Source organism: Arthrobacter sp. MDT2-16, assembly GCF_054510925.1.
This window is the reverse complement of record NZ_JBTNDP010000010.1, coordinates 1-98,643: the sequence shown is the minus strand read 5'-3', so window position 1 is coordinate 98,643 and position 98,643 is coordinate 1. Positions and strand designations below refer to the sequence as shown.

Genomic DNA, 98,643 nt, shown 5'->3' with positions numbered 1-98,643 from the left:
TTGTCGGGGGGGGGGGGGTCTAGCTTCGCTCTGTGGGGTTCGCCCCCCCCCCCCCCCCCCCCACCACTGGCCGCGAAGCACCGCATGCTGCGCGCGGCAGGCGTCCCCGCGCCCCTCCTCGCCGGGGAGCCGGTGCAGGACGTCGTGGTCACGCATCCCGCACCGGGCACCCCGCTCGCCGAACTCCTCATGCGGGACGGTGCGGCCGGCGTCGATCCGCGCCGCCTCGTGCAGGTGCTCACCTCGCTGCCCCCCGCCGTGCTCTCGCTTCCCGTGCGTCCGCCCTGGGCTGCCCGGGTGCGTGACTACGGCGAAGGTGCGGCGGTCGCCCTTCCGGCGCGAGCGGCCCGCATCCGTCGTCTCGCGGCAGGCATCGACGATGTCGTCCGCTCGAGCGACGGCGGTCCGCTCGTGCCCACCCACGGCGATTTCTACGAGGGCAACCTCCTGATCACCGATGGTGCTGTGACGGGGCTGCTGGACGTCGATGCGCTCGGACCGGGGCGGCTCGTGGACGACCTCGCCTGCTTCCTCGGGCATGTCGCCGTGCTGCCCGGACTGCACGCAGGTTATGCGCGCGTCCCGCAGGCGCTGCTGCGCTTCCTGCGGGTCTTCGACGAGCACGTGGATCCGGCGGCGCTCAGGAGCAGAGCTGCCGCCGTGAGCCTCACGCTCGTGGCGGGGGCCCGGAGGAGGGGGACCGACGACGGCGGGGCCGCCGAAGCGCTGTCCCGCCTCGAGGTCGCCGAGCAGTTCCTCGCAGACGCCATCGCCCTCGGTCCCTCGGGGACGGCGGGACGATCCGGGCGGAGGTAGGCGGTCCAGGCGCCCGATCCGGGCGTCAGCAGGACCGGCCGGACCGATGGGAGGTCTGCGGGGTCAGGCCGTCGCGGGCACCCCGACCCGCGTGTGCATCAGCAGGACCGGCGTGCCGTCGGCGTCCGTCATATCGAGCCGCACCAGGACCTCGAGTCCGGCCAGGGACGTCAGGTGCGTGCCGCCGCAGGGGATCTCCGCGTGTTCACCCGGCAGGTCGCAGACCCACCGGCGCCGGTCCGTCAGACCCGGCCCGTCCGCCGTGATGCCGATGGAGGCTCCGGTCGCCGTCCACGCCGCGAGCGTCGCATTCACCGCCGCCGCCGTCTCCTCGGGGTCCAGGTCCTCGACCGTGAAACCCTTCCGGCGCAGGGACTTGCCCAGGCGGTAGGTGTCCAGGGATCCAAACTCGCCGATCACCGTGGTGTCGATCGCCAGCGCGTCGAAGTTCGGCGCGCCGAGGGCGTCCGGGGCCACGTCCTTCCTCCAGCGGTCTGCCAGGGCGCGGTTGAGGGCCAGCGAGGCGAGGTGGCAGCCGGTGTGTCCTGCCGAGACGGCCGCGCGGTGGACGGCGTCGACGGAGACCGTGACGTCGTCGCCCTCCGCCGGTCCGTCGCCGTCGGTGAGGTGCACGACGACGAACGCCCAGCCCTCGGTGCCCTTGCGGACGGGTGACTCCGCCCCCAGGTGCAGCGTGGTCCCGTCCGTGGCACCGACCACGCAGTCGGTGACGGGCCAGCTGCGCCCGTCGGAGCCGCGGAGCTCGCCGCGGTCGGCGCCCTGGTCGGGCCACGCGGAGTCGACCGGGTGGAAGGCCGTGGTGTCCAGCAGGACGGCACGGCGGCCGTCCTCGCGGATCTCCACGTGCAGCACCCGGGACGCCGATTCGACGGCGCCGGAGGGGTAGGTGACGCGCGTGTCGGTGGTGGGCAGGGTCATGATGCTCTCCTTGGTGGTATGGGGTCGGGGTGGGGTGGCCTCGACCGGGTGCCGCTCAGTCGTCCGCGGGACGCTGTGCCAGCCGTTCCAGCAGGGGCTCCGTGCGGTACGGGATGTGCTCGTGCAGTGCGAGGACCGTCTCGGTGCGGATGACGCCCTTGATCCTCAGGACCGAGCGCAGGGCGGCCTGCAGGTTGTGGGTGTCGGTCGCGGCCACCCGGCACCAGACATCACCCCGCCCGGAGATCTCGTGCACCTCGAGGACCTGGTCGAGGGTGCGCAGTCCGGCGATCACGCCGTCGAGCTCGCGGTGGGCCACCTCGATGGTGACGAAGGCGATGACGTCGTACCCGAGTGCCTCGAGGTCGAGCTCGCGCCCGCTCGGGCGGAGGATCCCGGCACGGAGCAGCCGGCGGATCCTGCTCTGGGCCGTGTTCCGTGCGACACCGAGCAGCTCGCCGAGCTCGCTCACCTGCGCGCGGGGGTCGCGTACGAGCTCCAGCAGCAGGCGCAGGTCGAGCCGATCCAGCTTGCTCACGAAGCTCACTTCCTGTCAGTCGGCATCATCGGTGTTGCGCACGCCGCTCAAAAGGCAGCATCGGATCGCTACAGGACGTGCAGTCGACCCCATCCTATAGAGGGCGGCACACGGGCGCGCCCGGAAGGCGCCTGGTCCTGGCGCCGCGAAGGAGGAGTGGGATGAGCGTTCTCAACGAGCTGCGCATGAGGCCGGCGTCCGTCGGGCACCGCAGCTGGGACGCCTCCCTCGCCGTCCGCCTGGCGCTCGCGGTCACCGTGATCTCCACCCTCCTGGTCGGAGCCAACCTCGCCACCCCCATCTACCCGCTCATCCAGGCCGAACTCGGGCTGACACCCTTCGCCGTCACCGTCGCCTTCGCTTCCTACGTCATGGCGCTGATCGGCGGGCTGGTCCTGGCGGGCCACTGGTCGGACCACATCGGCCGGCGCGCGGCACTGGTGCTCGCCGTCGTGCTCGGGCTGCTCGGCGCCGCGCTGTTCGCCGCCGCCACGTCGCTGCCGATGCTGGCGGCCGGACGCGCCCTGCAGGGCGGGGCCGTGGCCCTCGCCACGGGCGCGAGTGCCGCCGCTCTCCGTGACCTGCTGCCCACGCGGCCCGACTGGGCGTCCCGCTTCACCCTGATGGCCTCCGCGGGGGGCGTCGCGGCCGGGCCCGTGATCGGTGGACTCCTGTCGCTCCTGCCCGCCCCCACCAGGACGCCTTTCCTCGTCTACCTCGTGGTGCTCGCGAGCCTCCTCGTGCCACTCGTGCTGCTGCGCGCGCGTCCCGCCATCAAGCCCGCGGTGGAGCAGAACCCCCTCGCGGTGCTGCGTCCCCGCCGACCGGCGGTGTCCCGGGATGCGCGCCGGTCCTTCTGGACCGCATCGGCCGTCGGGTTCCTCAGTTTCGCCGTCTTCGGCTTCACGCTGAGTCTGGCGCCCACCTGGTTCGCAGGGATCGCGGATACCACCTCGCGGCCGCTCATCGGAGTCCTCGCAGCGCTCGTGCTCGGATCCTCCGCGGTCAGCCAGGTCCTGTCGCCCCGCGGGCGTCTCGTGGTGCCGCTGGGCCTCGCGGGCATGGCGCTGGGTGTCGGGCTCCTGCCCGTCGCCGGTGCCACGGGCAGCCTGCCCCTGCTCGTCGGTGCATGCATCACGGCCGGGTTCGGGCAGGGGATGGCCTTCCGGGTGGTCTTCAACGAGGTGTCCGTGACGGTGGATCCGGCACTGCACGCGCAGACGGTGAGCGCCGTGTACGTGCTCACCTACCTCGGCAGCGCCGTCCCGGTGCTCGGCCTCGGTGCGGCGGCGGGCATCTGGGGCCTGGACGCGTCGGTGACCGTCTTCGCGCTCGCGATCGCCGGGGTGTGTGCGGTCCTCGCCACAGGCTCGCTGGTGGTCCGCCGCCGCAGCGCCCGCTAGGGCGCTCGTCACCCTGCCGGTCGACGGCGTCGCGCTGCCGGGGAGCGCAGCCTGTTTGTACCCTGTACACATGTCGAAAAGCTCCCCGCCTCCGTCCGCCGCCCCGATCGGCTCCGGCCCGGCTCAGGAAGCGACGGGGGTCGCGGAGGGGGGCGACAAGCTCGTCGTGGGCCTCGACATCGGCGGCTCGAAGACGCACGGAGCCCTCTGGCGCAACGGGGATCTGGTCGCCGAGGCCCGCGCCGGAAGCGCCAACGTGCAGAACGTGACCGCCGACGAGGCCGCATGCAGCCTCCGCGAGCTCTTCGGCGAGCTCCTGCCGGACGACGGGGCGCGCAGCATCGGGCGTGTCGTCGCCGGCTCCGGCGGCGTGGACACCGGCGCCGATGCCGACCGCCTCCGTGCCCTGATCGCGCCGCACGCCCCGGGGGCGCTGATCGAGGTCATCCACGACACGCGGCTCATCCTCGCCGCCGGGGGAGCGCGGACCGGGATCGCCGTCATCGCCGGCACCGGCTCGGTGGCCTGGGGTGTCACGGCGGACGGGCGCGAGGCACGCTCCGGCGGCTGGGGCTACCTGCTGGGCGACGAGGGCAGCGGCTACTGGGTGGCCCGCGAAGCGGTGCGACGGGCACTGCACCGGCACGACGTCGGGCTCCTGCCCGACACCCTCGACGCCGCGGTCCTGGCGCTCAATGCCGTCACCACGCCCACCGAACTGATCGGGCTCTTCCACTCCGGGACGGGGCGCACCTACTGGGCGGCGCAGTCGCGGGCCGTCTTCGACGCCGCCCAGGACGGTCACGGCGACGCGGCGGCCATCCTCGACCGTGCGGCCGACGACATCACGCGCCTCGTCCTCGACGTCGCATCCGTGATCGGCGTCCCCGGTCCCGTGGTCCTGGGTGGGGGGCTCGCCACGCACCAGCCGGACCTGCAGTCGCGCCTCCGGGACCGCCTCGCCGCCGCGGGCACGGACGACGTCGTGTTCCTCGCCGGTGATCCCGTGATGGGCGTCCGCTTCCTCGCCGACGGGTAGCAACCCGCCAAGCGGCCCCGAGCAGCGCTGATGCAGCACACATCCGCTACCCATATGGGGTCGTGTCCGCTCCGAACTCATGGTTAGACTCAGAACCTCCGACAGCTTGAACCGACCGCTGCGCCCCCGCCCAGCGGCCCGGACGGCAAGCCGGAGCCGCATCCCCTGCGGTCCGCGGGCGTAGCCCGGCCGAGAAGCTCCTGCCAGGAAAGGCGCAGCTGCCATGACACCCGCCGAGCAGGCCTCCGGCCGCCCCATGATCGAGTTCCGCGACGTCACCAAGACCTACGACGGCGGACGCCCCGCCGTCGACGACCTCAGCATGGAGATCGACCGCGGCAGGATCACCGTGTTCGTCGGCCCGTCGGGCTGCGGAAAGACCACCTCCCTGCGCATGATCAACCGGATGGTGGAACCGACCTCCGGGCAGATCCTCCTCGACGGGCAGGACGTGAGCCGGCAGAAGGCCGCGGAGCTGCGGCGCTCCATGGGCTACGTCATGCAGTCCTCGGGATTGCTGCCGCACCGGTCGGTCCTCGACAACATCGCCACCGTCCCCCGCCTCAACGGCGTCCCGAAGACCGAGGCACGCAGGCGTGCGCAGGAGCTGCTCGACGTCGTCGGCCTCGCCTCCGAGCTGGGCCGCCGCTATCCCGGGCAGCTCTCGGGCGGGCAGCAGCAACGCGTCGGCGTGGCCCGCGCCCTTGCCGCCGATCCGCCCGTGCTCCTCATGGACGAGCCCTTCAGCGCGGTGGACCCCGTGGTCCGCGCCGAACTGCAGGAGGAGCTGCTGCGCCTGCAGCGCGACCTCGCCAAGACGATCGTCTTCGTCACCCACGACATCGACGAGGCCACCATCCTCGGGGACAGGGTCGCCGTGTTCGCCGTCGGCGGGCGCCTCGCGCAGTACGCCGCCCCCGAGGAGATCCTGCGGGCCCCGGTGGACGACTTCGTGGCCGGCTTCGTGGGCCGCGACCGCGGGTTCCGCCACCTCTCCTTCCAGGAGGGCGACGGCGTCGCCATCCACCCCGTCGAGACCATCGACGCGGAGAGCCTCGCGGACCCGACGGTGTCCGTACGCTCCCCGTGGACCCTGCTGGTCGACGCGGAGGGGCGCCCGCACGGCTGGGTCCCGCAGGCCACCCGCGGCAACATCACCCGGCAGGCTCAGGCCGTGCCGGGTGGATCGCTCTACACCCGCGGCGACTCCCTGCGCCGCGCGCTCGACGCCGCCCTGTCCTCGCCGTCGGGCCTCGGTGTGGCGGTCGACGACGACGGGCGCGCCGTCGGTGTGGTCCGGGCGGCCGAGGTCTTCGAACTCATCGAGGCCGCCCGCCTGGACCGGGGCCGCGCCCAGCACGACACGGCGGTCTGATCATGGACTGGTTCCTCTCCAACCTCGACTTCATCTGGCTGCACACGCGCCTGCACCTCGTCCAGGCGATCGTCCCGCTGGTCCTCGGAGTCCTGGCCGCCGTGCCGCTCGCCCAGCTCGCCCGGCTCAACCCGGTGGTCGGATCGGTGCTGCTGACCGGTTCGTCGATCCTCTACACCATCCCGTCGCTGGCGATGTTCGTGTTCCTCCCCGTGGTCCTCGGGACCCGGGTGATCGATCCCGTCAACGTGATCGTGGCGCTGTCCGTCTACGCCTTCTCCCTGCTCGTCCGGTCCACGCTCGATGCCCTCGACTCGATCGACGACGGCGTCCGGCAGGCCGCCGTCGCCATGGGGTACACGCCCGTGCGCCGGTTCCTCACCGTGGACCTCCCGCTGTCCCTGCCCGTGCTGTTCGCCGGGCTGCGCGTGGTCTCGGTCACCAACATCTCCCTGGTCAGCGTGGGCGCGCTCATCGGGGTGCCCAGCCTCGGGACGCTGTTCACCGACGGTCTGTTCCGCTCCTTCCCCACGGAGATCGCCGTCGGGATCGCCATCATCCTCCTGCTGGCCCTCGTCCTGGACCTCCTCCTCGTGCTCGTCGAACGCCTGCTGACACCCTGGACGCGCAACGCCGGTGGAGGCAGGCCGGGCAGCGTCGTCGCACTCGAGGCGAAGGTGGCGGGCGCCTGATGGAGTACTCGAGCACCAACCTCTTCGTGCAGATGTGGGAGTGGCTGAGCGCCCCCGCGAACTGGGAGGGCTCGCGCGGCATACCCACGCGCGTCCTCGAGCACCTGGGCTACACGGGGCTGACCCTGCTGATAGCCCTCGCGATCGCCGTGCCGATCGGACTCTACGTCGGCCACACCGGACGCGGGCGCGTCGTCATCGTCTCCGGCGTCGGCATCCTCCGGGCCCTGCCGACGCTCGGCATGGTGTTCCTGTTCGTGCTGCTCGCGGGCCTGGGACTCATGCCGCCCATCTGGGCGCTCGTCCTGCTCGCCGTCCCGCCCCTGCTGAGCGGCATCTACGCCGGCATCTCGTCCGTGAACCGGACCGTGGTGGACGCCGCGCGGAGCATGGGCATGACGGAGCGGCAGGTCCTGTTCCGGGTCGAGGTGCCCAACGGGCTACAGGTGATCCTCGGGGGAGTGCGCGCAGCGGTCCTGCAGGTCATCGCGACCGCGGCCGTCGTCGCGTTCATCAACCTCGGCGGGCTCGGGGTGTTCCTCGTGGAGGGCACCCAGCTCGCCGACTACGGGCGCCTGTTCGGCGGCGCCGTCGTCATCACCGTCCTCGCGATCGCCGTCGATCTGCTGCTGGGACTGGTCCAGAGATTCGCCATCCCGCCCGGACTCCGTACGTCCGGCGCGGGGAGGGCCCAGGGATCTGGCCGGCAGAAAGCCGTCGCCAGCGCACAAGGAGGAACACCATGAAGAACCTGTCACCGCACCGCGCCACACGGCGCGCTCTGATGGGACTGGCGGGCGGCCTGACGGCCGCGCTGGCGTTGACCGCCTGCGGCGCCAACAGCGACCCCCAGGGTGAACCGGAGAGCACCGCGAGCGCCGCCGGCGGCTCCGTCGTCGTCGGTTCGGCGGACTTCCCCGAGAGCCAGATCATCGCGGAGATCTACGCCGGGGCACTCGAGGCCGCCGGGGTCGAGGCGACCACGAAGCTCAGCATCGGCTCGCGCGAGATCTACTACACGGCCCTCGAGGACGGATCGATCGACATCATGCCGGAATACGGCGGCAACCTGCTGCTGTTCGCCGATCCCGAGGCGACGGCCGCCTCCGCCGAGGACATCCTCGCGGCCCTGCCGGACGCGCTCGCCGCGAAGTCGCCCGACGTGGAGCTGGGCGTGCTCGAACCCTCGGAGGCCGAGGACAAGGATGCGCTCGTCGTCACGGCGGCCACGGCCGAGAAGTACAACCTCGAGTCCCTCGAGGACCTCGCGAAGGTCTGCGGCGAGATCACCATCGGCGCCCCGAGCACGTTCCAGGAGCGCGCCTACGGCCTGCCGGGCCTCAAGGAGAAGTACAACTGCGAACCCGGCGGCTTCGAGGCGATCAACGACGGCGGCGGCGACATCACGCTGCAGGCCCTGCTGAACGACGACGTGCAGGCGGCGGACATCTACACCACGACGCCGTCCATCCAGGACAACGACCTCGTGGTCCTCGAGGACCCCGAGAACAACTTCATCGCCCAGCAGGTGCTGCCGCTCGTCAACACCGGGACCGTCAGCAGCCAGGCGCAGGAGACCCTCAACAAGGTGTCGGCCGAGCTGACCACCGAGGACCTCCTCTCGCTCAATCGCGAGGTCAGCGGATCCGAGAAGCGGAACCCCGCGGATGCGGCGGCCGACTGGCTCAAGGAGAAGGGGCTCGCCGGCTAGTCCAGCGGTTCCCGGTTATTCCTCAGGGGCCCGGTGCCCGGCATCGACATGCCGCGTCCCGGGCCCCTGCTCCGGGCCCCGGCTGTGGCATCCTGATCCAATGGCCACCTACAAGCAGTCGGAAAAGCTCCGTAACGTCCTCTACGACATCCGGGGGCCGCTGCTCGAACACGCCATGACCATGGAGGCCCAGGGCCACCGGATCCTCAAGCTCAACATCGGCAACCCGGCGCCCTTCGGCTTCGAGGCCCCCGACGCGATCCTCGTGGACATGATCCGCAACCTGCCCAAGTCGCAGGGCTACAGCGACTCCCGGGGCATCTTCTCGGCGCGCACCGCCGTCGTGCAGTACTACCAGGGCCGCGGCATCCACTCGATCGACGTCGACGACGTGTACCTCGGCAACGGCGTCAGCGAACTCATCACCCTCTCCATGCAGGCCCTGCTCAACGCCGGCGACGAGATCCTCATCCCCACGCCGGACTACCCGCTCTGGACGGCCTCCGTGGCGCTCGCCAGCGGCACGCCCGTGCACTACCTCTGCGACGAGGACAACCACTGGTGGCCGGACCTCGAGGACATGGCCTCCAAGATCACCCCGAACACCCGGGGCATCGTGCTGATCAACCCGAACAACCCCACGGGATCGGTCTACCCCCGGTCCGTCCTCGAGGCGATCGTGCGCCTCGCCCGCGAGCACGGGCTCATCATCTTTGCCGACGAGATCTACGAGAAGATCCTCTACGACGACGCCGTGCACATCAATGCGGCCTCCGTCACGGGCGACGACGTGCTCTGCCTCACGTTCAGCGGGCTGTCCAAGGCCTACCGCATCGCCGGCTTCCGCAGCGGCTGGATGGCGATCTCGGGTCCGAAGCGGGACGCCGCGAACTACGTCGAGGGCATCAACCTCCTCGCCAACATGCGCCTGTGCGCCAACGTGCCGGCGCAGCACGCCATCCAGACGGCACTCGGCGGCTACCAGAGCATCAACGACCTCATCCTGCCCGGGGGGCGCCTGAAGCAGCAGCGCGACAAGGCCGCGCAGATGCTCAACGCGATCGACGGCGTGAGCTGCGAGGTGGCGCAGGGCGCGCTGTATCTCTTCCCGAAGCTGGACCCCGAGGTCTACCCCATCAAGGACGACGAGAAGTTTGCCCTGGACCTCCTGAAGCAGCAGAAGATCCTGATCTCGCACGGCAGCGCCTTCAACTGGGTGCACACCGACCACTTCCGGATGGTGACGCTGCCGAGCGTGGAGGTCATCGAGGACGCCATCGGACGGCTCGCCGACTTCCTCTCGACCTACAAGCCCTGACACCCGCCGCAGACCGATAGCAGGAGGAAGCATGCCCGCCACCGCCACCACCGATTTCCGGCACCTCCTCCTGGCGGGGCCGGACTTCTCGCTCGCGTCCGTGGACCCGCACTCCACGCCGGGGTTCGACGGCGGCAAGGAGCAGGGCAAGGCGGCGCTCGCCGCCGGTGCGGATGCGCTGTCGTCCCTGCAGGAGAAGCTGTTCGCGGAGAGCCGGTCCGGCAGCGAGATGGCCGTGCTGCTCGTGCTGCAGGGGATGGACACCTCGGGCAAGGGCGGGATCGTGCGGCACGTGCTCGGCCTCGTGGACCCGCAGGGCGTCCACCACCACGCCTTCAAGGCGCCCACGGAGGAGGAACGGCAGCACGACTTCCTCTGGCGCATCCGCCGGCAGCTGCCCGGTGCGGGGCTGATCGGGGTCTTCGACCGGTCGCACTACGAGGACGTCCTGGTCCACCGGGTGCGCGGGCTGTCCTCGCCCGCGGAGATCGAGGAACGGTACGCGGCGGTCCAGCAGTTCGAGGCCGACGTCGCCGCCTCCGGTACGCGCCTGCTCAAGGTGATGCTCCACATCGGCAAGGACGAGCAGAAGGCGCGCCTCACCCAGCGGCTCGAGCGCCCGGACAAGTACTGGAAGTACAACCCGGGCGACATCGACGACCGCGTCCGCTGGCAGCAGTACCAGGAGGCGTACCAGGTGGCCATCGAGCGGACGAGCACGCCGGATGCGCCCTGGTACGTGGTGCCCGCGGACCGCAAATGGTACGCACGGCTCGCCGTCCAGCACCTGCTGACCGCCGCTCTGGAGGACATGCAGCTGAGCTGGCCGCGCGCGTCGTTCGACGTCGACGTCGAGAAGCGGCGCCTCGGCGCCACGTGAGGCCGGTCGGCTCGCCGATCGCCCTCCGCGGACCGTTCCTGTCCGCGACCGCTCCTAGTCTTGAGGCTCCATCACCAGCACGGAGGTCATCATGGACTACAGGATCGAACTCATCGGCGTGCCCGTCAGCGACGTGGACCGTTCCATCGCGTTCTACCGGGACCAGGCGGGCTTCGTGCTCGACCATGACCACCGGGTGAGCGAGGGCGTGCGGTTCGTGCAGTTCACGCCGCCGGGCTCCGCCTGTTCCATCGCCTTCGGCGAGGGCATCAGCGACATGGTCCCGGGATCGCTGCGCGGCATCCAGGTGGTCGTGGCGGATGCGGTGAAAGCGCAGACAGAGCTGATGGAGCGCGGAGTGGCGGCGTCGGACGTCGACGAGCAGCCCTGGGGGAAGTTCGTGTACTTCGCCGACCCGGACGGGAACGCATGGGCCCTGCAGGAGCTGCCCGACCGGAGGTGACGTAGGCGCCTCCGCGACTACCGCCGACCGGATCCCTCTGCCGGCAGGGTGGCGAGGATGATCGCCTGATCGTCCTTCTCCGAGGTCCGCGGCCGGCGGACGAGCGTCGCCTCCGTGGTGAATCCCGCGTCGGCAAGCTGCCGTTGCACCGCACCCGGTTCATGGAGGAACGCGGTGAGAGCGACGTCGTGCCCGTACGCCCGGTGGATCTCGCGTCGTCCGCGGCCGGCCTGGAAGCCCAGAAGCAGGAGGCCGTCGGGTCGCAGCACCCGCGCGAACTCCGCGAGCACCACGGGCAATTCCTCGGGATCGGTGTGGATGACCGAGTACCAGGACAGGACGCCGTCCGCCGAGCCATCAGGCGCGGGTAGCGCCGTGACGGAGCCCTGGAGGAAGTCCTGGTCGGGATGATCGACGCGGGATGTGTCCACCATTCCCTGGGACAGATCCACTCCGGTGTACTGCAGCCCGTGCCTGACCAGGACCGGCGCCATGCGGCCGGCACCACTGCCCGCGTCGATCACGCGGCATCCCGTGGTCCGCGCGACGCGGCCGGCGAAATCGGCGATCATCGCCCGATCGAGGGGCGCCTCGAACCCGTCGTCCGGCAGGGCGGCGGCATAGGTGGCTGCGACGAGGTCGTACGCCGTCGCCGTCCTGCCGGCGCATCCACTCGACCGCACGCGGATTACTGGTCCTCGGCCTTGTCCCGTGCCGCCGCGAGTCTCACCTTCGCGCCCTCGAGCCATGCCTCACAGCGGTCCGCCAGGGCCTCGCCGCGCTCCCACAGCGCGAGGGAGTCCTCGAGGCTTACGCCTCCGGCCTCGAGTCGGGACACGACGGCGACGAGTTCCTCCCGGGCCTGCTCGTAGGACAGCGTGTCGACATCGGGGCGCTGTGGTGCCTGGGTGTTGTTCTCGGTCATGCCGGCTTCCTCTCTTGACGGCCCGCTTCCGGGCCCTGTTCTGTCCGGGCGACGGCCCCGAACTGTCCACCAGCGACGCGGATTCGCAGGACGTCCCCGGTCCCGACGTCGTCGGGCTCCCGGACCACGTGTCCGTCGGCGGTCTGCACGACGGCGTACCCGCGGTCGAGGGTCTTCTGGGGGGAGAGGGACCGCACGCGTTCGCGCAGGTGGTGGATCGCGTCGGCATCCCGCTCGACGGCGGCGGAGGTGCTCCGCAGCGCCCGGGATCGGAGGCGCTCGACGTCGGCCTCACGCACGTCGACCATCCCTTCCGGCTTCGCCAGGGACGGCCGGGACCGCAGGTTCGCCAGGCTCTCGCTCTCGCGATGCACGAGCAGCCGGATGGAGCGTTCGAGTGCCGCCCGGGCCTGCCGGATCCTGCCGAGCTCCTCGGTGACATCGGGAACCACGCGCTTGGCCGCGTCGGTGGGCGTCGAGGCACGCAGATCGGCCACCTCGTCGAGCAGGGGTCGGTCGGCCTCGTGGCCGATCGCGCTGACCACGGGGGTCCTGGCCATCGAGACGGCCCGGACGAGCGATTCATCGCTGAACGGCAGGAGATCCTCGAGGGCGCCTCCGCCGCGGGCGATGATGATGACGTCGACCTGCGGGTGGGCGTCCAGCTCAGCGAGCGCCGCGGACACCTGGGCCACGCTGCTCACGCCCTGGACCGCGACCTCGCGCACCTCGAACTCGACGGCGGGCCACCGCAGCGCGGCGTTGCGCATGACGTCCTTCATCGCGTCCGAGTCGCGACCCGTGATGAGCCCGATCCGGTGGGGCAGGAGGGGCAGCGGCTTCTTGCGCCCCACCGCGAAGAGCCCCTCGGCGGCCAGCGCCTGCCGCAGGCGTTCGATGCGCGCGAGGAGGTCGCCGATACCCACGGGCCGGATGTCGATGGTCTGCATCGAGAGCCGCCCGGTCTTGACCCAGAAGTCGGGCTTGAGGCGGGCGACAACCCGCGATCCCCGCTCCAGGGGAGAGGACACCCGGTCCATCACCGAGCCGAACACGGACAGGGAGAGGGACACCTCCGAGTCGACGTCGCGCAGCGTGATGTAGCACATGCTCGCGCGGCGGTTCAGCTCGATGACCTGTCCCTCGACCCACGCCGCCGGGGCGCGTTCGATGTGCGCCTTCAGCTTCTCGGAGAGCAGGTGCAGCGGCCACGGCGCATCGGGCGAGGTCTCGGCCGCCGTCGCGGGGATCGTGGACGAGCGCGGCGCCTCATCGGCGCCCGCGGACGGCGCGCGCATTCCCTCGCTCGTCATGACCGTCCTGTCCGCGGGGAGGCCCATGATCCCGCTTCCGCTGCTCGAAAGTGCACTGTTCATCTCTACCATCCCCGACCCACAGCCCATCGCCCGGGGCGGCCATGTGCAGTGCCGGGAGGGACCGGGGCCGGGGACGGCCGTGCCCCCGGATCAGGGAACCGGCATAATCGTGCCTTCGACCTCCATCTAAGGATTCCATGCGGACCCTCCTCTCTGCCCTCCTGGGCCTTCTCGCGCTCGTTGCCGCCGCCGGAGGTCTGTCATCGGCCTGGCTCCACGAGAACCTCGTGGAGGAATCCGGGTTCATCGCGCTCGCGGCTCCCCTCGCGGAGGACGCCGTCTTCCAGACGGCGCTCTCGGAGTCGCTCGTGCAGGAGGTCACGGCCAACACCGGGCTGCCGGAACAGGTGCAGTCCTTCGTGGAACCGCTCATCCGGGACGCCGCCGGCGCTGTCACCGGTTCCTCCCGCTACCCGGGAGCGTGGACGGAGACACTACGGCTGTCCCATGCCGTCACGTTCGCGCAGGCGCCCGGACCCTTGGAAGCGGCGCCGGCGATCCTGACCCTCGACCTCGGACCGGTGCTCGGTCTCGTCGCGGAGAGCGTGGGCGGCAGCGTGGGCGTGGACGTGCCCCTCCCGCAGGACACCACGATCGAGGTGGGATCCCTCGAGCGCGGCGGCCTGCTGAGCGGCATCGCCCAGGCTGTGGAGCCCTGGCGGCTGTACCTCGCGGGCGCCGCAGTGCTCGGGGTGCTCGCTCTGCTGGTTGCGCGGCGGCGCGGTACCACCCTCGCGCTGCTGGGGCTCGGGATCATCGGAATCGGCATGCTCGGGCTGCTCGCGGCGGCGTGGGTTCCTGCAGCTGCCGCCACCGTCCCCGGGACGAGCGCCATCGCGGACGTGTTCATCGGGGGCCTCGCGGATAGGGCCGGGGCGGACATCGCGGTCTCGAGCACGCCCGTGATCGTCGCGGGAATCATCGGGCTCGTTCTCGGCGTCGTCGGGCGGCTCGCATCCGGTCGGCGCCGTAGGGCTTAGCTCACAGCGGAGTACGGACGGATCAGCGGGCCGCGGACAGCCGACCCGGTAGAATCGGGGAATGACCAGTACCACCGTTCAGGTCCCCATGCCCACCATCCCGCGCAGGCGTCGCTCCCCGGAGGACGTGCTCGCCGCCGCGCCGGTAGCGGGGGAGAAGAAGGTACTGCTCGCCGCCCCCCGCGGGTACTGTGCCGGCGTGGACCGTGCCGTCATCGCCGTCGAGAAGGCGCTGGAGCACTACGGACCGCCGGTGTACGTCCGGAAGCAGATCGTGCACAACCTGCACGTCGTCTCCACGCTCGAGGCGAAGGGCGCCGTCTTCGTCGACGAGACCGACGAGGTCCCCGAGGGTGCACTCGTGGTGTTCTCCGCCCACGGTGTGTCACCCGCCGTCGTCCAGTCCGCCAAGGACCGCGGCCTGCGCACGATCGACGCCACCTGCCCGCTGGTGACCAAGGTGCACCGTGAGGCCCAGCGCTTCGCCCGCGACGACTTCGACATCCTCCTGATCGGCCACGAGGGCCACGAGGAAGTGGAGGGCACCGCCGGCGAGGCCCCCGACCACATCCAGATCGTCAACGGGCCGGAGGACGTCGACAAGGTCCAGGTACGCGACCCGGAGCGGCTCATCTGGCTCTCCCAGACCACGCTCAGCGTCGACGAGACCATGCTGACCGTGAATCTGCTCAAGGAGCGCTTCCCGACGCTCCAGGATCCGCCCAGCGACGACATCTGCTACGCCACCTCGAACCGCCAGGCCGCGATCAAGAAGATCGCACCGCAGACCGATCTCGTCATCGTGGTCGGCTCGGCCAATTCCTCGAACTCGGTCCGCCTGGTCGAGGTGGCGCTGGAGTACGGGGCGAAGGCGTCGTACCGGGTGGACTTCGCGAACGAGGTGGACGAGTCCTGGTTCGAGGGCGTCGCCACCGTCGGCATCTCCTCGGGTGCATCGGTGCCCGAGAACCTCGTCCAGGACGTCCTGCGGCTCCTCGCCGAGTACGGCTACGGTGACGTCGAGGAGGTCGTGACGGCCCAGGAGGACATCATCTTCTCCCTGCCCAAGGAGATCCGTGCGGCGCTGAAGGCCATGGGCGATCCCTCCCAGGGGCGCGGCGGCCGGGGCCAGCTGCAGGACCGCTCGAACCTCAACTGACGGCGGGAGTGCGGCGACGCACCGAGAACGGAACGACGACGGCGGCCCTCCTACCGAGGGGCCGCCGTCGTCGTACAGGAGGGCAGGCTGCTGTCGCCGCCCGGGACGGGCGGTCGTGCGTCGCGTCAGCCGGCCGTCTCCTCGATGAGCTCGTGGGCCGTCAGGGAGCGTGGTGTGGCGTCGATCGCCGCCGCGGCCTGGGCAGGTCCCGTCATCGCTCCGGCACGCTGGGCGCGGGCGGCACCGAGCAGACTGACGTCGGCGCCCGATCCGCCGTCCGCAGCGGTGTCACCGCCGGCCCCTTCCACGGCCGCCTCGACGGCATCGAGGGACGCGGAGTCGAAAGCGCCGATGCGGCGGGCCGTCGGCAGCACCCTCGATTCGAGGGCGCCGACGAAGGAGTTGTAGCGCTCCACCGACGTCTTCAGGGACGTCCCGAGACGCGTGACGTGGCCACCCATGGTGCCGAGGCGTTCGTACAGCTGCTTGGACAGGTCGAACAGCTCGCGGGCGTTGTCGGTGAGGACGGCCTGCCGCCAGCTGAACGCGGCGCCCTTGAGGATGCCCAGGAGCGAGACCGGGGACGCGAGGGCCACACTGCGCGAGAACGCGTAGTCGAGCAGTTCGGGGTCCGCCCGCAGCGCCTCGGAGAGCACGGACTCGACCGGGATGAAGCAGATGACGAGTTCGGGTGAGTTCGCGGCGCCTTCCCAGTACTTCTTCCGGGCCAGGGCGTCGACGTGTGCCCGCAGCGCCTTCGAATGCTGTTTCAGCAGATCGCTGCGACGGGCGTCGACATCGCCCCGCTCGTCCGATGCCCCCGACAGCTCCTGGGCCGCGAGGAAGGCGCTGAGGGGGACCTTGGCGTCGATCACGAGCTGCTTGTCGCCGGGCAGCTGGACGACCATGTCCGGCCGCGAGCGCTCGCCCTCGTCCCCTGCGGCGAAGGACACCTGCTCGAGGAAGTCGACGCGCGAGAGCATGCCGGCCGCCTCCACGACGCGCCGCAGCTGCACCTCGCCCCACTGGCCGCGCGCGCTGTTGCTGCGCAGCGCCCCCGCGAGGGAGGAGGTGGTCGAGAGCAGCAGGGCATCCGCCTCTCGCGACTCCTCGAGCTGCCGTGCGAGCTGCCCGTACTGCTCCACGCGGTCCCGCTCGAGCAGCCCGACCTGCCGCTGCACCTGCGTCAGCTTCTCCGCCACCGGGGCGAGGGCCCGCAGGACGTCGTTGTCGATGGACGTCCTGCCCGTCAGCTCGCGGTTGTGCTGCTGCAGGAGGTCGCGCTGGGCCGCGGCGGCCGCGAGGTCCGTCGTCGTCCTCCCGAGACGCGCGGTCGCGTCGTCGAGCTCCATACGCAGCTCCTCCGCTCGTAGCCGCAGGCTGCGGTACACCAGGAACGCGCCGACGGCGCAGCCCAGGACGAAGGCGAGCAGGACGAGGAGGACGGCTGTGGTGCTCATGCCCACACTGTCGCAGGAACCGCCGACATTCACGCACGTCCCCGCCGCCGGGCGGCGCGTCGGCGCCCGGTAGACTTGTCTCCCGTGGCTCTTACTATCGGCATCGTCGGACTGCCCAACGTCGGCAAATCAACACTCTTCAACGCGCTGACGCGCAACAACGTCCTGGCGGCGAACTACCCGTTCGCGACCATCGAGCCGAACGTCGGCGTCGTCAACCTCCCCGATCCGCGCCTGGCGCAGCTCGCCGAGGTCTTCGGGTCGAAGCAGATCCTGCCGGCGACAGTCTCCTTCGTGGACATCGCGGGCATCGTGAAGGGTGCCTCGGAGGGTGAGGGCCTCGGCAACCAGTTCCTCGCCAACATCCGTGAGGCCGAGGCGATCGCCCAGGTCATCCGCGTCTTCGACGACCCCGACGTCATCCACGTGGACGGCAAGGTGGACCCGCGCTCGGACATGGAGACCATCAACACGGAACTGATCCTCGCCGACCTGCAGACGCTCGAGAAGGCCATCCCGCGCGTCGAGAAGGAAGTGAAGATCAAGAAGCGTGAGGCCGCGCAGCTCAGCGCCATGCAGGCCGCGCAGTCCGTCCTCGAGCGCGGCGACACCATCTTCTCGTCCGTCGCGAGCGACAAGCTCGAGATGGAACACCTCCGCGAGCTCAGCCTGCTCACGGCCAAGCCGTTCATCTACGTCTTCAACGTCGACGACGCCGTCCTCGGCAGCCCCGAGCGCCAGGAGGAGCTGCGGCAGCTCGTGGCCCCTGCCGACGCCATCTTCCTCGACGCCAAGCTCGAGGCGGACCTCGTGGAACTCGACGAGGCAGAGGCCCGCGAGATGCTCGAGATGAACGGGCAGGAGGAGTCGGGCCTCGACCAGCTCGCGCGCGTGGGTTTCCACACCCTCGGCCTGCAGACGTACCTCACGGCGGGTCCCAAGGAGAGCCGTGCCTGGACGATCAGGAAGGGCGCGACGGCGCCCGAAGCCGCCGGCGTCATCCACTCCGACTTCCAGCGCGGCTTCATCAAGGCCGAGGTGGTTCATTTCGAGGACCTGATCGGTGCCGGCTCCATGAGCGAGGCGAAGTCCCGCGGCAAGGTCCGCATCGAGGGCAAGGAGTACGTCATGGCCGACGGCGACGTCGTTGAATTCCGATTCAACGTTTAGCTCGATATACCTACGTGCGTTGTCCGAATGACTGGAACATCAGTGTAATTCCGGCTCTGAGGAATTGCTGGCGTAGCCGGCTTGATAGGGCGCCGACATAATACTCGACGTGCTCCTGGGCCGATAGAAGCCGAACACCCGGGTCGAACTGGCAATTGCGCTGTTCGACTACCTCGAGATCTGGCACAACCGTAAGCGCCGTCATAGCCAGCTGGGTCTGCTGCACCGATTGGTGGCACTCTGACCTGGCCCATGGTTCGGTATCCATCACACCTCGCTAGTTGATGGCCCTGGTTGTAGCGTTGGCGAGTGATTACTTTCCCGGACGGCACTGTGGTTCCTGCGCTGGGGCAGGGAACGTGGAACCTCGGTGACTCTCCTGCCAGCCGGAACGCTGAGATCCGGGCGCTGCGCACAGGTATTGATCTGGGTCTGACCGTGATCGATACCGCCGAAATGTACGGTAATGGGCGCAGTGAGGACCTTGTCGAAGAAGCCATCAGGGGTAGGCGCGATGAGGTTTTCCTGGTGAGCAAGGTCCTACCCTCGAACGCCTCCGCATCAGGGACGATCGAGGCCTGTCATGCAAGCCTGGACCGTCTGGGCACGGACTGCCTGGACCTGTACCTCCTGCATTGGCGGGGGAGATTCCCATTCGAGGAGACCGTCGCAGCGTTCGAGTCCCTCATCGAAGAGGGCTCGATCCGTGCGTGGGGTGTGAGTAACCTCGACACTGACGAGCTCCGGAGTCTGCCGGAGGGATGCCAGACCGATCAGGTGCTGTACAACCTGACCCGCCGCGGTCCTGAGTTCGACCTGATGCCATGGTCCGCTTCGACGAAGATGCCCGTGATGGCCTATTCGCCCGTGGAGCAGGGACGACTGCTCGGCAACCCGGATCTGACGCAGATCGCACGGGAGCTTGGCGCGACGCCCGCGCAGGTCGCACTGGCGTGGACGATGCGCACCAGCAGCGTGCTCGCGATCCCGAAGGCTTCGACCGCCGAGCATGTGCTCGAGAACGCCGCCGCCCGCGACCTTCACCTCAGCGACGACAATCTCGAGCGCCTCGATCGCGCTTTCCCGCCGCCGACACACCCAGAACCCCTCGAAATGCTGTGATACACGTTGGCCTCGGGATCACCCCCAACCCGGCCGCTGGATGTTGTGGGTCATGACGTTCCTGCGCTTGATGAACCGGTGAGCAACAGCCCTGCTAGCTGTAGTTCATCCACCGAGACAGTCTCGAGGTTCGTCCTGCGATCGCGCAGGACGTGGTTTCTTGACAGCGGGTGAAGGATGTCGCCATCTACGGTGATTCGGCCACGGAACGTGGTGGAGTTCCGTTTCAACGTCTGATCGGAGGGTGCGCCGTCACCACATGCGGCTGTTGGTCTCCGACACGAAGCCGCGCCCGTCGGAGAACCAGTGGATGGTCGGGCTCCTCCGCGCCGTCGGCGTCGTGAGCTCCGAGAACAGGTCCGCGTTGAAACGGTTGCTCAGTTCGGGAGAGCTGAGCACGGTGTCCCTCGTGATGACGAACACCGGACCCTTGAGCCCCTTGCTCTGGATCGACAGATGGACCTCCGCGTGCTGGTCGAGGCGTACCTTGAGGGCGCCGATGGCGGCCTGGACGTCGGCGTCGTCGTCCCATACCGCAGCGTGCTTGTCGACGAAGAGCCAGGCCATGCGCACCACCCATCCGGGTCGGATTCCCGCATGCCCGTGCAGCATGCGGCACCCGTGGCGGGCATGCTGCCCTTCGGGGTCGTTCTAGCAAATCACCGCGCCACGCGCCGGATCAAGCAGCCTCCACCACCGCCGTCGTACCCGGAGCCGCAGCCTCGGTGCACACCGGAGGAACGCGGCCGCCCGGGGCGGGATGCAGACGATCACGACTGTTTCGGTTGCAGCTCGGTAACAACCGCCCCTGGCGCCCTCGATCGATCCCTGCCGGTGACGAACTTCCCCTACGCTTCTGCTCACGTGAGTTGCGTCACCTTTTCGGGGCGCGTGTCGGCTATCCCGTAATACCGCGTGAGGCCGCGATCACGCTAGGGAAAAGGAGGCGGAATGCGTTTCGTACGTACTTCCAGAGCGGTGGGGGTTGCTGCCGTAGCTGCACTTGCATTGAGTGCCTGCGCCGCGAATACGGGAACCGAGACCCCTCAGGAGAGCGCCGAGGGCGAGGCGACCGGCGGGAACGTCCGGGTCGTCGAAGTGAACGCCTTCAGTTCGTTCAACGCGAGCAGCTCCGAGGGCAATGTGGACATCAACGGTGTGATCGCCTATGCGACCCACTCCGGCTTCAACTACATCAACAACGACCTCGAGGTCGTCGCCAACGAGGACTTCGGAAGCATCGAAGTTCTCTCCGAGGACCCGCTCAGCGTCAAGTACACGATCAATGAAGGTGTGAGCTGGTCCGACGGCGAACCCGTCGACGGTGGCGATCTGCTGCTCCAGTGGGCCATCGAATCGGGCTACTTCAACGACGCCACCACCGACGATGCAGGTGAGGTCGTGTCGGGTGCCACGTACTTCGACTACGCGGGTGACACGGCCGGACTCGCTTTGACCGAACTCCCGGAGATCGGCGACGACGGGCGCTCGATCACACTCAATTACTCCAAGCCCTTCGCGGACTACCAGATCGCCTTCGGCGTCATGAACGAGGGGGGCCTCGACACCCCGGCCCACGTCCTGGCGGAGAAGGGCGGCCTCGCCGACGAGGACGCACTCATCGAGCTCATCCGCACGGAACCGGCGGGCGACCCCGCCAGCCCCGTCGAACGGCCCGAGGTGCAGGCCATCGCCGACTTCTGGAACACGGGCTTCGACACCAAGTCCCTGCCATCGGATCCCTCGCTCTTCCTCTCCAACGGGCCGTTCATCGCCTCGGCCATGACGCCGGATCAGTCGATGACCCTGACACGGAATGAGGATTACGACTGGGGGCCGATGCCGAAGGTGGACGAGATCACCGTCCGCTACATCGGTGAGGCGCCGGCGCAGGTCCAGGCCCTGCAGAACGGTGAGGTGGACATCATCGCGCCGCAGGCATCGGCGGACACGGCGGAGCAGCTGGAGGCACTCGAGGGCGTCACCGTCGTGCGCGGGAACGAGCTGTCCTACGACCACCTCGATCTCAACTTCAGCGGCGTCTTCGAGGACGAAGCCGTCCGTGAGGCCTTCATGAAGACCGTCCCCCGGCAGCAGCTGGTCGACTCCATCATCAAGAAGCTCAATCCGGACGCCGAGCCGCTCGACTCGCAGCTCTTCCTCGCCGACCAGGCGCCGTACGAGGAGTCCACTGCCAACAACGGCTCGGACGCCTACGCGGAGGTGGACATCGAGGGAGCCAAGGAGCTTCTCGCCGGTGCCACCCCGGAGGTCCGGATCATGTACAACCGCGACAACCCGAACCGACTGAACTCCTACACACTGATCGCCGAGTCCGCCTCGCAGGCCGGCTTCAAGATCGTGGACGGAGGCCTCGGTGCCTCCGACTGGAGCGCTGCGCTCGGCAACGGAACCTACGACGCCGCGATCTTCGGTTGGATCAACACGGGTGTCGGCGTGTCCGGCGTGCCGCAGATCTTCAGAACCGGCACCGGCTCCAATTTCAACGGGTTCTCCAGTCCGGAGGCCGACGAGCTCATGGATCAACTGATCGTCGAGACCGACCCGGACAAGCAGGACGAACTGCAGATCCAGATCGACAAGCTGATCTGGGACTCCAAGTACGGACTGCCCCTGTACCAGGTGCCCGGCATGAACGCACACAGCGACGCCATCACCGGCGTCGAATACATGCCGAACCTGACAGGTGTCTGGTGGAACTTCTGGGATTGGCAGATCACGCAGTAGCTCCAGCATCCGGCACGCTCGTCGGTGAGCGAAGACGCCGGGACCGGGAAACCCGTCCCGGCGTCTTCGCTCACCCCGAACAGCATCGAGGCCCGATTCACATGGTGACCTATATCGTCCGGCGACTGGTGACGGCCGTTCTCATCCTGCTCGGCGCGTCCTTCGTCGTCTACCAGCTCACCGCCCTGTCCGGGGATCCGCTCGAGGAACTGCGGGCCAGCAATGCCCCCAACCGGGATCAGCTCATCCAGGCGCGCATCGAGCTCCTCGATCTCAACACGCCGGCTCCGCTGCGGTACTTCGGGTGGTTGGCCGGTGCTGCGAAGTGCCTGATTCCGTTCGCCGCCACCTGTGACCTCGGGTCGAGCATCCAGGGTGAGGCCGTCACCACCGCGCTTCTGCGGGCCATGGGCAACACCATCACACTCGTCACCACCGCCACCGTGCTCGCCATCATCATCGGGATCTCGCTCGGCATCATCACCGCCCTCCGCCAGTACAGCGGCCTGGACTACGGCGTGACCTTCATGTCGTTCCTGTTCTTCTCCCTGCCGATCTTCTGGCTCGCCGTCCTGCTCAAGGAATTCGGTGCCATCGGCTTCAACAACTTCCTGGCCGACCCGGAGATCCCCGCCTCGACCATCCTCGTCGTGGCCCTCGCCAGCGGACTCATCTGGGCGCTGTTCGCCAGCAGGTCCTGGAAGCGCAAGGCCGTCGCGTTCGTCCTCGGAGCTGTCGTCGCTGCGGCACTGCTGTCCATCCTCGAGCTCGCCGACTGGTTCACCAACCCCGGACTGGGGCCGATCGTCATCCTCGTCACCGGCGTCGGCATCGCCTTCGGCATCGTCCTGCTCACCGCAGGACTCCGGAACCGCAAGGCGCTCTCTTCGTCCCTGATCATGGTGGCCCTCGGCCTCGTGGCCTACTACGTGGTCAACCCGATCCTGAACGCCGCGACGATCTGGATGATCCTCGCCTTCGCGGCCCTGACGGTGGTGGTGGGCCTCGCCGTCGGCTACGCGCTGGGCGGCTACGACCGAGGGCAGAGCATGCGGGCTGCTGCGCTCACCGGTCTGCTGATGGGTCTTCTCATCGTGGTGGACCGTTTCATGGTCACCTGGCCGTCCTACTTCAACAATCCGCGCGTGCGCGGGAGGCCGATCGCCACCGTGGGTGCCGAGACCCCCGGGCTCGACGGGACGTTCTGGGTCACCGGCCTGGACACGTTCACGCACCTTCTCCTGCCGACCCTCGCGCTGCTGCTGGCCTCCCTCGCGAGCTACAGCCGCTACTCCCGGGCGTCCATGCTGGAGATCATGAACATGGACTACATCCGCACCGCGCGTGCCAAGGGCCTCAGCGAACGGACCGTCGTCGTGCGGCATGCCTTCCGCAACGCGCTCATCCCGCTGGCCACACTCGTCGCCTTCGACATCGGTGCGCTCATCGGCGGCGCCATCATCACCGAGCAGGTGTTCGCCTTCGCCGGCATGGGCCAGCTCTTCGTCCAGGCACTGCAGCGCACCGATCCCGACCCGATCATGGGGTTCTTCCTCGTGGCCGGAATGCTCGCACTGGTGTTCAACCTGGTGGCGGACATCGTCTACTCCTTCCTCGATCCCCGCGTAAGGGTGAAAGCATGAGCACACAGACCCCCGCCGACCTCCCCGGCACCGGGACGGCGACAGCCGGTCCCACGCATCCCGTCCCGGAGCACGAGCCGAGGGGCCTGTCGCAGGGGCAGATCGTCCGACGGAAGTTCTTCGACAACACCGCGGCCGTCGTCAGCCTCATCATGTTCGCCCTCGTCTTCCTCCTGGCATTCACGTCCGTCGGGTTCGCCGGGATCCCCGGGTGGTGGAAGTACAACCACACCGAGTTCCTGCCGCTGATCGAGGGCGGAGCGCCCACGATCGCGGGTCCCTTCAGCTGGGGGGATCATCCTTTCGGGCAGGACTCGATCGGGCGCGACTACTTCGCCATGACCATGCGCGGGACGCAGAACTCGATCATCATCATGTTCATCATCGGGGCCCTCGCCGGGCTGGTGGGTGTCGTGGTCGGCGCCTGCTCCGGGTACTTCCGCGGCTGGCCGGAAGCGGTGCTGATGCGCTTCACGGACATCATCATCATCATCCCCGTCGTCCTCGCGGCAGCCACCCTCGGCGAGGCGGTCAACCGCTTCGTCGGGCCCGGCGCGCAGATCTGGCTCCTGGGACTGTTCCTCGGGCTCGTACTCTGGACAGGTCTCGCTCGTCTCGTCCGCGGCGAGTTCCTCACCCTGCGCGAGCGGGAGTTCGTGGACGCGGCGAAGATCGCCGGTGCGTCGAATGCGCGCATCATCTTCAAGCACATCCTGCCGAACGCGGTGGGCGTCATCATCGTGAACACCACGCTGCTCATGTCCTCGGCCATCCTGCTCGAGACGGCGCTGAGCTACATCGGCTTCGGGGTCAAGGCCCCCGACGTGTCCCTGGGCCTGATCATCAGCCAGAACCAGGAGGCGTTCCAGACGCGTCCGTGGCTGTTCTGGTTCCCCGGCCTGTTCATCGTGCTGATCTGCCTGTGCATCAACTTCATCGGCGACGGTCTGCGCGACGCCTTCGACCCCCGGCAGAAGAAATTCAACGCCGCCCGGGTCAGGGATACAGGGGAGCCTGCCGCCGTATGAGAACCCTAGGAGAAGGGTCCGAGCGACATGGCGGCCGCGGCGATCAGCACGACGGCGACCGCAAGGGGTGCGCGGTTCCACCTGCGGTGCACGCGGTCAGGTGCATCGACGTCGACCGCTCCCGCCTCCACCAGCTCCTGCCAGCGCGAGCGCACCAGGTAGGCCGCGTACCCGGAGTCGGTGTTCTTCAGGTCGCCCGGGCGGATGGAACCCCCGGCACCGTAGCTCGTGGACGGCAGGTCGGTCACGTGCTCGGGCTTCCCGGCATGGGTCCCCCAGACGCCGGGAGCGGGAGCCGCCCACGCCGTATGGCCGCCTGTGGGCGTCACGAGCCGGAGGGCGTACTTCGTGTCGACGTCGATCAGCGCGTTCCACGGGACCCGGACGGTCGCCAGGGGGTTGCGCAGGGTGACGGCGTCCTCGGAGATCTCGACCGCGGGGTACCAGAAGAGCCACCAGCCCGCATAGGCGATGCCGATGAGCGGCCAGGCCCGGAGCAGGCCGGGAACCCCGTCCGTGACGACCACGGACACGAGCCCGCCTGCCGCGACGAGTGCCGCGGCCGCCGTGAACCAGGGGCTCGTCCGCGGCCTGAAGACGGTGGCGCCGGCCACCTCCGATCGTTCCATGCCTCAATGGTCCCAGCACAGCCGCAGCCTGCTGGACGCCCGGGGCGTCCGCGACCGCGTGCGGCGTCCGTCACGAAGGAGAGGGACTCATGAGTACCCAGGTCATCGGCGGCGCAGGGGAGACCGGCGCGGGAGGTCCCGCCTTCCAGGGACCCGTCCTCGAGGTCCGCAACCTCAGCGTCGACTTCGGCGTGGACAAGAAGTGGGTGCCCGCCGCCGTCGACCTCAACTACCAGGTGGCCGCCGGCGAGGTTCTGGCGATCGTCGGTGAATCAGGCTCCGGCAAGAGCGCCAGCTCCATGTCGCTGCTCGGACTGCTGCCCTCCAACAGCCGTGTCACGGGCGAGGTGCTGCTCAACGGGCAGTCCGTCCTGTCGATGCCCGCCGGGCGGCTGCGGCAGGTCCGCGGTAACGACGTCGCGGTCATCTTCCAGGAGCCCATGACGGCCCTGAACCCGGTGTACACCGTGGGGTTCCAGATCGTCGAGACGCTGCGCCTGCACAACGAGATCTCGCCGGACGAGGCCCGACAGCGCGCCCTGCGGCTGCTGCAGATGGTGGAGCTGCCGGACCCTGAGAAGGCGTTCCGGTCCTACCCGCACCAGCTGTCGGGGGGTCAGCGGCAGCGCGCCATGATCGCCCAGTCCCTGTCGTGCGACCCCAAGCTCCTGATCGCCGATGAACCGACCACCGCGCTCGACGTCACCGTCCAGGCCGAGATCCTCGACCTGATGCGCAACCTGCGCAACCAGCTGAACAGCGCGATCGTGCTCATCACGCACGACATGGGCGTGGTGGCGGACCTCGCCGACCGGATCGCCGTGATGCGCAAGGGCCGGATCGTCGAGACCGGCACGGCGGAGCAGATCTTCAACAACCCGCAGCACGAGTACACGCGGTCGCTCCTGGCAGCCGTGCCGCACCTCGGGCAGGGGGACGGGCACGACGACGTCGACATCACCGCGGCACTGGCGGCGGCCACCCACACCGAGCTGCAGACGGTGGACCACGACGAACTGGAACGGCGGGAGCGGATGGTCCTCGCCCGGCTCGACGGGGACGGGGCCGTCGCATCCCGGACCGACGAGCCCGTCCTCGAGCTCGTCGACGTCGCCATCGAGTACCCCAAGCAGGGCCGTGTGCCCGCCTTCCGCGCCGTCGAGGGAGTGAACCTCACGGTCCATCCGGGTCAGGTCATCGGCCTCGTGGGGGAGTCCGGTTCCGGCAAGACGACCATCGGGCGGGCCGCCGTCGGGCTGCTGCCGGTGGCGCAGGGTTCGCTGAAGGTGGTGGGCACCGACGTCTCGGGGTTCCGGCCCTCGTCCAGGGAACTCGTGAAGGTGCGGCGCCATGTCGGGATGGTGTTCCAGGACCCGGCGTCGTCGCTCAACCCGCGGCTGCCGATCGGTGAGAGCATCGGGGAACCCATGTACCTCGCGGGCGAGGCCAAGGGCGGAGAGCTGCAGAAGCGCATCGAGACACTCCTGGACCAGGTCGAACTGCCGCGGTCCTACCGCAACAGGTACCCGCACGAACTCTCCGGCGGGCAGAAGCAGCGCGTGGGGATCGCGCGGGCCCTGTCGCTGAAACCGAAGCTCATGGTCGCGGACGAGCCGACCTCCGCCCTGGACGTATCGGTGCAGGCCAAAGTCCTCGAGCTCTTCCAGAACCTGCAGCGCGAACTCGGCTTCGCCTGCCTGTTCGTCACGCACGACCTCGCGGTGGTGGATGTCCTGGCGGATTACATCTGCGTGATGCAGCGCGGGCGCATCGTGGAACAGGGGACACGCGACCAGATCCTGCGGAGCCCTCGGAATCCGTACACGCAGCGCCTGCTGGCCGCCGTCCCGCTGCCGGACCCGGCCCTGCAGCGCGAGCGCCGTGAACTGCGTGCGAAGCTCATGGCCTCGACCGACTGACGGTCCGGCGTCGAGGAAGGGGCGGCCGTCCAGCGGCAGGTGGAGCGCGTTTCCTGCATGCTTCGCCCTGCTCCCGTCGTCGGGTGATTTCGAACGGTCCGATCACCGCCTATACAGTGCTCTGGTGTCTTCCTCCCGCCCCGTGGCCAAACTGTGATGTAACACCAGGTGGCGCGCTGGCCTGCGGAAATGACGGAGGAATGCTGGGTGCCGCCGAGCAGACGGCCGTTTTTGTATACAGCATGTTCGGGAAAGCAACGGAACGGGCATATGATCTTCCGGTGTGAGTTGGCTCTCGCTATCTGCGGAGCAACTTTCCCGGCCACATCAGCGCCGGATCGACCCAATACCTAGGAGGCGGAATGCGTTTCACGCGCACTTCCAAGATGCTCAGCGTCGCGGCCCTCGCCGCACTGTCACTCAGCGCATGCGGTGGCGGAAGCTCTGAGTCCGGCACCACCAGCGGCACCACCGGCGCCACGGACGCGGTCATCGTCGTCGACGGCTCCGAGCCCCAGAACCCGCTGATCCCCACCAGCACCAACGAGGTGGGCGGCGGAGCGATCCTCGACCTCATCTTCGCGGGCCTCGTCAGCTACGACGCCGACGGCAAGCCCCAGAACGAGATGGCCGAGTCCATCGAGACCGAGGACGCGCAGACCTACACGATCAAGCTCAAGGAAGGCAAGACCTTCACCAACGGTGACCCCGTCACCGCGAGCTCCTTCGTGGACGCGTGGAACTACGGTGCCGCCGCCAAGAACGCCCAGCTCTCCAGCTACTTCTTCGAGAGCATCGAAGGCTACGACGAGGCCAGCGCCGAGGGCTCCACCGTGGAGACCATGAGCGGTCTGGCCGTCGTCGACGACACGACCTTCACCGTCACGCTGGCCCAGCCGGAATCCGACTGGCCGCTGCGCCTCGGCTACAGCGCGTTCTTCCCGCTGCCCGCCGCAGCCCTCGAGGACCCCGCCGCGTTCGGTGAGAACCCGATCGGCAACGGCCCCTACAAGTTCGCCTCCGAGGGTGCCTGGCAGCACAACCAGCAGATCGAACTCGTTCCGAACGACGAGTACGAGGGTCCTCAGGCCGCGCAGAACGCCGGCGTGACGTTCAAGATCTACCAGAACGACACCACGGCCTACCAGGACCTGATCTCGGACAACCTGGACGTCCTCAAGACGATCCCGACGAGCGACATCAAGAACTTCAAGAACGACCTCGGCGAGCGCTCCATCGAGTCTCCCTACGCGGGCAACCAGACCATCGCCATCCCCTACTACCTCCCGAACTGGGACGGCGAGGCCGGCAAGCTCCGCCGTCAGGCGCTGTCGATGGCGATCAACCGTGACGAGATCACCGAGGTCATCTTCAACAACGGCCGTACGCCCGCCAAGGACTTCACCGCCCCCGTCCTCGACGGCTACAGCGAGGACCTGCCCGGCAGCGAGAACCTCGAGTACAACCCGGACGAGGCCAAGAAGCTCTGGGCCGAGGCCGAGAAGATCGAGCCCTACGACGCCTCGCAGCCCCTGACGATCGGCTACAACGCCGATAAGGGCGACCACAAGACGTGGGTCGAGGCCGTGGTGAACAACATCAAGAACAACCTCGGCATCGAGATCTCGGGCAAGCCGTACGCGACGTTCAAGGAAGCCCGCACGGAAGCCACGGAGGAGACCCTCTCCGGTGCCCTGCGTGCCGGCTGGCAGGCCGACTACCCGTCTCTGTACAACTTCCTCGGGCCCATCTACGCCACCGGCGCCGGGTCCAACGACGCCCGCTACAGCAACCCCGAGTTCGACCAGCAGCTGACCGACGGACTCGCCGCCAGCTCCGTCGAGGAGGGCAACGAGGCCATGAACAAGGCCCAGGAGGACCTCCTGGAGGACCTCCCGGCCATCCCGCTGTGGTACCAGGTCGCCCAGGGCGGCTGGAGCAACAACGTGGACAACGTCGAGTTCGGCTGGAACGGTGTTCCGCTCTACTACGCCATCACCGGCAAGTAACCCCTAACGGTCTCGGGGCCCGCCCGGCACGCCGGCGGGCCCCTTTTCCGTGCTCCAACGAAAAGGTTCAACACCTCATGAGCAACCCCTCACTGCGTCCCGTCCGGACGCACGCCGCACCGGGAGGTGCGCACTGATGGTCTGGTACATAGCCCGACGCTTCCTGCAGCTGATCCCCGTCTTCCTCGGCGCGACGCTGCTGGTGTACTTCCTCGTCTTCAGCCTCCCGGGTGACGCCACCGCGGCCATCTGCGGCGAGCGCGGCTGCACCCCGGCCGTCGTCGCGGGCCTGCGCGAGCAGTACAACCTGGACCAGCCCTTCTGGATCCAGTACCTGCTGTACCTCAAGGGCGTCCTGACGTTCGACCTCGGCACCAACTTCTCGGGCCGCCCGATCGCCACCATCATCGCCGAGGTCTTCCCGACCACGGCGAAGCTCGCCATCATGGCCCTCGTCATCGAAGCCGTCTTCGGCATCGTTTTCGGCCTCATCGCGGGGCTGCGCAAGGGCAGGATCTTCGACTCCTCCGTCCTCGTGCTCTCCCTGATCGTCATCGCCGTGCCCATCTTCGTGCTCGGCTTCCTGATGCAGTTCCTCATCGGCGTCAAGCTGCAGTGGACCAACCCGACCGTGAGCGGTGATGCGACCTTCACCGAGCTCCTGCTCCCGGCCATCGTCCTCGGGCTCGTGTCCTTCGCCTACGTGCTGCGCCTGACCCGCACGAGCATCATCGAGAACGTGAACGCGGACTACGTCCGTACGGCGACGGCCAAGGGCCTCAGCCGCCGGCGCGTCGTCGTCGTGCACGTCCTCCGCAACTCGCTGATCCCCGTCGTGACCTTCCTCGGTGCCGACCTCGGCGCCCTCATGGGCGGTGCGATCGTCACCGAAGGCATCTTCAACGTCAACGGGGTCGGCAACACCCTCTACCGCGCCGTACTGAACGGTGACGGACCGATGGTCGTCTCGATCGTCACGTTCCTGATCCTCATCTTCTGCCTGGCGAACCTGCTGGTGGATCTCCTGTACGCCTGGCTGGACCCAAGGATTCGATATGCCTGAACCGATTTCACCCACCGAGGCCGCCGTGCCCACCCAGGCTCCCACGCCCGTGGCGCGCACGAAGCGGTCCGCCTACCCGATCGAGCACTTCGTCGCCGACCTGGACGAGACACCGGTCCGGGCCACGGACAGCGCGGTGTCCGACGCCGCGCCCCGCAGCCTCTGGGGCGAGGCGTGGCGCAGCCTGCGGAAGCAGCCGCTGTTCATCATCAGCGCGATCCTGATCCTCGCGGTCATCTTCGTGGCGCTGTTCCCCGGGCTGTTCACGAACGAGCCGCCGAACGAGAACTGCCTGCTCGAGAACTCGGACGGCGGTCCCGCTCCCGGCCACCCCCTGGGCTTCACCGTCCAGGGCTGCGACATCCTCTCCCGCGTGGTACACGGCACGCAGTCCTCGCTCACCGTCGGCCTGTTCGCCACGCTCGGCGTGGTGCTGATCGGCGGCCTCATCGGCGCGCTGGCCGGCTTCTTCGGGGGCTGGGTCGATGCGGTGCTCGCCCGCGTGGGTGACATCTTCTTCGCCCTCCCGCTGATCCTCGGCGCGATCGTGGTCGTGCAGCTTCCCGTGTTCCAGCAGAACCGGAACGTATGGACGCTCGTCGTCATCCTGGTGGCCTTCGGCTGGCCGCAGATAGCCCGGATCACGCGCGCCGCGGTGATCGAGGTCCGCAACGCGGACTTCGTGACGGCGGCCCGCTCGCTCGGCGTCTCGCCGCTGGGTGCGCTCGTCAAGCACGTCATCCCGAACGCGCTCGCCCCGGTCATCGTCATCGCGACGATCTCACTCGGCACGTTCATCGTGGCCGAGTCCACGCTGTCCTTCCTCGGCATCGGCCTCCCTCCCGAGGTCATGTCGTGGGGCAATGACATCTTCTCGGCGAAGCCGTCGCTGCGCAGCAACCCGATGGCGATCTTCTGGCCGGGCCTCGCCCTGTCGATCACCGTTCTGAGCTTCATCATGCTGGGCGACGCCCTGCGTGACGCTCTCGATCCGAAGGCACGCAAACGATGAGCCACAGCATCAGCAACGAGGGCGGCCGCCGCGCCGCCCGCACCGCCACGGCGGCGGCCCCGGCACCCGCGGGGACCCCCCGGCCGCTGCTCGAGCTCCGCGACCTCGCGATCACCTTCACGACGTCCAACGGTGACGTCCCGGCGGTGCGCAACGCGCACCTCACCGTGATGCCCGGTGAGACGGTCGCGATCGTGGGGGAGTCGGGGTCCGGCAAGTCGACGACGGCGCTGGCCGCCATCGGCCTGCTGCCCGGCAACGGGCGCGTCTCCCACGGCAGCATCATCTTCGACGGCGAGGACATCACCCATGCCTCGGAGAAGCGCATCGTCGAGCTCCGCGGCTCGTCCATCGGCATGGTGCCGCAGGATCCGATGTCCAACCTGAATCCCGTCTGGAAGATCGGCTTCCAGGTCAGGGAGACGCTGAAGGCCAACGGATTGCCGAGCGGCCCACAGGACGTGGCGAAGGTGCTCGCGGAAGCGGGCCTGCCCGACGCCGCGTCGCGCGCCAACCAGTACCCGCACGAGTTCTCCGGTGGCATGCGCCAGCGGGCCCTCATCGCCATCGGCCTGTCCTGCCGGCCGCGCCTGCTCATCGCCGACGAGCCGACCTCGGCGCTCGACGTCACGGTGCAGCGGCAGATCCTGGACCACCTCGACACCATGACCGAGGAGCTCGGCACCGCCGTGCTCCTCATCACCCACGATCTCGGCCTCGCCGCCGAGCGCGCGCACAAGGTGATCGTGATGTACAAGGGGCAGGTCGTCGAGGCCGGTCCGGCCCTCGAACTGCTGACGAACCCGCGCCACCCGTACACCCAGAAGCTCGTGGCCTCCGCCCCGTCCATCGCCTCGCGGCGCATCGAGTCGGCCAAGAGGGCCGGCGTCGAGACGGAGGACCTCCTCGCGCCCGCCGCGGCGCAGGGTGCGGCGCTGGACAAGGTGATCGAGGTCGAGGACCTGACGAAGGTCTTCAAGATCCGGGGGAGCTGGGGCAGGTCCACCGACTTCACGGCCGTGGACAAGGTCTCCTTCTCGATCGCCCGAGGCACCACCACCGCCGTCGTGGGCGAATCCGGCTCGGGCAAGTCCACCGTCGCGAAGATGGTGCTCGGACTCGAGGGCGCTTCATCAGGCAGCATCCGGTTCGACGGCGTGGACATCACCACCCTCGGGCGCAAGCAGATGTTCGACTTCCGTCGCCGCGTCCAGCCCATCTTCCAGGACCCGTACGGCTCGCTCGACCCGATGTACAACATCTACCGCACCATCGAGGAGCCGCTGCGCGTCCACGGGGTCGGCGACGCGAAGAGCCGGGAGAAGAAGGTCCGCGCACTCCTGGACCAGGTGGCCCTGCCGTCCTCGATGATGCAGCGCTTCCCGAACGAGCTCTCCGGCGGTCAGCGTCAGCGCGTGGCCATCGCCCGGGCGCTCGCCCTGGACCCCGAGGTGGTTATCTGCGACGAGGCCGTCTCGGCTCTCGACGTGCTGGTGCAGGCCCAGATCCTGAACCTGCTCGCCGACCTGCAGGCGGAGCTGGGCCTGAGCTACCTCTTCATCACGCACGACCTGGCGGTGGTCCGCCAGATCGCCGACCACGTGGCCGTCATGGAGAAGGGCAAGCTCGTGGAGCAGGGCACCACCGACGAGGTGTTCGACAACCCGAGGACCGCCTACACACAGGCGCTGCTCGCGGCGATCCCGGGAGCGGGCCTCGTCCTGCCTCCCGAGGTCGCGTAGGCGTCTCCCAGGCAACCGGCGCCCCGAGCACGACGGCGGTCCTCCACCGGAGGGCCGCCGTCGTCGTCCCGGAACGGTCCGCCCCGGGTGCGCCCACAGCTGATCCGGACCCGCAGCGCCCATGCGCATTAGGTCTGTTTTTCCCCAGCGCCTAGACTGGTAAGAGGGCGTGCAGTGCAGCCGCCGTTAATTTCCCCGCAGTAGATACCGAATTGAGTAATCACGCATGTCTGAAACCACAGGCAACACCGCTGTCCGCAGCGATCTCCGCAACGTAGCCATCGTGGCTCACGTTGACCACGGAAAAACCACCCTGGTCGATGCCATGCTGAAGCAGACCAATTCGTTCGCTGCCCACGGCGACGTGGCCGACCGCGTCATGGACTCCGGTGACCTCGAGCGCGAGAAGGGCATCACCATCCTCGCGAAGAACACCACGGTGTTCTACGACGGCCCCTCCGCCAAGGGCGAGACGATCACCATCAACGTCATCGACACCCCGGGCCACGCCGACTTCGGTGGCGAGGTGGAGCGCGGCCTGTCCATGGTCGACGGCGTCGTCCTCCTCGTCGACGCGTCCGAGGGCCCGCTGCCCCAGACCCGCTTCGTGCTCCGCAAGGCCCTGGCGGCGAAGCTCCCCGTCATCCTGCTGGTCAACAAGACCGACCGCCCCGACTCCCGCATCGAGGACGTCGTCAGCGAGTCGATGGACCTCCTCCTCGGACTGGCGTCCGACCTCGCCGACGAGGTCCCCGACCTCGACCTCGACTCGATCCTGAATGTGCCCGTCGTGTACGCCGCGGCCCGTGCAGGAGCGGCGTCGCTCGAGCAGCCGGCGGACGGCACCGTGCCGACCAACGACAACCTGGAGCCCCTGTTCCAGACGATCATCGAGCACATCCCCGCGCCCCGCTACAACCCCGAGGGTGTGCTGCAGGCCCACGTCACCAACCTCGACGCCTCGCCGTTCCTCGGCCGCCTCGCGCTGCTGCGCATCTTCAACGGCACCCTGCGCAAGGGCCAGCAGGTCGCCTGGGCCCGCCAGAACGGCGAGCTGAAGACCGTCAAGATCACCGAGCTCCTGGCCACCAAGGCCCTGGACCGCGTGCCCACCGAGTCCGCCGGCCCCGGCGAGATCGTGGCCGTGGCCGGTATCGAGGGCATCACCATCGGTGAGACCCTCACCGACGTCGACAACCCGCAGCCGCTGCCGCTCATCACGGTCGACGATCCCGCGATCTCCGTGACCATCGGTATCAACACCTCGCCGCTGGCGGGCAAGGTCAAGGGCGCCAAGGTCACCGCGCGCCAGGTCAAGGACCGCCTCGACAAGGAGCTCATCGGCAACGTGTCGCTCCGCGTCCTGCCGACCGCGCGCCCCGACGCCTGGGAGGTCCAGGGTCGCGGCGAGCTCGCGCTGGCCATCCTCGTGGAGCAGATGCGCCGCGAGGGCTTCGAGCTCACGGTCGGCAAGCCGCAGGTCGTCACCAAGACCATCGACGGCAAGATCCACGAGCCGATGGAGCACATGACCATCGATGTCCCCGAGGAGTACCTCGGCGGCGTCACCCAGCTCATGGCCGCCCGCAAGGGCCGCATGACGAACATGGCCAACCACGGCACCGGCTGGGTACGCATGGAGTTCATCGTCCCCGCCCGTGGCCTCATCGGCTTCCGCACGCGCTTCCTGACGGACACGCGCGGTGCCGGTATCGCCGCGTCGATCTCCGAGGGCTACGAGCCGTGGGCCGGTGACATCGAGTACCGCACCAACGGCTCGATGATCGCGGACCGCGCCGGCGTCGTCACCCCGTTCGCGATGATCAACCTCCAGGAGCGCGGCTCGTTCTTCGTGCAGCCCACCTCCGAGGTGTACGAGGGCATGATCGTCGGCGAGAACTCCCGCGCCGACGACATGGAGGTCAACATCACGAAGGAGAAGAAGCTCACCAACATGCGGGCGGCGTCCTCGGACACCTTCGAGAACCTGACCCCGCCGCGCAACCTCACCCTCGAGGAGTCCCTCGAGTTCGCCCGCGAGGACGAGTGCGTCGAGGTCACACCGGAGTCCATCCGCATCCGCAAGGTCATCCTCGACGCCAACGAGCGCATGCGCGCGTCGCGTTCACGCGCCCGCGCCTAGCACCGCACCACCATGGCACACGACGACGCCGGTTCCTCCCCAGCAGGGGAGGGCCGGCGTTCGGCGTTCCCGGAGCTTCCCGACGGTGCACCTGCCGTCCCGGCGGACGCCCCTCCGGCGCGGGGTACGCGTCCGGCGGTCCCAGCAGGCATCGATGCGTCCGCCACTCCTACGGGGGCGGCCGCCGAGGCGCCGGCCCCTCCTGCCGCCGGCGGCACAGTACCCCACCGGGTGACGGCGGTCCTCGGCTCGACGATGGCAGGCGGAATCGCCGCGGTGTTCGGTACAGTGCTGCACGGCCAGCTGGTCCACCTGGGCCCGACGGCTCTTCCCGTCGGGGCGCTGGCCGCCCTCGTCCTCGCCGGCAGCCTGTTCCTGCTCTGCGGGCTCTGGGCCCGGAACGTCATCCTGACGGCCGTGGCCGGGGCCGTGGCCTACGGGATCGTGGCGCTGCTCTCGACGTCGTCGAAGACCCTGATCCTCACCGGCTCGTCGGAGGCCGCACCGGGCACGGCCCTCGCCGGGAATCTCTGGCTCTTCGGCGTGCTCGCGGTGACGCTTGCCGCCGTCGTGACCGGCAGTGTCCTGCTGCGTCCTGTGCGTCGCCGCTGAGGCGTTCCCGCGGAGCCCGCGCGGTTCCGGATCAGTCGGAGGCGCGGTCCAGGTGGTGCGCCAGCATGATCGACGTCGCCGTGCCGTCGGGATCGGGCGCCCGTTGCGCGTAGTCCTCGAAGACCTCGCGAATGCGCCCCATCATCTCCGCGCGGTGCTCGTCACTGAGCCGCACACCGAGCCGCCATACGTCGATCTCGGACGGCTGCAGGCCCTCGATCTCCTGCAGGAACGTCTCGATCAGGACCGGCGCGGAGTGGGGGATGCGGGTGTGCCAGGACAGACCCGTGGCACGGTACGGGATCTCCTTCGCCCCCCGATTACCGGTGCGGGCCTCGTCCGCGGCGAGGAAACCCGTCGAGAGCAGTGTCCGGACATGGTGCAGGGCCGTCGCCGGGTTGAGGTCCAGCGTCTCCGCGATCTCCTTGTTGGTCCTCGGTCTATGGAGGCACAGCCGCAGGATGCGGAGCCTGACGGGGGAGCTGAGCGCCCGGCCGCGGGCCTGGAGGTCCTCGTCTGATTCCATCCGCCGATCATACGGGAGATCGCGCCGATGATTGACGAGTCCCAATCACTGAAGGACCACCGGATCCGTGGCGGTCTCGTCGGCTGCTCCTCCATGGGGGGGGGGCCGTCCGGTGGGACCGGCGCCCGTGAGACACCGGCTCCACCGGGCGGGAGGGGCTATCCCTCGACGGCGGCGATCTCGTTCGGGATGCCGGGGAGTTCGTCGGACGAGGTGATCCTCCCGGTCGCGATGTCCACTGCATGCAGCTTCTTCGCTGTGGGGTCGGTGATGTAGGCGGTGCCTCCGAGGACCTTGATGGCGGGGTGCGGGTCCTGCCACTCGACGGGTCCTTCCCACGCGTCGATGACCGGCGTGGAGCCGGTGATCTCGCCCGTCACGGGGTCCATGCTGTGCAGGGCGCCGTCGGAGGCGAGGATCAGGACCTCGCCGTCCGGGCCGCGGGCGACGTCACGGAAGGTGTACTCGACGCCCTCGGGGAGGTCGATGACCTTCATCGTCTTCGACTCGGTGTCGATCAGGGTGAGCTGGTGCAGGAGGTAGCCCTCGATGTCGGGATCGTCCTTGTAGTCCCCGGCGATGATGGGGCTGGTCTCGCTGACGTAGGCGTTGCCCATGCGTCCGAACTCGTCGGGGGCGTCGATCTTGGTGATCGTCCCACTGTCGAAGACGAGCGCCCCGTCGCTGCAGCCGAAGACGACGACCTCGTTCATGGCGGTGCCTTCACCGTGGACGGACGGGCACTGGTCACTGGTGGCGATCTCCTTGCCGTCGGCGTCGAGGACCCTGATGCCGGAGCGGCTCTCGGAGGTGCCGACGGTCGTGAGGAAGGTGCCGTCCTCGAGGACGATGGACACGCCGTGGTGTGCCTCGTCACCGGGGATGACCTCGGTCGCCGGGAGGCTGTCGGGATCGCCGAGGAGGTCATCGGTGGTGAAGACGGTGGTGTCGCTGGTGCCGTCGGCGTAGAGGATGGTCTTGTCCCCGTGCTGGACGACGTGGCCGGCGGTGTCGGCCTCGAAGACGAGGTCGGTGAGCTTCGGCTGCGCCCGCCGGGATCCTGAGGAGTCCGTCCAGGTTCCGAGGTCGAGGACCCGGAAGCCCTCGGGGACCGTGACCAGGGCGTGGCGTCCGTCGCCGGCGGGGTTCAGGCGCGTGAAGCCCTCGATGGGCATGTCGCCCTCGACCTCCAGGGTGGTGCCGTCGACGACGACGATGCCGCCGTCGTACGTCAGGGCGACGCGGGAGGCAGGGGCGAGGGCCTCGGCCGATGCGGTGGTCTCCGGAGCAGCCGACGTGTCCGTCGCCGGTTCGGAGGAGGAGCCGCACGCTGTCAGGAGCAGGGCGGATGTGGCCACCGTGGCAGCAAGGGCCAGGTGCCGTGGGCGTTTCGTGAGCGGAATGGCTGTCATCATCATTCTTCCTGTGTGGACGGATCTCAGGGTGAGAGTCCGGTGGAGATGCGCTCTGTATTGGTGCGCATCATGGTGAGATACGTGTCAGCGCCCTCACCGGGGTTCGTGAGGGATTCGGTGAAGAGCTCGACGACGTCGACGTCGATGTTCGCGCCGTCGGCGAGGACCTGGACGAGACGGTCGGGCTGGGAGGATTCCGCGAAGACGGTGTCCACCTTCGCTTCCTCGATGGCCGCGACGAGGTCGCGCAGGTCGGAGGCGCTGGGGGAGGCGAGGGTGGTACCGCCCGGGATGACGGCGCCGATGATCCGGAAGTCGTAGCGTTGCGCGAGGTAGCCGAAGACGTGGTGGTTGGTGACCAGGTTCCGCCGGTCGGCAGGGATCGCCGCGAAGGCTTCCGTCATGGCGGCATCGAGGTCCGTGAGTTCTGCCCGGTACTCGGCGGCGGAGGTCTCGACGGCGTCGGTGTCGATCCCGTCGATAGCCGCTACGCGTTCCAGGAGTCGGTCGACGACATCGGCCATGAGCGCGGGATCGGTCCAGAAGTGGGGATCGGGTGCGCCTTCGGATTCACCGTCCGCGTACGCGAGGGATTCGATGACCTCGCCGGCGACGAGAAGGGGTACGGCTTCGGACTGCGCGCTGTCGATGTGCTGCTGCAGGCCCTCCTCGAGGCCGAGTCCGTTCGTCACGATGAGATCGGCCTGCCGCATCATGGCGCCGTCCTGCGCGGAGATCTCGAAGGAGTGCGGGTCGGCGTTCGGCTGCATGAGGACGCGGATGTCGGCCTCGTCGCCGACGACGTTCCGGACGACGTCCCCGAGGATGTTGGTGGTCACCACGATGACCGGTTCGTCACCGGCCGCTGCAGCACATCCGGAGGCCCCGATGATCGTCGTCGCGGCCAGGACCAGGGCGATGTGCCGTCGTGCCCGGTTCATCGACCGACCTCCGCCAGGTGCGCGGGGACGGTGCCGGTGTCGAAACTGCGGGCGATACGGCCGCTGTCGGCGAAGTCGATCTCGAACAGGGTCTGCTCGGCGGGGGCATTGAGGTAGGCGCGCTGCTGGTCGACGGTCAGTTCGACACCGGCCAGGAGGGCGGGGTCCGTCAGGGTCTGTGGCAGGAGTGGTTCGGTCGCGGCGATCGTCCCGCCGGTGCCGGCAGTGAGAACGAGGACGCGGCCGTCCTCGGCGAGGGCGACGACGTGGCCTTCCCTGTCGTCGACCGCGGAGACCTGGAGCAGCGGCACATCGGTGGGGACGAGTTGCCAGGACCGCTCCCGGGTGTCGAGCAGCCAGGCGCCGTGGTCGCCCGCGACCGCGGCGACGGTCGGCCGTCCTTCGCGGGCCCGGAACTCCGTGCCCTTCGGCGCGCTCGTCCCGGCCGGGTAGGGGATCCGCTCGTACGTGATGTCGCCGTCGTCGAGCGTCACCAGGAGAGCGCCGTCGTCGCACCCGATGACGGCGCCGACCGACGTGGTGATCGTCCCCCGGGCATCGACGCAGTCAGCGATCGCACCGTCGATCGGTTCGCCTTCCCTGTCATGGGCCTGGACGGAGGCGGCGATCCCGTCGGTGCCAGGTCGGGTCAGGAGGGTGACGTCCGCCAGGGGAACGAGCATCCCGGGGTGGGGATCGATGGAGAGCTCGGCGCGGACGCTCAGTTCTCCCCTGGCGAGGACGTCGTTGTCGAGCACGCTGCCCTTGCCGCTGTCGGGGAAGTAGACACCCGTCGTCGAGGAGCCGGAGGTGACGACGGCTTCGCCTTCACCCTCGACGGTGCCGATGGTTCTCGATTCGCCGTTGTAGTAGTGGAAGTGGTCCTCGTGGTCCCAGGTCCACATGCCGCTGTCGATGACCGTCATCGCACCGGTGGTCGCGGACGACGCGAAGAGGTACCGCCCATCGGTGACGGTGTCGCTGACCTCGGGGACCTGCCCGAGCGCGGTGGTGGTCCCGTCGGCCAGGTCGAGCAGGTCGACCCGGCCTTCGACGTCCAGGGTCATGAGGTGGAGCTGGGGCTCGGCGACCTCCGTGGAGCCCTCGAGGGTTCCGTGGCCGTCGCCCAGCGGGGCCGGGGCAGAACTGGAGGCAGTCGGGGTGTCGGCCGGGGAGTCCGCGGAGTCCGCGGCCGTGGAGCAGGACGCGAGGGTCAGGGCGAGCAGGGGGAGGCAGGGCAGCAGGGTCTTAGGCGTTCGCACGAAGGGCTTTCTGTGAAGGAGCTGCTACCGGTTCCGAACCGGTGGAGCTGTCGATGGGGCTGGTGGCGGGGCGTCGGCGCGTGATGCCGCGGAGGATGCTCGACACGGCCGCGCACGCGATCGCGGCGAGGGCGATGGAGGCTCCGGCAGCGGTGCCGAGGTGCCACGAGGCGAGGAGCCCGAGGACGACGGACAGGACGCCCATGAGGGCCGCGAAGGCCATGGTGTTCGGGATCCGGGTGGTCCAGGGTGCGGCGGCGACGGCCGGGGCGAGGAGCAGGCCGATGACGAGCAGCGCGCCCACGGCCTGGTAGGACACGACGACGGCAAGGGTCACGAGTCCGACGAGGAGCACCTGTGCCAGGCGCGGACGCAGCCCCATGACCTGGGCGATCCGGCGGTCGAAGGCGAGGGCCACGAACGCGCGGTGGAAGGCGGCGGCGACGAGCACGGTGAGGAGCAGGGCGCCGGCGAGGAGGCGGAGATCACCGGATCCGATCGCCAGCACGTCGCCGAAGAGGATGGCCGTCGCGTCCGTGGCGAAGCTGCGGGAGTGGGAGATGATGATGACGCCGGTGGCGAGCATGCCCACGAAGAACAGGCCGATGCTCGTGTCGTGGGACAGTCGTCCGCGGCGGGCCAGGAGGCTCACGCCGAGGCTCATCACGACCGCGCTGCCTGCGGCTCCGAGGATGACGGGCACGCCGGCCAGCGTGGCGAGTGCGACGCCGGGGAGCATGCCGTGTGCCATCGCCTCACCCAGGAACGCCATCCCGCGGATGACCACCCAGGTGCCGACGACGGCGCAGATGGCAGCGCAGAGCGAGCCGCCGATGAGTGCACGCAGCATGAAGTCGGTGGCGAAGGGTCCGATGAACGAGGTCACGGGCCCACCCTAGGCTTAAATGAGTTTCATTCTCAACATGGTAGTTTGGCGGGATGCCGCAGTCCCGAAGCCCCCACGATGTCGCCGCCGCACCGTCGGCCCCGCGCGTCCTCGAGCCCCTCACGCTCTCCGACGTCCGGTTCGACCACGACGGCGTCGAGGCGTTGCGCGGTGTCTCCCTGTCGATCCGACCCGGAGCGGTGACGGTCATCATCGGTCCGAACGGCTCCGGGAAGTCGACGGTGCTCGCGCTGCTCGCCGGTGTGCTCGCTCCCCGGAGCGGCACGGTGTCATCCGCCGGGCCTGCCCGCACCGCCCTCGTCGTGCAGCGCAGCGAGGTGTCCGATCGCATGCCGCTCACGGTGCGGGACGTCGTGACCATGGGCCGCTGGTCCGATACCGGTCTCCTGGGACGCCTGCGGGCCGCTGATCGTCGCATCATCGACGACTGCATCGGCCTCGTGAGCCTGGACGGCTACCAGGACCGACCCCTGGGAGCCCTGTCGGGCGGCCAGCGCCAGCGGGCCTTCCTGGCCCAGGGCCTGGCCCAGCAGGCGGACGTCCTCCTGCTCGACGAACCGACCACCGGCCTCGACGCCGCCACCCGCGCGGTGGTCGCCGACGTCCTGCTCACCGAACGGGCGCGCGGAGCAACCGTCGTCTGCGTCTCGCACGACGACGTCACCCTGGCAGCGGCCGATCATGTCATCCGCCTCGAAGCGGGCCGTGTGGCACCTGCAGGGCCGGACATCCGCGGGCGTCGGCAGGGGAGGCCGGAGGATGCGGCAGAACCCGCTCCGACGTGTCCGCCCCGCTCGTAGGGTCCCCGCCGGCCCTGCCGGCCCTGCTAGCCCTGCCGGCCCTACTGACCCTGCCGGCCCTGCCGGCCCTGCCGGACCGGACGGCCTATCGTCGCGGAGCGCGGCGCGGGGGAGCGGGCGGTACGGGTTTCGCAGCCGTGACGTCGGCGAGCGGCACGACGTCGTCGCCCGTGCGGGTGCGTACGGTGCAGGTGGTCGCATCGAGTGCCACCAGGTCACCCAGCGAATCGGTGAAGCCGTCGGCCAGGCGGCGCCGCACCACCACGCGCGTGTGCAGGGGGAGCGACGCGAGGAGGCCGGCGGGAGTCTGCACCCGTCAAGGGTAGGCCCTCGGGCGCCCGGAGGGAGGACCGGTGGCCCGACGTCGATGGTCGGGCCGTGCGGGTGGTTGCGTTAAGCTGGGAAACGCACCGACCGTGTGGCAGCCGCCCCCGAATTCCAAGGAAAGGCGTGGGAAGTGACCTACGTAATCGCGCAGCCCTGCGTTGATGTCAAGGACAAGGCCTGTATCGAGGAGTGCCCTGTCGACTGCATCTACGAGGGGGAGCGGTCCCTCTACATCCAGCCCGACGAGTGCGTCGACTGCGGTGCGTGCGAACCCGTCTGCCCCGTCGAGGCGATCTACTACGAGGACGACACGCCCGAGCAGTGGGCCGAGTACTACAAGGCGAACGTCGAGTTCTTCGACGACCTCGGCTCGCCCGGTGGCGCAGCGAAGGTCGGCAACACGGGCTTCGACCACCCGATCATCGCGGCCCTGCCGCCCCAGAACCAGCCCGCCTAGGTGACGGTCGGGGAGCCGAAGCCCTTCGGCCTGCACCTGCCCGACTATCCGTGGGACGCCATGGCGCCCTACCGGGACATCGCGTCGCAGCACGCTGACGGCATCGTGGACCTGTCCATCGGCACGCCCGTGGACCCGACACCGCAGCTCATCCGCTCCGCGCTCGCCGCGGCATCCGACGCGCACGGTTATCCCACCACGCACGGCACCATCGCCCTGCGTGAGGCGGTCAGTGCCTGGTTCGCCCGTCGCAGGGCGGTGCCCGGCATCGACCCCCAGGACATCCTCCCGACCGTGGGATCGAAGGAGCTCGTCGCCTGGCTGCCCCTGCTGCTCGGCCTGGGTGCCGGCGACGTCGTCGTGCGTCCTACCGTGGCGTACCCCACCTACGACGTCGGCGCGCACCTCGCGGGCGCGAGCCCGGTGGCCGCCGACTCCCTCGCCGATCTCCCCGACGACGTCCGGTCGCGCGTGCGCCTCGTGTGGATCAACTCGCCGGGGAACCCCACCGGCGACGTCCTCGACGTCGCGGGCCTGCGGACCATCGTCGACGAGGCGCGGTCGCTGGGCGCCGTCGTCGCGTCCGACGAGTGCTACGGCGAACTGGGCTGGGGCCGCTGGGACCCCGCCGAGGGCGGCGAAGCGGTGCCGAGCGTCCTCGACCCGCGGGTCTGCGGCGACTCCTCCGAGCTCCTGCTGGCCGTCTACTCGCTGAGCAAGCAGTCCAACCTCGCCGGCTACCGGGCCGCCTTCACCGCGGGCGACCCTGCGATCATCGCCAACCTCGTGAACTCGCGGAAGCATGCCGGCATGATCGTGCCCTACCCGGTGCAGGAGGCCATGCGGGTGGCCCTCGGGGACGATGCCCACGTCGCGGAGCAGAAGGACCTGTATCGCCGTCGTCGGGCACGGCTCATCCCCGCCCTGGAGGCGGCCGGCTTCACCATCAGCGGCTCCGAGGCGGGCCTGTACCTGTGGGCGTCCGACGGCCGGCCCACCTGGGACAGCATCGCCCGGCTCGCCGGACTCGGGATCCTCGCGGGCCCGGGCACCTTCTACGGGGAGGCCGGCCACGGCTTCGTGCGGATCGCCCTGACGGGCAGTGACGAGAGGGTCGGGGCCGCGGTGACGCGTCTGGCCGCCGCCGGGTACTGACGAGGAGCCGGCCGACGGCCCGTGCCCTGGTGCGCGAAGGGCGGCAGGATTAGCGATCAGGGGCTCGCTGACGGTAGCGTTTCGCTTGAATGTGCTGTCCCCGGAATGATGTGTGTCCTCCTGCGTAGTGACGAATAATGGCGAGGACCTCGCTCCAGCTCCTGAAGGAGAACCTATGACCGAGCAGAATGCTGCTTCCCTGCACTACGGCGGCGGGGAGCTCAGCCTGCCGCTGGTGCCCGCCGTCGAAGGTAACAACGGCTACGACGTGTCCAAACTGCTGAAGCAGACGGGCCAGGTCACCTTCGACCCCGGCTTCATGAACACCGCGGCCACGACGTCCGCGATCACCTACATCGACGGCGACGCCGGCATCCTGCGCTACCGCGGGTACCCGATCGAGGAGCTGGCGAAGAACTCCAGCTTCCTCGAGGTCTCCTATCTCCTGATCTACGGCAACCTGCCGACGCCGCAGGAACTGAGCGCGTTCGACGGACGCATCCGCCGCCACACGCTGCTGCACGAGGAGCTTAAGGGCTTCTTCGGCGGGTTCCCCCGCGACGCGCACCCCATGCCGGTGTTGTCCTCGGCCGTCTCGGCGCTGTCCACCTTCTACCAGGACTCGCTGGATCCGTTCGACGACGAGCAGGTGGAGCTCTCGACGTTCCGCCTCATGGCGAAGCTGCCCGTGATCGCGGCCTACGCGCACAAGAAGTCCATCGGCCAGCCCATGCTGTACCCCGACAACTCCATGAACCTGGTGGAGAACTTCCTGCGGCTCTCCTTCGGCCTGCCCGCCGAGCCCTACGACCTCGACCCGATGATGGTCAAGGCCCTGGACCTGCTGCTCATCCTGCACGCGGACCACGAGCAGAACTGCTCGACGTCGACCGTGCGGCTCGTCGGCAGCTCGAACGCCAACATGTTCGCCTCCGTCTCGGCCGGCATCAATGCGCTCTTCGGCCCGCTCCACGGCGGCGCCAATGAGGCAGTGCTCAACATGCTGCGCGACATCAAGGCCAAGGGCATGCAGCCCGAGGACTTCATGGAGAAGGTCAAGAACAAGGAAGACGGCGTGAAGCTCATGGGCTTCGGGCACCGCGTCTACAAGAACTACGACCCGCGCGCGAAGATCGTCAAGGCCACGGCCCATGACATCCTCAGCAAGCTCGGCGGCAACGACGAGCTGCTCGACATCGCCATGCGGCTCGAGGAGAAGGCCCTCGCCGACGACTACTTCATCGAGCGGAAGCTCTACCCGAACGTGGACTTCTACACGGGCCTCATCTACAAGGCCATGGGGTTCCCGGAGAAGATGTTCACCGTGCTCTTCGCGATCGGACGCCTCCCGGGCTGGATCGCCCAGTGGCGCGAGATGATGCAGGATCCGCAGACGAAGATCGGCCGCCCCCGCCAGCTGTACACGGGTGAGGGAGAGCGCCACTACCCCGCGAACTGATCGCACGCAGGACGACGGCGGCGTCCCCGGGCCGGCGGGGGGCGAACTCGTAGGGGACGTCGCGGCCCACGGCGGCCGAGAAGGCCGCGAGGACCTCCAGCACCGAGGACCCGTTGCCCGTCCCCAGGTTCCACGTGTGCACGCCGCCGCGGGCCACGAGGTAGTCCAGGGCCGCGAGGTGTCCCTCGGCGAGGTCGACGACGTGGATGTAGTCGCGCACACCCGTCCCGTCCTTGGTGGGGTAGTCGTTGCCGAACACCAGGACCTTCTCGCGCCGGCCCACGGCCACCTGCGCCACGAACGGCAGGAGGTTGTTGGGGATACCGGTGGGGTCCTCGCCGATGGTCCCCGAGGCGTGGGCTCCCACCGGGTTGAAGTAGCGCAGCAGGGCGATGTTCCAGCGCGGATCGGCGGCACCGAGGTCGCTCAGGATGTCCTCGATCTGCTCCTTCGTGCGCCCGTACGGGTTCACTGCGTCGAGGGGCAGCTTCTCCGTCAGGGGCACTTCCTCCGAGGCGCCGTAGACCGTCGCCGAGGAGCTGAACACGAGCGTGCGCACATCAGCGTCGTCCATCACCCGCAGCAGGTTCAGGGTGCCGCCCACGTTGTTGGAGTAGTAGTACAGCGGCTTCTCGACCGACTCGCCCACCGCCTTCAGCCCGGCGAAGTGGATGACGGCGTCCACCTGCTCCTTGGCGAAGATGGCACGCAGCCGCGGCTCGTCGAGGAGATCGGCCTGGTGGAAGGTCGCCGCGCGTCCGGCCAGGGCCGCGACGCGGTCGAGCGAGGTGACGGTGGAGTTCGCGAGGTTGTCGACCACGACGACGTCGTGGCCGTGGTCGAGCAGGGTCAGGACGGTGTGCGAGCCGATATAGCCGCTGCCACCGGTAACGAGGATCTTCATGCTTCCATCCTAGGTCGGTGCCGCGGCCCCGCCCCGACGGCATACGTCGAGTGGTCTTCGGTCTTTGAAGCGGTATCCGGCCGGGGGCTACTCTGGGGAGCAGCCTGGCAGGGACGAAGGAGGCCCATGTCGAACCCCGAACACGGCCACACTGCCTACTTCAGCGTGGACACGTCGGAAGTGCTGCTCGTGGCGCTCTACCTGCGCGACTGCGCAGGGCTGCGCGGGGTGGGCCGGCCTGCGCTTCCACCGGTGATCCCTCCCGTGCGGACCGTCGACACGCGGCGCCTGAGCGGGCCCGGGGGAGTGACGGCGCTGAGGGTCGAGTGGGAGGCGTGGTGGCACGGCCTCCTCGCCCGTCCGATCGGCGACGCCGTGCTGCCCGTCCCGCCCCGCTTCGAGGCCCTGGACGGCATGGAGGCGCTCAAGTCACTGCTGAGGGCCCATTTCGGGGCGGCGATGGACTGGGCCGAGGAGCGGTGCGCCGAGTACGCCCTGCACACGGGCGCCCGCGGTGCCGAGAGCATGGAGTACCTGCTGGGACGCCTGCTGCAGGAACGCGAGCTCGAGCTGGGCCGCGACGCCCGCCGCTTCACCCTGGAGATCGTGGAACTGCCGCTCGGGGTCCGCAGGGCGTGGTGGGTGGAGCCGGACAAGCTCATCATGTGCCAGGAACTGGTCGACGACGAGCAATCCTTCCGCAGCTACGTGGAACCGGTCGTGAGGATGCTGGCCTGAGTCCTCACCCCTGTACCTGACGGGTTCCCGGCACCGGCTCAGGGCGTCACGCCCGCGACGGTGATGACGAGCGTTCCGGGGGCCGACGTCGCCGACGTCCACCCGCCGTCGGACCGCACCCACCGGAGACCGGCGTGCTCCACCGAGGTGATCGAGTGGGCGGAGGCGTTCGCCACGGCCCACTGCGCCGCTGCCCACCCGGTGGCGCCGGTGAGTTCCAGCGTCAGCCGGTTCCCGTCCACCACCCCGCCGAGCGGCCCGAAGACCTCCTCCGCGGCGGTGGACAGGGCCAGCGCGTCGCCTGTCCCGGTCGGTCCGCGCAGCGTGCAGTCGAGGGCGGCGGGGGAGTTGCCGGTGAGAGCCGAGGCGAAGGCCCGGCCCTCGGGCTCGTGGTCCGCGTACGCGTCCGGGAAGGCGGAGCGCTGGACGGTCTGCGCGGCCTGGGTGATCGGCAGCGTCTCGTATCCCGGCACCTGCACGAGGGCGTCGTAGAAGGCCCCGGTGGCGTAGAGGGGCATCATGATCTGCTCCTCCGTGCCCCAGCCCTGCGAGGGGCGCTGCTGGAACAGGCCACGGGAGTCGGGTCCGGTGTCGTCGCCGTAGCCGATGTTCTCCAGCCGCGACTCCTGGATCGCGGTGGCGATCGCGATCGACGCGGCACGCGCAGGCAGGCCCCGCCGGACGGCGACGCCCGCGATCAGGGCCGCGTTGCCCGCCTGGGTGGGCGTGAGCTCGAACGTGTCCGCGCCCACCGTGGCACTGCAGCGCTCCCGCACCAGCACCTCGCTGTCGTCGAGCTGGTGCACGGCGACGGCGGTCCCGCCGACGACGACGGCCACCAGGGCGGTGAGCAGGACGCCGGTCCGCAGCCGGCGCCTCCGGCGCCGGACCGCGGCGGAAGGACCACGCGGAGCCACGTGCTAGTTGGCGTGCAGGGCCGGGTTGAGGGCGATGCCGTCCCCGGTACGGGGGCGCGCCTCGACGGCTCCGGTCGTGGAGTTGCGCAGGAACAGGATGCCGGACTCGCCCGAGAGCGCACTCGCCTTCACGACCGTCCCGTCCTGCAGCGTCACCTTGGTGCCCGCCGTGAGGTAGAGCCCGGCCTCGACCACGCAGTCGTCCCCGAGGGAGATGCCCACACCCGATTCCGCACCGAGCAGGCACCGCTCGCCGATGGTGATGCGTTCCTTGCCGCCACCCGAGAGCGTCCCCATGATGGAGGCCCCCCCGCCCACGTCCGAGCCGTCGCCGACGACGACGCCCGCCGAGATGCGGCCCTCCACCATGGAGTGCCCGAGCGTCCCGGCGTTGAAGTTCACGAAGCCCTCGTGCATCACCGTGGTGCCGTCGGCGAGGTGCGCACCCAGGCGCACGCGGTCCGCATCGGCGATGCGTACCCCGGCGGGCACCACGTAGTCCACCATGCGGGGGAACTTGTCCACGCCGTGCACCGCCACCGGGCCGCGGGCCCGCAGGGCCGCGCGCACGGTCTCGAAGTCCTGCACCGGCGCGGGCCCGTGGTTCGTCCACACCACGTTGGGAAGCAGGCCGAAGATGCCGTCGAGATTGATCGAGTTGGGCTGCACCAGCCGATGGGAGAGGAGGTGGAGCCGCAGATAGGCGTCCTCGGTGCCTGCCGGAGCGGCGTCGAGGTCGATGGTCAGGTCGACGACGCGCTGGGTGACCTTCCGGGCATTGTCCACGCCGGCCTCGGCGAGGGCCTCCAGCGTGTCGCGCAGATGGGTGGAGGTGTCCCCGTCCCCGCCGAGCCGCGGCGCGGGGAACCAGGTGTCCAGGACGGTGCCGTCGGCGGCGACCGTGGCGAGGCCGAGGCCACCGGCCACGCGGTCGATGGTGCCGGGCATGGACGGGCTGGGCAGGGGAGGAGTCATGGGTCCGAGTCTACCGAGCGATAGTGTTGCAGCATGATTCCTCTCTCCTCCGCGGAGCTCGATCCCGCCTCCGACGTGGCCCACCTGACGGCCCGGCTCATCGACATCGAGAGCGTCTCCGGCAACGAGGGGGCCGTCGCCGACGCCGTCGAACACGCACTGCGGCGCCTGGGCCACCTCGAGGTGGTGCGCGACGGCGACTGCGTGATGGCGCGGACGCGGCTGGGCCGTTCCGAGCGCGTCATCCTGGCGGGACACCTCGACACCGTGCCGCTGCCCACCACCCCCGGAGCACGGGGGACGGTGCCGTCCGCATGGGCCGGTGAGGTGCTCTACGGCAGGGGTGCCACGGACATGAAGGGTGGCGTCGCGGTCCAGCTGGCACTCGCCGCAGCGCTCCCGGACCCGACGCGCGACATCACGTTCATCTTCTACGACCACGAGGAGGTCGAGGCGTCGCTGAGCGGACTCGGGCGCGTGGCCGCGTCCTATCCGGAGTGGCTCCGGGCCGACTTCGCCGTCCTGCTGGAGCCCACGGACGGCACGGTGGAGGGCGGATGCAACGGGACGGCGCGTTTCGAGGTCCGCGTGACCGGCAGGGCGTCCCACTCCGCGAGGGCCTGGATGGGCGTCAACGCCATCCACGGCGCCGCCGAGATCCTCGTCCGGCTGCGGGACCACGAGCCCGCGACGGTCCACGTGGACGGGCTGGACTACCGGGAGAGCCTCAATGCCGTGAGGATCACCGGAGGCACCGCAGGCAACGTGATCCCGGACAGCGCGGTGATCGAGGTGAACTACCGCTTCGCCCCCGACAAGACCCCCGACCAGGCGGAGGAACACGTGCGGGCGCTGCTCGAGGGCTTCACGGTGGAGCGGACCGACGCCGCCGCCGGCGCGCGCCCCGGGCTGCAGCATCCGGCGGCGGCCGCGTTCGTCGCGGCGGTGGGCGCGGAGCCCAAGCCCAAGTACGGCTGGACCGATGTCGCGCGGTTCAGCGCCCTCGGGGTACCCGCGGTCAACTTCGGCCCCGGCGACGCGCTCCTGGCGCACACCGACGACGAGCACGTCCACGCCGACGCGGTGCGTGCCTGCCTGAAGGCCATGGTGGACTGGCTGTCCTGACCGGGCCGTCCTGGAGGTTCGTTCCGATCGTGTGCTCCCGGCACCGGGCCCGGTCCCCCGGACCGGGGGAGGACGACGAAGGGCCCGGCGGTTGCCGGGCCCTTCGTCGTCGGTGCGTGTCCGCGTCCGCTACCGTGCAGGACTCATGTGGACGCGGCGTCCAGCGCGACGGCCTCCCGTGCCACCGGCTTCCGCCCCTTGGTGCGGAAGCTCAGGAGCACGGACAGGCGCGTGGCCAGGGTCGAGAGCGCGAAGTTGATGACGATGAAGATCGCCGCTGCGACGAACAGCGAGGGGATCACGTTGCCCTCACCGACACCGAGCCGCCGCGTGTACTGCAGCAGTTCCGGGTAGGTGATGATGAAGCCCAGTGCGGAGTCCTTGAGGATCACCACGAACTGGCTGATCAGCGCGGGCAGCATGGCGATGAGCGCCTGCGGTACCTCGATGTTCCGCAACGACTGGTTGCGCGTCAGGCCGATCGCCATGCCCGCCTCGCGCTGGCCCCGGGGCAGTCCGTGCACGCCGGAGCGCACGAGTTCGGCGATCACGGAGCCGTTGTAGAGCGTGAGGGCGAGGATCACGGCGATGAGCGGGGCGTCCTGCGGTTTCACGGCCCCGGAGCTGCCGAGCGCCAGCCAGAAGAAGATCATCATGAGCAGTACCGGCACGGCCCGCAGGAATTCGACCACCACGCCGGCGATCCAGCGGACCGGCGCCACGTGCGAGAGCCTGCCGACGCCGAAGACCAGCCCGAAGACCACCGAGGTGACGATCGCGATGGCGGCGGCCTTCAGGGTGTTGCCGAGGCCCGGCAGGATGAAGAACTCCCAGGTGCGGGACTCCAGGAACGGCGCCCACATGCTCCCGGCGAACTGGCCCTTCTCCGCGAGGGCGGAGATCACCCAGGCGAGGACCCCGAGGACGATCAGGACGCCCACGATGTTGCCGATCAGGATGTTCCTGCGCGCACGGGGTCCCGGTGCGTCGAAGAGGACCTGCTGCGCGCTCATCGTGCCACCGCCAGTTTCCGTGAGGCCCAGGTGGTGAGGAGTCCGACGGGGATCACGAGGATCACGAAGCCCAGCGCGAAGGTGAGGAAGATCGGGAAGACGAGGTCCGAGCGGAACTCGATCATGGTCTTCATCAGTCCCGAGGCCTCGGCAGCGACGGAGCCCGCGGCCGCGACCGTCGAGTTCTTGATGAGGGCGATCAGCACGTTGCCGAGCGGGGCGATCGCGCCGCGGAAGGCTTGCGGCAGGATGATCAGGCGCGCCGCCGGCAGGAAGCTCAGCCCGATGGCACGGGCCGCTTCGGCCTGACCCAGCGGGACGGTGTTGACGCCGCTGCGGATCGCCTCGCAGACGAAGGCTGCGTGGTACAGCGCGAGCCCCACGATGGCGATCCGGAACAGGCTGACGTTGAGCTCGGACGCCAGGCTGATCTGCATGACGGAGAACAGCCCGAGGAAGCCGAAGGCCAGGATGATCGTCAGCGGGGTGTTACGGAAGATGTTGACGTAGGCCGCACCGAACCACTGCAGGCTCGGGATGGGGGAGATGCGGAACAGGGCCAGGACGGTACCGAGGGCCAGGGCCCAGAGGGCGGCCCAGAAGGACAACTGGATGTTGACCCAGAACGCGGCAGGGACGTCGTAGGTCTCGAACAGCGACAGGTAGTTCTCCACGGTTCACCTCTTTCCTGGTGGGGAACATGGCATCGGTGGGGTGGTCCGGGCGGACCACCCCACCGATGCGAACGGTCGACTAGGCGCAGGGCGCCGGCGTCGGCGGGTTCAGCTCGGCGTTGAAGGTGTAGTCGGCACCCTCGGTGTTGCTGGTGATCGCTTCCTCCCACGCGCCGTCCTCGATCATCTTCGTGATGGCCGCGTTGATGTCCTCGCACCTGTCGCTGCCCTTGGGCAGGCCGACACCGTAGTTCTCCTCGGAGAACGTGTTGCCGACGACCTTGAACTTGCCGGCGTTGGCCTCCTGGGCGGCGAGGCCGGCGAGGATGATGTCATCGGTGGTGACGGCGTCGATCTGGCCGCCGCCCATCGCGGTGACGCACTCGGCGTAGCCCGGCTGCTCGACGAGCTGCACGCCCGGGTACTGGTCCTTGATCTTCTGTGCCGAGGTGGAGCCGGTGACCGAGCAGAGGTTCTTGCCCTCGAGGTCCTCGGGTCCGGTGATGTCGCTGTCCGTCGGGACGAGCAGATCCTGGCCCGCCACGAAGTACGGACCGGCGAAGTCGACGGTCTGCTTGCGGGTGTCGGTGATGGAGTAGGTCGCGAAGATCATGTCCACCTGGTTGTTGGACAGCAGGTTCTCGCGGTTGGCGGACGGGGCCTCCACGAACTCGATGTTCTCCTCGGTCACGCCGAGCTCGTTCGCCACGTACTTCGCGACGTCGACGTCGAAGCCGGAGTAGGAGCCGCCCTCGTCGTAGCCGAGACCGGGCTGGTCGAACTTGATGCCGATGCGGAGGCTCTCGCCACCGCCGGCCTCGCCGCTGCTCCCGCTGTCGGCGCTCTCACCGCCGCCGCCACAGGCGGACAGCGTCAGTGCGGCCACCGCGGCCACCGCGGCTGCTGCGTATCGGGTCTTCTGCATTGGTTCTCCTTGCGTTCCGGCCTCGAGGGCCTGGTGGATGCGGGTGATGTGAGGGGTCAGTGCGAGAGGATCTTGCCGAGGAAGTCCCTGGCGCGCTCGCTCTGCGGATTGGTGAAGAACTCCTCGGGCGTGGCCTGTTCCACGATCTGTCCGTCGGCCATGAAGATCACACGGTCGGCGGCGCGGCGGGCGAAGCCCATCTCGTGGGTCACCACGATCATGGTCATGCCGTCCTTCGCGAGGGACACCATCGCGTCGAGCACCTCGTTGATCATCTCCGGGTCCAGTGCGGACGTGGGCTCGTCGAAGAGCATGACCTTCGGCTTCATGGCGAGGGCCCGGGCGATCGCCACGCGCTGCTGCTGGCCGCCGGAGAGCTGGGCCGGGAGTTTCTGCGCCTGGTTGTCCACGCCGACCCGCTTGAGGAGCGACATCGCCAGCTCCTTGGCCTCGCCGGCCTTCATGCCCTTGACCTTCACGGGACCCAGGGTCACGTTCTCGAGGATCGACTTGTGGGCGAAGAGGTTGAAGGACTGGAAGACCATCCCCACGTCGGCGCGGAGTTTCGCGAGGGCCTTGCCTTCGGCGGGCAGCACCTTGCCGTCGATGGCGATCTCGCCGTCGTCGATGGTCTCGAGGCGGTTGATCGCGCGGCAGAGCGTCGACTTCCCGGACCCCGACGGTCCGATGACCACCAGGACCTCACCGCGGGCTACCTCGAGATTGATGTCCCGGAGCACGTGCAGGTCCCCGAAGTGCTTGTTCACGTTCTTGAGGGAGACGAGGGGTCCTCCCGAGGACGCGGGCGTAGCCGGCAGCGGTTCACTTGTCATGGGAGAAATCTAGCGAACTATTCCTCGCCGGCAATACACAGCGTCCGATTGGGCGCGATCGTGATTCAAGAGCAACCAAAGCCCCGGGAGCGCGGGGCGTTGGTTAGCCTAGGAAAATGTCTCCTTCCCAGCACCCGTCCGCCGATGACGACGCCCGGCTCCCCGCACCGCACGACGACGGGCAGGCGCGATCCGCCCTGTCCGGTCCGGGTGTATCGAACGGGGCGTCCAACGGGACGTCGGTCCAGCCGTTCGAGGCGGCCGCCGCAGGCAGGGCGACCAGGCGCAAGGGATCGGTGGAGCTGAGGCGGGGCCAGGCCACGGTGCCGCAATCGGACAACATGCTCCTCGACGCCGACGACAACGGCGGCTTCACGCGCACCGACCCGTGGCGGGTGCTGCGGATCCAGAGCGAGTTCGTGGAGGGTTTCGGGACGCTGGCCGACCTCGGGCCCGCCATCAGCGTCTTCGGGTCGGCGCGGACCGCGCGCGACTCCGCCTTCTACGCCATCGGCGAGGAGGTGGGCCGCCGGCTGGTGGAGGCGGGCTACGCCGTCATCACCGGGGGAGGCCCCGGTGCCATGGAGGCCGCGAACAAGGGCGCCTGTGAGGCGGGCGGGACCTCCGTGGGGCTGGGGATCGAACTGCCGTTCGAGCAGGGCATGAACGAGTGGGTGGACCTCGGGATCAACTTTCGGTACTTCTTCGCCCGCAAGACCATGTTCGTCAAGTACGCGAGCGGGTTCGTCGTACTGCCCGGAGGCTTCGGCACGCTCGACGAACTGTTCGAGGCCATGACCCTCGTGCAGACCCGCAAGGTCACCTCGTTCCCGATCGTGCTCGTCGGCGTCGCCTACTGGCAGCCGCTCCTCGACTGGATCGAGGGCACGCTGCTGGCCGAGGGAACCATCTCCGAGAAGGACCTCTCGCTGCTGCAGCTCGTCGAGACCGCGGAGGAGGCCGTGACGATCGTCGCGGCGTCGGCCGGCCACGAGCACGGCGTCTGAGCAGCCCCGTTCCCGCTGACGACTCTGGCACCATTGCCGTGTGACTATTCTCCTGGTGATCCTCGCCATCCTGCTGGTGGGAGGGACCGCGGTCCTCGCCTCGGGGCGGCCGCTTCCCGTGCCCTCGCAGCGGCTGTCCGCCGCCGTGCAGCCCGACTCCGGGCGCTCCGGAGCCGGCTCGACGGACGACGACGCCGGGGACACCGCGCCACGGTGGAACGGTCTCGGCCTCGTGGAACCGGTCGCCTCGCTGCCGCCGGTCCTGCTGCCGGACGCGCCGTCCGCGCGGGACGTCGACGCCCTCCGCTTCGGCCTCGGACTCCGTGGCTACCGCATGGACCAGGTGGACGAGGTTCTCGACCGGCTGGCCGCAGCGCTCGAGGAACGCGACGCCGTGATCTCGGAGCTGCGTGCCCGGCTCGCCGGACGGGACGCCGGACGGTGAGCGGAGCCGTTCCCGGCTCCGACGGCAGGCCGCGGTGCGGCTGGGCGGTCTCGAGCCCGGACTACGAGCGCTACCACGACGAGGAATGGGGGCGTCCAGTACGGGGGGAGGCCGCCCTGTTCGAACGGTTGAGCCTCGAGGGCTTCCAGTCGGGACTGAGCTGGATCACGATCCTGCGGAAGCGCGAGGCCTTCCGTCGGGCGTTCGCCGAGTTCGATCCCGCGGTGGTCGCGGGCTTCGGTGCCGGTGACGTCGACCGGCTCCTCGCCGACGCGGGGATCGTCCGGAACCGGCAGAAGATCGACGCCACGATCGTCAATGCCCGGGCGCTGCTCGCGCTCCCGGACGGGACCACCCTCGCCTCGGTCCTCGAGAGTCACCGCCCCGTCCCCGGCCCGGCGCCCACGGTGCCGGCGGACGTCCCGGCGATCACGTCCGAGAGCACGGCGCTGGCACGCGAGCTGAAGCATCTCGGGTTCCGCTTCGTGGGGCCCACGACCGCCTACGCCATGATGCAGGCCACCGGGTACGTCAACGACCACCTGCGGAAGTGCTGGGTGCGGTCCGTGATCCCCGGTGCCGGCGTGCCCGTTCCATGAGCCGCACGGGCACGACCCCGACCCGCCGGCCCACGGTGTCCGCGCCGCACTGGTCCCTGCAGGTGCTGGCCGTCTTCCTCGCCGGGCGCATCGTGTCCACCGCCATCCTCCTGCTCGCCGCAGCACGCCAGGAGGCCAGTCCGTGGTCGGGAGCGGCCCCCGGGTACGGCACGTTCATCAACTACTGGGACAGCGGCTGGTACGAGAGGATCTTCACCGAGGGCTACCCGTCCGAGCTGCCCCGGGACGAGCAGGGGGTGGTCGGTCACAACCAGTGGGCGTTCTATCCCGTCTTCCCGGGACTCGTGCGGCTCCTCGATCTGGCCACGGGCCTCGGCTGGGGGATCCTCGCGCCCGTCGTCGCCCTCGCCGCCGCCGCCGGCGCCTCCCTGGTCGTCTACCGCCTCTTCCGTCTGCGGGCCGACCACCGGACCGCCCTGGCCGGCGTCGCCGTGGTGTCCTTCGCCCCCGTCGCGGCGATCCTGCAGGTGCCGTACGCGGAGTCCCTGCACCTGCTGCTCCTCGCCTCCTCGCTCCACCTCGTGGCGACGCAGCGGTACTACAGGGCGATGCCCGTCGTCGTCGTCATGTGCCTCACGCGTCCTGCAGGGGTGCCGTTCGCGCTGATGGTCGGCATCCTCTTCCTCCATGCCCTCTGGACGGCGCGCCGCTCGGGCACCGATCCGTCCGGCCGCCGGCAGGCGGCCCGCCGGGTGCTGCCCCTGTTCCTGCTCGGCGTGGTGAGCTCGTGCGCGGCGCTCGCCTGGCCGGCCCTGGCCTGGCTGGTGACGGGGCGCCGCGACGCGTATGTCGCGACGGAGACGGCCTGGCGCGGGGAGCCGCTCGCCCCCTTTCGTCCCTGGTTCGAGGCACCTGCCGCGCTGCTGGGACCCGGTGCGGCGGCGCTGCTGGTGGCGGGTCTGCTGATCGGTGTCACCGCGCTCTTCCTCACGCCGGCCGTGCGCTCGACGGGGCTCGTCCTGGGAGCCTGGTGCGCCGGGTACATCCTGTACCTGGCGGCCTTCTGGGACCCGCAGTCGAGCACGTGGCGCATCCTGACGCCGCTCTTCCCGCTGGCGCTCGCCGTGGTGACCGCCCGGAGGGGGCGGCTCCTGTGGGTGGTGCTGCCGGTGTCGATCGCACTCCAGTTCCTCTGGGTGGACTGGCTGTGGGGCTGGACGCAGTCCGGACCGGACGGGGATTATCCACCCTGACTGTGACCCACGCCGCACCTGAATTAGCAGGTGCAGGCCTTGTGCTGAATAATGACAGTGATGACGTGCACCGCCGGACCCTCCGCAGGGCGCCGGGTCGGGGCACTGTTTACTGTCGCGCTACCGCTGATCGCGGTGGCGCCCTGTTGAAAGGGACACCCCCATGGCTGCCATGAAACCGCGTACCGGCGATGGACCGATGGAAGTCACCAAGGAGGGGCGCAGCCTCATCATGCGGGTGCCGATCGACGGCGGCGGACGTCTCGTCGTCGAACTCAACGCCGAAGAGGCGGGCAAGCTCAAGGACTGCCTGCTCACCGTCACGAACTAGCCGACGCGAGAGCACCGGGCCCCGCTCGAAGGGCGGGGCCCGGTCAGGCCCGCTGCTTGACCGCCAGGAGGAGTCCGGTGCCGGTCGGCAGGAGAGCGGACACGAGTGCCTCGTTCTCCCGGATGATCCTGCCCACCTGACGCATCGTGTTGGTCGACTGCTCGCGCACGGCCGGTTCCGCGACGCGGTCCTGGTCCAGGGCGTCGTTGATCACCATGATGCCGCCGTCCTTGAGCAGCCGCGTCGCCTGCTCCACGTAGACGGGGAGCCCGGGCTTGTCCGCGTCGATGAAGACGAGGTCGTAGGCCCTGTCGGTGAGCCTCGGCAGCACGTCGGCCGCCCGTCCGGAGATGGTCCGCGTGCGGTTCGACGGGATGCCGGCCTCCGCATACGCCTCCCGGGCCGCCCGCAGGTGGTCGACGTCCGAATCGATGGTCGTGAGCACGGCGTTCCGGCCCAGGCCCCTCAGCAGGCACACGCCCGAGACCCCCGCTCCCGCACCCACCTCGACGGCGGTCGTGGCCTTCGAGGCCGCCGCGAGCACGGTGAGGGCCGCTCCGACCGCCGGTGTCACGGGGGCTACGCCCAGTTCATGGGAGCGGTCGCGCGCCCTGAGCAGGACGTCGTCCTCATCGGGGAGCCCTTCCGTGTAGGACCAGCTGCTGTGTTTGTCGGCGGCCATGGACGTCCGTTCTGTGGTTCGCGGGAGATGGTACGGGTCGGGAGGCTGAAGCCCCGCCCCAACACTACTGTGCCGCACGTGTCCCATCCCACGGGGGACGCGGAGGAGCGGCGGCAGGGTAGCCCACGCACGTACCTGCGGCCGGCACAACACGCCCGGTGCTGCCAGCCAGTTCCCAGCTTCGTGGGAAAGACTTCCATCTCGGGACATCCGGCGCGAGTGCGGTCCCGAATCCCCGGTACATCGTTCACGGCCCCCGCGGCCGGAAGCGGTGCCCGATCGGGAGTCTCGGCGAGAAGGGGTACATGATGTCCAGCGTGAAGGCGGCACAGTCCGCCGAGGTCGTGTCCGGGGCGGACGCGCCGATCCTCGACGAGCACGGCAACCCATGGGTCGCGCCGTCCTGGGAGGAGGTCGTCACCACCTACTCGCCCAAGGTCTACCGCCTCGCCTACCGGCTGACGGGCAACAGATTCGACGCCGAGGACCTCACCCAGGAGGTCTTCGTACGCGTGTTCCGGTCCCTCGCCAACTTCAAGCCGGGCACGCTCGACGGCTGGCTGCACCGCATCACCACGAACCTGTTCCTCGACCAGGCGCGGCGCAAGACCCGTATCCGGTTCGACGGGCTCACGGAAGAGGCGGAGAGCCGCCTGCCGAGCAAGCACCCGGGCCCCGAGCGCAGCTTCGAGTTCAACAACCTCGATATCGACGTCCAGGCCGCCCTCGAGGAACTGCCGCCGGACTTCCGCGCCGCCGTCGTGCTCTGCGACCTCGAGGGCCTCGCCTACGACGAGGTGGCGCACGTGCTCGGCGTGAAGCTCGGCACCGTGCGCTCGCGCATCCATCGCGGACGCACCATGCTGCGCGAGAAGCTCGCCCACCGCGACCCCCGGACCTCCGGCGGGAGCGGGACCGCCCTCGGCGTCCCACGGATCGCCGGCCTGGGCTGAGGACGATGCTTCACCCCCGTCGCTCGCTGCAGGACCTCGTGGACGGCGAGCTGTCCGACCGACGCCGCATCGCCGTGGAGCGGCACGTCTCCCGCTGCTCGGCATGCGCGGAGACCGTCACCCGCCTCCGTGGCCTCAAGAGCGCCCTGCTGGGCCTCTCCAAGCCGTCGCCCGATCCGGCACTGCAGCGCCGCCTCCTCTCACCGGGCTTCGAGTCCTCCCTGAAGTCCTCCCCGCACGGGCATGACGTGCGCTCGGGTTCCAGCGCGGCCTTCGTCCGCGCGCATCACGAGCGGACCTCCCCACGGCGCCGGCACCGCACGCTCCTCGTGGCGGGCGGCTCGGCGGTCGCCGCGACCAGCGTCCTCGCCGGAGCGTACGTGGTCGGGGCGGAGGTCCCCCCGGAAGCAGTCGGGAGCGGCACCGGGACCGCGGCGCTGCGCTCCGGCTGGGAGTCGGTGGCACAGCGGACGCCCACCTACCTGGACGCCGGCCAGCTCGAGACGCTGCGCGCCGGGGGCTGGTACTGCCCCGAGCTCGAGTCCCTCGGCTTCACACTGAGCAGCGCCGAGGGCATCACCGTGGGCGGGCGGCCCACCCTGGAACTCGTCCTCGAGAACGACGGCGCCACGGTCACCGTGTACGAGCAACGCAAGGTCGGCGGCGTCCGACAGGCCGGCACGCCGCCCGTGAACGCCGTCACCGGCAACATCGTGACCTCGGACGGCTTCGAGCACATCGGAGGCGCCGACCAGGACCTGTGGGTGCGCTCGGGGGAGCCGTGGCAGGTTGTCCTCGACAACCCGACGGTCACCTACACCGTCGTGTCGGACCTGCCGGCCGCCGCGATGCCGCGCACCCTCAGCCAACTGGTCACCACCGAGCACGCGCAGCTCGCGCTGACGCCGCAGGTACAGGACGACCCGATGATGGAGCGGATCCTCCGGGGCCTCTCGAGGATCACGCATCCCCTGGCCGGCGGCTAGATGACCGTCCGGTGGCTGGGGCGTTAAGCCCCGGTGGCCGTTGTGCTGCCGGCCTCCGGGGGGCGCTAGTCGAATGTGATCGGCGCATGCCGGGAAGGTAGTCTTTTCACGTGTTGGGAATCAACGGCCTCGAACTCGTGGTCCTGGCGATCATCGCCGTCGTGGTGCTCGGCCCGGAGCGTCTTCCGGAGTACGCGGCCCAACTGGCACGGCTCGTGAAGGGTCTGCGGCGTATGGCGACCGGCGCCCGCGAACAGCTCCGCGAAGAGGTGGGCCCCGAACTGGACGAGGTGGACTGGCGCAAGCTCGACCCGCGCCAGTACGATCCCCGCCGCATCATCAAGGAGGCACTCCTCGACGACATCGAGGACGTGTTCAAGCCCGTCAGCGCCGGGGCGCCGAAGCCCGCGGTCACCGCCGCGGTGTCCAGCGCCACCCGTCCTGCCGTGTCCGTGCCGGTCGGTCCCCGGCTCGCAGCCGGCCAACCCGCGCCCTACGACCGCGAAGCCACCTAGGCCCTCCCCGCGGGGCAGGCGACGGCGGTGGTCCCGCTCGCCGGACCGGTGGTCGGTCAGCCATGGACTGTCCCACGCGGACAGGGCGGAGCTGTCGCCTCGCTTCAGCGCACGCTCACGGGAAGCTTGAGCCCCTCCAGGCCGCGGGGTCGGCGTGCCAGGGTGGACGCGATCGCGGTGAGCTCCTCGCGTGCCCTCGATTCCATCCGCGAGAGCACCAGGGGTGTGCCGGCGTCGCCGCCCTCGCGGAGCGACACATCCAGCGGGATGCTGCCCAGAAGCGGGATCCCGGTATCGAGCGTCGCCGACAGCCGTGCCGCCACCGTGCTCCCTCCGCCGGCGCCGAACAGCTCGAGCCGCCCGCCGTCGGGCAGTTCCAGCCATGACATGTTCTCGATGACCCCGGCCACCCGCTGGCCGGTCTGCGCCGCCATGGAGCCCGCCCGCTCGGCGACGTCGGCGGCCGCGCTCTGCGGCGTCGTCACCACCAGCAGTTCGGACGACGGCAGCAGCTGGGCCACGGAGATGGCGATGTCGCCGGTGCCCGGCGGGAGGTCGAGGAAGAGCGCGTCCAGGTCGCCGAAGTACACGTCGGTGAGGAACTGCTCGAGCGCGCGGTGCAGCATGGGCCCGCGCCAGGAGACGGGCTGGTTGCCCTCCACGAACATGCCGATCGAGATGACCTTCACGCCGTGGGCGACGGGCGGGAGGATGAGTTCGTCGACGCGCGTGGGCTGCTGCGTGATGCCCATCAGGGCGGGGACGGAGAAGCCGTGCACGTCCGCGTCCACGATGCCCACCCGCAGCCCCTGCGCGGCCATGGCGGTCGCGAGGTTCACGGTCACGCTGGACTTGCCGACACCGCCCTTGCCGCTGGCCACGGCGTACACGCGCGTGAGCGACGACGGCTCGTTGAAGGGGATGCCGCGCCGCCCGCCGGCGCCCTTCAGCCGCTCCTTCAGGGCGTCACGCTGGGCCTGGTCCATGACGCCCAGTTCCACCTCGACGGCGTCCACGCCCTCGACCGCGGCCAGCGCGGCCTCGGTGTCCTGCACGATCGTGTCCCGCAGCGGACAGCCGGAGATGGTCAGCAGGACGCGGACGCGGACCGTCCGGCCCTCGACGGATACGGCGTCGAGCATCCCGAGTTCGGCGATGGGCCGGCGAAGCTCGGGATCGATCACCGTGCCGAGGGCAGCACGGACGGCCGCCTCGTCGGGCATGGCGCGGCTCACCGGGAGGGTTTCCTCCCGGCGGGCTGCACCTTCGGCAGCGTCACCGTGTTGTCCGACGGCTTGCGGGGCTTCCGTTTCTGCAGGGTCAGTTCCTGGCCATCGGTCGTTTCGAGCAGCTCCTCGAGGATGGAGCGCAGCTCGGACCGCACGTAGTCGCGTGTCGCCACCTCACGCAGGGCGATGCGCAGGTCCGCGATCTCCCGCGTCAGGTACTCGGTGTCGGAGAGGTTCCGTTCGGCGCGCTGGCGGTCCTCACGCATGGAGACGCGGTCGCGGTCGTCCTGGCGGTTCTGCGCGAGCAGCAGCAGGGGTGCGGCGTAGGAGGCCTGCAGGGAGAGCATCAGGGTCAGTGCCGTGAACCCGAGTGCCGCGCTGTCGAAGCGCGCGTTCTCCGGAGCGATGGTGTTCCACGTCAGCCAGACCACGACGAAGACCGTCATGTAGAAGAGGAACTGCGGTGTGCCCATGAAACGGGCGATGTTCTCCGTGCCGCTGCCGAAGCGGTCCGGGTTCGGTCGCAGGCGCGGAAGGATGCGCTTGCGCGCCTCGCGGGGGGTGTCCAGCCCACGCGAAGTGGATCTCGTCCTCTCAGCCACGGCGATCACCTCGTTTCGGTACGGTCGTGTCGTCCTGTGCCCGCCAGTCGTCGGGCAGCAGATGGTCCAGCACGTCGTCGACGGTCACGGCGCCCACGAGGCGTCCTTCGGTGTTGACGACGGGTACGGAGTTCAGGTTGTAGGTCGCGAGGATCCTCGAGACCTCGCTCACGGCCGCCTGGTCGCCGATCGCCTCGAGGTCCGCGTCGATGATGTTGCCGAGCGGCTCCGGTGGCGGATACCGCAGGAGCTGCTGGATGTGCACCACGCCGAGGTAGCGCCCTGTGGGCGTCTCGAGGGGTGGCCGGCACACGAAGATCGACGACGCGAGCGCGGGCGTCAGCTCCTCGCGCCGCACATGGGCGAGCGCCTCCGCGACGGTCGCCTCCGGCGGGAGGATCACCGGCACGGTGGTCATGAGGGAACCGGCCGTGCCCTCCTCGTACTCGAGCAGGCGGCGTACGTCCTCGGCGTCGTCGGGCTCCATGAGCTGGAGGAGCTCCTCCTTCTGCGCCTCGGGCAGTTCGTTGAGGAGGTCGGCAGCGTCGTCGGGGTCCATCTCCTCGAGCACGTCGGCCGCGCGCTCGAGCGAGAGGGACGTGAGGATCTGCACCTGGTCGTCGTCGGGCAGTTCCTGGAGGATGTCCGCGAGGCGGTCGTCCTGGAGCTCGCCCGCCACCTCGAGGCGCCGCTTGTCGTTCATCTCGTGCATCGCGTCCGCGAAGTCCGCCGCCTTCAGGTCGTCGTGCTGGGCGACGAACTGCGTGGCGCCCTGCGGCTCGTCCGTGCCACCGTGCAAGGCGTCGAGCCAGTCGATGATGAGCCGCTCGCCTCCCCGGCGCAGTCCGCGCAGGGGCGATACCGCGCCACCGCGGCGCACGAACAGCTGGGAGACGTGCCAGTCGCCGGCGCGGTTGCGTTCCATGGCGATGTCCTCGACGACGGCGCTCCCGCTGCCGTCACGCAGCGTGAGCCGGCGGTCGAAGAGTTCGGCCACGACGAGCATCTCGGCACCGCGCTGCTCGAAGCGGCGGAGGTTGACCAGGCCCGTGCAGATGATCTGCGACGGGTCCATCGACGTGATGCGCGTCATCGGGACGAAGACACGCTTCTTGCCGGGCACCTCGACCACCAGACCCACGACCTGCGGCGCCTTCGCGGGGCCGCGGTCGAGCACGACGGCGTCCCGCAGGCGGCCCAGGCGATCGCCGAGCGGGTCGAAGACGTCCAGGCCCAGCAGTCGGGCGACGAAGACGCGGGTGGGGTTGGTAGTCACAGTCCTAGGCTATCGGGCGCGGAGGGCTCGGGCGGCATCGGCCGTCCGGAGGAGGGGAGGCGTGCGGCCGGCGGATCGACGGCCGCACGCACCCGATCTCCCGCGCTCGCGGGGGTTAGGCAAGAATGGACACCATGTCGACACCACCTCTTGGAACAACAGCCTCCCGCGATTCGGGCCGGGTCCTGCCCACGGGCGAGACCATCGGCCGCTACACCAGCTACCTGGACGCCCAGAAAGCCGTCGACTACCTCGCGGACAACAAGTTCGCCGTCCAGCGGGTCGCCATCATCGGCAACGACCTGAAGACCGTGGAGCGCGTCACGGGACGGTTGAGCTACCCGCGGGTGGCGCTGGGCAGCGCCGCCACCGGAGCCTGGTTCGGGCTCTTCGTCGGCCTGATCCTGAGCCTGTTCGGCGACAGCGAATCCACGATCACCATCGTCTCCTCGATCGCCCTGGGCGCCATCTTCTGGCTGCTCTTCGGAGTCCTGACCTACACGTTCCAGCGGGGCCGGCGCGATTTCACGTCCACGAGCCAGGTCATCGCGACCAGCTACGACGTCATCGTGGAGCCGAGCCTGGCCGGTGAAGCCCGACGCCTCCTGCAGCAGCTGCCCATGAACGGGCAGGCGCAGCACCCGGGCGGCGCGCCCACGGGCTGGGGCCAGACGCCGGGGCAGGCACCAGGGCAGGGGCAGGCGCCGCAGCAGCCGGCACCCGAGCGTCCTGCCGGATGGAACGACCCCTACGCGGGCCAGCCGATCCAGCCCCAGCCCGAGGGCGGGGAGGGCGGGACCGCGGGTCCCGGCACCACCGGACCCCGCCGGGGACAGTTCCCCGACCTCCCCGACGGCAGGCCCCAGTACGGCGTACGCGTCGACGACCAGCCCGCCGTCACCGCGGCGCCTGATGGGACCGGGGCCGCGGCGCAGGGAGCGACCGGGGCTCCTGGAGGGCCCGGCCAGGACGCGACGCCGGGCGCCGAGCGCCCCGGGGACGACGAGCGCCCCGGCAGCCACGGATCGTCCGCTGCCGGCGGGACGCGGTAGCGGCTCCTGCCGCCGGGCCACGGCGGAGCACGCCCGCGGCATGACGGAGGCCGGGACCCGCGGGTCCCGGCCTCCGTCATTTCCCGACCCGTCGCGGGCCGTCCGGGAGGGCTACTCCCCGGTGCTGCCCCAGATGCCCGCCATCCAGTCCTCGACGTCGTCGGAGTTGCGCGGGAGGGCGGCGCTGAGGTTGACCGGACCGTCGGCCGTCATGAGGATGTCGTCCTCGATACGCACGCCGATACCCCGGTACTCCTCGGGGACCGCGAGGTCCTCGGCCTTGAAGTAGAGACCCGGCTCGATGGTGAACACCATCCCCTCGGTGAGGACCCCGTCCAGGTACAGCTCGCGCTTGGCCTGCGCGCAGTCGTGGACGTCCATCCCCAGGTGGTGGCTCGTGCCGTGCGGCATCCAGCGGCGGTGGTGCTGGCCCTCGGGGGAGAGCGCCTCCTCGAGCGGGACGGGCAGCAGCCCCCAGGCGTCGAGGTTCTCGGCGAGGACCGTGACGGCGGCCTGGTGCACCTCGCGGAACTTCCGGCCGGGCTGTGCGGCGGCGAAGCCGGCGTCGGCGGCGTCGAGCACCGCCTGGTACACCTTGCGCTGGATGTCCGTGTACTGCCCGGTGACGGGGAGGGTCCTGGTGATGTCCGCGGTGTAGAGGCTCTCGGCCTCGACGCCGGCGTCGAGCAGGAGCAGGTCCCCGGCCCTCACCTGGCCGGTATTGCGGATCCAGTGCAGCGTGGTGGCGTTGTTGCCCGACGCGGCGATGGTGTCGTACCCGAGATCGTTGCCCTCCTCGCGCGCCCGGGCGAAGAAGGCACCCTCGACCACACGTTCGCCGCGAGGATGGGTGAGGGCGCGGGGGAGCGCGCGGACCACGTCGTGGAAGCCCTCGACGGTCGCGGCCACGGCCGCCTCCATCTGCTCGACCTCCCAGGAGTCCTTGAGGAGCCTGAGCTCGGAGAGCGCCTCGGCGAGGATCGCGTCGAGGGCGTCGGCCTTCTCGAGGTCCACGCCGGTGTTGATGCGTGAGGTGTCCACGAGGGCGTCGGCGTTCAGGTCCACCTCGCGGAGCAGTCGGATGCTCATCCCGCCGATCTCGGGCACGCCCGCGTCCTTCGTGATGGCGAGCTCGAGCTCGGCGAGGTCGGCCGTCTCGAGGTCCAGCTGGGCGTTGATCTGCGCCATGGACAGGCGCTGCCCGATCCAGAACTCACCGTAGCGGGCGTTGGCGTAGAACTCGGCGCTGTCGCGGCCCGCGAGTTCACGGAAGTACAGCGTGGCGGTGTGGTTCCCGCCGTCGTCGCCCTCTCCCGGCTCGGCGGGTTCGAGGACCAGCACGGCGTCCGGCTCGTGGTCCAGTCCGAGTCCGGTCAGGTGCGCGAACCCGGAGTGCGGGCGGTACCGGTAATCGGTGTCGTTGGAGCGGACCTTGAACGGGCCGGCGGGGATCACGAGGCGCTCGCCGGGGAACCGGTCGGAGACGGCACGACGGCGGCGGGCTGCGTGCTCGGCGACGGGGGCCACGGGCGGGAGGTCCTCGGATGCCGGCGCCCAGCTGCCGGCCATGAACGTCTTGAAGGCGTCGGAGTCGGGCCGCTGGGAGCGGTTCTCGTTGCGGTCGGACAGCGGCTGGCCCTCCGGTGCGTCGGTGGGGATGGCGGATGCGGGGAATGTGTCGTCGGTGCTCACACCGCCATCGTCCCACTCCCGCCGCGGGTCCGGGAAGTCCGGCCCCGTGCGCCTCGTCCACGCCGGTAGGCTGCGCGTCGTGGAGCACGCCTACCCGCCGGCCGGGGTGGACACGCACTGCCGCAGCGCCGACGGGCACGCGCGCGGCCTGCTCCTCCCGGTGGCGGGACGACGTCGCCCCTAGCAGGCTCGGCCCACGCGGTCCCGGATCGTCCGGCGTGCCTACCGTGGCCGGGCCCCACGCCGGTGGCGCGTAGATTGGTTCGGTGAGAATCGACCTGCACACGCACTCGAACGTCTCGGACGGCACCGAGGACCCCGACGTCCTCATCGCCTCCGCGGCCGCCGCCGGCCTCGACGCCGTCGCGCTGACCGATCACGACTCCACGGCCGGCTGGGACAGGGCCAGGGCCGCCGCGGAGGGGCTCGGCATCAGCTTCGTCCCGGGCATGGAGGTCTCCTGCCGGACGGACACCGGCATCAGCGTGCACGTGCTGTCCTACCTGCACGACCCGCTGCACGCCGGGCTGCGTGAGGAGATCGAGAAGTCGCGGGAGGCGCGGCTGACGCGGGCACGGCGCATGGTCGAGCTGATGGCCGGCGACTTCCCCATCACGTGGGACCTGGTGCTCCGGCACGTGACCGAGGGCGCCACCGTGGGACGCCCGCACATCGCCGACGCGCTGATCGCCCTCGGGATCGTGAAGACGCGCTCGGAGGCCTTCGACCGCATCCTGACGGCGCGATCGCCCTACTGGGTCAGCCACTACGCACCGCACCCCGCCGCAGCCGTCGCCCTCATCCGGGACGCCGGCGGCGTCCCGGTGTTCGCCCACCCGTCGGCGTTCAACCGCGGAGCGGTGGTCGGAGGCGCCGTGATCCACGAGATGATCGACGCGGGCCTGCTGGGCCTGGAGGTGGAGCACCGGGACAACCCCGAGGAGGCGCGCGTGGAACTGCGGAGGATCGCGCGGGACCGGGGGCTGCTCGTCACCGGATCGAGCGACTACCACGGCAGCGGGAAGCCGAACCTGCTCGGCGAGAACGTCACCGCGAGGGAGACCCTCGAGGCCATCATGGGCCTCGGGACGGGCACGGCGGTCAGCTAGGCGGGCGCCTTCGGGCGTCAGGTCCAGGGCGACAGGCGCGCGCGCATGACCTCGACGGCCTGCGGGTTGCTGTCCACGCAGACGAAGCGGCGGCCGAGCTTCCCCGCCACGGCGCCCAGGGTCCCCGAGCCGGCGAAGAAGTCCAGCACCCAGTCGCCCTCGCGGCTGCTCGCCGCGACGGCGCGCCGCAGCAGGCCCTCGGGTTTCTGGGTGGGGTAGCCGGTCTTCTCCCGGCCGGTCGGGGACACGATGGTATGCCACCACACGTCGGTGGGGAGCTTGCCGAGGGCCGCCTTCTCCGCCGTGACCAGGCCCGGCGCCATGTACGGTTCGCGGTCCACCTCGTCGCTGCTGAAGAAGTAGCCGGACGGGTTCTTCACGTACACGAGGATGTTGTCGTGCTTGGCAGGCCATTTGCGCTTGGCCCGTGCACCGTAGTCGTACGCCCAGATGATCTCGTTCAGGAAGCAGTCGCGCCCGAACAGGGCATCCAGCATGACCTTCGCATAGTGCACCTCGCGGTAGTCGAGGTGCAGGTAGAGCGTGCCGTCGTCGGCCAGGAGCCGCCACGCCTCGGCGAGCCTCGGCGCGAGGAAGTCCCAGTAGTCCTCGAAGGCGTCGTCGTAGCTCGCGAGCATGCCTTTGACGGTCGAGTAGGACAGGCCCTTGAAGCCCACGCGGTCCCCGGCGCCCTCCACCGCCCGAACCATCGTGGTCTGCTGGCGGCGCTGCACCCTGCCCGTGTTGAAGGGCGGGTCCACGTAGATCATCGTGAAGGCCGCGTCCGGCAGCGTGGCGAGGTACTCCGCGTTGTCCGCGTGCACCACGAGGTTGGCGCCGTCCGCGCTCCACGAGGGAGGCACGGACGGCGCAGGGAGCTCCGTCACCGGGGGTTAGTCCTCCGCGCCGCCGGCAGGCTTCGCGACGACCTCGCCGTTGCGGCGGCGGGTCCGGCTGCGGCGCTGGCGGTCGCCCGCGGGTGCCTCGCCCTCACCGGCGGGACGACGACGGCGTCCGCCCTCGGGCGCGTCACCGGCGGCGACGGCCGGGGCCTGGGCGTCGCCGGACGCGTCGGCCGGACGGTTGCCCCCGCGGCTGCGGCCACGAGCACCCCGCGAGCCCTCGCCGGAGGAGTCGCCCTCCCGGCGCTGGCCGCCGCGTCCGCGACCGCGACCGCCGTCGTTCCCGGCGCCCTCCTGGCGTGGGCTGCCGCCGCGCTTGCCGGTCTCGCCGAGGTCCTCGAGCACCTCGGCCTGGATGCCGGCGAGCTTGCGGTCCTTGCGGGGCAGGCGTCCCTTGGTGCCCTCGGGGATGTCGAGGTCCGTGTAGAGGTGCGGCGACGAGGAGTAGGTCTCCACGGGCTCGGGCGTGTCGAGTCCGAGCGCCTTGTTGATCAGGCCCCAGCGGGGGACGTCGTCCCAGTCCACGAACGTGACCGCGGTGCCCTTCTTGCCGGCACGGCCCGTGCGGCCCACGCGGTGCAGGTAGGCCTTCTCGTCCTCGGGGCACTGGTAGTTGATGACGTGGGTGATGTCCTCGACGTCGATGCCGCGCGCGGCGACCTCCGTGGCGACGAGGACGTCGATCTTGTCGCCGCGGAAGGCCCGCAGCGCCTGCTCGCGGGCGCCCTGGCCGAGGTCGCCGTGGATGGCGCCGGCCGCGAAGCCGCGGTCGATCAGTTCCTCGGACAGCTTCGCGGCGGTGCGCTTGGTCTTGCAGAAGATGATGGCGCGGCCGCGGTTGCGGGACTGCAGGATGCGGGCCACCACCTCGGCCTTGTCCAGGTTGTGCGCGCGGTAGATGACCTGGCGGATGTCCTTCTTGGTGATGCCCTCGTCCTCGGGATCCGCGGCACGGATGTGCGTGGGCTGCGTCATGTAGCGGCGTGCCATCGCGATGACGGGGCCGGGCATGGTCGCGGAGAACAGGAGCGTCTGGCGCACCGGCGGCGTCGCGGCGATCAGCGTCTCGACGTCGGGCAGGAAGCCGAGGTCCAGCATCTCGTCGGCCTCGTCCAGCACCACGATCTTGACGTTCTTGAGCACCAGCAGCTTCTGCCGGTACAGGTCGATCAGGCGCCCGGGCGTGCCGACCACGATCTCGACGCCCTTCTTGATGGCCTCGATCTGGGGCTCGTAGGCGCGACCGCCGTAGATGGTGACGATCCGCGCGTTGCGCTTCTTCGCCGCCGTCGTGAGGTCGTTGGCCACCTGCACGGCGAGCTCGCGCGTCGGGACGACGACGAGGGCCTGCGGGGCGCCGGGGACCGGGAGCTGCTCGTAGCCGGCGTCGTCAGGACCGACGACACGCTGGATGGCCGGGATGCCGAACCCGAGGGTCTTCCCCGTGCCCGTCTTCGCCTGGCCGATGATGTCGTGCCCGCCGAGCGCGATCGAGAGCGTCATCGCCTGGATGGGGAAGGGGTGGAGGATGCCGGCGTCGGCGAGGGACTCGACGATGTCGGGGCGGACGTTGAAGTCCGCGAAGGTCTCGGCGACGGCCGCGTGCGGCTCGTCGGTGGTGACCAGCGTCTCCTCGACGTCGATGGCGTCGACCGAATCGTCGGCGACGAGGTGGTGCGCATCCGTCACCGGGGTGTTGCCTGAGTTGATGTCGTGCACGTTCTACCGTTCATTCAGGCCCCGCGGCCGCTGAGGCTCGACACCCCCGGTGGAATCCATCGAAGGGCGGAGCGAATCGGCGGACGCTGAGGCGTCCAGTGGAAGCCGATCGCGGGCTTGCAACTGCATGCGGGCTGCGGAGGGAGACCTGCGCCTGCGGGAAAACTCGGGATCGAGTAGGTACTGCGGGTTATCGCGTGATAACGACCGGGCATCCATTACTACGCCTCTCAGACTACCCTGCCCGCTCCCGCAGGGCGTCATTGCGCGCCTGGAGGTGCGCATCGGTCGGTTTGACCTCGAAGCGCAGGCGGCGACGCGCGATGTCGGCCTCGAGCAGCACCACGGTCACGCGCTCGCCGGCGACGAGCTCCCCGTAGCACTTGGCCTCGAGCGGCGGCTCGGTGACCTGCACGGTCCCGGACAGCCGGGGCGCCTGCTTGCCGGGGGCGTCCTCGACGGCGGGAGGGGAGCCCTGCAGGACCACGGCGGAGAACGCCTCGCCGATGCGGTTGCTCAGGAGGGCGGCCTGCACCGCGTCCATCGCGCCCGAGTCGAGCCGGGAAGCCGTCTGGTTGGAGGACGCCATGAGGGCGTTCAGGTCCGGCAGGGCGGCGCGGACCCAGTCGGGGACCTCCTCGCCCGCGCACAGCGACGCGCAGGTCACGAGGACGAACCGGTCCACGAGGCGCCGCAGGGGAGCCGTGGTGTGGGCGTACGGTGCGGCGATGGCGGACTGGACGACGGCGTCGGGCACCCGGCCGTCGAAGGCGGTGTAGCCGGCGCCGCGGAACAGCGAGGCCGCGGCGTGCATCAGCGCGAGCTGGCGGGGGTCGGCGACGTCGAGGGTCCGCAGGAACGCCCCGTAGGGCATGTCCTCCGGCCAGGGATGCTCGAGGGCCTCGGACTGGCGCCGGAACTTGGCCAGCGCGCCGTCGTCGGGCTCGGGCATGGTGCGCAGGATGCCGATACCGCCGTCGATCATCATGCGGGCTGCGGCCATGCCGGTCATCAGCGAGATCTGGGCGTTCCAGTCCTCGCACGGCAGGGCGGGTTCCGTCACGATCGCGTAGCTCTCGCCGTCGTGCGTGATCTCCTGGCGGGGCAGGTTGAGGCTCGCGCCGCCGCGGTCGAGCTCCTGCTGGATGCGGAGCGTGCCGATCTCGCGCAGGAGGAGGAGCTGCTCATCGGCGGTGCCGGCGTCGATGTCCGTCTGGACCTGCGCGTAGGTGAGCTGGCGGCGGCTGCGCACGGTGGCGCGGCGGACCGTGACCGACTGCACCTGCGCCCCGGCGTCGAGCCGGAAGTGCCAGACGAACGCCGGGCGGTCCCGGTCGGGCAGGAGGCTCGCGGCGTTCTCGGAGACCACCTCGGGGTGCAGGGAGATCCGCCCGTCGGGGGCGTACAGGGTCTGCCCGCGGAGCCGCGCCTCGCGGTCGATCGCGCCCCCCGGCCGGACGAAGAGCGGGACGTCCGCGATGGCGTACCGGACCTCGTAGCCGTCCGGGGTGTCCTGCGTCCCGTCGTTCGCCGGCGTACCCGGCAGCCGCGCGAGATGCACGGCCTGATCGAGGTCGGTGGAGCCGGGCGGGTCGATCGTGAGGAACGGCAGGGCACGGAGATCCTCCGGCGGGAGGCCGGAGGCCGCCACCGCCTCCTCCGCCTCGCCGAGGACCTCCGGCGGGAAGTCCTCGCGGATCTCGAGTTCTTCACGCAGGGCACGCAGCGACTCGGTGAGGCGCTGCTGGGACTCCCGGTCCCTGAGATCCATATGCTGTGCGGGCACAGGCATTACGGTAACGCACGTCACAGACACGCGGCACGTCCGCCACTGGGCGGAACCCAAGGTTGCTACGCGTGCCCGGGCCGGCGTCCGGCGCCGTCCTGCAGCTTGCCGCGCCCCGGGGAGTGCGTACTCTTAGCAGAATGAACAACGGCTCCTCCGACAGCACGGCCCTGACCGCGACCCAGCGGGACGCCACCGCCGAGGACGCGTTCGCGAACCCCCTCTACGCGCGTTTCGTCACCGACCTGCTCGGCATCGTGGCCTACGGCGAGCTCTCCGGGTTCGAGCGGCTGTCCTCGGACGCGCGCTTCTCGCCGAGCCTCGCCGACCGTGCGAGCCTGGGCCGGCTGGCCGTGCAGGAGTTCGAGCACTTCGAGATGGTGGGGGCCTTCCTCGCGGACCTGCAGATCACGGTCGAGGACGCCATGACACCGTTCCAGGCATCCATCGATGCGTTCCACGAGCGCACCCGCCCCGGGGACTGGTACGAGTCCCTCATGAAGGCCTACGTCATCGATGCCTTCTCCGGCGACTTCTACCGTGCCCTGGCCGACAGCTTCGATCCGCGGACGCGGGAACTGATCAGCGCGATCGATTCGGGGGACGGCGCGGCCCACCTGCAGCGACGGCTGAAACAGGCCCTCTCGGACGATCCCCGGCTCGCCTCCCGCCTGGCCCTGTGGGGTCGCCGGCTCGTGGGGGAGGCCCTGACCCAGGCGCAGCGCGTGGGCATCGAGCGCCAGTACCTGGCCGGGTTGCTGTTCGCCGACGAGGCGGACCACACCCAGCACACCACGGCGCTGTTCGCGCAGCTGACCCGCAATCACTCCCGGCGTATGAGCGCCCTGGGACTCACGGCATAGGTCGGTGCTTCCCGCCGCTGGTCCGCCGCCGTGCAGAAAGACCCGCGGTCGACGGCGCGAGCGGCCGACCGCGGGTCCTCAGGGCAGCGTCAGAGGGCGCCGAAGCCCACGCGACGTGTCTCCTCGGCACCGATCTCCACATAGCCGAGTACCGACACGGGGACGATCACCTGGCGTCCCTTGGAATCCTTGAGGCGCAGGTCGGTGCCGCCGCTCATCGCCTGGGACACGAGCTCGGCGATCGCGTCAGCGCTCTCGGAGGATTCGAGGATGATCTCCCGGTTGACGTTCTGGATACCGATCTTGACTTCCACGGCGTATGCCTCCTGTTGTATGGGCGTGCTACAGCTTCGAAAACTACCCTAGATCTCCTTGGGGAACCGGCTGATTCCGCGCCAAGCTAAACGGTAGATCAGCTCCGCCGCCGCATCGATGTCGAGGCTGCCGTCCGTCTCGAGCCAGTACCGCGCACTGATCTGGGCCATGCCGGCCAGTCCCCGGCCCAGCAGGGTGGCCTCGACCATCGACAGCTGCGTGTCGCCGGCGATCACTCCGGCGATGGCGTTCGCGAACTGGGCGTTGAACGCCTCGAGCCGCCTGCTGACATCGGGCTCGTTGCCGATGTCGGACTCGAACACGAGCCGGTGGGCCTGGCTGTCCTGCGCGATGAACTGGAAATATGCGCGCATGGTCGCGTGCACGCGCAGCTTGTTGTCGTCGGTGGAGCGCAGGGCGTCCACGAGCAGTTCCGTGAGCTCGGCGAGGTGTCCGTCGAGCAGTGCGAGGTAGAGGTCGCGCTTGCCGGGGAAGTGCTGGTAGAGCACGGGCTTGCTCACGGAGGCCGCTTCGGCGATGTCGTCCATGGCGGCGCCGTGGTATCCGTTGCTCACGAAGACCTCCTGCGCCGCGGCGAGGAGCTGCCGCCGGCGTTCGTCCCGCGGCAGCCGGACGGCCTTTCCTGCGGTGGTCGGTTCAGCACTCACGGGAGGTGTTCCTCGGGCTCAGCGGGCGGGGGCGTCCGCCCAGTTTACCCACCCTCCCGTGTGCCGGTTTCCCGCGGGCCGCAGGTGGCCCGGGGGCCTCGCCGCACCATACCCTTGGGCATGACCGCTTCCCCGTCGTCGCCGCAGGCCCCCGCGAGTATCCAGGCTCCTCCGCCTTCCGGCGTACCGGAGCAGCTGCCGCCCCTGGTCGAGGCGACGGGCAGCCTGTCGCAGGAGGAGACGCTGCGGTACTCGCGGCACCTCATCATCCCCGGCTTCGGCACCGAGGCGCAGCTGCGCCTGAAGAACGCGCGCGTGCTCGTGATCGGCGCGGGCGGTCTGGGCTCTCCGGCGCTGCTGTACCTGGCGGCGGCGGGCGTGGGGACGCTCGGCATCGTCGACGACGACGACGTAGAACTCTCCAACCTGCAGCGCCAGGTCATCCACGGCATGCCGGACCTCGGCCGGTCCAAGGCGGCATCGGCCCGTGACAGCATCCACGCTCTGAACCCGCTGGTCGACGTGGTCCTGCACGAGGAGCGGCTGGACCGCTGGAACGCGCTGGAGATCTTCGCCGGGTACGACCTGATCGTCGACGGCACGGACAACTTCGCCACGCGCTACCTCGTCAACGACGCGACGGCGATCCTCGGCAAGCCGTACGTGTGGGGCTCGATCCTGCGCTTCGACGGGCAGGTCAGCGTGTTCTGGCAGGACCACGGCCCCACCTACCGCGACCTGTACCCGGAGGCGCCCCCGCCGGGCTCCGTGCCCTCGTGCGCCGAGGGCGGCGTGCTGGGTGTGCTGTGCGGGCAGATCGGCTCCGTGATGGTCAACGAGGCCGTCAAGCTCATCACGGGCGTGGGCAGGCCGCTGCTCGGGCGGGTGCTGGTGTTCGACGCCCTGGACATGAGCTGGCGGGAGCTGCGCGTACGGCCGGACCCGGCGGCGGCGCGGATCACGGAACTCGTCGACTACGAGGAGTTCTGCGGCCTGCCGTCCAGGGCGCCGGCGGCACGGGACGGGGACCGGGTCCCGACCGTCACGGTCGACGAGCTCGCCGGACTCCTCGCCGCGCGCTCAGCGGGCACGGCGGACTTCGACCTGCTGGACGTGCGCACTCCGGAGGAGCACGCGATCGTGAGCATCGACGGCGCCACCCTGGTCCCGAAGGAGCTCATCCTCGACGCCGACGTGCGGATCGACAGTGGCAGGACGGTCTACGTGCACTGCAAGTCCGGTGTCCGTTCCGCCGATGTGGTGCGTTTCCTGCGGGAGCGGGGCCATCCGGCCGCATGGTCGGTGGAGGGCGGGATCATCGACTGGGTGCACAGGGTCGAACCGGACAAGCTCACGTACTAGCCGGCGCCCCCGGTCGCAGCAGCGCGGTCAGGCGCTGCGGGCCGGCCGTTCGTGGTCGACGGGGCAGACGGCGCCGTCCGGGTGGGCATGCCCGTGCACGAGGTCCCGCAGCACCACGGCGGCACCGGATGCCGGGTCCGCGGGGGCCTTCTCGGCGACCGGCGCGAGGTCGATGCCGTACAGCGCCTCGAGGGCGGCGGTGTAGTCCTCCTGGCGTCCTTCCGCCGCGAGCTCCCGGGCGCGGACGGTCGGCACGTGCAGGAGCTGACGCACCATCCGCCGCAGGGCGAACTCGACCTCCTCGGCGGCGGCCGTGCAGCCGTGCTGCGCGCGGACGCGTTCCATCTCGGAGTCGAGGACCGCCTGGGTGTGCTGCCGGAGCGCCACGATGGCGGCGTTCATGGCCCGGGTGGTCTGCTGCTCCTCGAAGGAGCGGGCGGCCTCGCGGACGAGGTCGCCTGCCTGGGCGAGCGCGTCGGCCTGCTCCTCGGGAGCCGCGGCACGCACGGACTCGAGCGTGATGAGCTCGACGTCGGCGAGGGTCCCGACGGCGGGATCGAAGTCGTGGCTGAGGGCGAGGTCGATGACGACGAGGGGGCGGTTGCTGCCCTCGCGGACACGCTCGACGTCGGCGGCGTCGATCCGCGCGTCGCTGCCGCTGCAGCCGATGACGACGTCGGCCCTGCGCATCGCGCCCGGCAGGTCGGCGGCCGTCACGGCGGTTCCGCCGCGCGTGGCGACGAAGGCCTCGGCGCGTCCCGAGGAGGAGAAGACGGAGATGTCGGTGCAGCCGCGGTCCTTCAGGGCGGCCATCGTGGCGCCCGCATAGGCGCCCGTTCCGAAGAGCACCACCGTCTTGCGGGACCAGTCGGCGTCGGCGGAGATGTCGCCGGCGAGCTCGAGGGCCACGGAGACGATGGAGCGCCCGCGGCTGCCGAGGGCCGTCTGCGCGCCCACGTCCTTCGCGGTCCTGGAGGCGGCCTGGAACAGGCGCACGAGGCCGCCGCTGGCGGCTCCCGAGCCCTGCGCCTCGATGAGGGCGCGGCGTACCTGCCCGGCGATCTCGCGTTCGCCGATCACGGCGGAATCGAGTCCGGCGCCCACGGCGAAGAGGTGCTCGGCGACGCCCTGGCCCGTGTGGGTCTCGAAGGAGGCGGAGACGGACTGCTCGGGGATGCCCGAGTACTCGCTGATGGTCGAGACGATCGAGGAGCGGGCCGCCTCGACGTCGTCCTCGGTGGGGGCCTCGGCGTAGATCTCGAACCGGTTGCACGTGGCCAGGACGACGGCACCGGAGACGGCCTGGTCGTCGGCGAGCACGGCGGCAGGGACCTGGGGGGCCCCGACGCTGAGCCGGGCGACCGTTTCCAGGTCCACGTTCGAGTGTGTCGCTACAAGTGAAAGAAGTACCACAACCCCTCGATCATACCGAGAACGGGTGTCCCGTACCGAATAGGCGATCCTTACCGCGGCTTGCCTTCCGCGGATTCCCGCGGGATCCTGCCCCTCCGGCAGGGGCGTGATGTTGGCCACGCGGCGTCCTGGCGCGCAGCCCCGGTTAACCATCCGCCGCGATCTTCGGCAGAATCGGCTGTATGGACCTTGGCGCATCGCACCCGCTGGTCGACGGACGCACGTCCGGTTCGGCCCTCATCTCGGCCTATCGGGGGCGGACGCCGCACCGGCGCCCCGTGTGGTTCATGCGCCAGGCCGGACGGTCGCTGCCGGAGTACCGGGCGCTGCGCGAGGGCACGGACATGCTGGCCTCGTGCCTGGACCCGGAGATGGCCTCCGAGATCACCCTGCAGCCCGTGCGACGGCACGACGTCGATGCCGGCATCTTCTTCTCCGACATCGTGATCCCGCTCAAGCTCGCGGGCGTGGACGTGGACATCGTCCCCGGCGTCGGCCCGGTCCTCGGCAAGCCGGTGCGGTCGGCCGCCGACGTCGCCGCCCTGCCCACCCTCACCGGGGAGGCGCTCGAGCCCATCCGTCGGGCGGTCGCGCTCACGGTCGCCCAGCTTGGCTCCACGCCGCTGATCGGGTTCGCCGGCGCACCGTTCACGCTGGCCGCGTACATGGTCGAGGGCAGGCCGTCCCGCGACCACCTCGGGCCGCGCACCATGATGCACGCCGATCCCGACACCTGGCGCGCCCTGACGCAGTGGGCTGCCGACGCCTCGGGCATGTTCCTGCGCGCGCAGCTCGAGGCCGGCGCCAGCGCCGCCCAGCTCTTCGACTCGTGGGCCGGGTCCCTCGGCCTCGGGGACTACCGGACCCACGTCGCCCCGGCCTCGCGCCGCGCACTGGACCACGTGCGCGGCCTCGGCGCGCCCCTGATCCACTTCGGGACCGGGACGTCCGAACTGCTCGTCGCCATGCACGAGGTGGGCGTGGACGTCATCGGCGTCGACTACCGGCTGCCCCTCGACGAGGCGAGCCGGCGCCTCGGTGGGACCGTGCCGGTGCAGGGCAATATCGACCCGGCCCTGCTGCCCGCCCCGTGGCCGGTCCTGGAACGGCACGTCCGCGAGGTGCTGGCCGCAGGCGCCTCGGCGCCGGGCCATGTGGTGAACCTCGGACACGGCGTCCCGCCGGACACGGACCCGGACGTCCTGACGCGCGTCGTCGAGCTCGTCCACTCCGTGGAGCCGTAACCATGACGAAGGGCACGGCCGGCCCCGAGGGCGACGCCGCGACTTCGCCGCCCGGCGGCCCGCCGGAGCGTGCGCCGCGCCGCATCGTCGTCATCGGCGGAGGCATGGCAGGGCTCGTCGCCGCGCGGACGCTGCTGCGGCGGGGGCTCCGCGTCACCGTGCTCGAGCGCTCCGGCCGGTTCGGCGGCACGGTGGACGGGCGTCTGCTGGGAGGCTTCCAGCTCGACAGCGGCGCCGAGTCCTTCTCCACGCGTTCCGCGACCGTCCCCGCACTCGCCGCCGAGCTCGGGCTCGACGGCCGGATCGTCACCCCCGACGCCACCGGCGCCTGGGTGCAGCTTCCGGGCAGGGACCTCCGGGCCTCCGCGCAGCCCCTGCCGAGCTCCGGAGTCCTCGGCATCCCGGCGGATCCGTCCGACCCGGCGATCACCGCGGTCATCGGCCGCAGCGGCTCCCTCCGAGCCGCCCTGGACAGGGTCCTGCCCGTCGGGCCCCTCGCCACGCGCAAGAAGGTGAGCCTCGGGGAACTCGTCCGGACGCGCATGGGGGAGGAGGTGCTCACCCGACTCGTCGCGCCGGTCGCGGGCGGCGTGTTCTCCGCCGACCCCGCCGACCTCGACGTCGACTCCGTGGCGCCGGGGCTCCGGGCGACCATGGCCCGCCTCGGCTCCCTCGGTGCCGCGGCAGGGGCGCTGCGCCAGGCCGCGCCGGCCGGCGCCGCGGTCGGCGGACTCGTCGGCGGGATGGCGCAGCTCCGCGACGCCCTCGTGGCAGAGCTCACGGCCGACGGCGCCGATCTCAGGACGGGGGAGCAGGTCACGGGTCTCGTCCGGTCCGGCACGGGCTGGACGGTGACCACCGAGCACTCGACGCTGACGCGGCGCATCTCCGCCGACGGCGTCCTCGTGGCCACCGAGGGCCGCGCCGCCGTCGACCTCCTCGCACCGGCCATTCCCGCCCTGGCGGCCGAACGGCCGGATCCGGTCCCCGGCGTCGCCCTCGTGACGCTGATCGTCGACGTGCCGGAACTGGATGCCGCCCCGCGCGGCACCGGCGTGCTCGTGGCCCGCGGCGTCGAGGGCGTGGCGGCGAAGGCGCTCACGCACTCCACCGCGAAGTGGGCGTGGCTGCGGGACCAGGCCGGTCCCGGCTCGCACGTCCTGCGGCTGTCCTACGGGCGCGTGGGGGACACACCCGCCGACGTGGGGCTCGCGACGCCCGACGGCGCCCTCTACCGCCATGCGCTCGCCGATGCCTCGGCGCTGCTCGGCGTACCGATCCTCGAGGCGGACGTGCTCGACTGGGACGTGGTGCGCTGGGCCGGCGCGCTGCCCCACGCCTCGGTCGGGCACCGGGAGCGGGTGGCCCGGATCCGCGGACTCGTCGCGGACCAGTCCGCGTCCCTCGCCGTCACGGGTGGATGGCTCGCGGGAACCGGCCTCGTGGCCGTCATCGACGACGCCCGGGCCCGCGCGGGGGTGCTCGCCGACGCCCTCGCCGAGGGTCCTGCCGTCGCGCTGTGACGTTCATCTCTTCTACCCCTCGTAGAAGTGAAGGGATTCGGTTCGCCTCCCGGCGAGGGGCAGACTAGTACCATGACTGAGCACACCGGTACGGACCCCGCCCACGCTCCCCAGCAGACCGGAGAGGGCGCCGATGCCCCCGGTGAGCTGTTCTACACACTCTGGACGGTCTTCGCGCGCACTGCCGCGACCACCGGATCCGACGCCCGACAGCTCGAGGAGGTCACCTCGTCCTTCGCGGAGGACGGCGTGGTGCTCCGCGGTTTCTACGACGTCTCCGGCATGCGGGCCGACGCCGACGTGATGGTCTGGCTGCACGGGCCCCGCCCCGAGGACCTGCAGGCCGCCGTACGCCGACTGCGCCGCACCGAGACGTTCGCCGGGACCGGCGTGGTGTGGTCCGCGATGGGCGTCCACCGCGACGCGGAGTTCTCCAAGTCGCACAGCCCGGCCTTCTCGCGGGGGGTGGCCCCCGCGGAGTGGGTGTGCGTCTACCCGTTCGTCCGGTCCTACGAGTGGTACATCCTGCCGCAGGACGAGCGTCGCGAGATGCTGATGGACCACGGCATGAAGGGACGCAAGTACCCGCAGGTCATCTCCAACACGGTGTCATCCTTCGCCCTGAACGACTACGAATGGATCCTGGCACTCGAGGCTCCCGAGCTCGTGGACCTCGTGGACCTCATGCGGTACCTCCGGGAGACCGAGGCGCGCCGCCATGTCCGCGAGGAAGTGCCGTTCTACACCGGCCGGCGGATCAACCCCGACGAGATTGCAGAGGTGCTCCAGTGACGACACAGGCTTTCGACCCCCTCGAGGGTGTCGACGAGAACGGCCGCATGGCCCCGAAGGCGTACGACGCCGTGGTGCTAGCCTCCTTCGGCGGCCCGGAGGGGCAGGACGACGTCATCCCCTTCCTGCGGAACGTCACCCGCGGCCGCGGCATCCCCGACGAGCGCCTCGAGGAGGTCTCGCACCACTACCGCGCGTTCGGCGGGGTGAGTCCTATCAACAGCCAGAACCGCGCCCTGCGTGCGGCCATGGAGGCCGAACTGCGCGGGCGCGGCATCGACCTGCCCGTGTACTGGGGCAACCGCAACTGGGAGCCGTTCATCGCCGACACCCTGCAGGAGGCCTACGATGCCGGCCACCGCAAGGTCCTCGCCGTGACCACGAGCGCCTACTCCTGCTACTCGAGCTGCCGCCAGTACCGCGAGGACCTCGGCATGGCCCTCGTGAAGACCGGACTCGAGGGCAGGCTCGAGGTGGACAAGGTGCGGCAGTACTTCGACCACCCCGGCTTCGTCGAGCCGTTCGTCGAGGGCGTCGGCGAGGGACTCGCGAAGGTCCGCGCGGGGCTCGCCGGGCAGGGCACGCCGAACGCACCCGTCCACATCATGTTCTCCACCCACTCCATCCCCATGGGCGACGCCGAGGCGGCGGGACCCCGGGACGGCGAGGGCGGCCCAGCCCACGAGGAGGGTGCCTACGTGGCGCAGCACCTCGCGACCGCGCAGGCCGTGCTGGACCGCATCCCGGAGGCCGCCGGCGTCGAGTGGTCGCTGGTCTACCAGTCGCGCTCCGGCGCGCCCCACATCCCGTGGCTCGAGCCGGACATCAGCGACGCGCTGCGCGACCGCTACGAGGACGGGACCCGCGGCGTCGTCATCGTCCCGCTGGGCTTCGTCTCCGACCACATGGAGGTGGCCTGGGACCTCGACACCGAGGCCATGGAGACCTGCGCCGAGCTCGGCATCGTCGCCGACCGCGTCCCCACCCCGGGCACCCACCGGAAGTTCGTAGAGGGCCTGGTGGACCTGATCCTCGAGCGCACCGTCGAGAACAACATCGCCGACCGCCCGGCGGCGACGGCCCTGGGGCCCTGGTACGACGTGTGCCGTCCCAACTGCTGCGCCAACCGCCGCGGCGAGAAGCCGACCGTCGCGGCCGTCGATTCCACCGTGGGGACGCCGCTGCCCAACCCGGGGATGTGACAGTGCCCGGTATCCGGGTCGGCACGCGGGGCAGCGCCCTCGCGCTGACCCAGACCACCACCGTCGCCGAGTGCGTGGCGGACCTCGCAGGGCTGCCGTACGAGCTCGTGCGGGTCCGCACGGAGGGGGACATCCTCAAGGGGTCGCTCTCCCAGATCGGCGGCACCGGGGTGTTCGTCGCAGCACTGCGGGACGCCCTCCTCGAGGAGCGGTGTGACGTCGCGGTGCATTCGCTCAAGGACCTCCCCACACTGCCCGCGCCGGGGCTCACGGTCGCCTCGGTCCCCGAGCGTGAGGACGTCCGGGACGCCCTGTGCGCGCGGGACGGCCTGACGCTCGCCACGCTTCCCGACGGTGCCCGCGTGGGCACGGGGTCGCCCCGCCGCGCCGCCCAGCTGAGGGCCGCACGGCCGGGCCTGGAGGTCGTCGACATCCGCGGGAACGTGGACACGCGGCTCGGGCGGGTGGCGGGGCTCGTCCCCGGGGCTCCGGGAGACCTCGACGCCGTCGTCCTCGCCGCCGCGGGACTGCGCCGGCTGGGGCGCGACGACGCCATCACGGAACTGGTGGACACCGACGTCATGCTGCCGGCGCCCGGCCAGGGTGCGCTCGCGGTCGAGTGCCGCGAGAGCGAGGCCACACCGGGCATGCGCGAGGCACTGGCGGCCTACGACCACCTGCCCACACGCCTCGCGGTGACGGCCGAACGTGCCGTCCTGCTGCAGCTCGAGGCGGGGTGCGCCGCGCCGATCGGTGCCCTCGCTCGGCTGCAGGGAGACGAACTGGCCCTCGAAGCCGTGGTCTGCAGCCTGGACGGCCGCGCGATCCTGCGGCGTACGCGCTCGGCACCCGCCACGGATGCCGTCGGTGCGGCGCAGCTCGGGCTCGAGCTCGCCGAGGAGCTGCTCGCCGCCGGTGCCGCGGACATCGCGCCGCTGAAGGGCTGAGCCCTCCGTGGTGCAGGCCCGGGCCGACGCGCCGGTGGTCGTCCTTCGGCATCCCGCACGGTCCGTCCGGATCGCCGAGGCCCTGCGCTCCAGAGGCAGGGCTGCGTTCGCGCTGCCTCTCACCGACACGGAACTGCCCGAGGACCCTGGGGCCGTCACGGCGGAACTCGCGGCGCTGGGGCGCGGCCACTACGCGTGGCTCGTGGTGACGAGCGGCAACGGTGTGCAGGCCCTGGAGCTGCTGGCCCGGGCGCGGGGGACGACCCTGGCGGATGTCGTCCGCACCGGCGCTGCCAGGGTGGCCGCCGTGGGGTCGGCGACGGCCGGACTCCTGGCCGATGCCGGCTTGCTCGTCGACCTCGTCCCGGGGCAGGCGTCCTCCTCGGGCCTGCTCGATGCCTTCGGGCCCGGTCCCGGGTCGGTCCTCCTGCCTCAGGGCGACCTCGCCCCCGACGACCTGCGGGCCGGCCTGACCGCCCTCGGCTGGTCGGTGCGCCGCGTCACCGCATACCGCACCGTGCCCTATCCGGCGGACCCCGCCCGGCATCTGCCGGGCGTCGCGGAGGAGGGGGCGCCGCCGCCCCTGCTGTCCGCAGGCGACGTCCTCGGGTTCGCCGCGCGGCCTGTCCACCCCGCCGTCGTCTTCACGGCTCCGAGCGCCGTGCTGCAGTTCCATGAAAGGCTGGGGGGCGGGCCGCTCGCCTTTCTGCCGGTGGCCATCGGGCGCACCACGGCCGCGGCCCTCCGGTCGCACGGCTGGGAGCCTGCCGCGACGGCCGCGGAGCCGACCCCGCAGGGGATCGCGGCGGCCGTCGAGGAAGCCTTCACACGCGGCGTGCCCGTCGCCGCATCACGGAACGGAGATCAGCCATGAGTTTCCCCCAGCACCGGCCCCGGAGGCTGCGCTCGACCCCTGCCCTGCGGCGCATGGTCGCGGAGTACCGCGTCCATCCGTCCGAGCTGATCCTGCCGGCCTTCATCCGGGAAGGGCTCACCGAGCCCTCGCCCATCCTGTCCATGCCGGGCGTCGTGCAGCACTCCACGGACTCCCTGAAGCGCGCGGCGGCCGAAGCCGTGGAGCGGGGCGTGGGCGGCATCATGCTCTTCGGCATCCCCGAGCACCGCGACGCCACCGGCAGCGCGGGCATCGACCCCGACGGCGTCCTCAACCGGGCGATCGCCGACGTCCGCGCCGAGGTGGGCGACGCCCTCGTCGTGATGAGCGACGTCTGCCTCGACGAATTCACGGACCACGGCCACTGCGGCGTGCTCGCCGAGGACGGCTCCGTGGACAACGACACGACCCTGACCCTCTACGCGCGGATGGCCGTCGAGCAGGCCAACGCCGGCGCACACGTCCTCGGCCCGTCCGGCATGATGGACGGCCAGGTGGCCGTCATCCGCCAGGCGCTCGACGAGGCCGGACACCAGGACACCGTGGTGCTCGCCTACGCCGCGAAGTACGCCTCCGCGTTCTACGGGCCCTTCCGGGAGGCCGTCGACTCCCAGCTCGTCGGCGACCGGCGGACCTACCAGATGGACGCCGCGAACAGGCGCGAGGCGATCCTCGAGGTGGAACTCGACATCGAGGAGGGCGCCGACATGGTCATGGTCAAGCCGGCCATGAGCTACCTCGACATCCTCGCCGACGTCGCCGCCATGTCCCCGGTCCCCGTCGCCGCGTACCAGATCTCGGGTGAATACGCCATGATCGAGGCGGCGGCCGCGAACGGCTGGATCGACCGTCGTCGCGCCATCGAGGAGTCCGTCCTCGGTATCAAGCGCGCAGGTGCGCAGATGATCCTAACCTACTGGGCCTCGGAGCTGGCGCTCTGGCTCGACGAGAAGAACTAAGGAACCCGCCATGACCACATCCCCGACCACGTCGGACACCCTGTACGAACGCGCCCGCGCCCTCATGCCCGGCGGCGTCAATTCGCCCGTGCGGGCCTTCGGTTCGGTGGGCGGTACACCGCGCTTCCTCGTCGACGCCCACGGCGCCTACGTGACCGACGCGGACGGGCAGGAGTACGTGGACCTCGTCTGCTCGTGGGGTCCGGCGCTGCTCGGGCACTCGCACCCGGACGTCATCGCCGCCGTCCATCGCGCTGTCGACCACGGGCTCACGTTCGGCGCCTCGACGCCGGCCGAGGCCGACCTCGCGCAGCTCGTGAAGGAGCGCGTCCCCGCCGTCGAACTCCTGCGCATGGTCTCCACCGGCACCGAGGCCACCATGACCGCGGTGCGCCTGGCGCGCGGGTTCACCTCGCGCAACCTCATCGTGAAGTTCGCCGGCTGCTACCACGGCCACGTCGACAGCCTCCTCGCGTCCGCAGGATCGGGCGTCGCCACGCTGGCGCTGCCGGGTTCGGCCGGCGTCACCGAGGCGACCACGGCCGAGACGCTGGTGCTGCCGTACAACGACGTCGAGGCAGTCGAGGAGGCCTTCCGGACGCACGGCGACTCCATCGCCGCCGTCATCACGGAAGCCGCCCCCGCGAACATGGGCGTCGTGACGCCGGCGCCCGGCTTCAACGCGTTCCTGAGCCGCATCACCTCCGAGCACGGCGCGCTGTTCATCGTCGACGAGGTCATGACGGGTTTCCGCACGCATGCCGGCGGGTACTGGAAGCTCACCGGCGGAGCGGACGACGCCGAGCACCCCTGGACGCCCGACCTCCTGACGTTCGGCAAGGTCATCGGCGGGGGCATCCCGGCGGCGGCACTCGGCGGACGTGCCGACGTGATGAACTACCTCGCTCCGATCGGGCCCGTCTACCAGGCGGGCACGCTGTCGGGCAATCCGATCGCCATGGCGGCGGGCGTCGCGACCCTGACGGCCGCCACCGACGACGTCTACCGCCATGTCGACGCGCGCTCGCTCGAGGTGAGCGACGCCCTCACCGCGGAACTCTCGAAGGCCGGCGTCGACCACTCGATCCAGCGGGCCGGGAACCTGTTCAGCGTGGCGTTCGGCACCGCCGAGCACGGCGTGTGGAACTACGCCGACGCCCAGGCGCAGGAGGCATTCCGCTACGGACCGTTCTTCCACTCCATGCTGGACTCGGGCGTCTACCTCCCGCCGTCGGTGTACGAGGCATGGTTCCTCTCCGCCGCGCACGACGACGCCGCCATGGAACGCGTGCACGCCGCACTTCCCGCCGCGGCGCGGGCGGCGGCGGCAGCGGTTCCCGTCGACTGACGGCAGCGGCCGCGGCTGCAGCGCCGTTCCTCGGCGTGCCGGCCCACGACGGGCCGGTTCCCGCGCGGCCTGCAGGCCCACTCCCCGCTGGGCCTGCAGGCCGGGGGGCATCGCATCAGCCCGCGATCGGCGCCGTCCGCAGGGAAGGCGCCGATCGTCCGACGGGCGGCACGGTGTCGACCGGTCCCGCCCGCAGCGCCGTCGGCGGCTCCACCGGAGCCGGGCCCGGATCCTCCGGCGGCGCGATGACGGGCCATGCCCGCTCGATCACGGCGTCCGGCTCCGTCCGCCGGAGGTACTCCTCGAAACCGGCCGCCTGCCGCTCCGCCCAGACGATGAGTGCGGCATGGAGGTCGGTCGCCGGTCGCCGGAGGAACGCGTACCGGTCGGCGAGGATCCTGCCGATCTCGAGGGTCGCGAGGACATCGGCGGCAGACGTGTGCGCGTTCTCGAAGCGGACGCCGTAGTGCTCGCACAGCGCCGTCAACGTCCGCTTGCCGCGCCGGTACCGGTCCGCCTGCTTGTCCATGACGTAGGGATCGATCACGGGCGATGGGCGGGGGACGGGCACCTCATGGCGGCGCCCCTCCTGCTCCAGCACCGTGAAGTCGTACCGGGCGTTGTAGGCCAGCACGGGGGTGCCCTCGCCGAAGAGTCGTGCGAGGACCGCCGCGATGCTGCGGACCACCTCCACGGCGGCCAGTCCGTGAGCGCGGGCGTGCTCCGTCGAGACGCCGTGGATCGCGGCGGCTCCCTCCGGGATCTCGACACCCGGGTCGGCCAGCCACTCGTGGTGCTCGAGCACCTCGCCGCTGCCGTCGACGAGGACGATCGTCGCGGTCACGATCCGTGCCGACAGCGGGTCGCGCCCCGTCGTCTCGAGGTCGAAGGCCGCCCGCGGACCCTCATGCCAGCTCGTCATGCGACCACCGTACTGGCGGGCTCCGACGCTTTGGCGGAGCCCTCCGGCGAGCGCCGCCCCAGGCGGTGTCGCCACCCGGGGACGGCGGACCATGGGGCCGCTCCGCCCTGACGGCACGCTGCGACGGGTGGCGGGACGAGGGCAGGGCTACTGTTGGCGCATGCATCCCCGACCCGCGGACAGTGTCGAGCCGGAGCCGCAGGACGCCGCCGGGCCGGGTGGGGCACCGTCCCCGCGCGTCGACCCCGACGCATACGTCGAGGCCGTGCTCGCCGTCGCCGGGATGATCCCCGCGCGCCGCGTGCTGACGTACGGGGACATCGCCGAACTCCTCGGCTGCGGCGGTCCCCGGCAGGTCGGCAGGGCCCTGTCCCGCAGCACCCGGGACGTCCCGTGGTGGCGCGTCCTGCGCGCCGGGGGCCACCCGCCGCGCGGCTTCGCCCTGCCGGCGCGACGCCACTACGACGACGAGGGCACTGCCCTGTCCCTCCCGTCGGGACCGGCGGGCCCCGAGGAGTACCGCGTCGATCTCGGCGTCGCCCGCTGGTGGCCCTCGGAGGCGGACCAGGCGCGGATGGCAGGGCTCGGTGCGGCACTGCAGGCCGGGCGAGAGCGCCAGCCGTTGCGCTGCCGCTGATTGTCCGTGGCATGTGATGGTCTTGAGGCATGACGAGTACTCTCCCCGACGCGCCGCCGGCGGCCGGCGGTGCCCCGCACCCCGCTGCCACGGCTCGGCACCGGGGGTACGAGGCCGTCCTCGCGTCGCTGGAGGACGTCTCGGGGCAGGTCCTGGTCCTCGGTGCTCCCGGGAGCGGGAAGTCGTCGCTGCTCACGGATCTGGCCGTGCGACGCATCGAGGCGGGGTCCATCGGGCCGGAGGGGCTGCTGCTCCTCGCGCCCACGCGCGCAGCGGCCACCCGGCTCCGCGACGAACTCACGGCGAAGCTCGACCGCAGCATCAGCACGGCGCCCGCACGCACCTGGGCGTCCTACGCCTTCGACCTCATCCGGCGGGCGAAGGCCGAGGGCCGGATGCCCCTGATCCCGCGCACGCCGCGGCTCCTGTCAGGCGCGGAGCAGGACCTCATCATCAAGGAGCTGCTCTCCGGGCACGGACGGGACGGCGCCGCATCGCCCGGGTGGCCCTCGAGCCTCGCCCTGGCGCTGCCGACGCGCGGGTTCCGGCAGGAGATCCGCGACCTGTTCGACCGTGTGAGCGAGTACGGGGTACCGGCGGACGACCTCGCGGAGTGGGGCCACCGCTTCGACCGGCCGGACTGGGTGGCCGCGGCGGCGCTCTACCGGGAGTACCGCGACGTCCTCGACCTCCGGATGCCCGAAGCCTTCGACCCCGCGGGCATCCTGACCGCCGCCCGGGAGATCCTCGAGACGGACCCTGACTTCCTCGACCGGGAGCGGCAACGGCTCCGCCTGATCCTCGTCGACGACTACCAGGAGGCCAATCCCGCGATCCATGCGCTCCTGGGCCTCATCGGGACGGGCAACGACGTCGTCGTCACCTCCTGTCCCGATACCGTCGCGCAGGGCTTCCGCGGTGCCCGCCCCGAACTCACCGGACGCCTGTCCACCCTCTTCCGCCGCGGCGGGGGCCTGACCACCGTGACCCTGCCCGCGTCCCTGACCATGGGGGACCGGCTCGCGGAGGCGTGGGGCAACGTGGCCGCCCGGATCGCCACGACCGGCGTCAGCACGGCCTACCGGACACCCCAGGGCGAGACCGCCTCCGAGCAGGAAGCCGAGCCGGGCGGGCACCGGATGGGGGAGCAGCACGGGACCCGGGAAGACGGTCCGACGGCTGATCGTCCGGTGGTGTCCGCCCACGTCCTGGACAGCGCGTTCCACGAACAGCGGTTCGTCACCCAGCGGATCCTCGAAGCCCACCTGTTCGACGAGCGCAGTCTCGACGACATCGCGGTGATCGTCCGGAACGGGGCGCAGGTATCCGCCGTACAGCGCTTCCTGACCGCGCAGGGCATCGCCGTGAACGTGCCCGCCGCGGAGACCGCGATTCGGGAGGAGCCCGCCGTCCGGCCTCTGCTCGATCTCTACGCCGTGGTGGTGGGGAGGACGGAATTGGACGCGGAACTGTGCATCTCCCTGCTGACCTCGCGGATCGGCGGGGCAGGCAGTCTCGACCTCCGCCGGCTCCGCCAGATCCTGCGGCGCACGGAACTCCAGCAGGGCGGCGGCCGCACGAGCGATGAGCTCCTCGCCGCCCTGTTCACCTCACCCGTGGACATCGCCGCGCTGCCGTCCGAGGGTGCCCCCGTCCGGCGGCTGCACCGCATGCTGGAGGCCGCCAGGGCCGCGACAGCGGACCCGGCACGGGACCCCGAGACCGTCCTGTGGGCCCTCTGGTCGGCGTCCGGTCTCGCGCAGCAGTGGTCCGCCGCAGCGCTGTCCGAGGGACCATCCTCGGCCCGTGCGGACCGGGACCTGGACGCGATGATGGCGCTGTTCCACACGGCCGAGCGCTTCGTCGAGCAGATGCCGGGAGCCGACCCCGAGCTCTTCCTCGACTACATCCTCAGCCAGGACATCCCCATGGACACGCTGACGCAGCGCACAGCCCGGCAGGCGTCCGTCTCGGTGCTCACACCCGCGAGCGCAGCCGGGCGGCACTGGCCGTTGGTGATCGTCGCGGGCGTGCAGGACGGCGTCTGGCCGAATCTCCGGCTCCGCGGAGAACTCCTCGGGTCCGGGGAGCTGCGTGCACTGCTCGATCACGGGGAGTCCTTCCGCAGCACCCGGGACCCGGTGTCGCTGCTGCAGGACATCCGCTTCGACGAGCTGCGGACCTTCTCCCTCGCGGTGTCCCGGGCAACCCGGGAGCTCGTATGCTGCGCGGTCTCGTCGCAGGACGAACAGGCGTCCCAGTTCCTCGACGTGCTCGACCCCCTGCCGGCCGGTGCGGCGGAGCGCGCGCGCACCGAGGTGCTGCGGCCCGTCACCCTCCGCGCCCTGGTCGCCGAGCTGCGCAAGTTCGCGCAGGACCCGCAGGCCGCCCCCGCCCTGTCGCGCGAGGCCGTCCGGCACCTGGGGCACATGGCCGTGCTCGAGCCGCCCGTGCCCGGTGCACACCCGGCACAGTGGTGGGGTGTCTTCGGCCTGAGCAGCGAGGAACCGGTGGTGCCGCCGGATCAGCCCGTGCCGGTCTCGCCCTCGAAGGTGGAGTCGGTGCTCACCTCGCCCCTGAGCTGGTTCGTCTCGGCCGCCGGGGGAGAGAGGACCACCGACTTCGCCCGCTCCCTCGGGACCCTCGTCCACCAGATCGCGCAGGACCTCCCGGAGGCCACCGGCAACGAGTACGTCCGCGAACTGGAGCGGCGCTGGCCGCAGCTCGGGATCAAGGACACCTGGGAGGGACGGGCCGACTTCCGGCGCGCCGAGACGATGGTGCGCAAACTCGCCGCGTACGTGCTCTCGATGCGGAAGGAGGGCCGGATGCTGCAGGCGACCGAGGTCGATTTCTCGGTGGACCTCGAGGTGCGGATCGACGGCGCGGAGCGGATCGCGCGGCTCCGCGGGCAGATCGACCGGCTCGAGCTCGACGCGGAGGGCCGGTTCGTGGTCGTCGACCTGAAGACGGGCAGGAACGCTCCCGCCGGAGCCGACATCGCGCGGCATCCGCAACTCGCCGCCTACCAGACGGCCGTTGCCGCAGGGGCGCTGGCGGGCGATGACAGCGGTGCGCCCGACGACGGGGCCGCCGCGGGAGACCCGGGCACACCGGGCGGTGCGTCGCTGGTCCAGCTGGGCAAGAGCGACAAGAACGTCTCGGTGCAGGCGCAGCCTGCCGTGGGCCCCGAGGACACCTGGGCGAGGACCATGATCCAGGACGCCGCCGCGCTCATGGCTGCCGAGACGTTCGAGACGATCCACGACCCACGGCGGTCCGGGTTCGGCGGTAGCGGCTGCCGGTTGCCCGAGATCTGCCCGTTGTGCGAAGAAGGCAAGCAGGTGACGCAGTGATGGCTCCCGAGCCGACGACGATCCGGTACTCCGCCCGGCGACTCGCGGAGCTGCTCCACTCCGACCCCGATGCCCCCGTGCCGTACCCCACCGAGGATCAGGCGCGCGTCATCGAGGCCCCTCTGGAGCCGCTCCTCGTCATCGCCGGGGCGGGATCCGGAAAGACCAGGACCATGGCCGACAGGGTCGTCTGGCTCGTCGCCAACGACCTCGTGCGCCCCGAGCAGATCCTCGGCGTCACCTTCACGCGGAAGGCCGCCGGTGAGCTCGCCTCGCGCGTCCGGCAGCGCCTGGCCCAGCTCTACACGGCCCTCGACGGGGAGCCGTCGGCCCCGGCGGGAGCCGACGCGCTCGACCGGCTCGACCCGACCATCTCCACCTACCACTCCTTCGCGAACGGGATCGTGCAGGACTACGGGCTGCGCATCGGCGTCGAACGCGACTCGGTGATGCTCGGCACCGCCCAGTCCTGGCAGCTCGCCGCCTCCGTGGTGGAGACCTACGACGGGGAGTGGGAACACCTCACGGGTGCGAAGAGCACGCTCGTGAAGGCCGTGCTGGACATGGCGGGGGAGTGCGCGGAGCACCTGGTCAGCCCCGCGACCGTGCGGGACGAACTGCGCCGCCACATCGAGTACGTGTCCTCGCGGCCCTATGTCGCGGGCTCCCCGAAGACGTCCACCCAGGACGCGGCGAAACTGCTCAACAGGCTGCGCGTCCGCGTCACCGTCACCGAGCTGACCGAGCGGTACGCCGCTGCGAAGCTCGCGCGCCGCCAGCTCGACTTCGGGGATCTGGTGTCCCTCGCTGCACGGATCGCCCGGGACATCCCGGAAGCGGGCACGATGGAACGCGAGAAGTACAGGGTCGTGCTGCTGGACGAGTTCCAGGACACCTCGCACGCGCAGATGGTCCTGTTCTCGCGGCTGTTCGCCGACGGGCGCTCCGTCACGGCGGTCGGCGATCCGCACCAGTCGATCTACGGCTTCCGGGGCGCTTCCGCCGGGCAGCTCGCGACCTTCCGGACGGCCTTCCCGAAGGTGCACGACGGCGGACTCACGCCGTCGGAGGTCGCCCACCTGTCGGTCGCCTGGCGGAACTCGACGTCGATCCTCGAGGCCGCGAACACGGTGTCCGCGCCGCTGAACGTTCCGGCGCCCTGGCTCCGCACCACGTCGGTGCAGCAGGTCCCCGGTCTCGTCGCCAGGCCGCAGGCACCGCTCGGCGAGGTGCTGCTGGGGCGATTCCTCACGGACGCCCCCGTGAGCGTCGCAGATCGCGGACCGGAGGATGTGCAGCACACCGTGCCGGCCCTGAGCGAGGCGGAGGCCGTCGCCCGGGAGGTTCTCCGGCAGCGCGGGCGCAGCTTCGAGACCGACGACGACGGCAGCCCGCTGCGGCCCACGATGGCCGTGCTGTGCCGCGGGCGCAAGCAGTTCGATCCCATTCGGCGGGAACTCGAGCGCGCCGGCGTCCCGGTCCAGATCGTGGGCCTCGGCGGGTTGCTGCGCACCCCCGAGATCGTCGATCTGCTCGCCACCCTGCGGGTCCTGGGTGATCCCGACCGCTCGGATGCGATGCTCCGGCTCCTGGCCGGCGCGCGCTGGCGGCTGGGCCCGGCCGATCTCATGGCGCTCGGCGACTGGTCCCGGCAGCTCGCCCGGACGCGCGAGGCCCTGTTCCGTCGCGGTGGGGCGGCAGGGGAGGAGCTCGACCACGAGCAGGGTGAAGCCGCCGTCGTGGCGCCCGACCTCGCCGAGGCGGGCAGCCTGGTCGAGGCCGTCGACTACCTCCCGCCCACGGACTGGGTGTCGTCCTCGGGCAGGTCGCTCAGCGAGACGGCCCGGCGCCGGCTCGATGCGCTGCGGCGTGAGTTGCGGGCGCTGCGGAGTTTCGTCGGGGACGACCTCGGCACCATGATCGGTGAGGTCGAGCGTGCGATCCTGCTGGACATCGAGGTGGCGGCGAAGCCGGGTGTGAGCATCCACGAGGCACGCCGCAACCTCGACGCCTTCACGGAGGCCGTCGCGGGATTCGTGTCCACCGCCGAGAGGGTCGACCTCCCGGCGTTCCTCGCCTGGCTCGAGGCGGCGGACCAGGAGGAGGACGGACTGCCCGTGACGCAGCTCGAAGCGAGCCGGGACGCCGTGCAGCTCCTGACGGTCCACGCCTCCAAGGGGCTCGAGTGGGACGTCGTCTTCGTGCCGGGCCTCAACGACGGGTCCTTCCCCAGCGGCAAGGATTCACGGTGGAGCAGCGGCGACGCCGCGATCCCCTGGCCGTTGCGCGGGGACGCGAGGGAACTCCCGCAGTGGGACTGGGAGCAGCAGGACCAGAAGGAATGGCTGACCAGCGAGAAGGAGTTCACGGGCGAGGCCCGGGCCCATGCTGAGCGGGAGGAACGCCGGCTCGCGTACGTCGCCTTCACCCGGGCGAAGCACGCGCTCGTGTGCACCTCGTCGGCGTGGGGCGGGGGCCGGTCGCGGCCGTCGGCGCCGTCGTCCTACCTCGCGGACCTCGCGCACCTCGCCGAGTCCGGTTCCGCCGGGTTTACGATGCCGCACTGGGTCGCGGAGGAGGACGAGGGCGACGCCAATCCCGCGAACGCGAGCCCCGAGCGTGCGGCGTGGCCGTTCGACCCCCTGGGTGCCCGGCGCACGTCCATGGAACGCGCTGCGCGTGCGGTCCTTGAGCAGGCCGCGGCACCCGCCCCCGAGGTGGAGGTCGACGGCGGCCGCTGGGGACGGGAGGTCCGGCTGGCCCTGGCCCGGCAGGCGCGCGAGCGGGAGCGGATGCCCCTCGCGCTGCCCTCGCACATCTCGGCCTCGACCCTCGTGGAGCTCCGTGAGGACCCGGGCGCGGTGATGCAGCAGCTGCGGCGTCCGCTGCCCCGGCGCCCGGGCTCGGCTGCGCGGAAGGGGACGGCGTTCCACGCCTGGATCGAGGAGTTCTACGGCTCCGGCGGCATGCTCGACCTCGGCGAGTACCCTGGCGGAGCGGACGCCTACGTGGACGAGACCCTCGGCCTGCAGGACATGGCCGCGATCTTCGAGCAGTCCGAGTGGGCGCTCCGCGAACCGGCAGCGATCGAGGCGCCGATCGAGACGAGGATCGGTGGCATCGTGGTCCGCGGGCGCATCGATGCGGTGTTCCGGGACGCTGACGGCGGCTGGGACCTCATCGACTGGAAGACAGGTCGCCCTCCTGCTCCCGACCGGCGCGCAGCCAAGGCCGTGCAGCTCGCGGTCTACCGCCTCGCCTGGTCCCGCCTGAAGGACGTCCCGCTCGCGAAGGTGCGGGCTGCCTTCTTCTACGTCGCGGACAACCTCGTGGTCCGCCCGCACGACCTCGCCGACGCGGCGGAGCTCGAGGGGATCATCCGGGCTGCGGCCACGGCGGCGTGAGCACGATGCCGGCCGCCTTCCCGTGCGGGGCCGGTGAGGTCGACGCCCGGCACGAGCGGCGCGGCGGCCTCAGTTGCGGGAGGAGACGATCGGCAGGGCCGAGGTCGCGACGTCGTCCGGCGACCCTGCGCCCGACACGTCGTTGCGCAGCAGGGCCGTGGCGGAGGTCGCGCCGGTCCGCTGACGACCGGCCGTCAGGCGGGCGTAGGCGAGGGACGAGCCCGAAGCGGTCCCGTCGGAGTCTCCATGGGGAGCCGACCGGTCCTCGTCGCGGCTGGAGGGCTGCGCCGAGGGGCTGCCCGGCAGCCGGTGGAACCGCTGGCCGGCAGGACCATCCGGATCGTAGGCATGGCTACCCGCCCTCCAGGAATGGCCGTCCGCGCCTGCGGCCCGGTCGCCCGTCCCGGCCCGTTCCTGCGCCGGAGAGTCCTGCAGAGCGCCCTCGTCCACGGAAGGATGCTGCGGCCGACCGTAGACCAAGCGAGCACCGGTAGCAGGAGAACCCTCCGCCTCGTCGGGGGCGTCGGTCCCGAGTTCGTCACCCCACTCGAGGCGTTCCTCGTGGGCCCGCTGCGCACGCTCGGCGGCCTCGTGCTGCTCACGTTCGATGGACTCGACGTCGGCCTCGAGCGTGGCGAGCATGCCCTCCGCCTCGTGGATCATCGCGGCGTCCTCGAGGGCCACCCCGCGCACCAGCCACTGCGCCAGGGCGAATTCGGCAGCGAGGGCGGCACGACGCGGGAGGTGCGGGTCGACGGCGCTCGTCCTCGCACCCGCGTACGCCTCATGCACGGCGTCGACGAAGGCCGTGTCCTCGGCGGCTGCGAGCCAGGCGAAGTCCTCGGCGGGATCGCTGATGCTCAGGTCGGTCCAACCGGTCACGGCGGACACCCGGCCCGCGGAGACCAGGAGATGGTCCTCGTGCAGGTCTCCGTGGATCACTGTGGGGCTGAACCGCCACAGCGTCACGTCCTCGAGGGCGTGCTCCCAACGGCGCAGCAGGATGGCCGGGATCCTGCCGGTCGTGGCCGCCTGGTCGAGTTCGTTCAGCTTCCGCTGCCGGTACTCGTCCGCCTCGTAGCCCGGGAGGTCGGCGCGCTGCACCATGTCCTTGGGCAGTTCGTGGATCGCGGCGATGACGCGTCCCAGTTCCCGTGCCATGGTTCGTCCGCCGCCGGTCAGCGCGTCGAGCGACCGGGTGGTCCCGGCGAGGTGGGAGTACACGAACGTGCTGAGTTCACCCTGGCGTACGCTCCCTGCCATGTGCGGGATGAGGAAGGGGAGTTCCGCCTTGACCGCGGGAGTGAAGGCGCGCAGCGCCTGCAGCTCCGTCTCGAGCCGCATGCTGGCCTCGGCATGCTTCGGTGAACGGACCCGCCACTGTTTCCCCGCGTCGTCGACCAGCAGGGCGGAGTCGAAATCGGCGGCGTCGTCGGGAGCGCCTGCGACGCCCGTCGGAGCCAGGCCAGGTACTGCGGCGCTTGCGATGGCGGCAAGTTCCATGGGTGTCCGTTTCACAAGATCAACCGTAGGGCGTGCGCGCACCGGCCGCGCAATCCCGGTGCGGCGAGTCGCCAGATGCACTACTCGTCCTGGGTGTGCACTAGTCCTCCACCTACTCTGCGCTGAATGGGTTTTGGGGGAGCGAGAACGTACCGTAGAACCATGACCGATCCCCTCCGGACCCTTGTGCTGCCTCCCCTCGGATCGCTGCCGCTCTCGCGCGCGGGGTCGGACCGGGACGGTGACGCGAGGACCACCGGTAACTTCCTGGAGGACCTCTGGGCCTCGGACGGGACGAGGGTCCTCGCGCTGGCCGGGGGGAGGGCCCCGGTCCAGGGGAACGCGCTCCTGCTCGTCGCGCCGTCCGACATCCAGCGGCCCGAACTGCTCGTCTACCTGGGGCGGATCGACGAGGGATCCGCCGATGCGGGGCAGAGGGTGGTCCTCGCCGTCCTCGAGGAGGAGGACCACGACCTGGCTCCCCGGGAGCAGTGGATGGGCCTGCGCGACATCGCCGTGTCGCTGGACGCCCGCGACGCCGGGCTCTTCGTCGAGGGTGCGTCCGTCGCCAACTGGCACGCCACCCACACGCACTGTCCCCGCTGCGGCTCGGCCACCGACGTGCGGGACGCCGGCTGGGTCCGTCAGTGCCCCAGGGACGGCTCGCAGCACTACCCGCGTACCGACGCCGCGATCATCGTCTCGGTGATCGACGACGACGACCGCCTGCTGCTCGGGTCCGCCGCCACCTGGCCGGAGAACCGTTTCTCGACCCTCGCGGGCTTCGTCGAACCGGGCGAGTCGCTGGAGGCAGCCGTCATCCGGGAGGTCGCCGAGGAATCCGGCATCGAGACCGAATCCCCGGAGTACCTCGGATCGCAGCCCTGGCCCTTCCCGGCCTCCCTGATGCTCGGCTTCACGGCCCGCGCCGTCACCACCGACGCCGTGCCGGACCGCGTGGAGATGCGCACCGTCCGCTGGTTCACGCGCGAGGAGCTCTTCGCCGAGGTGCGTGACGGGACCATCACCGTGGCCGGAGGTGTCTCGATCGCACGCGCACTCATCGAGCGCTGGTACGGCGGACCCCTGGACGAGGAGCCATCGGAGGCACGTCCCTGATGTCCGGACTTCTGCTCGAGGACAGCATCCTCGAGGGGCTCGACGACGAACAGCGGACGGTGGCGAGTACCCTCACCGGTCCGCTCTGCGTGCTCGCGGGAGCGGGCACGGGCAAGACCCGCGCGATCACCCACAGGATCGCGTACGGCGTCCACACCGGCGTCTACAAGCCCCAGCAGGTGCTCGCGGTGACCTTCACGGCCCGCGCGGCGGCGGAGATGCGCACCCGGCTCCGGGACCTCGGGGCCGGCGGTGTGCAGGCCCGGACCTTCCACGCCGCCGCCCTCAGGCAGCTGCAGTACTTCTGGCCCCAGGCGGTGGGCGGACCCCTGCCCGCACTGGTCGACCACAAGGCCCAGCTGATCGCGGAGGCCGCACGGCGGCTGCGCCTGTCCACGGACCGCGCCGCCATCCGCGACGTCGCGGCGGAGATCGAATGGGCCAAGGTCTCCATGCTGACCCCCGACGGATACGCGGCCGCAGCAGCGGGTCGGGCGGAACCGGCAGGCATGGACCTCGTCAGCGTGTCGCGCATCTTCTCGGCCTACGAAGACCTCAAGATCGACCGCAACCTGATCGACTTCGAGGATGTGCTCCTGACGACGGTCGCCATCCTCGAGGAGGACGAGAAGGTGGCGGCGACCGTGCGGGCCCAGTACCGGCACTTCGTCGTCGACGAGTACCAGGACGTCTCCCCGCTCCAGCAGCGCCTCCTCGATCTCTGGCTGGGCGAGCGCCGGGAGCTGTGCGTCGTCGGTGACGCCAGCCAGACCATCTACTCCTTCACCGGTGCCACGTCGCGGCACCTGCTCGAGTTCACGAAGCGCTACGAGGGCGCGCAGGTGGTGAAGCTGGTGCGTGACTACCGGTCCACGCCGCAGGTGGTCCGTGCCGCGAACACGCTCCTGGCGGCGAGGAGCAGCGAGGCCGACCGGCGGGCCGTCGGCACCACCTGGTCCGCACCCCTCGAACTGATCGCGCAGCGGCCGGCCGGTCCCGAACCGGTCTTCACCGAGTGCAGCGACGACGAGGCCGAGGCCGCGGAATGCGCTCGGCGCATCGGTGTGCTGCTCGGGCAGGGCGTCAAGGCGAGCGAGATCGCCATCCTGTACCGCACCAACGGGCAGTCGGAGGCATACGAGCAGGCCCTGGCGAGTGCCGGCATCGGGTACCAGCTGCGCGGCGGTGAGAGGTTCTTCCAGCGGCGGGAGGTCCGTGACGCCCTGCTCCAGCTCCGTGCCGCGGCGCGCACGCAGGGCGACGCCGATGTGCCCCAGCAGGTGCGCGACGTCCTCGCCTCGCTCGGCTACACCGCCGTGCCCCCCCAGACCTCCGGTGCCGTCCGCGAGAAGTGGGAGTCGCTCGCGGCGCTCGTGGGCCTCGCGGACGAGCTGAACAGGGTCCGCGAAGCCTTCACCCTGCAGATGCTGGTGGCCGAGCTCGAGGAGCGCGCCGCGTCCCAGCATGCTCCGACGGTGCAGGGCGTGACGCTCGCGTCCCTGCACTCCGCCAAGGGGCTCGAGTGGGACGCCGTCTTCCTCGTCGGCCTGAGCGAGGGACTGATGCCCATCTCGTTCGCCGACACGCAGGAGGGCATCGATGAGGAACGCAGGCTGCTGTACGTCGGCATCACCCGCGCCCGGATCCACCTGTCGATGTCCTGGTCCACCTCGCGCTCCCCGGGCGGACGGGCCAGCCGCAAACCGTCGCGCTTCCTCGACGCGCTCCGGCCCGCGGAGGCCGGGCAGGCGTCCTTCCGCCAGCCGCGGGCCAAGGCCGGCCGCAAGTCCTCCGCCCCCGCCGTGTGCCGCGTGTGCAAGCGTCCGCTCCTCACGGGATCGGAGCGGAAGATCGGGCGCTGCAACGACTGCCCCGCGAGCTACCAGGAGGAGACGTTCGACGCGCTCCGCGCCTGGCGGCTGGCCGAGGCGCGGGACAAGGACGTGCCGGCGTTCGTGGTCTTCACGGACGCCACGCTCGTCGCGATCGCTGAGGCCAGGCCGCAGACGCTCGAGGAACTGGGCGGCCTCGCCGGCGTCGGGTCCGCCAAGCTCGAGCGGTACGGAGACGCGGTCCTCGGGATCATCAGTGACAACTCCTGATGCTCCCGCCGGGGTGGGCGCACCGCGTTTGCCGGTGGAGGTGCGTCGCTCGGCGCGGCGGAAGAGGACCGTCAGCGCCGACATCCGGGACGGCGTCATCCGGGTCTCCATCCCGGGCCATTTCTCCGCCGGCCAGGAGCGCCACTGGGTGGAGCGGATGGTGGAGCGCATGACGGCCAGGTATCTGGAGACGCCGGCGATCACCGACGACGAACCCGTCCCGGAGCTGCTGCAGCGCGCCGAGGGGCTCGCACGCCGCTACCTCGGCGGCAGGGGAGTGCCGGCGACGATCGGCTGGGTGACCAACCAGAGGTCCCGGTGGGCCTCGGCGACGCCGGCGTACCGCTCCATCCGCCTGTCGCACAGGCTGCAGGGGATGCCCGACTGGGTGGTGGACTACGTCATCCTGCACGAGATGGCGCACCTCGTCGAGCCGTCCCACAACGCCGTGTTCTGGGGCCTGCTCACCTCGTATCCGCGGACGGAGTCGGCTAAGGCCTTCCTGGAGGGTGCGGCCTTCGCGGCCCACCGGAACCTGACGGGCAGCCTGGACGAGCTCTAGGAGTACCGCCCGGGTGACCCCCGCGGGGCGGAACCGCCGCACCCGGGAGCGGCAGCACGCGGGTTCGGGGGGGGGCGGGAAAGGAAAAAAACCAAAACGAAAAAGGAACCCCAAACTCCGCCCGGAACAAGAGGACACGCC

90 protein-coding genes and 1 pseudogene are annotated in these 98,643 nt (G+C 70.4%); 57 read left to right on the top strand and 34 right to left on the bottom strand.

The genetic code is table 11. The features are described 5' to 3' along the window. The first annotated feature begins 84 nt into the window (after positions 1-84). A complete protein-coding gene (locus ACX80N_RS15925) occupies positions 85-816 on the top strand; it encodes a phosphotransferase (protein WP_459340156.1) in 732 nt (243 codons plus the stop codon). 63 nt (positions 817-879) lie between these two features. Here the strand turns inward: ACX80N_RS15925 and ACX80N_RS15920 are convergent, their stop codons facing one another. Together ACX80N_RS15920 and ACX80N_RS15915 are read right to left on the bottom strand one after the other, a co-directional pair. Further along, positions 880-1,755: an alanyl-tRNA editing protein gene (locus tag ACX80N_RS15920; RefSeq protein WP_459340155.1), complete on the bottom strand. Its 876-nt coding sequence runs from the start codon at positions 1,753-1,755 to the stop codon at positions 880-882. A gap of 55 nt (positions 1,756-1,810) precedes the next feature. Then, positions 1,811-2,293 (bottom strand): Lrp/AsnC family transcriptional regulator, encoded by a 483-nt coding sequence (locus ACX80N_RS15915; RefSeq protein WP_205753643.1) that lies wholly within the window; start codon positions 2,291-2,293, stop codon positions 1,811-1,813. A gap of 161 nt (positions 2,294-2,454) precedes the next feature. Here ACX80N_RS15915 and ACX80N_RS15910 point away from each other — a divergent pair, with 161 nt between their 5' ends. The 9 genes from ACX80N_RS15910 to ACX80N_RS15870 all read left to right on the top strand — a co-directional run bounded on the left by ACX80N_RS15910 (position 2,455) and on the right by ACX80N_RS15870 (position 11,174). Next, entirely contained in the window at positions 2,455-3,696 is a 1,242-nt protein-coding gene (locus ACX80N_RS15910; protein ID WP_105032804.1) for an MFS transporter, read from the top strand. 70 nt (positions 3,697-3,766) lie between these two features. Beyond that, a complete protein-coding gene (locus tag ACX80N_RS15905; RefSeq protein WP_459340154.1) occupies positions 3,767-4,735 on the top strand; it encodes an N-acetylglucosamine kinase in 969 nt (322 codons plus the stop codon). Positions 4,736-4,991: 256 nt separating this feature from the next. Further along, a complete protein-coding gene (locus ACX80N_RS15900; RefSeq protein WP_459340160.1) occupies positions 4,992-6,110 on the top strand; it encodes an ABC transporter ATP-binding protein in 1,119 nt (372 codons plus the stop codon). Positions 6,111-6,112: 2 nt separating this feature from the next. After that, a complete protein-coding gene (locus ACX80N_RS15895) occupies positions 6,113-6,802 on the top strand; it encodes an ABC transporter permease (RefSeq protein ID WP_459340153.1) in 690 nt (229 codons plus the stop codon). Beyond that, positions 6,802-7,548: an ABC transporter permease gene (locus tag ACX80N_RS15890; protein WP_105032801.1), complete on the top strand. Its 747-nt coding sequence runs from the start codon at positions 6,802-6,804 to the stop codon at positions 7,546-7,548. Before ACX80N_RS15895 ends, ACX80N_RS15890 begins: the two co-directional genes overlap by 1 nt. After that, on the top strand, positions 7,545-8,513 hold the full coding sequence (locus ACX80N_RS15885; protein ID WP_459340152.1) for an ABC transporter substrate-binding protein: 969 nt from the start codon (positions 7,545-7,547) through the stop codon (positions 8,511-8,513). The genes ACX80N_RS15890 and ACX80N_RS15885 overlap by 4 nt, the downstream gene beginning before the upstream one ends. A 100-nt stretch (positions 8,514-8,613) precedes the next feature. Next, positions 8,614-9,831, top strand: coding sequence for a pyridoxal phosphate-dependent aminotransferase (locus tag ACX80N_RS15880; RefSeq protein ID WP_459340151.1), 1,218 nt, complete (start codon positions 8,614-8,616; stop codon positions 9,829-9,831). A gap of 31 nt (positions 9,832-9,862) precedes the next feature. Continuing rightward, a complete protein-coding gene (locus ACX80N_RS15875; RefSeq protein WP_459340150.1) occupies positions 9,863-10,711 on the top strand; it encodes a PPK2 family polyphosphate kinase in 849 nt (282 codons plus the stop codon). 91 nt (positions 10,712-10,802) lie between these two features. Further along, positions 10,803-11,174, top strand: a complete 372-nt coding sequence (locus ACX80N_RS15870; RefSeq protein ID WP_459340149.1) for a VOC family protein — start codon at positions 10,803-10,805, stop codon at positions 11,172-11,174. Positions 11,175-11,191: 17 nt separating this feature from the next. On the opposite strand, the gene ACX80N_RS15865 is transcribed toward ACX80N_RS15870, so the two are convergent. Genes ACX80N_RS15865 through xseA form a run of 3 tightly spaced genes read right to left on the bottom strand, consistent with a single transcriptional unit; the run spans position 11,192 to position 13,397 of the window. Further along, positions 11,192-11,857, bottom strand: a complete 666-nt coding sequence (locus ACX80N_RS15865; protein ID WP_459340148.1) for a class I SAM-dependent DNA methyltransferase — start codon at positions 11,855-11,857, stop codon at positions 11,192-11,194. A 5-nt stretch (positions 11,858-11,862) separates the two neighbouring features. After that, positions 11,863-12,099 (bottom strand): exodeoxyribonuclease VII small subunit, encoded by a 237-nt coding sequence (locus tag ACX80N_RS15860; protein ID WP_459340147.1) that lies wholly within the window; start codon positions 12,097-12,099, stop codon positions 11,863-11,865. Then, complete coding sequence (xseA, locus tag ACX80N_RS15855; protein WP_459340159.1) at positions 12,096-13,397, bottom strand: exodeoxyribonuclease VII large subunit; 1,302 nt, start codon at positions 13,395-13,397, stop codon at positions 12,096-12,098. The genes ACX80N_RS15860 and xseA overlap by 4 nt, the downstream gene beginning before the upstream one ends. Before the next feature lie 215 nt (positions 13,398-13,612). Here xseA and ACX80N_RS15850 point away from each other — a divergent pair, with 215 nt between their 5' ends. Both ACX80N_RS15850 and ACX80N_RS15845 read left to right on the top strand, forming a co-directional pair. Further along, positions 13,613-14,455: a hypothetical protein gene (locus tag ACX80N_RS15850; RefSeq protein WP_459340146.1), complete on the top strand. Its 843-nt coding sequence runs from the start codon at positions 13,613-13,615 to the stop codon at positions 14,453-14,455. A 61-nt stretch (positions 14,456-14,516) separates the two neighbouring features. Beyond that, the gene (locus ACX80N_RS15845) at positions 14,517-15,614 is read left to right on the top strand and encodes a 4-hydroxy-3-methylbut-2-enyl diphosphate reductase (RefSeq protein ID WP_459340145.1); all 1,098 of its coding nucleotides are present in this window, start codon (positions 14,517-14,519) and stop codon (positions 15,612-15,614) included. Positions 15,615-15,739: 125 nt separating this feature from the next. Here the strand turns inward: ACX80N_RS15845 and ACX80N_RS15840 are convergent, their stop codons facing one another. Further along, positions 15,740-17,074 (bottom strand): DNA recombination protein RmuC, encoded by a 1,335-nt coding sequence (locus tag ACX80N_RS15840; protein ID WP_459340144.1) that lies wholly within the window; start codon positions 17,072-17,074, stop codon positions 15,740-15,742. Positions 17,075-17,158: 84 nt separating this feature from the next. Between ACX80N_RS15840 and ychF the strand changes: the two genes are divergently transcribed. After that, the gene (ychF, locus tag ACX80N_RS15835) at positions 17,159-18,244 is read left to right on the top strand and encodes a redox-regulated ATPase YchF (RefSeq protein WP_459340143.1); all 1,086 of its coding nucleotides are present in this window, start codon (positions 17,159-17,161) and stop codon (positions 18,242-18,244) included. A 309-nt stretch (positions 18,245-18,553) separates the two neighbouring features. Continuing rightward, complete coding sequence (locus tag ACX80N_RS15830; protein ID WP_459340142.1) at positions 18,554-19,366, top strand: aldo/keto reductase; 813 nt, start codon at positions 18,554-18,556, stop codon at positions 19,364-19,366. Between the two features lie 252 nt (positions 19,367-19,618). Here ACX80N_RS15830 and ACX80N_RS15825 read toward each other — a convergent pair whose 3' ends face one another. Beyond that, on the bottom strand, positions 19,619-19,933 hold the full coding sequence (locus ACX80N_RS15825; protein ID WP_105032786.1) for a hypothetical protein: 315 nt from the start codon (positions 19,931-19,933) through the stop codon (positions 19,619-19,621). A 384-nt stretch (positions 19,934-20,317) separates the two neighbouring features. Here ACX80N_RS15825 and ACX80N_RS15820 point away from each other — a divergent pair, with 384 nt between their 5' ends. The 3 genes from ACX80N_RS15820 (at position 20,318) to ACX80N_RS15810 (ending at position 24,785) form a co-directional block, all read left to right on the top strand. Next, positions 20,318-22,114: an ABC transporter family substrate-binding protein gene (locus ACX80N_RS15820; protein WP_459340141.1), complete on the top strand. Its 1,797-nt coding sequence runs from the start codon at positions 20,318-20,320 to the stop codon at positions 22,112-22,114. Positions 22,115-22,215: 101 nt separating this feature from the next. Further along, positions 22,216-23,757: an ABC transporter permease gene (locus tag ACX80N_RS15815; RefSeq protein ID WP_459340140.1), complete on the top strand. Its 1,542-nt coding sequence runs from the start codon at positions 22,216-22,218 to the stop codon at positions 23,755-23,757. Next, a complete protein-coding gene (locus ACX80N_RS15810) occupies positions 23,754-24,785 on the top strand; it encodes an ABC transporter permease (protein WP_459340139.1) in 1,032 nt (343 codons plus the stop codon). Before ACX80N_RS15815 ends, ACX80N_RS15810 begins: the two co-directional genes overlap by 4 nt. A 5-nt stretch (positions 24,786-24,790) precedes the next feature. On the opposite strand, the gene ACX80N_RS15805 is transcribed toward ACX80N_RS15810, so the two are convergent. Next, complete coding sequence (locus tag ACX80N_RS15805; RefSeq protein WP_459340138.1) at positions 24,791-25,414, bottom strand: PH domain-containing protein; 624 nt, start codon at positions 25,412-25,414, stop codon at positions 24,791-24,793. 89 nt (positions 25,415-25,503) lie between these two features. Here ACX80N_RS15805 and ACX80N_RS15800 point away from each other — a divergent pair, with 89 nt between their 5' ends. The 7 genes from ACX80N_RS15800 to ACX80N_RS15770 all read left to right on the top strand — a co-directional run bounded on the left by ACX80N_RS15800 (position 25,504) and on the right by ACX80N_RS15770 (position 35,914). Next, positions 25,504-27,333, top strand: a complete 1,830-nt coding sequence (locus tag ACX80N_RS15800) for an ABC transporter ATP-binding protein (protein WP_459340137.1) — start codon at positions 25,504-25,506, stop codon at positions 27,331-27,333. Between the two features lie 362 nt (positions 27,334-27,695). After that, positions 27,696-29,342 (top strand): peptide ABC transporter substrate-binding protein, encoded by a 1,647-nt coding sequence (locus ACX80N_RS15795; RefSeq protein ID WP_459340136.1) that lies wholly within the window; start codon positions 27,696-27,698, stop codon positions 29,340-29,342. 136 nt (positions 29,343-29,478) lie between these two features. Continuing rightward, complete coding sequence (locus tag ACX80N_RS15790; RefSeq protein WP_105032779.1) at positions 29,479-30,405, top strand: ABC transporter permease; 927 nt, start codon at positions 29,479-29,481, stop codon at positions 30,403-30,405. Next, positions 30,398-31,417, top strand: coding sequence for an ABC transporter permease (locus ACX80N_RS15785; protein ID WP_105032778.1), 1,020 nt, complete (start codon positions 30,398-30,400; stop codon positions 31,415-31,417). Before ACX80N_RS15790 ends, ACX80N_RS15785 begins: the two co-directional genes overlap by 8 nt. Continuing rightward, positions 31,414-33,159 (top strand): ABC transporter ATP-binding protein, encoded by a 1,746-nt coding sequence (locus tag ACX80N_RS15780; protein WP_459340135.1) that lies wholly within the window; start codon positions 31,414-31,416, stop codon positions 33,157-33,159. The genes ACX80N_RS15785 and ACX80N_RS15780 overlap by 4 nt, the downstream gene beginning before the upstream one ends. Before the next feature lie 226 nt (positions 33,160-33,385). Continuing rightward, positions 33,386-35,302, top strand: a complete 1,917-nt coding sequence (gene typA / locus ACX80N_RS15775) for a translational GTPase TypA (RefSeq protein WP_105032776.1) — start codon at positions 33,386-33,388, stop codon at positions 35,300-35,302. Positions 35,303-35,314: 12 nt separating this feature from the next. After that, a complete protein-coding gene (locus tag ACX80N_RS15770) occupies positions 35,315-35,914 on the top strand; it encodes a hypothetical protein (RefSeq protein ID WP_459340134.1) in 600 nt (199 codons plus the stop codon). A gap of 31 nt (positions 35,915-35,945) precedes the next feature. Here the strand turns inward: ACX80N_RS15770 and ACX80N_RS15765 are convergent, their stop codons facing one another. The 5 genes from ACX80N_RS15765 to aztB all read right to left on the bottom strand — a co-directional run bounded on the left by ACX80N_RS15765 (position 35,946) and on the right by aztB (position 40,944). After that, complete coding sequence (locus ACX80N_RS15765; protein WP_105032774.1) at positions 35,946-36,440, bottom strand: ArsR/SmtB family transcription factor; 495 nt, start codon at positions 36,438-36,440, stop codon at positions 35,946-35,948. Positions 36,441-36,598: 158 nt separating this feature from the next. Continuing rightward, entirely contained in the window at positions 36,599-37,852 is a 1,254-nt protein-coding gene (gene aztD, locus ACX80N_RS15760; protein ID WP_459340133.1) for a zinc metallochaperone AztD, read from the bottom strand. 26 nt (positions 37,853-37,878) lie between these two features. After that, positions 37,879-38,796: a zinc ABC transporter substrate-binding protein AztC gene (aztC, locus tag ACX80N_RS15755; protein ID WP_105032773.1), complete on the bottom strand. Its 918-nt coding sequence runs from the start codon at positions 38,794-38,796 to the stop codon at positions 37,879-37,881. Continuing rightward, positions 38,793-40,058, bottom strand: coding sequence for an ABC transporter (locus tag ACX80N_RS15750; RefSeq protein WP_459340132.1), 1,266 nt, complete (start codon positions 40,056-40,058; stop codon positions 38,793-38,795). Before ACX80N_RS15750 ends, aztC begins: the two co-directional genes overlap by 4 nt. Next, positions 40,045-40,944 carry a zinc ABC transporter permease AztB gene (aztB, locus tag ACX80N_RS15745; RefSeq protein ID WP_459340131.1) on the bottom strand — a complete coding sequence of 300 codons (900 nt, stop codon included), beginning with the start codon at positions 40,942-40,944 and terminating at the stop codon, positions 40,045-40,047. Before aztB ends, ACX80N_RS15750 begins: the two co-directional genes overlap by 14 nt. Positions 40,945-40,997: 53 nt before the next feature. On the opposite strand from aztB, the gene aztA reads away from it, so the two are divergent. Then, complete coding sequence (aztA, locus tag ACX80N_RS15740) at positions 40,998-41,765, top strand: zinc ABC transporter ATP-binding protein AztA (protein ID WP_459340130.1); 768 nt, start codon at positions 40,998-41,000, stop codon at positions 41,763-41,765. Positions 41,766-41,850: 85 nt separating this feature from the next. Here aztA and ACX80N_RS15735 read toward each other — a convergent pair whose 3' ends face one another. Beyond that, on the bottom strand, positions 41,851-42,078 hold the full coding sequence (locus tag ACX80N_RS15735) for a putative acetyltransferase (protein WP_459340129.1): 228 nt from the start codon (positions 42,076-42,078) through the stop codon (positions 41,851-41,853). A 144-nt stretch (positions 42,079-42,222) separates the two neighbouring features. Between ACX80N_RS15735 and fdxA the strand changes: the two genes are divergently transcribed. The 3 genes from fdxA to ACX80N_RS15720 all read left to right on the top strand — a co-directional run bounded on the left by fdxA (position 42,223) and on the right by ACX80N_RS15720 (position 45,163). Then, a complete protein-coding gene (gene fdxA / locus ACX80N_RS15730; RefSeq protein WP_105032768.1) occupies positions 42,223-42,549 on the top strand; it encodes a ferredoxin in 327 nt (108 codons plus the stop codon). Continuing rightward, positions 42,550-43,704 (top strand): succinyldiaminopimelate transaminase, encoded by a 1,155-nt coding sequence (dapC, locus tag ACX80N_RS15725; protein ID WP_105032767.1) that lies wholly within the window; start codon positions 42,550-42,552, stop codon positions 43,702-43,704. It begins immediately after the preceding gene. A gap of 175 nt (positions 43,705-43,879) precedes the next feature. Next, complete coding sequence (locus tag ACX80N_RS15720; RefSeq protein WP_105032766.1) at positions 43,880-45,163, top strand: citrate synthase; 1,284 nt, start codon at positions 43,880-43,882, stop codon at positions 45,161-45,163. A 13-nt stretch (positions 45,164-45,176) separates the two neighbouring features. On the opposite strand, the pseudogene galE reads toward ACX80N_RS15720, so the two are convergent. Beyond that, positions 45,177-46,067: pseudogene (galE, locus tag ACX80N_RS15715) on the bottom strand (UDP-glucose 4-epimerase GalE); the annotation flags it as partial. 126 nt (positions 46,068-46,193) lie between these two features. On the opposite strand from galE, the gene ACX80N_RS15710 reads away from it, so the two are divergent. After that, positions 46,194-46,805 carry a hypothetical protein gene (locus tag ACX80N_RS15710; protein ID WP_459340128.1) on the top strand — a complete coding sequence of 204 codons (612 nt, stop codon included), beginning with the start codon at positions 46,194-46,196 and terminating at the stop codon, positions 46,803-46,805. A gap of 38 nt (positions 46,806-46,843) precedes the next feature. On the opposite strand, the gene ACX80N_RS15705 is transcribed toward ACX80N_RS15710, so the two are convergent. Both ACX80N_RS15705 and dapD read right to left on the bottom strand, forming a co-directional pair. Further along, positions 46,844-47,722 carry a hypothetical protein gene (locus tag ACX80N_RS15705; protein ID WP_459340127.1) on the bottom strand — a complete coding sequence of 293 codons (879 nt, stop codon included), beginning with the start codon at positions 47,720-47,722 and terminating at the stop codon, positions 46,844-46,846. A 3-nt stretch (positions 47,723-47,725) separates the two neighbouring features. Continuing rightward, positions 47,726-48,697, bottom strand: a complete 972-nt coding sequence (dapD, locus tag ACX80N_RS15700; RefSeq protein ID WP_459340126.1) for a 2,3,4,5-tetrahydropyridine-2,6-dicarboxylate N-succinyltransferase — start codon at positions 48,695-48,697, stop codon at positions 47,726-47,728. 33 nt (positions 48,698-48,730) lie between these two features. Here dapD and dapE point away from each other — a divergent pair, with 33 nt between their 5' ends. Continuing rightward, a complete protein-coding gene (gene dapE / locus ACX80N_RS15695; protein WP_459340125.1) occupies positions 48,731-49,822 on the top strand; it encodes a succinyl-diaminopimelate desuccinylase in 1,092 nt (363 codons plus the stop codon). 143 nt (positions 49,823-49,965) lie between these two features. On the opposite strand, the gene ACX80N_RS15690 is transcribed toward dapE, so the two are convergent. The 4 genes from ACX80N_RS15690 to ACX80N_RS15675 all read right to left on the bottom strand — a co-directional run bounded on the left by ACX80N_RS15690 (position 49,966) and on the right by ACX80N_RS15675 (position 53,267). Next, positions 49,966-50,835: an amino acid ABC transporter permease gene (locus ACX80N_RS15690; RefSeq protein ID WP_105032761.1), complete on the bottom strand. Its 870-nt coding sequence runs from the start codon at positions 50,833-50,835 to the stop codon at positions 49,966-49,968. Then, on the bottom strand, positions 50,832-51,509 hold the full coding sequence (locus ACX80N_RS15685; RefSeq protein ID WP_105032760.1) for an amino acid ABC transporter permease: 678 nt from the start codon (positions 51,507-51,509) through the stop codon (positions 50,832-50,834). Before ACX80N_RS15685 ends, ACX80N_RS15690 begins: the two co-directional genes overlap by 4 nt. 79 nt (positions 51,510-51,588) lie before the next feature. Continuing rightward, positions 51,589-52,434 carry a glutamate ABC transporter substrate-binding protein gene (locus ACX80N_RS15680; RefSeq protein WP_105032759.1) on the bottom strand — a complete coding sequence of 282 codons (846 nt, stop codon included), beginning with the start codon at positions 52,432-52,434 and terminating at the stop codon, positions 51,589-51,591. A 56-nt stretch (positions 52,435-52,490) separates the two neighbouring features. Continuing rightward, on the bottom strand, positions 52,491-53,267 hold the full coding sequence (locus tag ACX80N_RS15675) for an amino acid ABC transporter ATP-binding protein (RefSeq protein ID WP_105032758.1): 777 nt from the start codon (positions 53,265-53,267) through the stop codon (positions 52,491-52,493). Between the two features lie 116 nt (positions 53,268-53,383). On the opposite strand from ACX80N_RS15675, the gene ACX80N_RS15670 reads away from it, so the two are divergent. The 5 genes from ACX80N_RS15670 to ACX80N_RS15650 all read left to right on the top strand — a co-directional run bounded on the left by ACX80N_RS15670 (position 53,384) and on the right by ACX80N_RS15650 (position 56,863). Further along, positions 53,384-54,274: an LOG family protein gene (locus tag ACX80N_RS15670; protein ID WP_459340124.1), complete on the top strand. Its 891-nt coding sequence runs from the start codon at positions 53,384-53,386 to the stop codon at positions 54,272-54,274. Positions 54,275-54,314: 40 nt separating this feature from the next. Beyond that, the gene (locus ACX80N_RS15665; RefSeq protein ID WP_105032756.1) at positions 54,315-54,719 is read left to right on the top strand and encodes a DivIVA domain-containing protein; all 405 of its coding nucleotides are present in this window, start codon (positions 54,315-54,317) and stop codon (positions 54,717-54,719) included. Continuing rightward, positions 54,716-55,318 carry a DNA-3-methyladenine glycosylase I gene (locus ACX80N_RS15660; protein WP_459340123.1) on the top strand — a complete coding sequence of 201 codons (603 nt, stop codon included), beginning with the start codon at positions 54,716-54,718 and terminating at the stop codon, positions 55,316-55,318. Before ACX80N_RS15665 ends, ACX80N_RS15660 begins: the two co-directional genes overlap by 4 nt. Beyond that, complete coding sequence (locus ACX80N_RS15655; RefSeq protein ID WP_459340122.1) at positions 55,315-56,532, top strand: hypothetical protein; 1,218 nt, start codon at positions 55,315-55,317, stop codon at positions 56,530-56,532. The genes ACX80N_RS15660 and ACX80N_RS15655 overlap by 4 nt, the downstream gene beginning before the upstream one ends. Before the next feature lie 163 nt (positions 56,533-56,695). Next, the gene (locus ACX80N_RS15650; protein WP_104117134.1) at positions 56,696-56,863 is read left to right on the top strand and encodes a DUF3117 domain-containing protein; all 168 of its coding nucleotides are present in this window, start codon (positions 56,696-56,698) and stop codon (positions 56,861-56,863) included. Positions 56,864-56,906: 43 nt separating this feature from the next. On the opposite strand, the gene ACX80N_RS15645 is transcribed toward ACX80N_RS15650, so the two are convergent. Next, positions 56,907-57,545 carry an O-methyltransferase gene (locus ACX80N_RS15645; RefSeq protein ID WP_105032753.1) on the bottom strand — a complete coding sequence of 213 codons (639 nt, stop codon included), beginning with the start codon at positions 57,543-57,545 and terminating at the stop codon, positions 56,907-56,909. Positions 57,546-57,853: 308 nt separating this feature from the next. Here ACX80N_RS15645 and sigE point away from each other — a divergent pair, with 308 nt between their 5' ends. The 3 genes from sigE (at position 57,854) to ACX80N_RS15630 (ending at position 59,999) form a co-directional block, all read left to right on the top strand. Further along, positions 57,854-58,498 carry an RNA polymerase sigma factor SigE gene (sigE, locus tag ACX80N_RS15640; protein WP_105033211.1) on the top strand — a complete coding sequence of 215 codons (645 nt, stop codon included), beginning with the start codon at positions 57,854-57,856 and terminating at the stop codon, positions 58,496-58,498. Positions 58,499-58,503: 5 nt separating this feature from the next. Beyond that, entirely contained in the window at positions 58,504-59,484 is a 981-nt protein-coding gene (locus ACX80N_RS15635) for a zf-HC2 domain-containing protein (protein WP_459340121.1), read from the top strand. Positions 59,485-59,594: 110 nt separating this feature from the next. After that, positions 59,595-59,999 carry a sec-independent translocase gene (locus ACX80N_RS15630; RefSeq protein ID WP_105032751.1) on the top strand — a complete coding sequence of 135 codons (405 nt, stop codon included), beginning with the start codon at positions 59,595-59,597 and terminating at the stop codon, positions 59,997-59,999. 104 nt (positions 60,000-60,103) lie between these two features. Here the strand turns inward: ACX80N_RS15630 and ACX80N_RS15625 are convergent, their stop codons facing one another. From ACX80N_RS15625 to ACX80N_RS15615, 3 genes are read right to left on the bottom strand one after another with little or no spacing between them, the layout of a single operon-like run. Then, on the bottom strand, positions 60,104-61,222 hold the full coding sequence (locus tag ACX80N_RS15625) for an Mrp/NBP35 family ATP-binding protein (protein ID WP_105033209.1): 1,119 nt from the start codon (positions 61,220-61,222) through the stop codon (positions 60,104-60,106). Between the two features lie 8 nt (positions 61,223-61,230). Continuing rightward, positions 61,231-61,830, bottom strand: coding sequence for a DUF1003 domain-containing protein (locus ACX80N_RS15620; RefSeq protein ID WP_105033210.1), 600 nt, complete (start codon positions 61,828-61,830; stop codon positions 61,231-61,233). Continuing rightward, positions 61,823-63,106: a magnesium transporter MgtE N-terminal domain-containing protein gene (locus tag ACX80N_RS15615; protein WP_105032750.1), complete on the bottom strand. Its 1,284-nt coding sequence runs from the start codon at positions 63,104-63,106 to the stop codon at positions 61,823-61,825. The genes ACX80N_RS15620 and ACX80N_RS15615 overlap by 8 nt, the downstream gene beginning before the upstream one ends. Before the next feature lie 134 nt (positions 63,107-63,240). Here ACX80N_RS15615 and ACX80N_RS15610 point away from each other — a divergent pair, with 134 nt between their 5' ends. After that, positions 63,241-64,158 carry a general stress protein gene (locus ACX80N_RS15610; protein ID WP_459340120.1) on the top strand — a complete coding sequence of 306 codons (918 nt, stop codon included), beginning with the start codon at positions 63,241-63,243 and terminating at the stop codon, positions 64,156-64,158. A 111-nt stretch (positions 64,159-64,269) separates the two neighbouring features. Here ACX80N_RS15610 and ACX80N_RS15605 read toward each other — a convergent pair whose 3' ends face one another. Then, on the bottom strand, positions 64,270-65,850 hold the full coding sequence (locus ACX80N_RS15605; protein WP_459340119.1) for an aminopeptidase P family protein: 1,581 nt from the start codon (positions 65,848-65,850) through the stop codon (positions 64,270-64,272). Between ACX80N_RS15605 and ACX80N_RS15600 the strand changes: the two genes are divergently transcribed. Beyond that, entirely contained in the window at positions 65,843-66,034 is a 192-nt protein-coding gene (locus tag ACX80N_RS15600) for a hypothetical protein (protein WP_459340118.1), read from the top strand. The two genes, ACX80N_RS15605 and ACX80N_RS15600, sit on opposite strands and share 8 nt — an antisense overlap. Before the next feature lie 82 nt (positions 66,035-66,116). Continuing rightward, entirely contained in the window at positions 66,117-66,959 is an 843-nt protein-coding gene (locus ACX80N_RS15595; protein ID WP_459340117.1) for a PHP domain-containing protein, read from the top strand. Between the two features lie 17 nt (positions 66,960-66,976). Here ACX80N_RS15595 and ACX80N_RS15590 read toward each other — a convergent pair whose 3' ends face one another. The 3 genes from ACX80N_RS15590 to ACX80N_RS15580 all read right to left on the bottom strand — a co-directional run bounded on the left by ACX80N_RS15590 (position 66,977) and on the right by ACX80N_RS15580 (position 71,366). Beyond that, positions 66,977-67,846, bottom strand: a complete 870-nt coding sequence (locus tag ACX80N_RS15590; protein ID WP_459340116.1) for a DNA-methyltransferase — start codon at positions 67,844-67,846, stop codon at positions 66,977-66,979. 6 nt (positions 67,847-67,852) lie between these two features. Then, a complete protein-coding gene (locus tag ACX80N_RS15585; RefSeq protein WP_459340158.1) occupies positions 67,853-69,550 on the bottom strand; it encodes a DEAD/DEAH box helicase in 1,698 nt (565 codons plus the stop codon). A 265-nt stretch (positions 69,551-69,815) separates the two neighbouring features. Beyond that, on the bottom strand, positions 69,816-71,366 hold the full coding sequence (locus ACX80N_RS15580; protein ID WP_459340115.1) for an RNB domain-containing ribonuclease: 1,551 nt from the start codon (positions 71,364-71,366) through the stop codon (positions 69,816-69,818). 140 nt (positions 71,367-71,506) lie between these two features. Between ACX80N_RS15580 and ACX80N_RS15575 the strand changes: the two genes are divergently transcribed. Next, a complete protein-coding gene (locus tag ACX80N_RS15575) occupies positions 71,507-72,229 on the top strand; it encodes a ferritin-like fold-containing protein (RefSeq protein ID WP_105032746.1) in 723 nt (240 codons plus the stop codon). Positions 72,230-72,318: 89 nt separating this feature from the next. Here ACX80N_RS15575 and ACX80N_RS15570 read toward each other — a convergent pair whose 3' ends face one another. Together ACX80N_RS15570 and ACX80N_RS15565 are read right to left on the bottom strand one after the other, a co-directional pair. Then, entirely contained in the window at positions 72,319-72,543 is a 225-nt protein-coding gene (locus tag ACX80N_RS15570) for a DUF3107 domain-containing protein (RefSeq protein ID WP_105032745.1), read from the bottom strand. 48 nt (positions 72,544-72,591) lie between these two features. After that, positions 72,592-73,212: a TetR/AcrR family transcriptional regulator gene (locus ACX80N_RS15565; RefSeq protein ID WP_105032744.1), complete on the bottom strand. Its 621-nt coding sequence runs from the start codon at positions 73,210-73,212 to the stop codon at positions 72,592-72,594. A gap of 120 nt (positions 73,213-73,332) precedes the next feature. Between ACX80N_RS15565 and moeB the strand changes: the two genes are divergently transcribed. Then, positions 73,333-74,574 (top strand): molybdopterin-synthase adenylyltransferase MoeB, encoded by a 1,242-nt coding sequence (gene moeB / locus ACX80N_RS15560; protein ID WP_459340114.1) that lies wholly within the window; start codon positions 73,333-73,335, stop codon positions 74,572-74,574. Positions 74,575-74,601: 27 nt separating this feature from the next. On the opposite strand, the gene ACX80N_RS15555 is transcribed toward moeB, so the two are convergent. Beyond that, on the bottom strand, positions 74,602-75,987 hold the full coding sequence (locus ACX80N_RS15555) for a glutamyl-tRNA reductase (protein ID WP_105032742.1): 1,386 nt from the start codon (positions 75,985-75,987) through the stop codon (positions 74,602-74,604). 182 nt (positions 75,988-76,169) lie between these two features. On the opposite strand from ACX80N_RS15555, the gene hemE reads away from it, so the two are divergent. The 8 genes from hemE (at position 76,170) to hemL (ending at position 84,897) form a co-directional block, all read left to right on the top strand. Continuing rightward, complete coding sequence (hemE, locus tag ACX80N_RS15550; RefSeq protein WP_105032741.1) at positions 76,170-77,231, top strand: uroporphyrinogen decarboxylase; 1,062 nt, start codon at positions 76,170-76,172, stop codon at positions 77,229-77,231. A gap of 2 nt (positions 77,232-77,233) precedes the next feature. Continuing rightward, positions 77,234-78,754 (top strand): protoporphyrinogen oxidase, encoded by a 1,521-nt coding sequence (hemG, locus tag ACX80N_RS15545; RefSeq protein ID WP_459340113.1) that lies wholly within the window; start codon positions 77,234-77,236, stop codon positions 78,752-78,754. A gap of 72 nt (positions 78,755-78,826) precedes the next feature. Then, a complete protein-coding gene (gene hemQ / locus ACX80N_RS15540; RefSeq protein ID WP_459340112.1) occupies positions 78,827-79,546 on the top strand; it encodes a hydrogen peroxide-dependent heme synthase in 720 nt (239 codons plus the stop codon). A gap of 47 nt (positions 79,547-79,593) precedes the next feature. Next, positions 79,594-80,748: a ferrochelatase gene (locus tag ACX80N_RS15535; protein ID WP_459340157.1), complete on the top strand. Its 1,155-nt coding sequence runs from the start codon at positions 79,594-79,596 to the stop codon at positions 80,746-80,748. Further along, positions 80,745-81,695 (top strand): hydroxymethylbilane synthase, encoded by a 951-nt coding sequence (hemC, locus tag ACX80N_RS15530; protein ID WP_459340111.1) that lies wholly within the window; start codon positions 80,745-80,747, stop codon positions 81,693-81,695. The genes ACX80N_RS15535 and hemC overlap by 4 nt, the downstream gene beginning before the upstream one ends. Before the next feature lie 7 nt (positions 81,696-81,702). Further along, a complete protein-coding gene (locus ACX80N_RS15525; protein WP_459340110.1) occupies positions 81,703-82,569 on the top strand; it encodes a uroporphyrinogen-III synthase in 867 nt (288 codons plus the stop codon). After that, a complete protein-coding gene (hemB, locus tag ACX80N_RS15520) occupies positions 82,566-83,549 on the top strand; it encodes a porphobilinogen synthase (RefSeq protein WP_459340109.1) in 984 nt (327 codons plus the stop codon). Before ACX80N_RS15525 ends, hemB begins: the two co-directional genes overlap by 4 nt. Positions 83,550-83,559: 10 nt before the next feature. Then, entirely contained in the window at positions 83,560-84,897 is a 1,338-nt protein-coding gene (gene hemL / locus ACX80N_RS15515) for a glutamate-1-semialdehyde 2,1-aminomutase (protein ID WP_105032736.1), read from the top strand. A gap of 115 nt (positions 84,898-85,012) precedes the next feature. Here hemL and ACX80N_RS15510 read toward each other — a convergent pair whose 3' ends face one another. Next, a complete protein-coding gene (locus ACX80N_RS15510) occupies positions 85,013-85,819 on the bottom strand; it encodes an exonuclease domain-containing protein (RefSeq protein WP_459340108.1) in 807 nt (268 codons plus the stop codon). A gap of 160 nt (positions 85,820-85,979) precedes the next feature. Between ACX80N_RS15510 and ACX80N_RS15505 the strand changes: the two genes are divergently transcribed. Genes ACX80N_RS15505 through ACX80N_RS15495 form a run of 3 tightly spaced genes read left to right on the top strand, consistent with a single transcriptional unit; the run spans position 85,980 to position 93,216 of the window. Continuing rightward, positions 85,980-86,456, top strand: coding sequence for an MGMT family protein (locus tag ACX80N_RS15505; protein WP_459340107.1), 477 nt, complete (start codon positions 85,980-85,982; stop codon positions 86,454-86,456). A 29-nt stretch (positions 86,457-86,485) separates the two neighbouring features. Further along, entirely contained in the window at positions 86,486-89,812 is a 3,327-nt protein-coding gene (locus tag ACX80N_RS15500) for an ATP-dependent helicase (RefSeq protein ID WP_459340106.1), read from the top strand. Further along, a complete protein-coding gene (locus ACX80N_RS15495; protein ID WP_459340105.1) occupies positions 89,812-93,216 on the top strand; it encodes an ATP-dependent helicase in 3,405 nt (1,134 codons plus the stop codon). The genes ACX80N_RS15500 and ACX80N_RS15495 overlap by 1 nt, the downstream gene beginning before the upstream one ends. A 69-nt stretch (positions 93,217-93,285) precedes the next feature. Here the strand turns inward: ACX80N_RS15495 and ACX80N_RS15490 are convergent, their stop codons facing one another. After that, a complete protein-coding gene (locus ACX80N_RS15490; protein WP_459340104.1) occupies positions 93,286-94,719 on the bottom strand; it encodes a phosphotransferase in 1,434 nt (477 codons plus the stop codon). A gap of 162 nt (positions 94,720-94,881) precedes the next feature. Here ACX80N_RS15490 and nudC point away from each other — a divergent pair, with 162 nt between their 5' ends. From nudC to ACX80N_RS15475, 3 genes are read left to right on the top strand one after another with little or no spacing between them, the layout of a single operon-like run. Next, positions 94,882-95,838, top strand: coding sequence for an NAD(+) diphosphatase (nudC, locus tag ACX80N_RS15485; RefSeq protein ID WP_459340103.1), 957 nt, complete (start codon positions 94,882-94,884; stop codon positions 95,836-95,838). Next, positions 95,838-97,940, top strand: coding sequence for an ATP-dependent DNA helicase UvrD2 (locus ACX80N_RS15480; protein WP_459340102.1), 2,103 nt, complete (start codon positions 95,838-95,840; stop codon positions 97,938-97,940). The genes nudC and ACX80N_RS15480 overlap by 1 nt, the downstream gene beginning before the upstream one ends. Further along, positions 97,927-98,502: a M48 metallopeptidase family protein gene (locus tag ACX80N_RS15475; RefSeq protein ID WP_459340101.1), complete on the top strand. Its 576-nt coding sequence runs from the start codon at positions 97,927-97,929 to the stop codon at positions 98,500-98,502. The genes ACX80N_RS15480 and ACX80N_RS15475 overlap by 14 nt, the downstream gene beginning before the upstream one ends. Positions 98,503-98,643 lie beyond the last annotated feature (141 nt).

Coding starts and splice junctions, on each gene's coding strand:
- dapE (WP_459340125.1), top strand. CDS start 48,731: ATGATTCCTCTCTCCTCCGCGGAGCTCGATCCCGCCTCCGACGTGGCC.
- typA (WP_105032776.1), top strand. CDS start 33,386: ATGTCTGAAACCACAGGCAACACCGCTGTCCGCAGCGATCTCCGCAAC.
- ACX80N_RS15860 (WP_459340147.1), bottom strand. CDS start 12,099: ATGACCGAGAACAACACCCAGGCACCACAGCGCCCCGATGTCGACACG.
- ACX80N_RS15925 (WP_459340156.1), top strand. CDS start 85: ATGCTGCGCGCGGCAGGCGTCCCCGCGCCCCTCCTCGCCGGGGAGCCG.
- ACX80N_RS15670 (WP_459340124.1), top strand. CDS start 53,384: ATGTCTCCTTCCCAGCACCCGTCCGCCGATGACGACGCCCGGCTCCCC.
- ACX80N_RS15495 (WP_459340105.1), top strand. CDS start 89,812: ATGGCTCCCGAGCCGACGACGATCCGGTACTCCGCCCGGCGACTCGCG.
- ACX80N_RS15880 (WP_459340151.1), top strand. CDS start 8,614: ATGGCCACCTACAAGCAGTCGGAAAAGCTCCGTAACGTCCTCTACGAC.
- ACX80N_RS15610 (WP_459340120.1), top strand. CDS start 63,241: ATGTCGACACCACCTCTTGGAACAACAGCCTCCCGCGATTCGGGCCGG.
- ACX80N_RS15720 (WP_105032766.1), top strand. CDS start 43,880: ATGACCGAGCAGAATGCTGCTTCCCTGCACTACGGCGGCGGGGAGCTC.
- ACX80N_RS15870 (WP_459340149.1), top strand. CDS start 10,803: ATGGACTACAGGATCGAACTCATCGGCGTGCCCGTCAGCGACGTGGAC.
- ACX80N_RS15810 (WP_459340139.1), top strand. CDS start 23,754: ATGAGCACACAGACCCCCGCCGACCTCCCCGGCACCGGGACGGCGACA.
- hemB (WP_459340109.1), top strand. CDS start 82,566: ATGAGTTTCCCCCAGCACCGGCCCCGGAGGCTGCGCTCGACCCCTGCC.
- ACX80N_RS15900 (WP_459340160.1), top strand. CDS start 4,992: ATGATCGAGTTCCGCGACGTCACCAAGACCTACGACGGCGGACGCCCC.
- ACX80N_RS15625 (WP_105033209.1), bottom strand. CDS start 61,222: ATGCCCGACGAGGCGGCCGTCCGTGCTGCCCTCGGCACGGTGATCGAT.
- ACX80N_RS15875 (WP_459340150.1), top strand. CDS start 9,863: ATGCCCGCCACCGCCACCACCGATTTCCGGCACCTCCTCCTGGCGGGG.
- hemL (WP_105032736.1), top strand. CDS start 83,560: ATGACCACATCCCCGACCACGTCGGACACCCTGTACGAACGCGCCCGC.
- ACX80N_RS15820 (WP_459340141.1), top strand. CDS start 20,318: ATGCGTTTCGTACGTACTTCCAGAGCGGTGGGGGTTGCTGCCGTAGCT.
- ACX80N_RS15920 (WP_459340155.1), bottom strand. CDS start 1,755: ATGACCCTGCCCACCACCGACACGCGCGTCACCTACCCCTCCGGCGCC.
- ACX80N_RS15575 (WP_105032746.1), top strand. CDS start 71,507: ATGAACAACGGCTCCTCCGACAGCACGGCCCTGACCGCGACCCAGCGG.
- ACX80N_RS15805 (WP_459340138.1), bottom strand. CDS start 25,414: ATGGAACGATCGGAGGTGGCCGGCGCCACCGTCTTCAGGCCGCGGACG.
- ACX80N_RS15710 (WP_459340128.1), top strand. CDS start 46,194: ATGTCGAACCCCGAACACGGCCACACTGCCTACTTCAGCGTGGACACG.
- ACX80N_RS15690 (WP_105032761.1), bottom strand. CDS start 50,835: ATGAGCGCGCAGCAGGTCCTCTTCGACGCACCGGGACCCCGTGCGCGC.
- ACX80N_RS15890 (WP_105032801.1), top strand. CDS start 6,802: ATGGAGTACTCGAGCACCAACCTCTTCGTGCAGATGTGGGAGTGGCTG.
- hemQ (WP_459340112.1), top strand. CDS start 78,827: ATGACTGAGCACACCGGTACGGACCCCGCCCACGCTCCCCAGCAGACC.
- ACX80N_RS15910 (WP_105032804.1), top strand. CDS start 2,455: ATGAGCGTTCTCAACGAGCTGCGCATGAGGCCGGCGTCCGTCGGGCAC.
- aztA (WP_459340130.1), top strand. CDS start 40,998: ATGCCGCAGTCCCGAAGCCCCCACGATGTCGCCGCCGCACCGTCGGCC.
- aztC (WP_105032773.1), bottom strand. CDS start 38,796: ATGAACCGGGCACGACGGCACATCGCCCTGGTCCTGGCCGCGACGACG.
- ACX80N_RS15895 (WP_459340153.1), top strand. CDS start 6,113: ATGGACTGGTTCCTCTCCAACCTCGACTTCATCTGGCTGCACACGCGC.
- ACX80N_RS15500 (WP_459340106.1), top strand. CDS start 86,486: ATGACGAGTACTCTCCCCGACGCGCCGCCGGCGGCCGGCGGTGCCCCG.
- ACX80N_RS15845 (WP_459340145.1), top strand. CDS start 14,517: ATGACCAGTACCACCGTTCAGGTCCCCATGCCCACCATCCCGCGCAGG.
- ACX80N_RS15800 (WP_459340137.1), top strand. CDS start 25,504: ATGAGTACCCAGGTCATCGGCGGCGCAGGGGAGACCGGCGCGGGAGGT.
- dapD (WP_459340126.1), bottom strand. CDS start 48,697: ATGACTCCTCCCCTGCCCAGCCCGTCCATGCCCGGCACCATCGACCGC.
- xseA (WP_459340159.1), bottom strand. CDS start 13,397: ATGCGCGCGCCGTCCGCGGGCGCCGATGAGGCGCCGCGCTCGTCCACG.
- moeB (WP_459340114.1), top strand. CDS start 73,333: ATGACCGCTTCCCCGTCGTCGCCGCAGGCCCCCGCGAGTATCCAGGCT.
- aztD (WP_459340133.1), bottom strand. CDS start 37,852: ATGACAGCCATTCCGCTCACGAAACGCCCACGGCACCTGGCCCTTGCT.
- ACX80N_RS15840 (WP_459340144.1), bottom strand. CDS start 17,074: ATGAGCACCACAGCCGTCCTCCTCGTCCTGCTCGCCTTCGTCCTGGGC.
- ACX80N_RS15650 (WP_104117134.1), top strand. CDS start 56,696: ATGGCTGCCATGAAACCGCGTACCGGCGATGGACCGATGGAAGTCACC.
- ACX80N_RS15785 (WP_105032778.1), top strand. CDS start 30,398: ATGCCTGAACCGATTTCACCCACCGAGGCCGCCGTGCCCACCCAGGCT.
- ACX80N_RS15680 (WP_105032759.1), bottom strand. CDS start 52,434: ATGCAGAAGACCCGATACGCAGCAGCCGCGGTGGCCGCGGTGGCCGCA.
- ACX80N_RS15635 (WP_459340121.1), top strand. CDS start 58,504: ATGCTTCACCCCCGTCGCTCGCTGCAGGACCTCGTGGACGGCGAGCTG.
- ACX80N_RS15790 (WP_105032779.1), top strand. CDS start 29,479: ATGGTCTGGTACATAGCCCGACGCTTCCTGCAGCTGATCCCCGTCTTC.
- ACX80N_RS15850 (WP_459340146.1), top strand. CDS start 13,613: ATGCGGACCCTCCTCTCTGCCCTCCTGGGCCTTCTCGCGCTCGTTGCC.
- ACX80N_RS15480 (WP_459340102.1), top strand. CDS start 95,838: ATGTCCGGACTTCTGCTCGAGGACAGCATCCTCGAGGGGCTCGACGAC.
- ACX80N_RS15675 (WP_105032758.1), bottom strand. CDS start 53,267: ATGACAAGTGAACCGCTGCCGGCTACGCCCGCGTCCTCGGGAGGACCC.
- ACX80N_RS15815 (WP_459340140.1), top strand. CDS start 22,216: ATGGTGACCTATATCGTCCGGCGACTGGTGACGGCCGTTCTCATCCTG.
- ACX80N_RS15490 (WP_459340104.1), bottom strand. CDS start 94,719: ATGGAACTTGCCGCCATCGCAAGCGCCGCAGTACCTGGCCTGGCTCCG.
- ACX80N_RS15825 (WP_105032786.1), bottom strand. CDS start 19,933: ATGGCCTGGCTCTTCGTCGACAAGCACGCTGCGGTATGGGACGACGAC.
- ACX80N_RS15780 (WP_459340135.1), top strand. CDS start 31,414: ATGAGCCACAGCATCAGCAACGAGGGCGGCCGCCGCGCCGCCCGCACC.
- ACX80N_RS15765 (WP_105032774.1), bottom strand. CDS start 36,440: ATGGAATCAGACGAGGACCTCCAGGCCCGCGGCCGGGCGCTCAGCTCC.
- sigE (WP_105033211.1), top strand. CDS start 57,854: ATGTCCAGCGTGAAGGCGGCACAGTCCGCCGAGGTCGTGTCCGGGGCG.
- ACX80N_RS15795 (WP_459340136.1), top strand. CDS start 27,696: ATGCGTTTCACGCGCACTTCCAAGATGCTCAGCGTCGCGGCCCTCGCC.
- ACX80N_RS15655 (WP_459340122.1), top strand. CDS start 55,315: ATGAGCCGCACGGGCACGACCCCGACCCGCCGGCCCACGGTGTCCGCG.
- ACX80N_RS15645 (WP_105032753.1), bottom strand. CDS start 57,545: ATGGCCGCCGACAAACACAGCAGCTGGTCCTACACGGAAGGGCTCCCC.
- ACX80N_RS15905 (WP_459340154.1), top strand. CDS start 3,767: ATGTCGAAAAGCTCCCCGCCTCCGTCCGCCGCCCCGATCGGCTCCGGC.
- ACX80N_RS15885 (WP_459340152.1), top strand. CDS start 7,545: ATGAAGAACCTGTCACCGCACCGCGCCACACGGCGCGCTCTGATGGGA.
- ACX80N_RS15510 (WP_459340108.1), bottom strand. CDS start 85,819: ATGACGAGCTGGCATGAGGGTCCGCGGGCGGCCTTCGACCTCGAGACG.
- ACX80N_RS15505 (WP_459340107.1), top strand. CDS start 85,980: ATGCATCCCCGACCCGCGGACAGTGTCGAGCCGGAGCCGCAGGACGCC.
- ACX80N_RS15770 (WP_459340134.1), top strand. CDS start 35,315: ATGGCACACGACGACGCCGGTTCCTCCCCAGCAGGGGAGGGCCGGCGT.
- ACX80N_RS15535 (WP_459340157.1), top strand. CDS start 79,594: ATGGCCCCGAAGGCGTACGACGCCGTGGTGCTAGCCTCCTTCGGCGGC.
- hemE (WP_105032741.1), top strand. CDS start 76,170: ATGGACCTTGGCGCATCGCACCCGCTGGTCGACGGACGCACGTCCGGT.
- nudC (WP_459340103.1), top strand. CDS start 94,882: ATGACCGATCCCCTCCGGACCCTTGTGCTGCCTCCCCTCGGATCGCTG.
- hemG (WP_459340113.1), top strand. CDS start 77,234: ATGACGAAGGGCACGGCCGGCCCCGAGGGCGACGCCGCGACTTCGCCG.